Source organism: Bradyrhizobium arachidis (genome assembly GCF_024758505.1).
In the GTDB taxonomy this organism is placed as follows: domain Bacteria; phylum Pseudomonadota; class Alphaproteobacteria; order Rhizobiales; family Xanthobacteraceae; genus Bradyrhizobium; species Bradyrhizobium manausense_C.
On the sequence record NZ_CP077970.1, the window covers coordinates 7,441,211 to 7,556,553 of the forward strand.

Annotated in this window: 78 protein-coding genes; 35 read left to right on the plus strand and 43 right to left on the minus strand. The window is 62.0% G+C overall.

The features are described from left to right. Positions 1-58: 58 nt before the first annotated feature. From KUF59_RS34655 to pgm, 4 genes are all read right to left on the minus strand, one after another. Entirely contained in the window at positions 59-1,039 is a 981-nt protein-coding gene (locus tag KUF59_RS34655) for a PDR/VanB family oxidoreductase (RefSeq protein ID WP_258767699.1), read from the minus strand. A gap of 9 nt (positions 1,040-1,048) precedes the next feature. Then, on the minus strand, positions 1,049-1,804 hold the full coding sequence (locus tag KUF59_RS34660; protein ID WP_258767700.1) for a GntR family transcriptional regulator: 756 nt from the start codon (positions 1,802-1,804) through the stop codon (positions 1,049-1,051). Between the two features lie 2 nt (positions 1,805-1,806). Next, entirely contained in the window at positions 1,807-2,853 is a 1,047-nt protein-coding gene (locus tag KUF59_RS34665; protein ID WP_258767701.1) for an aromatic ring-hydroxylating dioxygenase subunit alpha, read from the minus strand. 254 nt (positions 2,854-3,107) lie between these two features. Continuing rightward, the gene (pgm, locus tag KUF59_RS34670; RefSeq protein WP_258767702.1) at positions 3,108-4,754 is read right to left on the minus strand and encodes a phosphoglucomutase (alpha-D-glucose-1,6-bisphosphate-dependent); all 1,647 of its coding nucleotides are present in this window, start codon (positions 4,752-4,754) and stop codon (positions 3,108-3,110) included. Positions 4,755-5,029: 275 nt separating this feature from the next. On the opposite strand from pgm, the gene KUF59_RS34675 reads away from it, so the two are divergent. Both KUF59_RS34675 and KUF59_RS34680 read left to right on the plus strand, forming a co-directional pair. Continuing rightward, entirely contained in the window at positions 5,030-5,401 is a 372-nt protein-coding gene (locus KUF59_RS34675; RefSeq protein WP_212461844.1) for a c-type cytochrome, read from the plus strand. A 107-nt stretch (positions 5,402-5,508) separates the two neighbouring features. Continuing rightward, positions 5,509-6,618: an alpha/beta hydrolase family protein gene (locus KUF59_RS34680; protein ID WP_212461845.1), complete on the plus strand. Its 1,110-nt coding sequence runs from the start codon at positions 5,509-5,511 to the stop codon at positions 6,616-6,618. A 6-nt stretch (positions 6,619-6,624) separates the two neighbouring features. Here the strand turns inward: KUF59_RS34680 and KUF59_RS34685 are convergent, their stop codons facing one another. Together KUF59_RS34685 and KUF59_RS34690 are read right to left on the minus strand one after the other, a co-directional pair. After that, positions 6,625-7,926 carry a DUF6895 family protein gene (locus KUF59_RS34685; RefSeq protein ID WP_258767703.1) on the minus strand — a complete coding sequence of 434 codons (1,302 nt, stop codon included), beginning with the start codon at positions 7,924-7,926 and terminating at the stop codon, positions 6,625-6,627. 77 nt (positions 7,927-8,003) lie between these two features. Then, positions 8,004-8,246, minus strand: a complete 243-nt coding sequence (locus tag KUF59_RS34690) for a hypothetical protein (protein ID WP_212405329.1) — start codon at positions 8,244-8,246, stop codon at positions 8,004-8,006. 257 nt (positions 8,247-8,503) lie between these two features. Between KUF59_RS34690 and KUF59_RS34695 the strand changes: the two genes are divergently transcribed. Continuing rightward, positions 8,504-9,361, plus strand: coding sequence for a hypothetical protein (locus tag KUF59_RS34695; RefSeq protein WP_258767704.1), 858 nt, complete (start codon positions 8,504-8,506; stop codon positions 9,359-9,361). A gap of 74 nt (positions 9,362-9,435) precedes the next feature. Here KUF59_RS34695 and KUF59_RS34700 read toward each other — a convergent pair whose 3' ends face one another. The 3 genes from KUF59_RS34700 to KUF59_RS34710 all read right to left on the minus strand — a co-directional run bounded on the left by KUF59_RS34700 (position 9,436) and on the right by KUF59_RS34710 (position 25,249). After that, complete coding sequence (locus tag KUF59_RS34700) at positions 9,436-23,655, minus strand: VCBS domain-containing protein (protein ID WP_258767705.1); 14,220 nt, start codon at positions 23,653-23,655, stop codon at positions 9,436-9,438. A gap of 181 nt (positions 23,656-23,836) precedes the next feature. Next, positions 23,837-24,274 carry a hypothetical protein gene (locus tag KUF59_RS34705; protein ID WP_258767706.1) on the minus strand — a complete coding sequence of 146 codons (438 nt, stop codon included), beginning with the start codon at positions 24,272-24,274 and terminating at the stop codon, positions 23,837-23,839. Positions 24,275-24,361: 87 nt separating this feature from the next. Beyond that, on the minus strand, positions 24,362-25,249 hold the full coding sequence (locus tag KUF59_RS34710; RefSeq protein WP_258767707.1) for an aldose 1-epimerase family protein: 888 nt from the start codon (positions 25,247-25,249) through the stop codon (positions 24,362-24,364). Positions 25,250-25,609: 360 nt separating this feature from the next. Here KUF59_RS34710 and KUF59_RS34715 point away from each other — a divergent pair, with 360 nt between their 5' ends. The 7 genes from KUF59_RS34715 to KUF59_RS34745 all read left to right on the plus strand — a co-directional run bounded on the left by KUF59_RS34715 (position 25,610) and on the right by KUF59_RS34745 (position 38,072). Then, positions 25,610-26,743 carry a glycosyltransferase family 4 protein gene (locus KUF59_RS34715; RefSeq protein WP_258767708.1) on the plus strand — a complete coding sequence of 378 codons (1,134 nt, stop codon included), beginning with the start codon at positions 25,610-25,612 and terminating at the stop codon, positions 26,741-26,743. A gap of 233 nt (positions 26,744-26,976) precedes the next feature. Next, positions 26,977-28,143, plus strand: a complete 1,167-nt coding sequence (locus tag KUF59_RS34720) for a glycosyltransferase (protein ID WP_258767709.1) — start codon at positions 26,977-26,979, stop codon at positions 28,141-28,143. 43 nt (positions 28,144-28,186) lie between these two features. After that, on the plus strand, positions 28,187-29,533 hold the full coding sequence (locus KUF59_RS34725; protein ID WP_258767710.1) for a cellulase family glycosylhydrolase: 1,347 nt from the start codon (positions 28,187-28,189) through the stop codon (positions 29,531-29,533). An 83-nt stretch (positions 29,534-29,616) separates the two neighbouring features. Then, positions 29,617-30,894, plus strand: a complete 1,278-nt coding sequence (locus KUF59_RS34730) for a glycosyltransferase family 4 protein (RefSeq protein ID WP_258767711.1) — start codon at positions 29,617-29,619, stop codon at positions 30,892-30,894. Continuing rightward, complete coding sequence (locus KUF59_RS34735) at positions 30,891-32,336, plus strand: hypothetical protein (protein ID WP_212461853.1); 1,446 nt, start codon at positions 30,891-30,893, stop codon at positions 32,334-32,336. Before KUF59_RS34730 ends, KUF59_RS34735 begins: the two co-directional genes overlap by 4 nt. Positions 32,337-32,810: 474 nt before the next feature. Next, positions 32,811-36,722, plus strand: a complete 3,912-nt coding sequence (locus KUF59_RS34740) for an RHS repeat protein (protein ID WP_258767712.1) — start codon at positions 32,811-32,813, stop codon at positions 36,720-36,722. A gap of 228 nt (positions 36,723-36,950) precedes the next feature. Beyond that, entirely contained in the window at positions 36,951-38,072 is a 1,122-nt protein-coding gene (locus KUF59_RS34745) for an acyltransferase family protein (RefSeq protein WP_258767713.1), read from the plus strand. A 1-nt stretch (position 38,073) separates the two neighbouring features. Here the strand turns inward: KUF59_RS34745 and KUF59_RS34750 are convergent, their stop codons facing one another. Continuing rightward, positions 38,074-39,552 (minus strand): lipopolysaccharide biosynthesis protein, encoded by a 1,479-nt coding sequence (locus KUF59_RS34750; protein ID WP_258767714.1) that lies wholly within the window; start codon positions 39,550-39,552, stop codon positions 38,074-38,076. Positions 39,553-39,674: 122 nt separating this feature from the next. Here KUF59_RS34750 and KUF59_RS34755 point away from each other — a divergent pair, with 122 nt between their 5' ends. Next, complete coding sequence (locus tag KUF59_RS34755; RefSeq protein WP_258767715.1) at positions 39,675-40,508, plus strand: polysaccharide pyruvyl transferase family protein; 834 nt, start codon at positions 39,675-39,677, stop codon at positions 40,506-40,508. A 1-nt stretch (position 40,509) separates the two neighbouring features. Next, complete coding sequence (locus tag KUF59_RS34760) at positions 40,510-41,613, plus strand: glycosyltransferase family 4 protein (protein ID WP_212461858.1); 1,104 nt, start codon at positions 40,510-40,512, stop codon at positions 41,611-41,613. A 15-nt stretch (positions 41,614-41,628) separates the two neighbouring features. On the opposite strand, the gene KUF59_RS34765 is transcribed toward KUF59_RS34760, so the two are convergent. The 4 genes from KUF59_RS34765 to KUF59_RS34780 are packed head-to-tail and all read right to left on the minus strand — an operon-like array spanning position 41,629 to position 46,431. Then, complete coding sequence (locus KUF59_RS34765) at positions 41,629-42,729, minus strand: acyltransferase family protein (RefSeq protein ID WP_258767716.1); 1,101 nt, start codon at positions 42,727-42,729, stop codon at positions 41,629-41,631. Beyond that, positions 42,726-43,832: an acyltransferase family protein gene (locus KUF59_RS34770; RefSeq protein ID WP_258767717.1), complete on the minus strand. Its 1,107-nt coding sequence runs from the start codon at positions 43,830-43,832 to the stop codon at positions 42,726-42,728. Before KUF59_RS34770 ends, KUF59_RS34765 begins: the two co-directional genes overlap by 4 nt. A 30-nt stretch (positions 43,833-43,862) precedes the next feature. Further along, positions 43,863-45,212: a hypothetical protein gene (locus KUF59_RS34775; RefSeq protein WP_212461861.1), complete on the minus strand. Its 1,350-nt coding sequence runs from the start codon at positions 45,210-45,212 to the stop codon at positions 43,863-43,865. Between the two features lie 7 nt (positions 45,213-45,219). After that, a complete protein-coding gene (locus tag KUF59_RS34780; protein ID WP_258767718.1) occupies positions 45,220-46,431 on the minus strand; it encodes an acyltransferase family protein in 1,212 nt (403 codons plus the stop codon). A 683-nt stretch (positions 46,432-47,114) separates the two neighbouring features. Here KUF59_RS34780 and KUF59_RS34785 point away from each other — a divergent pair. From KUF59_RS34785 to KUF59_RS34795, 3 genes are all read left to right on the plus strand, one after another. Beyond that, the gene (locus KUF59_RS34785; RefSeq protein WP_258767719.1) at positions 47,115-47,615 is read left to right on the plus strand and encodes a hypothetical protein; all 501 of its coding nucleotides are present in this window, start codon (positions 47,115-47,117) and stop codon (positions 47,613-47,615) included. 29 nt (positions 47,616-47,644) lie between these two features. Then, entirely contained in the window at positions 47,645-49,894 is a 2,250-nt protein-coding gene (locus tag KUF59_RS34790) for an AAA family ATPase (RefSeq protein ID WP_258767720.1), read from the plus strand. 511 nt (positions 49,895-50,405) lie between these two features. Next, positions 50,406-50,717, plus strand: a complete 312-nt coding sequence (locus KUF59_RS34795; RefSeq protein WP_258767721.1) for a hypothetical protein — start codon at positions 50,406-50,408, stop codon at positions 50,715-50,717. Between the two features lie 36 nt (positions 50,718-50,753). On the opposite strand, the gene KUF59_RS34800 is transcribed toward KUF59_RS34795, so the two are convergent. Beyond that, the gene (locus KUF59_RS34800; RefSeq protein ID WP_212461864.1) at positions 50,754-52,184 is read right to left on the minus strand and encodes an undecaprenyl-phosphate glucose phosphotransferase; all 1,431 of its coding nucleotides are present in this window, start codon (positions 52,182-52,184) and stop codon (positions 50,754-50,756) included. A gap of 490 nt (positions 52,185-52,674) precedes the next feature. Between KUF59_RS34800 and KUF59_RS34805 the strand changes: the two genes are divergently transcribed. Then, entirely contained in the window at positions 52,675-53,409 is a 735-nt protein-coding gene (locus KUF59_RS34805) for a metallophosphoesterase family protein (RefSeq protein ID WP_258767722.1), read from the plus strand. A 93-nt stretch (positions 53,410-53,502) separates the two neighbouring features. Here the strand turns inward: KUF59_RS34805 and KUF59_RS34810 are convergent, their stop codons facing one another. Beyond that, positions 53,503-53,790 (minus strand): hypothetical protein, encoded by a 288-nt coding sequence (locus KUF59_RS34810; protein WP_212461866.1) that lies wholly within the window; start codon positions 53,788-53,790, stop codon positions 53,503-53,505. A gap of 534 nt (positions 53,791-54,324) precedes the next feature. Here KUF59_RS34810 and KUF59_RS34815 point away from each other — a divergent pair. Beyond that, positions 54,325-55,935, plus strand: coding sequence for an FAD-dependent oxidoreductase (locus tag KUF59_RS34815; RefSeq protein ID WP_258767723.1), 1,611 nt, complete (start codon positions 54,325-54,327; stop codon positions 55,933-55,935). Positions 55,936-56,523: 588 nt separating this feature from the next. Here KUF59_RS34815 and KUF59_RS34820 read toward each other — a convergent pair. Beyond that, complete coding sequence (locus KUF59_RS34820) at positions 56,524-56,793, minus strand: hypothetical protein (RefSeq protein WP_258767724.1); 270 nt, start codon at positions 56,791-56,793, stop codon at positions 56,524-56,526. A 1,083-nt stretch (positions 56,794-57,876) separates the two neighbouring features. Here KUF59_RS34820 and KUF59_RS34825 point away from each other — a divergent pair. The 4 genes from KUF59_RS34825 (at position 57,877) to KUF59_RS34840 (ending at position 70,005) form a co-directional block, all read left to right on the plus strand. Further along, entirely contained in the window at positions 57,877-58,044 is a 168-nt protein-coding gene (locus KUF59_RS34825) for a hypothetical protein (protein WP_212461868.1), read from the plus strand. Between the two features lie 2 nt (positions 58,045-58,046). Then, positions 58,047-66,809 carry a beta strand repeat-containing protein gene (locus KUF59_RS34830; RefSeq protein WP_258767725.1) on the plus strand — a complete coding sequence of 2,921 codons (8,763 nt, stop codon included), beginning with the start codon at positions 58,047-58,049 and terminating at the stop codon, positions 66,807-66,809. Between the two features lie 109 nt (positions 66,810-66,918). Further along, positions 66,919-68,625 (plus strand): type I secretion system permease/ATPase, encoded by a 1,707-nt coding sequence (locus tag KUF59_RS34835; protein WP_258767726.1) that lies wholly within the window; start codon positions 66,919-66,921, stop codon positions 68,623-68,625. A gap of 9 nt (positions 68,626-68,634) precedes the next feature. After that, entirely contained in the window at positions 68,635-70,005 is a 1,371-nt protein-coding gene (locus tag KUF59_RS34840) for an HlyD family type I secretion periplasmic adaptor subunit (RefSeq protein ID WP_258767727.1), read from the plus strand. A 1,241-nt stretch (positions 70,006-71,246) separates the two neighbouring features. On the opposite strand, the gene KUF59_RS34845 is transcribed toward KUF59_RS34840, so the two are convergent. The 6 genes from KUF59_RS34845 to KUF59_RS34870 form a co-directional block, all read right to left on the minus strand. Continuing rightward, positions 71,247-71,483, minus strand: coding sequence for a hypothetical protein (locus KUF59_RS34845; protein ID WP_212458604.1), 237 nt, complete (start codon positions 71,481-71,483; stop codon positions 71,247-71,249). A gap of 1,192 nt (positions 71,484-72,675) precedes the next feature. Next, the gene (locus KUF59_RS34850; protein WP_258767728.1) at positions 72,676-74,427 is read right to left on the minus strand and encodes an adenylate/guanylate cyclase domain-containing protein; all 1,752 of its coding nucleotides are present in this window, start codon (positions 74,425-74,427) and stop codon (positions 72,676-72,678) included. A 501-nt stretch (positions 74,428-74,928) separates the two neighbouring features. Beyond that, positions 74,929-75,984 carry a hypothetical protein gene (locus KUF59_RS34855; protein WP_258767729.1) on the minus strand — a complete coding sequence of 352 codons (1,056 nt, stop codon included), beginning with the start codon at positions 75,982-75,984 and terminating at the stop codon, positions 74,929-74,931. Continuing rightward, positions 75,945-76,259, minus strand: a complete 315-nt coding sequence (locus KUF59_RS34860) for a hypothetical protein (RefSeq protein WP_258767730.1) — start codon at positions 76,257-76,259, stop codon at positions 75,945-75,947. The genes KUF59_RS34855 and KUF59_RS34860 overlap by 40 nt, the downstream gene beginning before the upstream one ends. 226 nt (positions 76,260-76,485) lie before the next feature. Further along, complete coding sequence (locus KUF59_RS34865) at positions 76,486-76,704, minus strand: hypothetical protein (protein WP_212458608.1); 219 nt, start codon at positions 76,702-76,704, stop codon at positions 76,486-76,488. A gap of 414 nt (positions 76,705-77,118) precedes the next feature. Further along, positions 77,119-77,316 (minus strand): hypothetical protein, encoded by a 198-nt coding sequence (locus KUF59_RS34870; RefSeq protein ID WP_249140347.1) that lies wholly within the window; start codon positions 77,314-77,316, stop codon positions 77,119-77,121. Positions 77,317-77,541: 225 nt separating this feature from the next. Here KUF59_RS34870 and KUF59_RS34875 point away from each other — a divergent pair, with 225 nt between their 5' ends. Continuing rightward, a complete protein-coding gene (locus tag KUF59_RS34875; protein ID WP_258767731.1) occupies positions 77,542-77,688 on the plus strand; it encodes a hypothetical protein in 147 nt (48 codons plus the stop codon). A gap of 337 nt (positions 77,689-78,025) precedes the next feature. Then, entirely contained in the window at positions 78,026-78,211 is a 186-nt protein-coding gene (locus KUF59_RS34880; RefSeq protein WP_249140348.1) for a PRC-barrel domain containing protein, read from the plus strand. A 407-nt stretch (positions 78,212-78,618) separates the two neighbouring features. Here the strand turns inward: KUF59_RS34880 and KUF59_RS34885 are convergent, their stop codons facing one another. The 4 genes from KUF59_RS34885 to KUF59_RS34900 form a co-directional block, all read right to left on the minus strand. After that, positions 78,619-79,665, minus strand: coding sequence for an ABC transporter ATP-binding protein (locus tag KUF59_RS34885; protein ID WP_212458610.1), 1,047 nt, complete (start codon positions 79,663-79,665; stop codon positions 78,619-78,621). Between the two features lie 8 nt (positions 79,666-79,673). After that, entirely contained in the window at positions 79,674-81,854 is a 2,181-nt protein-coding gene (locus tag KUF59_RS34890; RefSeq protein WP_258767732.1) for an ABC transporter permease, read from the minus strand. Positions 81,855-81,876: 22 nt separating this feature from the next. Next, entirely contained in the window at positions 81,877-82,917 is a 1,041-nt protein-coding gene (locus KUF59_RS34895; protein WP_408918050.1) for an ABC transporter substrate-binding protein, read from the minus strand. A 93-nt stretch (positions 82,918-83,010) separates the two neighbouring features. Continuing rightward, a complete protein-coding gene (locus tag KUF59_RS34900; RefSeq protein ID WP_212458613.1) occupies positions 83,011-83,844 on the minus strand; it encodes an inositol monophosphatase family protein in 834 nt (277 codons plus the stop codon). Between the two features lie 330 nt (positions 83,845-84,174). On the opposite strand from KUF59_RS34900, the gene KUF59_RS34905 reads away from it, so the two are divergent. Next, positions 84,175-84,228 (plus strand): hypothetical protein, encoded by a 54-nt coding sequence (locus KUF59_RS34905; RefSeq protein ID WP_408918128.1) that lies wholly within the window; start codon positions 84,175-84,177, stop codon positions 84,226-84,228. 28 nt (positions 84,229-84,256) lie between these two features. Here the strand turns inward: KUF59_RS34905 and KUF59_RS34910 are convergent, their stop codons facing one another. Then, positions 84,257-84,739 (minus strand): 2'-5' RNA ligase family protein, encoded by a 483-nt coding sequence (locus tag KUF59_RS34910; protein ID WP_212458615.1) that lies wholly within the window; start codon positions 84,737-84,739, stop codon positions 84,257-84,259. Between the two features lie 161 nt (positions 84,740-84,900). Here KUF59_RS34910 and KUF59_RS34915 point away from each other — a divergent pair, with 161 nt between their 5' ends. The 4 genes from KUF59_RS34915 to KUF59_RS34930 all read left to right on the plus strand — a co-directional run bounded on the left by KUF59_RS34915 (position 84,901) and on the right by KUF59_RS34930 (position 88,941). Then, positions 84,901-85,992, plus strand: a complete 1,092-nt coding sequence (locus tag KUF59_RS34915) for an ABC transporter ATP-binding protein (RefSeq protein WP_258767733.1) — start codon at positions 84,901-84,903, stop codon at positions 85,990-85,992. A 33-nt stretch (positions 85,993-86,025) separates the two neighbouring features. Beyond that, positions 86,026-87,156: an ABC transporter substrate-binding protein gene (locus KUF59_RS34920; RefSeq protein WP_212458617.1), complete on the plus strand. Its 1,131-nt coding sequence runs from the start codon at positions 86,026-86,028 to the stop codon at positions 87,154-87,156. Positions 87,157-87,295: 139 nt separating this feature from the next. Next, complete coding sequence (locus tag KUF59_RS34925; protein WP_408918129.1) at positions 87,296-88,129, plus strand: ABC transporter permease; 834 nt, start codon at positions 87,296-87,298, stop codon at positions 88,127-88,129. Beyond that, on the plus strand, positions 88,129-88,941 hold the full coding sequence (locus KUF59_RS34930) for an ABC transporter permease (protein WP_212458931.1): 813 nt from the start codon (positions 88,129-88,131) through the stop codon (positions 88,939-88,941). Before KUF59_RS34925 ends, KUF59_RS34930 begins: the two co-directional genes overlap by 1 nt. 131 nt (positions 88,942-89,072) lie before the next feature. On the opposite strand, the gene clcA is transcribed toward KUF59_RS34930, so the two are convergent. Next, positions 89,073-90,401: a H(+)/Cl(-) exchange transporter ClcA gene (gene clcA, locus KUF59_RS34935; RefSeq protein WP_258767735.1), complete on the minus strand. Its 1,329-nt coding sequence runs from the start codon at positions 90,399-90,401 to the stop codon at positions 89,073-89,075. A 368-nt stretch (positions 90,402-90,769) separates the two neighbouring features. Between clcA and KUF59_RS34940 the strand changes: the two genes are divergently transcribed. Then, on the plus strand, positions 90,770-91,525 hold the full coding sequence (locus tag KUF59_RS34940) for a ThuA domain-containing protein (RefSeq protein ID WP_258767736.1): 756 nt from the start codon (positions 90,770-90,772) through the stop codon (positions 91,523-91,525). Positions 91,526-91,712: 187 nt separating this feature from the next. Here the strand turns inward: KUF59_RS34940 and KUF59_RS34945 are convergent, their stop codons facing one another. Continuing rightward, positions 91,713-91,922 (minus strand): hypothetical protein, encoded by a 210-nt coding sequence (locus KUF59_RS34945; RefSeq protein WP_249140350.1) that lies wholly within the window; start codon positions 91,920-91,922, stop codon positions 91,713-91,715. Between the two features lie 1,329 nt (positions 91,923-93,251). On the opposite strand from KUF59_RS34945, the gene KUF59_RS34950 reads away from it, so the two are divergent. Together KUF59_RS34950 and KUF59_RS34955 are read left to right on the plus strand one after the other, a co-directional pair. Further along, positions 93,252-93,527: a hypothetical protein gene (locus KUF59_RS34950; RefSeq protein ID WP_212458621.1), complete on the plus strand. Its 276-nt coding sequence runs from the start codon at positions 93,252-93,254 to the stop codon at positions 93,525-93,527. A 610-nt stretch (positions 93,528-94,137) separates the two neighbouring features. Then, on the plus strand, positions 94,138-94,581 hold the full coding sequence (locus KUF59_RS34955) for a hypothetical protein (protein ID WP_258767737.1): 444 nt from the start codon (positions 94,138-94,140) through the stop codon (positions 94,579-94,581). A 419-nt stretch (positions 94,582-95,000) separates the two neighbouring features. Here the strand turns inward: KUF59_RS34955 and KUF59_RS34960 are convergent, their stop codons facing one another. The 8 genes from KUF59_RS34960 to KUF59_RS34995 all read right to left on the minus strand — a co-directional run bounded on the left by KUF59_RS34960 (position 95,001) and on the right by KUF59_RS34995 (position 105,321). Continuing rightward, positions 95,001-96,413: a PAS domain-containing protein gene (locus KUF59_RS34960; RefSeq protein WP_258767738.1), complete on the minus strand. Its 1,413-nt coding sequence runs from the start codon at positions 96,411-96,413 to the stop codon at positions 95,001-95,003. Positions 96,414-96,966: 553 nt separating this feature from the next. Continuing rightward, positions 96,967-97,998 (minus strand): IS110 family RNA-guided transposase, encoded by a 1,032-nt coding sequence (locus tag KUF59_RS34965; protein ID WP_258767739.1) that lies wholly within the window; start codon positions 97,996-97,998, stop codon positions 96,967-96,969. A gap of 128 nt (positions 97,999-98,126) precedes the next feature. Continuing rightward, positions 98,127-99,278, minus strand: a complete 1,152-nt coding sequence (locus KUF59_RS34970) for an ABC transporter substrate-binding protein (protein ID WP_258767740.1) — start codon at positions 99,276-99,278, stop codon at positions 98,127-98,129. A 536-nt stretch (positions 99,279-99,814) separates the two neighbouring features. Further along, the gene (locus tag KUF59_RS34975; RefSeq protein ID WP_212462693.1) at positions 99,815-100,009 is read right to left on the minus strand and encodes a hypothetical protein; all 195 of its coding nucleotides are present in this window, start codon (positions 100,007-100,009) and stop codon (positions 99,815-99,817) included. Between the two features lie 335 nt (positions 100,010-100,344). Further along, the gene (locus tag KUF59_RS34980; RefSeq protein WP_258767741.1) at positions 100,345-101,628 is read right to left on the minus strand and encodes a S41 family peptidase; all 1,284 of its coding nucleotides are present in this window, start codon (positions 101,626-101,628) and stop codon (positions 100,345-100,347) included. 186 nt (positions 101,629-101,814) lie between these two features. Further along, positions 101,815-102,984 (minus strand): saccharopine dehydrogenase family protein, encoded by a 1,170-nt coding sequence (locus tag KUF59_RS34985; RefSeq protein ID WP_258767742.1) that lies wholly within the window; start codon positions 102,982-102,984, stop codon positions 101,815-101,817. Between the two features lie 670 nt (positions 102,985-103,654). Then, complete coding sequence (locus KUF59_RS34990) at positions 103,655-104,209, minus strand: thioredoxin family protein (protein ID WP_258767743.1); 555 nt, start codon at positions 104,207-104,209, stop codon at positions 103,655-103,657. Positions 104,210-104,478: 269 nt separating this feature from the next. Continuing rightward, a complete protein-coding gene (locus KUF59_RS34995) occupies positions 104,479-105,321 on the minus strand; it encodes a DUF1194 domain-containing protein (protein ID WP_258767744.1) in 843 nt (280 codons plus the stop codon). A gap of 564 nt (positions 105,322-105,885) precedes the next feature. On the opposite strand from KUF59_RS34995, the gene KUF59_RS35000 reads away from it, so the two are divergent. Further along, positions 105,886-106,083 carry an antibiotic biosynthesis monooxygenase family protein gene (locus KUF59_RS35000; RefSeq protein ID WP_258767745.1) on the plus strand — a complete coding sequence of 66 codons (198 nt, stop codon included), beginning with the start codon at positions 105,886-105,888 and terminating at the stop codon, positions 106,081-106,083. Between the two features lie 219 nt (positions 106,084-106,302). Beyond that, entirely contained in the window at positions 106,303-107,901 is a 1,599-nt protein-coding gene (locus KUF59_RS35005; protein ID WP_309500890.1) for an FAD-binding oxidoreductase, read from the plus strand. Between the two features lie 208 nt (positions 107,902-108,109). Here KUF59_RS35005 and KUF59_RS35010 read toward each other — a convergent pair whose 3' ends face one another. The 5 genes from KUF59_RS35010 to KUF59_RS35030 form a co-directional block, all read right to left on the minus strand. Next, a complete protein-coding gene (locus KUF59_RS35010; RefSeq protein ID WP_258767747.1) occupies positions 108,110-110,713 on the minus strand; it encodes an MASE1 domain-containing protein in 2,604 nt (867 codons plus the stop codon). A 499-nt stretch (positions 110,714-111,212) separates the two neighbouring features. Further along, a complete protein-coding gene (locus KUF59_RS35015; RefSeq protein ID WP_258767749.1) occupies positions 111,213-111,692 on the minus strand; it encodes a DUF2721 domain-containing protein in 480 nt (159 codons plus the stop codon). Positions 111,693-111,768: 76 nt separating this feature from the next. Then, a complete protein-coding gene (ypfJ, locus tag KUF59_RS35020; RefSeq protein WP_258767750.1) occupies positions 111,769-112,662 on the minus strand; it encodes a KPN_02809 family neutral zinc metallopeptidase in 894 nt (297 codons plus the stop codon). Positions 112,663-112,742: 80 nt separating this feature from the next. After that, positions 112,743-112,928 (minus strand): hypothetical protein, encoded by a 186-nt coding sequence (locus KUF59_RS35025; RefSeq protein ID WP_212462701.1) that lies wholly within the window; start codon positions 112,926-112,928, stop codon positions 112,743-112,745. Between the two features lie 363 nt (positions 112,929-113,291). Beyond that, entirely contained in the window at positions 113,292-113,789 is a 498-nt protein-coding gene (locus KUF59_RS35030) for a hypothetical protein (protein ID WP_212462702.1), read from the minus strand. Between the two features lie 934 nt (positions 113,790-114,723). On the opposite strand from KUF59_RS35030, the gene KUF59_RS35035 reads away from it, so the two are divergent. Further along, positions 114,724-114,987 (plus strand): GlsB/YeaQ/YmgE family stress response membrane protein, encoded by a 264-nt coding sequence (locus tag KUF59_RS35035; RefSeq protein ID WP_212462703.1) that lies wholly within the window; start codon positions 114,724-114,726, stop codon positions 114,985-114,987. Positions 114,988-115,018: 31 nt separating this feature from the next. Then, complete coding sequence (locus KUF59_RS35040; protein WP_212462704.1) at positions 115,019-115,252, plus strand: hypothetical protein; 234 nt, start codon at positions 115,019-115,021, stop codon at positions 115,250-115,252. Positions 115,253-115,343: the final 91 nt, after the last annotated feature.

Below are 115,343 nucleotides of genomic sequence, written 5' to 3' on the forward strand. Positions count from 1 at the left end.
TGCATCGCAAGGCTCGCCCCTCAGGATGACGTCGGAACGTGTGGTTGGCCGTCCTACCTCAGACCGCATCCGCCCGATGCAGCGTATCCACCGTGATGGTGCCCCGCGCGCGCGAGACGCAGGCGCAGATCTTGGTGTTCTCGTGCTTCTGGTGGTCGCTGAAGAAGACGTCACGATGATCGATCTCGCCGTCGACGGCGACGACGTCGATGGCACAGAGGCCGCATTCGCCGCGCTTGCAGTCGTACATCACCTCGTGGCCGGCGGCATTGAGCACATCCAGCATCGAGCGCTCGCGCGGGATCTCGAACTCGAGGTCCGTCCCCTTCAGCCGCACCCGGAACGTTTCGGTCGGCAGCGATCCGCTCGAGCCAAAGGTTTCGTAGCGCAGATCGGGCAGCGGATGGCCCGCGCCGATCCAGGCATGGCGTGCGGCATCCAGCATCCGCATTGGGCCGCAGAACAACGCCAGGGTCTCCTTCGGTAGTGAAGCGAACAGGGCGTCGAGATCGAGACGCTCGCCCGCATCGCTGGCATGGACGACTAGGCGATCGCCGAGCAGCGCGGCGAGCTCGTCGAGATAGGCGGCATCGCTGCGCGAACGAACGGCGTAATGGAGCGTAAAACTGGCGCCGCGGCGGGCGAGCGCTTGCGCGGCACCGACGATCGGCGTGATGCCGATGCCGCCGGCGATCAGGCAGTAATGGCCGCGCGCCCAGTCGACCGAGACGAGCGAAGCGGGCTGCGTGATCTCGAGCCGCGCGCCCGGCGCTAACTGCCACATGTAGCGCGAGCCGCCGCGGGAATCCTCGGCGCGGCGCACCGCGATCTTCAAGCCGCGCGCATCCACTTCGCCGACCAGCGAATAGGAGCGCGTCTCCGGCTGGCCGTTGATGGTGACGGCGACGTTGATGTGGCTGCCGACCGGATAGGCAGCGCCGTTGAAATCGTCGGGTTTGATGAGGAATTCGCGGATCGCCGGCGACAGGTCGCGCGTCGCAACGAGCGTCGCCGGAGTCCAGGTTTCGATGAATCGCATGGCACTCCCCTATGTGGCCGCAGCGCTCGTGATCAGGGCCAGCGCCGGCAGCAGGTCGAGATGGGTCCGGTTGCGCAGCGCGAGGCGCAAATTGCGCCCCGCAAGCCGCGCATGCTCGCGCATCACGGCCTCGGCGCGCGCGCCTTCGCGGTTCTCGATCGCATCGATCACGATGCGATGATGGTCCTGGGCGATGATGAGGATCTGCTGCGCCTCCGGCAGCGCCGACTGCGCCATCACAAAGCCGCTCGGCGAGGCGAAGGGCAGCGCGGAGGCGCGGTCGATCTGCCGGATCAGCGGCGCACTGCGCGACAGCTCAGTCAGCAGCGCGTGGAAACGCGCGTTCAGCGCCACATAGGACGAGAACGCATCGACCGAGATCGGCACCTGCCGCAGCAGTTCGTCGATCGCGGCAAGACATTCCTTCAACGGCTCCAGATCGCGCGCGGTGACGCCGCGCTCGGCGGCAAAGCGCGCCGCGAGCCCCTCCAGCGTGCCGCGCAGCTCGATGGAATCCAGAATATCGCGCTCGGAGAAGGCTTTCACCATGAAGCCGCCGGACGGGATCGCCTCCAAGAGGCCCTCCTCCTCCAGCCGCACCAGCGCCATGCGCACCGGCGTGCGCGACACGCCTGTGGTCTCCACCGCCTGAAGCTCGGAGATGCGCTCGCCGGGACGCAAGGCCCCCGACAGGATCTGGTCGCGCAGCGCAAGCTGCGCCTTCACCGTCTGCGATACGGAGCGATCGACCTCGCGCTCGGCCATGGTCACTCCGCGGCCTGAAGCTGCTGCGGATTCTCGCGTCCGACCATCTTGTCGATCAGCCGCCGCGTCCACATCGCGCCGGCGTCGATGTTGAGATTGTAGAACACGCGGTCCGGGTTCTCGTCCATGGCGCGCTGCTGCGCTTCGAGGATCAGCTCGTCCTCGCGGAAGATGCCGGAGACGCCGTCGCGGATCTCGGTGGTGAGCCGCTGCTCACTGAGGCGGTAGTTGCGCACGAAGGCCCAGAAATAGTGGCAGGTCTTCTCGGTCTCGGGCGTGATGGTGTTGAGCACAAAACCGTTGACGCCCTGCGAGCGGTCGCCTTCCGGCGCGCCGGTGCCTGTGGGTGCCACGCCGACGTCGATGGCGATGGTGCAGGGAGCCTCGAAGCGGATGATCTGCCAGCGGTCAACGAGGCCGTCCTTGCCGAGCTGCTTGGCCCAGAACGGCGGCGGCTCGATGCCGCGCATCCAGCGCGTCACCGTCACCGTCTTCTCGCCATGGGTGACGTCGAACGGCGCCTCCGCGACGGCATCGTTGCCGATCGACGAGCCGTGCACAAAAGTCTCGTGGGTGAGGTCCATGAGGTTGTCGAGGACCAGGCGGTAGTCGCAGTTGACGTGGATGGTCTTGCCGTCGCCGGCCCAGGCCGGATCGTCATTCCAGTGCATGTCGGGCACGAGCGCGGGGTCGGCGAGCGCGGGATCGCCCATCCAGAGCCAGATGAAGCGGTGACGCTCGACGGCCGGATAGGCGCGGACGCAGGCCGACGGATTGATGGTCTCCTGCGAGGGCATGAAGGTGCAGCGCCCCTGCGCATTATATTTCAGGCCATGATAGCCGCAGACGACCGTGTCGCCTTCCAGGCGGCCCTTGGAGAGCGGCACGAGGCGGTGCCAGCAGGCATCCTCCAGCGCCGCCACGCTGCCATCGGCCTTGCGGTACATCACCACATGCTTGCCGCAAATGGTTCGGGGCAGCAGCGCCTGCTTGACGTCGGCGTCCCAGGCGGCGGCGTACCAGGCATTCATCGGGAATGGCTTTGTCACGGGCGTTCTCCCACGTTTTTGGATACGTTATGTATACCGTATCACGTGAAAAGCCTTAGTTATACTGTATAATATTACCTATTTCTACGTTGATGTATACATACTTCTGAGAGGGAAGGCTGAAAGGACATGCGCGACCTCAGCCCCGCTTTTGGCTCGCTCGCGGCGCCGGCTACTGTGCATGGGGTTGTTTCGATGCTTTGGCAGCAGCGGAGGCGCAGCGCGCCTCCTGAGCTCTTGGGGGCGCCGCGCAACTAGCTCCCAAACACCCTTGCCAGGCCAGCCTGGGCTTCCTGCTGAATCCGCTTCAGATGGTCGGTGCTGCGGAAGCTTTCGGCGTAGACCTTGTACACATCCTCGGTGCCGGAGGGCCGGGCGGCAAACCAGCCGAAATCGGTCTCGACCTTGATGCCACCAAAGGGCTGATTGTTGCCGGGCGCCTTGCTCATGGTGGCGCGGACGGGATCGCCGGCGAGCTCCTTGAGGCCGAGCTGCTCTGACGTGAGCGACTTCAGCACGTTCTTCTGCGGCACCGTCGCTGCGACGTCGATGCGCGCGTAATGGGGCACGCCGAGCTCGGCCGTCAGGTCGCCGAAGAGCTGGCTGGGATCGCGGCCAGTCTTGGCCATGATCTCGGCGGCGAGCAGCCCGAGGATGATGCCGTCCTTGTCCGTGGTCCACACGCTGCCGTCGCGCTTGAGGAAGGAGGCCCCTGCACTCTCCTCCCCGCCAAAACCAAAACTGCCCGTGACGAGGCCGTCGACGAACCATTTGAAGCCGACCGGCGTCTCCACCAGCTTGCGGCCGAGCTTTTTGGCGACGCGGTCGATGACCGAGCTACTCACCACCGTCTTGCCGATCGCGGCATTTGCGCCCCATTGCGGCCGGTGCGCGAACAGATAGGCGATCGCGGTCGCGAGGTAATGGTTGGGATTCATCAGGCCGTTCGTGCGCGTCACGATGCCGTGGCGGTCGGCGTCGGTGTCGTTGGCGAAGGCGACGTCAAAACGGTCGCGCATCCCGATCAGGCTCGCCATGGCGTAGGGCGAGGAGCAGTCCATGCGGATCTTGCCGTCCCAGTCGACCGTCATGAAGCGGAAGGTCGGATCGATCGCCTCGTTCACGACCGTTGCCTTCAGCCCGTAGCGTTCGATGATCGGGTGCCAGTAATGCACCGCGGCGCCGCCGAGCGGATCGATGCCGATCGTGACGCCGGCCGATTTGACGGCCGCGAGATCGACGACATTGCCGAGATCGGCGACGTAGGGCGTGATGTAGTCAAAGAGGTGGACGCAGGCCGACTTGCGCGCCTTCGCATAGTCGATGCGTGCGACGCCCTTCAGGCCGTCGGCGAGATAGGCATTGGCGCGCTTTTCGACCACGCCGGTAACGTCGGTGTCGGCCGGGCCGCCATGCGGCGGATTGTACTTGTAGCCGCCGTCCTCGGGCGGATTATGCGAGGGCGTGATGACGACGCCATCGGCAAGTCCGCTATCCCGGCCTTTGTTGTAGCTGAGGATCGCATGCGAGATGACCGGTGTCGGCGTATAGCCGCCGGCCTGGTCGATCATGACGTTGACGCCGTTGGCGGCAAAGACCTCGACCGCGCTGATGAGCGCAGGCTCGGCCAGCGCGTGGGTGTCGATCCCGATGAACAAGGGGCCGGTCAGCCCCTTTTCCCTTCTGTAGTCGCAAATTGCCTGCGTGGTCGCGAGGATGTGGCCCTCGTTGAAGGAGTTCTTCAGCGAGGTGCCGCGATGGCCCGAGGTTCCGAACGCCACCCGCTGCAACGGATCGGCCGGATCAGGCTTGCCCGCGAAATAGGCCGCAACCAGCCTCGGAATGTTGGCGAGCGCATCCGGTGAAGCCACCTTGCCTGCCGCGGGATTGACATCAGCCACCGGAAATATCCTCGCATTGTTCAAACGATCGCATTGGATACCATACCATCGGTCAAGCCCTCGCCAAGCCCGGCCAGCCCGACAACGCGCACGTCCCGCCGAACGATCCATTGGGCAAAGCCGCAGCGGATCTCGTACTTTGGTGCCGGGTCTCGATTGAGGCAGGACAAAGACACTCCCGCACACTTCCATGCACGCTGCCTCCAGGCGCGATGATGAGGAAATGGGACGTTGCCGGATGTCACCGGCAATTCCCGAGAAAGCGGAGATTTGAGATGATGGGACGCAAAATACTCCTCGCCCTTCTGGCCTGTTTCCTGTCGAGCGCCGCCGCTGCGGACGGCGATGCGGCCACCGGCAAGGCGGTGTTCGCGCGAACCTGCCAGAACTGCCACGCAGTCGAGATCGGGGTGAACAAGGTCGGCCCGAGTCTCTGGAATGTGGTCGGGCGCGCGCCGGCCTCCGTTCCGGATTTCGCCTATTCGGACGCGATGAAAGCCAACAAGGATGTTTGGACCGCAACCGCCCTGGACGCCTACCTGGCCGACCCCCGCGGCGACGTCCATGGCGTCAGGATGTTCTTCAAGGGACTGCCCGAGCCGAGCGATCGCGCCGACGTCATCGCCTATCTGCAGACACTGAGGTAGCGCCAGGGTGGCAGACCGACGTCGGCAGACCAGCCGCGCGAACACCATTCGCGGGCGTCACGCCGATTTGTTATGGTCGGCGCGACAGGGGCCTCGAATCATCATCCATGACCTTCGCGCGCAGGCTGCCAGTGGTGCTGATCGCCTGGCTTGCTCTCGCGAGCGCACCGCATCGCGCAAACGCAGCCGAATTCTACACCGAGGATTTGCGCATCCCGATGGCGGCGGCCGGGCCGCAGGGACTCGAGGCGTTTATGGTGCGGCCCGCACCTGCAAAGCGCTATCCGCTCGCTCTGATCAGCCACGGCTCGCCGCGGGCCTTTGACGACCGCGCGACCATGTCGGCGCGCAAATATTATGCGATCGCGCTCGAATTCGCCCGCCGCGGCTTTGCCGCCGTGATCGTGATGCGCCGCGGCTATGGCACTTCGCCCGGAGGAAGGGCCGACAGCTACGGCACCTGCGCCCGCGCCGACTACATTGCCGCGACTGCGGTTGCTGTTGCCGATCTGCGTGCGTCGATCGATGCGATGACGCGAAGGGACGACATCAGCCCGGGCGGCATGATCGCGGTCGGTCATTCTGCCGGCGGACTCGCCACCATTGCGTTAACCGCGCAGGCGCCGCCGGGCCTCGTCGCCGGAATCAATTTTGCCGGCGGCCGCGGCTCGTCCAGCGACAACAATGTCTGCAATCCGGACGCGCTGGTGCAGGCGTTTGGCCGTTTCGGCAAGACCTCGCGCCTGCCAACGCTGTGGGTCTATGCCGCCAATGACATGTTCTTTGCCCCTTCCCTCGCCTATCGCTTCCGCGACGCGTTTCGCAGCAATGGCGGCAGCGCAAATTTCATCGACGCGCCGGCCTTTGGCGAAGACGGCCACTATCTCTACTCTACGACGAGCCGGCCGCAATGGACGCCGTATGTCGACGCCTTCCTGCGCGAGCAAAAACTCGCGCCGCGGGAGATCTTGAGTCCGCCGGATCCGCTGCCCGCACCTAGCCAGCTCTCGGAAACGGGCAAGGCCGAGTTCGCGCGCTATCTCGCCAGCATTTTGCCGCACAAGGCTTTTGCCGTCTCGCCGAAGGGTGGCTTCGGCTGGCGCTCCGGCCGGGCCAGCGCAGCGGACGCACAAGCCGATGCTCTCGCAGCATGCGGCAAACGGGCAACCGGTTGCAGCCTCTATGCGATCGATGATCGGCTGGCCCGTCGGCCGTGAGTCTCGTCAAGAGTCGGGCGCGACCAGCGCGCTCATGCGCGTCAAGAGCCCTGCCGCCTGCGCACACAGCGTGGTATCGGCCAGGCGATGCGTAACCGCAGTTTGCAGCAGGCGCGCCATTTGCACCACATCACCCTTGCGGCTCGACTGCATCAGGGCGACGTCGAGCAGGAACGGCGCAAGCATCGCCTGCTCGTCAGGCCGCAAGGCGGCAAACACCTGCTCCCAATGGGCTGATGTCGCAGGGATCAGGGCACGCAGATCGGCGACGAGAGACATTGAATAAGCCGGCCCCACAATTTCGAATGGCGAGGCCATGCCGGGCTTGAGCGCGACCGCGCACAGCATGCCCATGACGTAAGCCGTGTGATAGGAGGTCGCGAGTGCGCATTTGGTCCTGTCGTGGCCGTCGAGCCGCAGGAGCTGGCTCGATGCCGAGCGGCCCGCAGGCAGGAAGCCGACCTTGTCCTCGAGCGAGGCGACGACGCGGAAGCCAAACGCCGCCGCGGGACTCCAGCTTGTGGACAGCAGCGGCCAGGCCATCAGCGCTTCGGCGGCGAGGTCGTAGTCCTCGATGACAAGCGCGCGGGCGAGCACGGCCGCGGACTCGTCGAGGAATTCGTGCGCGGGACGCGGCAGGCTACCCCGCCAATTGCCGAAATCGGTATAGTACATCGCGGCATGGGTGTGGGCGTAGGCATCGTCCCGCGTGCCGTTGAGCAGATCGATGGCGCGGCCGAGCGCCGTCCTGCGCGCGGTCTCCGCAAAGCTCGACCTTGGCGCTTCGTTGCGCCACAGCGCCTTAAGCCACATCAGCTCGAGCTCGCGATACGGCACCACCTCGTGGCTCTCGCTCACGGACGCCACGGCGCTCGCGGCGAGAAGCGCGTCGAACCGGGCATCCTTCCTGCCGAGCGCGCCGAGCAAAATATGCGGGGTGGCGAGCTGGAGGCAGACCGATGGATAGCGCACGATGTCCCAGCGCATCCTTTGCGAACGGGCGTGGGGAGCGAGATCGTCCATCGCCCGCTCGAACGCGTCGCGAAGGGCGGGATCGGCGGCGTGCCGACCAACCGTGTAGAGCAGCATCGCGGTTTCGGCGAGCGGCTTCTCGGCGGCAAAATTGCCGTCCGGATGATCTGATCCGTCAAATCCGTCGGAGCCGAGGAATTGCACGGTGCGCCCGACAATCCGCAAGGCAAGTTGCAGGCGCTGGACAAGGTTTTGGCGAAACTCCGCCCGGTGCGGAGCGGGTGCGTGACTGAGCAGCCGATCTAGCGCGGCCTTGTGATCGTGTGGGTTCTGCATGGGCGCCCCGATTGCGAGGGAACTTAGGCCGATGGTCCATTCGAGCGGCAAGGCCGCGCTAGAACGATCCGGCCGCGTCAGCGGCCGCCGGTGACCTCGCCCCGCATCACGGCCGGGTCGAGCTCCTGGATCACGCTGACCTGCGGCGGAATGCAGTAGCGGATGAAGCGATGGCCGATCACGAAGCCGAACTCGCCGTCGCTGGCGCTGGCGATGCTCGTGCCGTTCTCCGCGACGAACTTGCCGAAAGCGCCGAAGTCGAACACTTTCGAGCCGAGGAACTTGCGGACGATCTCTTCGCGGTCTGCAGCGTTGCTCATGGTTGCCTCCTTGCGGTTGGGTGGATCGATGCGGCTACATCTCCCAGCCGGCATCGGCGCGGACGATGACCTGATGCGCGCACGAGGCGTGTGAGCTACCTTACATTTCAAGATTTTTTGAAAACAACCTGCACGTCAACTGCGTCGATTCGCGCGCAGATTGCAGATCTGCTACCCTGCGCTGCGGTCCGGGCTGAACACCGCGTCCGCTGCCATTGCCGTGATTGCGATACTTTCAAGAATTTGAAGGAACCGACATGAGCACAGATCGCGACAACGCTCTCAATCTCCTTTTGGCCACGCATGGCACGCTGGGTCAGGCCGCCGTGATCGCAAGGCGCAGCGCCGACGAGCTCGGCGCGAAGGTCACCGCCGCGGAACAGGCGCTGATCGATCTCGAGAGCGCGGCAACCGCGCTGAAGACCGCGCCCGACGCGCAGCTCGCGCCGGCGATCGAGCAGGCCATGACGCTCACGACGGGGATCATGAAGAACATCGAGACCCTGCTGCCGGCCGGCACGCCGGTCTCGTCGCTCGGAAGCCCGCTCGACGAATGGAAGGAGTGCCGCAACACCATCGACCGCTGCGACAAGCTCCTGGTCGACATCCGCAAGACCGGGTTCGGCTTCATCACCGCGGTGGTCGGCGCAGCCACCTTCGTCTTCAGCGTCACGACGCACTTCGCCAATCTCGCCAAGAGCTGGCTGCTCTGCATGCTGGTGGTCCTGATCATCATGCTTTACGCGATCGATCTCGCGCATCAAACCTGGCTCAACCAGGCCGTCGAGCGCGCCAAGACGCTGGAGCGGGGTCCGCTGCAATTCCAGCTGACCCAGAACATCGCCAGGGAATTCGCGGCATCCCAGAGCATCGGCCTCGGCGTCGCTCTCTATGTGCTGCTGCTGGCGTCGGCCTGCATCATTTTCCAGGTCTCGATCCCGCTCTCGCAGGAGAGTGCGCTCAGCGCGGCGCGAGTCAACATCTACAGCGCTCTTGCTACCGGCCTCTTCGCCATCGGCGGCGGCACGCTGATCGCGGTCAAACGATGGTGGATGTTTTGGGGATTTGTCGCCCTGTTTGCCCTCACCTGCTTCCTGATCGTCCGGAGCGTGTGAGCGCGTCGCAAGAGCATCTCGGGAGCCAGTTCACGGCCGGCGCCGGGCGAGCCCGGCGCCGATCCACAGCATTGTCACACGAACAGGAAGTTGCCGTTCGTGATCGTTCCGACGTTGTTGGTGAGATGGATCTGGATATCGCTTCCATCCATGTTGCCGTCGCCGTTGACGTCGATCTGCAACATCGTCTGGCCGCCCGAATTGTCCAGCCGCGCCTGCGACTGACCGGTGGAGGTGAATGGGTCCGAGTCGACGAAGTTGACCGAACTACCGGTGAAGCCGCCGGCACCCACCATGCTGTTGTCGAACACGAAGAAGTCCTGAGCAGCATTGAAGCCGTCGATGGTATCGCTCATCGCGACGTAGGAGTCCGACACGCTGGCGTAGCGGAAATTATCCACGCCGGCGCTCGCCGTCATCATGTCCATGCCGCCACCGCCGGTGACGGTGGTCGTCCCGGTCGCGTTCGCGATGACGATGGTGTCGTTCATGATCGAACCGGTGACATTCTCGACGTTGTTGACGGTGACCGAGTTGAAGATGCCGTTCATGACGAGGGCGTCCGTGCCGGCCCCGAGGTCGACCGTCGTATTCGACAGCGTGCTGTTGACGGTCAGCATATCGTTACCGCCCGATCCGTTGATGACCTGGACGCCCCACAGGTTCGAGAACACATTGGTGGTGCCCTCCAGGTTGAGCGTGTTGTGGGTGCCATCGCCGAGGTTGATCGAGGTGCCGTTCTGGTCGTTGAGCAGTGTCAGCACATCGTCAACTGGATTGATGCCGCCGAAGTCCGAGCCATTGATGAACGACACGTTGCTGACACTCAGGCTGTTGGTGCCGCTGGCGAGGTTCAACATGTTGGCCCCGCCGCCGAGATCAACGGAGAGCCCATTGACCAGCGTCGACAGGCCAACATTGTTGTCGCCGCCGTCGCCAACGAGATTTGCCACGTTGACGAGATTGAGACCGTAGAAGCCTCCGCTACCGTTCAAGCTAACGGTGTTGGTCCCTGCCCCAAGGTCGATGGTGTGACCGAACAGATTGCTGCCGACCGCGAGATAGTCGTCACCGGCCGTTCCGACGATGGGCGCATTGCCGTTCAAGAACAGCCCCGAGATGTCAACCGGCGCGCCTGATGTCCCCGACGACGTCATGACGATCTTGTCGGTGAATTGCATCAGCTCGACGTTGCTGAGCGTGTCGATGCCATCGCGATTGCTGACGAGATCGGTAACCTGGATCTGCCCTCCTGCAAGCGTCAAGAAGCTGTAGTCCGAGTTCTGGCCGGAGAAGATCGCGACGTCACCGCCAGCACCGCCGTCGATGGTGTCGTTGCCCGAGCTGCCGGTTATTTGATCATAGCCGTCTCCGGCATTAATGATGTCGTTGCCACCAGCACCGTTGAAAAACTCATTCGCACTGCTTCCGGTGATCGTGTCGCCGAAATTTGAGCCGGCGACGCTGTTGACACCAGAGAAGTGGTCGGCACCGACGGAGGCCGCATTGCCCGACGCGATTCCGTTCACCATGTCGATGGTCACGCCGGCGGTCGCATTGCCGTACTGGATCTGCGTGAATCCATTGCCGATGATCGTGTCGTCACCGGCAAGGCCCTGGAACGCATTGAACGTTCCGAACAGACCCATGAAGCCGGTGGCATCGTAGGTGTCGCTTCCGTTGCTGCCGACAGCGCTGTTGACGCCCGTGAAGGTGTCGGTGCCAACCGAGGAGTCGCCGGTCGCGGTACCGGCGACCAGATTGATGTTCACGCTGCCGGTGGCGTTGTTGAAGAAGATTTGCGTGCTGCCGTTGCCGATGATGACGTCGTTGCCGCCTTGCCCCTGGAAGGCATTGAAGCCGGCGAACCCGGTCGCATTGTAGGTATCGACGAAATTGCTGCCGTTGGCGCTGTTGACGCCAGTGAAGGTGTCATGTCCGACCGAGGCGTCGCCTGTGGCCGAGCCCGCCTGCAGGTTGATCGTGACGCCCGCCGTCGCATTGGTGAACTGGATGCGGGTGTTGCCGTTGCCGGTGATGACGTCGTCGCCGCCAAGCCCTTCGAACTGGTTGAAGGTGCCGTTGTTGCCCGCGTTGGTGCTGGTGCCGCTGAAGCCGACCGCGTTGAAATTGTCGGCGAAGACGGTGCCCTGGATGCCTTCGATCGACCGCAGCGTGTCGTTGCCGATCGAAGCGTCGCCGGTGGCGGTACCCGCCGCGAGATTGACGGTGACACCGCCGGTCACGAAGTAGATGTTGTTGTAGCTCGCGGTGTCGAAACCGCCGCGACCGTCGATGGAGTCGTCGCCGGCATTGCCGGTGAAGGTGTCGTTGTTGGCACTGCCGCGCAGCGTATCGCTGAACACCGACGCCTGGATTGCGTTGACGCCGGTAAAGGTGTCGTGGCCTGTCGAGGAATCGCCGTCCGCGGTGCCGGTGCCCGGCGTTGCGCCGGTCTGCAAGTCGACGACGACGGCACCGGTCGCATTGGTATAGGCGACGCGCGTATTACCGTTGCCGGTGATGACGTCGGTGCCCCCCATGCCGTTGAACTCGTTGAATGTGCCGTTGGAGCCGGGGTTGACGCCCGAGCCGCTGAAGCCGGCGGCGGTGAACGTATCGTTCGAGTTGCTGCCCCGTACCGACTCGACCGAGATCAGCGTGTCGGTGTCGGTGCCCGTCGTGGTGTTGACCGTCACGGTTCCAGCCGCGAGATTGACCGAGATGCCGGCGGAGGTGATCGTCGGATCGTTGGCGTAATCCGCCCGATCGAAGCCCCCGCGTCCATTGATGATGTCGTTGCCGCCGCGCCCGTCGAAGATCTCGACGGTACCGAACGGATTGCTGCTTCCGAGCAGCGTGTCGACAAACGCAGAGCCGATCACGTTGCCGACACCCGACCCGACGATGGTATCGGTGCCAACGGATGCGTCGCCCGTCGCGGTCTTGGCCATAAGATCGACCGTCACCCCGGCCGTTGCGCTGGCGTACGAAATGCGCGTTAGCGGCGCGCCGGAGGCGTTTGTGCCGGTGATGATCGTATCGTTGCCGCCGAGACCCTCGAACTCGTCGAAGCCGAGCTGCGTACCGGCAATACCGGCGTCGCCGGTGAAGCCGGTAGCATCGAACGTATCGGCGAAATTGCTGCCGGTGATGGCCTCGACATTCACCAGCATGTCGGTGCCGACACCGGCGCCCGTCACCGAACCGGTCGCAAGGCTGACCGTGATGCCACCCGTCGCATCGCTATAGACGGCCCGGTCCAGACCTTGTCCGCCATCGAGCAGGTCGTTGCCGGCAAAACCTTGCAGCTTATCGTTGCCACCAAGCCCGATCAGGGTGTCGGCGTTGGCCGTGCCGAGGAGCGTGTTGGCGTTGCTATCGCCAGTCTGAGAGATGCCCGGCGTGGCGAAGATGAAGTCGCCGTCGACGAGGTTGCCGAGCGCGACATTGGTGAGCGTCAGGCTGTCGCCACCGCCGAAAGTAATGACCGTATCAGCGCCCACTTGCTGGGCGTGCGACTGGATGTCCGCGATGCTCCCGATCGCGCCGGCAACCCCGGTGAGATCAATGCGATCACCCTGCGCGTGAGAGAAATCGGTGATCTGGTCGGCGCCATCATGCACGGCAAAGACAAAGGTATCCGCGCCGGCGTTGCCGGTCAGGATGTCGTTGCCGATCCCGCCATCGATCAGATCGTTGCCGCTGCCGCCATAGATGACGTCATTGCCGCCCTCGCCATAGAGGACATCGTTGCCGCCAAGCGACGGATTGGACAACTGCCCGCCTTCGATCTGGTCGTTGCCATCACCGCCATGGATGACGTCGGAGCCCGCGAAGCCGCGCAGCAGGTTGGCGTTTGCGTTGCCGGTGATGACGTCGTCGAACGCCGTTCCGTTGATGCTGTCGATATTGATCAGGGTATCGGTCCCGACCGACAAATCGCCCACGGCCGTGCCGGTCACGAGGTTGACGACGACACCGCCCATCGCACCGGCATAGTTGGAGAAGTCACCGAACGGAGTCGAGGCGATGCTCTTGCCACCGCCATCGATGATGTCGTTGCCCATGCCGCCGTCGAAGATCTCGTTGTCGGCCGCGCTTCCGGTCAGCACGTCGTCATGCGTCGAGCCGCCGACACCTTCGATGTTGACCAGAGTATCGGTGCCGCCATATCCGTCCGAGGCGACACCCGTGCCGAGATTGACGACGACTCCGGTCGGAGCGTCGCCGTAGTTGGCCATGTCGCCATTGCCCTGAACGTTCGCACCGCCATTGAGGTAATCATTGCCAGCACCGCCGGACAGGAAATCCTGCCCGTTGCCACCGAGCAGGACGTCATCGCCGTCACTGCCGAACAACTGGTCGGTGCCGTCATTGCCGAGGATGGTGTCCTGGCCCGCGCCGCCGGCCAGCGCAAGATTGTCTCCGTTGTCGCCGTTGAGGACGACACCGTTGTTGCCGCTGGCGAACACGAAGTCCGCCGCGGTGAGGTTCGCCAGTGTGACATTGTTCAGCGTCAGGCTGTTGACGGCATCGAACGTGATGACCGTGTTGATGCCGACCTGCGTTGCGTGCGACAGCACGTCGGCGAAGCTCGCGATACCGGTAACGCCGGCGATCTCGATCATGTCGCCCTGGGCGTGGTTGAAATCGTTGATGACGTCGGCATTGCTGAGGCCTGAATAGACGAAGAGGTCCGAGCCGGCACCGCCGGACAGGAAATCATTGCCGAAGTTGCCGTTGAGATAGTCGTTGCCGGCGTTACCGCTGAGGAAATCGTTGCTGACGTTGGAGCCAACGATCGTGTCGTTGAAGTTCGAACCGGCGACGCTGTTCACGCCACCGGTGATGGTGTCGTGACCGACCGACGTATCACCGCTGGCCGTGCCGGCCGACAGGTCAACGACGACCGCGGCGGTGGCATTATTGAAGAAGATCTGCGTGTTGCCATTGCCGGTAATCAGGTCGTCACCGCCCTGGCCCTGGAAAGAGTTGAACGAGAAATTCGGGCCGATGAATCCCGTCGCGTCGTACACGTCGCCAAAATTGCTGCCGTTGGCGCTGTTCACGCCCGAGAGCGTATCATGACCGACCGACGCATCGCCCGAGGCAGTGCCCGCAGTTATGTTGATGGTCACGCCCGCGGTCGCGTTGGTGAACTGGATGCGGGTGTTGCCGTTGCCGGTGACGACGTCATCGCCGCCAAACCCTTCGAACTGGTTGAAGTTGCCGTTGCTGTCGCTCACGTTCAGCACATTAAGCCCACCGTAGCCAGTCGCATTGAACGTATCGGCAAAAGTCGTGCCCTGGATGCCTTCGATCGAGCGCAGTGTGTCCGTGCCGATCGAAGCGTCACCCGTGACCGTGCCCGCCGCAAGATCGACGTTGATGCCGCCGGTCACGAAATAGATGTTGTTGTAGTTCACGGTATCGAAGTTACCGCGGCCATCGATGAAGTCGTTGCCGGCGTTGCCGATGAAACTGTCGTTGGTCGACGCACCCGACATCGTGTCGTCGTACATCGATCCCTGGACCGCGTTCACGCCGCTGAAATGATCGGTTCCGACGGAGCCGTCGGCGCTCGTGGCAAGACCTGTCTGGAGGTCGATCGTGATGCCCGCGGTGGCATTGTTGTAGGACAGGCGCGTGTTGCCGTTTCCGGTGATGAGATCGTCGCCGCCGCCGCCGGTGAACTCGTTGAACGTACCATTCGAACCCGCATTGACGCTGCTAGCGCTGAATCCGGTCGCATCATAGGTGTCGTTGAAGGCCGTACCGCGCACGCCTTCGACCGATCGCAGCGTGTCGGTGCCGACCGTCGCATTGCCGGTGACGATGCCCGCCGCCAGGTTGACCGAGATCGCAGCCGTCACCGCCGTGTCGTTGATGTAGTCGACGCGGTCGAAGCCGCCCCTTCCGTCGATGAAATCGTCGCCGGCACGACCGTCGAAGACCTCGACGGTGCCGAAGGGGTTGCTGCTGCCGAGCAGCGTATCGTTGAAGGCCGAGCCGTTGACGTTTGCGACGCCGGAGCCGACGAATGTGTCGGTGCCGACCGACGCATCGCCGGTCGCGGTCTTGGCCGCGAAGTCCACGGTCACGGCAGCAGTGGCGCTGACATAGGACACGCGCGTGATCGGCGCGCCTGACGCGTTGACATTGCTGATGATGACGTCGTTGCCGCCCTTGCCCTCGAACTCATTGAAGCCGATCGGCGTGCCCGGCGTCAGCGCATCGCCGGCAAAGCCGGACGAATTGTACGTATCGGCGAAATTGCTGCCGACGACGCCTTCGATGCCGACGAGCGTATCGGTGCCGACGCCGGCGCCGGTCACCCAGCCGCCCGCCATGTTGACGGTGATCGCGCCGGTCGCATCCGTATAGACCGCGCGGTCAAAATTCGCGCCGCCGTCGAGCAGGTCGGCGCCGCCGCCGCCCTGGAGCCGGTCGTTGCCCGCGAGGCCAAGAACCGTGTCGGAATTGGCCGTGCCCGGCGGCAGCGTGTTGTTGTTGGCATCGCCGGTGATGGTCGTGCCTTGCGTGCCGAAGATGAAGTCAGCGGCCGTGAGATTGCCGAGCGTGACGCCCTGGAGCGTCAGAATGTCGGTCGCACTGAAGGTGATGACGGTATTGCCGCCCACCTGCTGCGCATGCGCGACCACGTCGGCGAGGCTGTAGACGCCGTTGGCACCGGCGATCCCGGTGAGATCGATCTTGTCGCCCTGCGCCTGCGAAAAATCGGTGATGAGATCAGCACCGCTCCCGGTGACATAGGCGAAGGTATCGGCGCCGGCACCGCCGGTGAGGGCATCGGTCAGCTTGCCGCCACGGATGACGTCGTTGAAGCCGGATCCAACGACGGCGTTGACGCCGCCGTTGATGGTGTCGTGTCCGACCGAGGAGTCGCCGCTGACAGCTCCGAAAGCAAGATCGACAGTGACGCCTGCGGTCGCATTGTTGAAGAAGATTTGCGTGATGCCATTGCCGGTGATGACGTCGTCGCCGCCCTGGCCCTGGAAGCTGTTGAAGCCGACGAATCCGGTCGCATCGTATGCGTCGGCAAAGTTGCTGCCGGTGGCACTGTTGACGCCTGTGAACGTGTCGTGCCCAACCGAGCCGTCGCCCGTGGCCGAGCCTGCCTTCAAGTTGATCGTCACGCCGCCGGTCGCGTTCCCGTAAAGCAGCCGGGTGCTGCCGTTACCCGTAATGACGTCGTCGCCGCCCTGGCCCTCAAACTGGTTGAAGGTTCCATTGCTGCCGGCGTTGGTGCTGCCGCTGCCGAAGCCCGTCGCGACGTAGGTGTCCGCGAAGATCGTGCCCTGGACGCCCTCGATCGAACGCAGCGTATCGGTCCCGGTGGACGCGTCGCCGGTCACCGTTCCGCTCGCCATGTCCACGCTGATGCCGCCGGTCGTGTAGGTCAGGTTGCTGTATTGGGCAGTGTCGAAGCCGCCGCGGCCGTCGATGAAATCGTTGCCGGCGAGAGCCTGGAACTGCTCGTTGGCACCGCTGCCCGAGAGGGTGTCGGCGAACAGCGAGCCCAGCACCGCGTTGACGCCGGTGAAGGTGTCGGTGCCGACCTGCGCGACGTCGCCGCCGGCCGTGCCATGTGATGTGCCCGCAGCAATGTCGACGGTGACGCCGTCCAGCGCCTGCGTGAACTGCAGCCGCGTGTTGCCGTTACCGGTGATGGTGTCGTCGCCGCCCATGCCTTCGAAATTATTGAAGGTGTTGAACGAGCCGGCGTTGATGCTCGCGCCACTGAATCCGGTCGCGTCGTAACTGTCGACAAAATTGGTGCCGCGCACGGCCTCGACCGAACGCAGCGTGTCCGTGCCGATCGAGGCATCGCCGGTCACGGTACCGGCGGCGAGATTGACCGTGATGCCCGAAATCGTCGCGGAATCCTGGTTGTAGGACGCAAAATCATAGCCGCCGCGACCATCAATCAGGTCGTTGCCGCCGCGCGCGTCGTACTGCTCATAGGTCCCGTTGGCGTTGTCGGTGCCGCGCAGCGTGTCGTCATAGGCCGAGCCGACGATGGCGTTGACGTTGGTAAACGTGTCGTGGCCGACCGAGGCGTCGCCGTCCGCGGTCCCCGCGGCGAGATCCACCGTCACCGCCGCCGTCGCGCTGACATAGGAAATCCGGCCCAGGATCTGTCCAGACGCATTGACCGAGCCGGTGATCGCGTCATTGCCGGCGCCGCCCTCGAACTCGGCGAGGCCAACCGCTGCACCGGGAATCCCGCTCGCACCGGTGAATCCTGTCGCGTTGAACGCATCGGCAAAATTGCTGCCGACGATGCCCTCGACATTGACGAGCATATCCGTTCCGACGCCCGGTCCGAACACCGTGCCCGCGGTCAGATTGACGGTGATGCCCCCGGTCGCATCGCTATAGATGGCGCGATCAAAGCCCTGCCCGCCGTCGAGGAGGTCGCTGCCGCCAAGGCCCTGGAGTCGGTCGTTGCCGTCAAGGCCGCTGATGGTGTCGGCATTGACAGTACCGAGAAGCGTATTCGGATTGTTGTCGCCGACGATGGTCTGACCGATCGTCCCGAACACGAAATCGCTGGCGACGAGGTTGCCCGAAAACACGTTCTGGAGCGTGAGCGTGTCGCCCGGCCCGAAGCTGATGACCGTGTTCGGTCCCATCTGGGTAAGATGGGACTGGAGGTCTGCCAGGCTATAGATGCCGTAGATGCCGGTGAGATCGATCTTGTCGCCCTGGCTGTGGTTGAAATCGCCGACCGTGTCAAAGCCATAGCCGGTCGCGTAGACGAATGTATCACCCCCCAGGCCGCCGCTGAGGAAATCGCTTCCGGCGCGGCCGTCGAGGACGTCGTTGCCGCCGCTGCCGGAGAGACCGTCGTTGCTGGCGGACCCGATAATCGTGTCGTTGAAGTTCGATCCGGCGACGTTGAAAACGCCGCCCGTGATGGTGTCATGGCCGACCGACGCGTCGCCGTCGGCGGTCCCCGCCGTGAGGTTGACGGTCACACTGTTCGTCGCACTACCGTACTGGATCTGCGTGTTGCCGTTGCCGGTAATGACGTCGTTGCCGCCGTTGCCCGAAAACGAATTGAAGGTCCCGTTCAGACCGTTGAATCCGGTCGCGTCGTAGACGTCGGCGAAATTGCTGCCCGAGGCACTATTCACACCGCTGAAGGCGTCGTGGCCGACGGATGCATCCCCGCTGGCCGTGCCGGCGGCGAGGTTGACAGTGACGCCTCCCGTAGCGTTGTTGAACTGGACTTGGGTGTTGCCGTTGCCGGTGATGACGTCGTTGCCGCCCTGCCCCTGGAACGAGTTGAACGTGCCGTTCGGGCTGTTAAAGCCCGCCGCGTTATAGGTGTCGACGAAGTTGCTGCCGGTGGCGCTGTTGACGCCGCTGAACGTGTCGTGCCCGGCCGACGCGTCGCCGGTGGCTGAACCGGTGACCAGATTGATGGTCACGCCGGCTGTCGAATTGCCATAGAGCAGCCGGGTGTTGCCGTTGCCGATGATGGTGTCGTCGCCGCCGAGGCCCTCGAACTGATTGAACGTGCCGTTGTTGCCGAAGTTCGGACCGGTCACGCCGTACATGGTCGCATTGTAGGTATCGGCGAAGCTGGTGCCCTGGACACCTTCAATCGAGCGCAGGGTGTCGTGGCCGCTCGAAGCGTCGCCATCGACGGTGCCGCCGGCCATGTTGACGGTGATGCCGCCGGTCGTGAAGAAGATGTTGTTGTAGGACGAAACGTCGAAGCCGTTGCCGCCATCGATGGAGTCGTCGCCGGCGAGGCCGGTGAAGGTGTCGTTGGTGTTCCCGCCGATCAGGGTGTCGTTGAACATCGACGCCTGGACGGCGTTGACGCCGGTGAAGTGGTCGGTGCCGACGGACGAGTCGCCGGTAGCAATGCCAGTGGTGAAGTTGACAGTAACGCCGGCGGTCGCATTGTTGAATCCGAGCCGTGTGAAGCCATTACCGGTGATGATGTCGTCGCCGCCGTTGCCGGTGAATTCGTTGAACGTGCCGAGCGAGCCGGCATTGACGCTGCCGGCGCCGAATCCGGTGGCATTGTAGGTGTCGGCGAAGTTGGTGCCGCGAACGGCTTCGACTCCGCGGAGCGTATCCGTTCCAATGCTGGAGTCGCCGGTCACGATGCCGGCGGCCATGTTGACGGTGATTCCGCTCGTCGTGGACGGATCCACGTTGTAATCGACGCGATCGAAGCCGCCACGGCCGTCGATGAGATCATTGCCCGCGAAACCCGAGAACACCTCGGCGCTGAAATTCGGGTTGTTGGTGCCCTTGAGCACGTCGTCGAACGCTGAGCCCCAGGCGCCGATGAAGCCGGAGCCGATCAGGGTGTCGTGGCCGACCGACAAATCACCGTCCGCGGTTCCGGCGGAGAGGTCGACCGTTACGGCACCGGTCGCGCTGACATAGGACACGCGGGTGAGCTCGGCGCCCTGGCTGTTGCTGTTGCTGTAGATGACGTCGTCGCCGCCCTTGCCTTCGAACTCGTTGAAGCCGATCGGCGTGCCCGGAACGTTCGAATCGCCGGTGAATCCCCTGGCATCGAGCGTGTCTGCGAAATTGCTGCCGACCACAGCCTCGATGTTGACCAGCGTATCGGTGTCGACGCCCGGCCCGGACACCGTACCCGCGGCAAGATTCGCGGTGATGCCGCCGGTCGCGTCAGTGTAGATCCCGCGGTCAAAACCCTGGCCGCCGTCGAGAAGGTCGTTGCCAGCGCCGCCGGTCAGGTAATCCTTACCCGCACCGCCATAGAGGAAATCGTTGCCGGCACCGCCGCCGATATGGTCGTTGCCGTCGAGGCCGTCGATGGAATCGCTGCCATTGCCGCCGGTGAGCACGTCGTCGCCGAGCGTGCCGAGCTGCGCACCGTCGACGTCGCCGACGACGGCGTTGTCAACTTGATCCTGGAGATGATCGACAAAGGTGCTTTGCAGATCGGCGACCTGCGCGGCATTGTTGAAGTCCGTGCTTGCCAACTGGTCCGCGGCCGCGCCCTGCGCGACCTGACCGGCCTGGGCCAGTTCGGTGAGGTCGGTTGCAGACTGGATGCTGCCGTTTGCTGCCGCGACGACGTCGACGACCGTCGAGATGGCGGCTGCGCTGACGCCGGAGCCTGCGACAACGCTGTGCACGGTATCGGCCGAGCTCAGATCGAAGGCTGGCGTATGGACCGGATCGGCCTGAGCCGCCGTGATGGCGTCCGCGATCGCCGTCATGACCGTGTCGGGCGAACCGCCGACCGCGGATACCTGCGTGACCGTGCTCTGGACCTGGATCGCGGCCGACAGGACCGCCGTCGCCGCGGCGATGTCGTCCGGATCGGTTCCGTTGACGACGGCCGCGACCGGATCGAAGGTCTTCAGGTCGATCGTGGAGTCCAGACCGAACGCGGTCTTGACCGCGATCTCCGCGTCCGCCGCGCTCAGCGGCGTGGGGTCGCTCGCGGTCGAATCCACCAGCGCCGAGATCAGCGTGGTGAGCGGCGTGATGACGGTCGATCCGGCGGGGGCTTTCAGCACGCCGGTCACCGCAAGCCCGGTCGATACGTCCGTGCCGCCGATGCTGACGAGCGTACCGCTGCCGCCGACGAGCGCAAAGCTTCCGTCCGCGTTGGTAGTCGTGTGGGCTTCGCCCGCGTCGAACTGGCCGTTGTAGTTCGCGTCGGCAAATACGGTGGCGCCGGCGATGTAGCCGTCGATCTCCTGGCCGGTGATGACGGGCACGGTCGCGCTCGCCAATACGTCCACGGATATGTCGGTCACCGGGCTGCTTGCCTGATGGACGCCATCATTCGAGATTGCACTGACGTGAAGCGTGAGCAGGCCGGGCAGAACGGCAGGGTCCGGAATCAGCGCGAGGTCGCTGTGCTGCAGATCGGCGGCCGACAGCCCCCATACGCCTTCGTCGATCGCGGCCCCGTAGTTCAGTGTGAAACCGGACGGCAGGCCGGTGATCTTCACGAGCAACGTACTGCTGGTGTCGATCAGGGCGGCGGAGATCGACAGCGGAATGAGAGTATCGCTGGCGCCGGACGTATGGTCGACGACAGACAGGCTCGGCGCATCCTGCGCGCCGTGGATCGTGAAGCTGATGTCCTTGGAGGTACCGTCGACGGACTTGACGGTGAAGGTCTCCACCTTGGTGTCGGTGGCGCTGAGATATTGGGTAGCTGCGTTGTCGACGGAATAGGTATAGTGACCATCCGCGGCCAGCGTCAGCGAACCAAGCGTGCCATTCGCTGGCTGCACCGTGGTCTGGAACGCGCTCTGGTTTTGGTCGGGATCGTTGATCGACAACACGCCCGAAGCGGTCAGGCTGCCGTCTTCCGTGACGTCGTGCTGGGCGGGATCTCCGATCGTTGCGGCATCATTCACGCCGTGGATGGTGAACGTCACGTCCTTGGTCGTGCCGTCCTTGGCCTTGACCGTGAAGGTCTCGTTGCGGGTCTCGCCGGCGCCGAGATATTGGACGAGGCTGTTATCGACAGAATAGGTGTAGGCGCCGCCGGCCGTGATCGTCAGCGTCCCGAGATTGCCAGGCGCCGACACGACACCGGTCTGGAACGAGTTCTGGTTCTGGTCGGCATCGTTGATCGACAGCACGCCGGACGCGGCCATGTTGCCGTCTTCCGTGACGTCATGCTGGGCGGGATCGGCGATATCAGCGGCGTCGTTCACGCCGTGGATGGTGAACGTGACGTCCTTGGTCGTATCGTCCTTGGCCTTGATCGTGAAGGTCTCGTTGCGGGTCTCGCCATCGCCGAGATATTGGACGAGGCCATTGTCGACGGAATAGGAGTAGGCGCCGCCAGCCGTGATCGTCAGCGTCCCGAGATTCCCAGGCGCCGACACGATACCGGTCTGGAACGAGTTTTGGTTCTGGTCGACGTCGTTGATCGACAGCGTTCCCGACGCCGTCAGATTGCCGTCCTCGGTGACGTCGTGCTGGGCCGGATTTCCGATCGCCGCCGCGTCGTTGACACCCGTGATGTTCACCACGATATCATGCGTGGCGGAGCCGTCGGCCGACGCGACTGTCAAGGTATCGGTGACATTCTGACCCGCGATGAGCGAATCCGACTTCGCGGGATCGAGCGTATAGGTCCAGGCGCCGGACGTTGGATCGAAGGTGAAATTGCCATAGGTGCCGGCCAGTGAAGCCGGGGTAGCGAAGTGGTTCTGGCCGGTGTCGACGTCATGGACCACAAGCTGGCCCGATGCGCTGGGATCTCCGCCAACGGCGTTGGCAACGCCACCGGCCTCAGTTACCGCGGTATCCTGGCTGCCCGACACCGTGATCGCGGCCGGGTCATTGCTGCCGGTAATCGTAACCTTGAGCGTCGACGAACCCGTCCCACCGTTGTTGTCGGCATTGGTGTAGGTGAACTGGTCCGTCACCTGCTGGCCTGCGGCGAGTGCTTGAACCGATGCGCTGGAATTGTTGAGCGTATAGGTGTAAGCGCCGGTCGCCTTGGTGACGACCAACGTTCCATAGGCGGTGACGACGGTGATCGTTGTGCCGTTGTCCGTGCCTCCCGCCACAGCCGATACGGTGTGGGTATCGCCGGCATCGGCGTCTGTGTCGTTTGCGAGCAGGTTACCGCTCGCAGCCGTAGTCACGTCTTCCGCGACGGAGGCGAGATCCGCGACGGCGACCGGCGCATGATTCGTCGCCCCTTCGATGACAACCTCGACCTTCTCGATCGAGACGATGGAAAGGTTGACGCTCGTGAACGCGTAGTCCGCGCTGCCGTGGCGCGCGATGAGTGCTTGGATCGCCGCAAGGTCGGATCGGAATGAAGTCGAGTTCGCGAACGCTTGCGTAACGACCAGGCGGAGCGTGTCCTGTCCCTTGCCGCCGTCATAGATGTCGACGGAGCCAACGTTGTCTGAAACGCGGTAGATCAGAATATCGTTGCCATTTTCGCCGCTGACAATGTCGGTACCCGCGCCGCCGTCGATGATGTCATCGCCGTTTCCGCCACAGATCAGGTCGTTGCCGGTTCCACCAAGGAGGGTATCGTTGCCATTGCCGCCGAGGATGATGTCGTTGCCGGCGCCGCCGTCGACGGTGTCGTTGCCATTGCCGGCGTCGACGAAGTCGTTGCCCGCACCGGCGTTTATGCTGTCGTTGCCATTGCCACCCAGAACGAGGTCATTGCCTGCCCCGGCGTTGACGGCGTCGTCGCCATTCATTGCGTTGATTGCGTCAGCCGAGTTGGTGCCGGCGATCTGATCGTTTCCGTTGGTGCCGTTGATGATCATGGCGGTTCATCTCTCTTGATGGGCAGCAGGCATGGCTCGCGAGCGCGCGTGAGCGGCTCGCGTGGTGCGGATGGTGAAATCTTCAGTCGAATGCGGAATGCGATTTGGACGCGACGCGTAACGTCGTGCGGTCGCTCATGGAGAGCCCCTCCCTCAACGTATCGATTTTACGAGATCGCCGTCAGCCCAACGGCGTGAGTTTGAAATGAAGTGGTCTTGTTATTGTTGCGCCTGCCTGCGTTGCGAAGCGCCGTCCAAATGCGTCGAAATCAATATTGCTAGCGGTCGAAAAAACTTTTCTGACAATTGCAAATTGTTTCCACAGTTTGATCGACTGCGTCAAGACACCACAGTGGCTAACCTTAAGGACCATGTGAATTGCACGCTGCACTGCGAAGATCGCGCGGATGGAAGCGTGCGGAATCCCAGCGATGGCGCGTTTCTTCGCCACACAATAATCGGTGCCGTGACGAATTGCGGCTAAATACAAGGCCGGACGAATCGCGCGGATGTGCAAGCGCGGCGCAACACGCACGCCTCGCCGAAGCTGCGCAGGAAGAGATTTGCTACCGTTGGCTGCCCGGGCAGGTACATCTTCAGGCGAGCCGCACGCCTTCACCGGACTGCGTCATCTCGCCGCACCCGGCACGGCGCGTATTAACCTTCCGGACCAAGGACTTGGCCGCGGCCGCCCGAATTGGCTGCGTTAGCCCGGCCCGTCGGTTCCGACCGCGATCCGGTAGGCGAGCTGCGTATCCTCACCCGGCTCGATCTGCATCAAGCCGGGCTTGTCGGCAAACGCGCCGCCGAAAGCCAGGGGACTTGCATAGCCGCGCCACGGCTCAATGCACAGGAACGGCGCACCAGACGGCTTTGACCAGACACCGAGTTCGCGAAAGCCGGTCCAAGACATCTCGACCCATGGTCCCTGCCCGGCCGCGTAGCGCACGGAAGCACTGTCGATGGCATCGAAAATGATGGCGTCGTCCGCAAACAGGCTTTCGGACAGACGAAACACCTTGCCGCGAACCGGCGTCGGCTCCGCCGCCGCGCGCATCAGCCCGGCGTCCAGACGACGGACGGGATGCGCCTCATCGCGTGCGAAGGTCAGGGCGTAGTCCTCCTTGCGCAGACCGGGTTGTAGCGGCCAGTTGAACGCAGGATGGCCGCCAAGCGAAGCCGGCAATATCTCATCGCCCGTGTTGACGATCGCAAAGGCGACGTCGAGGCCGGCAGCATCGAGGCTGTACATCACCATCAGGCGAAACGCGAACGGATATTTTTCGCGCGTCGCATCGCTATCGCTCAGCACCAGCGCGCAACGCGTCGCACTCCGCTCGAGCCAGGCAAAGCGCATGTCGCGAGCAAAGCCGTGCTGCGTCATCCGATAGGTCTGGCCGCGATGGTGCAGCTCGTCGTTCGTCAGGCGGCCGACGATCGGAAACAGCAGCGGCGCATGCCGCGGCCATGCGGCGCCCGCCTGCCAGATAAATTCGACGCCCGAATCGTTTTCGAGCGAGCAAAGCTCGGCACCGGCGGCCTTGACGATTGCAGTGAGGCCAGCACTGCGCAGAACATGAGTGTCTTCACGCATGCGAAGCGCCCCTGCCCTCGATCTTGTGATCGCCGTTCGCAAGGCAAGCACCGCACGCCGATCCGGCATGGTTTGCGTCAATTGTGACGATATGCATGACAAAACCTCGTTGCGTTGGCGATCGCCGTTCCCTGGAACATCTTCGTTAGAGCATTTCGCGATCCGCGCACATGCCTAAGATGAGAGCATCTCGCCGGCCCTGCGCGCAAATCCTGTGCGCGCTCTCACATCTACGCGCGATCATGAGCTCTCGGTTCCACTCCGGCAATGATACGACGTGCGGCGCGCGTCATACTTCCGTGCCGAATGACTGTTCTTTGGGAGTTCATCCGCTAATCCGATCCATACAATTACGATATCATGACACTCAGTTCTCACCGAGCTACCGGCCGAAATGGCGAAACCAAGTTCTTCATCAATGGCCGCTTTCTTTCGCACAAGATCACGGGCGTTGAGCGCTATGCCGCCGAAATCGTCCGCGCTATCGATGGTCTGCTCGCGAAAGACCAGCTTCCTGCCCCGCTGAGCGCCGCGACATGGCATCTGCTGGCGCCGCCCAATGCGAGCGAGACGATCGCGCTCGAGCGCATCAAGGTTCGCAAGATCGGACGTTTGAGCGGCCATGCGTGGGACCAGATTGACCTTGCCCGCGCCGCCGCCAGCGGACGCCTGATCAGCCTCGCCAATTCAGGCCCGGTGCTGCATTCCGATCAAATCGTCGTCATCCATGACGCGCAGGTGTTCCGCCGTCCAGACTTCTTCAGTTGGCGCTACGCCGCCGCGCACCACTCCCTAGGCCGCCTGCTTGCGCGTCGCGCGACGATTGCCACAGTCTCGGACTTTTCGCGCCGGGAGCTTTCCGAGGTGCTCGACCTGTCCGCTTCCGCGATCCCCGTGTTTCCGAACAGCGCCGAGCATTTCGCAGCAACCTTGCCCGATTTCAACGTGCTCGACCGGTTTGGAATCAAACCCGGCCGGTTCTTTCTGTCCGTCGGCTCTGTAAAGAAGAACAAGAACATATCGGTCGCGATCAGAGCGGCTCAGTTGCTCGAACGCCCGGATGTTCCGCTGGTGGTGGTCGGCGACTACAACAACAAGGTCTTCCAGACCGGATTGGACGCCGACAACGCAGGGGTGATTCTGGCCGGCCGACTCAGCGATGGCGAGATCGCCGCCCTCTACGCGCGAGCGCTGGCATTCGTGTTCCCCTCTCTTTATGAAGGCTTCGGCGTGCCCCCGCTCGAAGCGATGCTGTTCGGTTGTCCGGTCATCGCGTCGACGGCCGCCGCGGTCAAGGAAACCTGCGGCGAGGCTGCTGCCTATTTCGACGCCACCGACGCCGATGCATTGTGCCGGCGTATGCTCGAAAGACTCGAGGCCGGTTCGCTGTCGGACGACGAGCGCGCCAAACAGCAAAATCGGATCGCGATGTTCTCCTGGCAAAAGTCTGCGCATGCATTGCTTCAATTTTTAGCGCAGCCAAGGTCGCACTGAAGAAGGCCGCACTGAATAGCGCGATCCGCGCTGGATCGAACGACGGAACTCACACTTTGAGGCAAGCGACAGCAACGCACCCGACACGATCTTTGTTCCATCGCACTGATGATTTTTTTCGGTCGCGATGAATGCGAAGGCGATGGCGCAACAACACCACACCGCCGCCCAAATATCGCTACGTATTGGAATGATCGTGGCACGACGCTCGAGACGAACGACGGGACTGCGCGATGTCAGATTCTTCACGACAGACGATCAAGGTGCTGCATGTCGCGGAAACGATTCGCGGCGGAATCGCGAGCTACTTGAACGATCTGCATGCGCAGCAGGAAGCGAGCTTCGGACACGGCAACGTTCACTATGTGGTGCCATCCGATCATCGCCACGACCTCGTCGGAATCGACGACAGCCAGATCACGCTGTTCGACCGCGCCGGCCGCAGCGTTTCCGGCTTGTTCCAGATGCTGCGCTCCAGCCTGCAAGCCATTGATGCCTTCAGGCCTGACGTCGTCCATCTGCATTCGTCCTTTGCCGGACTCGTCCTTCGCCCTGCGCTCGCTGCGCGATCGGGCGGACCGCGCGTCATCTATTGTCCGCATGGCTGGGCTTTTTCCCGCGAGACCGGCCGGCTCAGCCATCGCGTGACGAAGGCTGCGGAGAACATCCTTGCGCGCACCACCGATCGCATCATCTGCATCTCCGGAGACGAGTTCAATGAAGCAGTACGCGCGGGACTTTCGCCGGACCGCCTGACGCTCGTCCACAACGGGATCTCCAAGAACCGCCCGTTGCCGCAGTCGATCTCGACGAGCTGGCCGTCGAAGAAGCTGAAGGTGCTGTTCGTCGGCCGCCTCGACCGGCAGAAGGGCTTTGACCTTCTGATCGAAGCGGCGCGATCGCTCGAAGACATCATTGACGTCCGCATCGTCGGCGCGTCCGTGGTCAACAAATCTGAGGGGCTCGCGCATCCGTCCAACGTGACGATGCTCGGCTGGCTGGACCGGGAGCAGATCGAATCCCATCTTGAGGCTGCCGACGTCGTCGTCATCCCGTCGCGATGGGAGGCATTCGGTCTCGTCGCCCTGGAAGCCATGCGCGCGGCCAAGCCCATCCTCGCGTTCCGCATCGGCGCCCTGCCGGAAATCGTCGTCGATGGCGTCACCGGCGTGCTGTGCGCGCCGGTTTCCGCGCAGCAGCTCGTGCTCGGCTTCCTGCGCGTGCTCGACCTCGACCTGAAAGTGCTGGGACAGCGGGGCTACGATCGCTTCAAGCAGTTCTATGACATCCAGAAGACGCACCGCCGGCTCCAGCAGGTCTACATCGAAGTGCTGAGCACCGGTCAGCCGCGTCCGCAGGAGCAGGTGCAACTGCAGTCGGATCTTTCGAAGACATTCTGATCGTGCGAGCACTGATGCGCCCAAGGCGCGAGCAAGAGGAATCGTGATCGAGACCATGGCAAGCCGCAGCACCTTGCGCAGCGACATCTTCCTTCTCGTTGCGGGACTTGTCGCAGCCGGCCTGCCGTCAGCGCCGTCGTACGGCCAGCAGGCGCAACCGCTCGAGAAGCGGTTCATGCTGGGCGTCGGCACACATCAGGGGCTTGGCGGGCCAGTCAGCTCGCGCGGCTACGTGCCTGCGGCGAACATCAACCAGATCAAGCAGCTGGGCTTGAACGCATTCCGCGACGACTTCCCCTGGTCCGATTTCGAATCGCCGGGCCGTCGGATGGGTTTCACGGCGAAGCTGGGGAGGCTGGAAGAGCAGGTCAAGTCCGGCGTCGCGCGGCCGCTGCTCATCCTCGCCTTCGGTCATCACCTCGTTCCGAACTCGATGCCGCCGACGACCGATGAGGCACGACAGCGGTTCGCCGACTACGCAGCCGCGGCCGCGCAGAGCGTGGCGCCACAGCACCCCGTTCTCGAGCTCTGGAACGAGTGGAACATGGCGGCAAAGAAGGACCCGGCGTTCTCCGTCGAGAACTACGCGGCGCTCGCCAGAGTGACGCAGCCAGCGTTGAAGCGCGCCGCGCCGAATACGCCCTTCGTCGTCGGCGCCATTGGCGACGATCCCGGTTGGACATGGACCGAGCGCATGTTGCAGACGGGCATCCTGCAATATGCAGACGGCATCTCGGTTCATCTGTACAATTTCTGCATGGCGCCGGCCAAGCGCAGCTCGACGGAGATCATCGACAGGCTGACGGCGTTTCACCGGCTCGTGGCCCAAGCCAGCGGCAATCCGGACTTTCCGGTCTATGTGACCGAGACGGGCTGGACGACGGCAACGAACAAATGCGGCGTCAGCGAGCAGATGCAGGCGGACAACACGGCGCAGCTGATCCTGTGGGCCTCGACCGCCGCGCGCTGGCTCAAGGGGATGTCGCTCTATGAGCTCAAGGACAGCGGCAAGAATCCGGCGGAGCTGGAAGATAATTTCGGACTGTTCCGCTTCGACAATTCTCCGAAGCCCGTGGCCTGCGCGGTTCGCGGCGCCTGGGCATTCGTTCGCTCCAGCCTGAGCGCGGAACGCAAGAGCCTCTCGGGCGGCCTCGTCGCGATCAGGACCTCGTCCCCCGAGGGCGGAAAAGCCGCGATCTGGTCCGAGGATCCGAACGCCCGCTATCAGGTCCGGCTGCGCAACGAGGCGCCGAACGCAACATTCGCAAATCCCTGCGATGCGTCGGCACGGTCCGCATCTGACGTCTGGATGCCGGTATCGAGCACGCCGCTTCTCATCAGCGCGGGCGGAAGCGCCGTCCCGGAACTCGACGTGAGACAGGCGAGGTAGACCCACATGATGCGAATTGACATCGATGCCAGGCACCGGTTGCGTGAAGCGGATGCAGCAATTCCACCAAAGAGTCCAATGAGATGAAGATCCTTCTGACCTCCTCGCTCTATCCGACTACTGCCTCGCCCAAGGTAGTCGGCGGAGCGGAGATCTTCGCGCGCCGGTTCGCCGAAAGCCTGGTCGAGCGCGGCGACGAGGTGGAGGTGATCCGGGCGGCATCCTTCCCCGATCAGCCGCGCGAGAGATGCGACGGCGTCGACGTCTATTCGGCGCCGGTGCAGAACATCTACCTGCCGTTCGCCGAGCAGAAGAACGTGGCGCTGCGAAGCATCTGGCACGCGATCGAAGACTGGCAGATCTGGGCGCCGATGATCGCGGAGCGGATACGCGCCTTCAAGCCGGACGTGCTGCATTCCAACAACCTGTCCGGGCTGACCACGGCGATCTGGCGCGTCGCCGCGCAACTCGGCGTTCCCGTCCTCCATACGATCCACGACTACTATCTCACATGCCCGCGCTGCTCGCGCTTCACGAACGGGCACTCCTGCGCAACGACTTGCACCAGCTGCTCGCTTCTGACTTATCACCGCAGGCGCGCGACACATTGGCTCAGCGCCGTGGTGGGCGTCAGTGAACGCGTGCTGTCGATCCATACCGACCTCGGCCTGTTCGCGGACACGCCGATCCGTACCGTCATCCATAATGCCTCGACCGCGCCGCCGAGCGCGCCCTTTCTCCGTCCGCTCTGCACGAGCGAGGTGACATTCGGGTTCATCGGCCGGCTAACGGAAGAAAAAGGCATCGACAATCTAATGAAGGCGCTGGCGATGCTGCCGCGCGAGCGCTTCAAGACGCTGATCGCCGGCCGCGTCAGCCCGCAGGAGCAGCAGCGCCTCAAGAAGCTCGCGCTCGATGCACGCGTGGAATTCATGGGATTCGTCTCGCCCGACGACTTCTACAGGGCAATCGACGTCGTGATCGCACCGTCGATCTGGCACGACCCCGGCCCGCTCGTCGTCGCGGACGCCAAAGCCGCCGGCCGGCCGCTGCTCGGCACGCGGTTCGGCGGCATGCCGGAGGCGATCGAGGACGGCGTGACCGGCTGGCTGACGGAGGCCGATCCGGACTCGCTCGCCAAGAGCATGCTCAGCGTCGCGGCCGATCCGCACAAGATCCAGGAGATCAGCGAGCGGCTCGTCCGCGACACCAGGAAGTGGGTATTTTCAGACGTCGTGTCCGCCTATCGCGGTCTGTACGAGCAATTGCGCGAGCGACGGATGACGCAGCTGCACGCGGCCGCGGCGGGACCGCCGAAGGGACCAGCCATCACCGGCAAGAGTGGCTTCCTTTCGAGATGATCCGCCTGTTTGCGATCGCAGGATACGTCTATCAGAGCGCCGCTGCGGTCGTCCTCATCTTCGCGACCAGCCATCTGCTGGCCGCGGCCGACTACACCAACCTTTCGCTGGCGCTGGCATCGAGCCAGTTGCTCTGCGTGCTGATGTTCGAATGGCTTCAGCTGGCCGGCCTGCGTTTCCTCGCGGCAGCCAAGCCAAGTGATGCGGCGCGATTGAGATGGTCGCTGTTCGCCGCCGCGAGCCTGAGCGGGGTCGCGCTCGTCGCGATCGGCGCAAGCGCATCCCTTCTGAGCAAGCTCCCGGCCGGCGTCATCGCACTCGGGTTGACGGTCGCTGTGCTCCAGGGCGTGACGGATCTGTATTTCCTGACCGTGCGCCTGTCCGACCGGCTGGGCATGGCATCCTTGCTTCTCGCGCTGCGGGCGACCGCGCTGTTGGCAGGCGCAACGATCGGCGCGGGCGGCACAGGGACGGCGGAGGCCGCATTGCTCGGCGTTGCCTCCGGCCACGTGACTGGGCTTGCCGCAGCGCTGGTCGCCTGTCGCATGCCGCTGCGTCCCGCGCCGTTGCGGATCATGCTGGCCGACTGGGCCGAGTTCTGTCGGTACGGCATGCTGGCGGCGGGTGCTTCAGTCATTCACCTGTCGGTTCCGGTTCTGCTCCGCTTCATCGTGATCGGCCGCCTCGGCACCAGCGGCGCAAGCGCCGGTTTCTCGCTCGCGCTCGACCTGCTGCAACGTCCGTTCTGGGTGCTCAATGCCGCGATCCACACCGTCAGCTATCCCGACGTGGTCAACGACTTCGAGCACGGCAGCCGCGCGAAGGCGGCACGTTCGACCGGGCGGATGTTCGAGTTCATGATCTGCACCACCGTCGTGCTGCTCGGCGGGCTGATCGGCTTCATTCCGGATGCGGCGCGCATCCTGGTGCCACACGAAAGCCTCGACGGCTTCCTGGCAGCAGCGCCGATGGCGGCATTGCTGTATTTCCTGCACACGCATCTCCAGGCAACGGTCGCGGTCGTCCCGCACCTCGAGAAACTTGCGACCCGGCTGGTCATCGTGGCCGCGGGCCAGCTCACCATCGTTGCGCTAACTTCCGCGATCGCGGTTGCCGCCGGCCTGTCGCCGGGCGGTGCGCTGGCCGCCGCCTCGGTGACGACCGCCATCGCAGCCCTGCTCGCGCTTGGCCCGACCATCCGGTTCGGCGCGGTATTGCGCTGGTCGCTGGTGAATGAAGCTGTCGTGGCCGCAGTACTGATCGGATCGCTCGCGGCCTTGCCGACGCAGCCATCGGCATGGCTCGCGAGCAAGGTCCTGCTTGCGGCCATCCTGACCACACTCGTCGCCTGGCGCGGAGACTTCCTGATGATGGGACGCGCGCGCCGATCGCCGATGGGCGCAGGCAAGCCCGGCGACATAATCGAGGCGATCGAGCGATAGTCGCAAGGACATTGGCGGCGCCCGCTGCGACCACAGTTCCACGCCGAAAACGCCCTCGCCATCATTCCAGACATCGTCGAATCGAGCGCGCATGTTGAGCCGCTCGCACATCCGCAGATTCCCCGAAGTGGGTCCACGGTCATCGATTGCGGATGGCGCATATCGATGCAGCACATGTTCGCAATCGCATCTCGTCACGACGACGCGCGCGCACACTTGAATCAAAGATGAGCAACATGCGCGAAGATTCAGCAGCGCAATGTCGTGGAAATCTTGAAAGCGCCTTTCTCGCGCCATGCTGCACCGACATCACTGGTCTTCTTTGCAGACAAGCGAGCTGCTCTGTTCCTGCGACGGAACTTTGAATTGCACGCGTCGTCTGACTCAACTTTTATCTGAAATTCACACTCGAAGTAGAGAGTTCGTCGCTAACCCGTGCGAGCAGTTTCGCTCGCCTCCAAACTAGAGTGTGCAATGTCGACAGATCAGACCGTCCTCTCCGCAAACAGCTTCGTGAATTCGATCGGCGTCAACACGCACGCCGGTTTTGGTTGGACCGACTACAACAATCTCGCGCTGATGGTCGACGACCTGGAGTATCTCGGCGTCACGCATCTGCGCGATTCGATGGCGACCAATCCGGCCGCGCAGCCCGTCGTCGATGGTCTGGCTGCCGCCGGCTACAAGTTCGACTTTCTGGTATCCTCGGCCCTGCCTTCGCAAGGGACGGCCGGACTTCAGAACTATATCGTGTCCCTCGACAAGTTCCTGGCGAGCCACCCCGGCAGCATCACTGCCATCGAGGGGCTCAACGAAGCCAACCACCAGCCCTTCAACTACAACGGCAGCTCGAGCCTGCACGCTGCCGCCCAGTTCCAGGGCGCGCTGTACCAGGCGGTGAACGCCAACGCCTCGCTCGCCAGCATCCCCGTCTACAACCTGTCGCTCGCATACAATGATCCGCAGGGCTACCACCAGCTCGGCGACATGTCGGGCTCGGTCGACTTCACCAACGCGCACGCTTATGTCAGCACCGGTTCCACGCCGGAAAGCTCGCTGGCCGCAACGCTGAGCGCAGTGCAATCCGCAGCTTCGGGCAAGCCGGTCGTGATCACCGAGACCGGCTACACGACCCAGGCCAACACGCAATATCTCGGCGTCAACGAGACCGTCCAGGCGAAGTCGGTCCTGAACACGCTGGTCGATTCCTACAAGGCGGGGGTGAGCGCGACATATCTCTATGAGATGTTCGATCGCGACTCCTCGGCCGGCAACACCAATCCCGAGGCCAAGTTCGGGCTGTTCCATTCCGATGGTACGCCGAAACTCGCCGCGACCGCGATTCACAACCTGACGACCATTCTCGCCGATGACGGCAAGGGAACCAGCCAGCCAACGACGCCCTTGGGTTATAGCCTCAGCAATATGCCGGACTCCGGCAACAGCATGGTGCTCGGCAAGAGCAACGGCACCTATGATCTCCTGGTCTGGGCTGAGCCCGAGCTCTGGAAGGACTCAACCGACACCGAGATCTCCAATCCAACGCAGAACGTCACGGTCGATCTCGGCGGCGTGCACCACTCCGTGAAGGTCTACGACACCTTGAGCGGTACTGCGCCGATCGCGACCTACACCGATGTCAGCACGATCATCGTTCCGGTGAGCGATCACCCGCTCGTCATCGAAATCGACGCGCCCGCGACCACGACGCCGCCACCGAGCACACCGTCCCACATCAGCGGTACCGCCGCCGAGATCGTGCCGCAACTGTCCGATCTCAATGCGTCGGGCACGCTGCAATCGATCACGCTGACGGACAGCCACGTCCTGCCGGTCGCATCGAAGGCGACCATGGACTACATTATTTCGCACTATGGCAGTGCGCTGTCCAAGATCCAGGGCGGCTATTCGTTCTCGGTGACGAACTCCGCACCGGCCTGGACCAGCACCTTGACCTACAACGCGAGCGGGAAACTGCTGTCGACGTCGAATACGGGCCTGGACGGTTCCGGACGCCCGGTCTCGACCACGATCGTCTATGCGGACGGTTCCAAGGATGCGATTGGCTATAGCGCCGGCGTGAAGACCAGCTTCATCCATCTCGCCACCGACGGGACCAGGACCACCGACAGGTACGACACCTCCGGCACCCTCCTCAGCGAGGTCGTGCAGAAGCCGACCGGATATTATTCCACCACCATCTATACGAACGGTGTCAAGACCGCGGCCTATGTGCTGAACGCCGACCACACGCAGGACAACTACACCTACAACATCACGGGCCGAAGCTACACCACCCAGGTCCAGCACCTCGACACCACGGGCAAGGTCACCTCCGTGGTGCGCAGCCATGCCGACGGCTCGCTCGACTCGACGCAGGTCTACAACAGCGACGGCAGCAGCACGATCACCACCTACAGCGCCACCGGCGTCAAGCTGGTCCAGACCGACTACCACACCGACCACAGCAAGGACGTCTGGACCTACAACATCACCGGTCAGAACTACACCACCGAGCACGACATCTACGACGCCACCGGCTTCCTCACCACCCTGGTGCGCCGCCACGCCGACGGCAGCCTGGCGTTCAAGCTGGTGCAGAGCGCCGACGGAACCAAGACCACCGACTGGTACGACGCATCGGGTAATCTCACCAGCGAGGTCATCCAGAAGGCCGACGGCTTCAATTCGACGACGCTCTACAGCAATGGCCTGAAAACCAAGGCCTACGTCAAATATGCCGACGGCAGCCAGGACAATTACAGCTATGGCGTCACCGGCCAGAGCTACGTCACGCTGATCCAGCATGTGGACCCGTCCGGCAAGGTGACGGCCGTGACCCGCAAGCACGCCGATGGAACGCTAGACTATACCCAGGTCATCAATAGCGACGGCAGCAGCGTCGTCACCAACTACGATGCCGCCGGCAACAAGATCAAGGAAACCGACTATCACGCCGATAGCAGCAAGGACGTCTGGCTCTACAACATCACAGGACAGAACTATACGAACGAGCACGACATCTACGACGCCACCGGATTCCTCACCACGCTGGTGCGCCGTCACGCCGACGGCAGCCTGGCGTTCAAGCTGGTGCAGAGTGCCGACGGAACCAAGACCACCGACTGGTACGATGCCACGGGCCATCTCACCAGCGAGGTCCTGCAGAAGCCGAACGGCTACAACTCCACGACGGTGTACAGCAACGGCGTGAAGACCGCCGCCTACATCACCAACGCCGACCAGAGCCACGACAACTACAGCTACAACATCACCGGTCAGAGCTACACCACGCAGCATCAGCACCTGGATGCGTCCGGCAACGTCACGGAGATGGACCGCACCCACGCCGACGGGACGCTGGACTACAGCATGATCGTTCATACCGACGGCAGCAGCGTGGTCAGCACCTACAATGCCAGCGGCGTCAAGATGACGGAGACCGACAAGCACGCCGACGGCTCGAAGGACGTCTTCCTCTACAACATCGTCGGACAAAACTACACCACGGAGCATGACAGCTACGATTCGACCGGCTTTCTCACCAATATCGCGCGAACCCATGCCGATGGCAGCCTGGCCTTCACGCTCGCGCAGACCAGCGATGGCACCAAGACGACGGACTGGTACGACGCCACGGGCCATCTCACCAGCGAAGCAGTGCAGAAGGCGGACGGCTATCATTCCACGACGGTGTACAGCAACGGCGTGAAAACCGCGGCCTACATCACCAACGCCGACGGCACCTCCGACAACTGGAGCTACAACATCACTGGACAGAGCTACACCACCCAGCACCAGCATCTCGACGCGTCCGGGCAAATCGTGGAGATCACCCGGACCCATGCCGACGGCACCCTGGACTACACCCAGGTTGTCCACGACGACGGCAGCAAGCTGACCGACATTTATAACGGCAGCGGCTCCAAGACCCAGGAGATCGCCAACAATGTCGATGGCTCGAAGGACGTGTTCCTGTTCAACTTCAACGGACAGGCCGGCACCACGCAGCACGAGCACTACAACGCCGCCAACGCGCTGCAATTCTTCGACGACACCAAGGCCGACGGTACCCACAATGTCACGGCGGTCGCTGCCGGCGTGACGATCGGGGGCGGCAACGGCAACGACCTGTTCTCGACCGCGCCAAGCTCGACGACGGTCGCCTACGATCACGGCCACGACCAGATCGTCAACTTCCAGGCCGGCGATGCCACAAACCATGACACGATCCAGATCTTGAAGGTGCTGGTGGCCGACTACAGCCACCTCCAGGTCGCACAATCCGGTGCGGACGCGATCGTGACGATCTCGGCGAACGACACGATCACGCTGAAGAACATCAACGCAGCCAGCCTCACGAGCCACGACTTCATGTTCGTGTAGGAGCGGCGGAGCAACCGCAGACGTGCATCACTACTAAGAGTGGGGTCGGGACCGGCGCGTCCCGGCCCCGCTCAATTTTCAGGCGTCTGCCTCCTCGCGTGGCGTCACGCACAGCAGGCGCGAATTGTTCCAAACCTCGATGGGTCGCGACGCGACGCCATGTTGCGAACTTGCGTCACAATTTGGCTCTAGAAGTCCACGACGCCCGCAACGAACTTGAAGCCCGACATGCAAGCAAATGAATCTCGACGTTTTGTCGTTCTCGATTTCTATCGGTTCGTCGCAGCACTCGGCGTCTTCATCTTTCACCTGAAGAACATCGACAAGGGCATCTCGCCAGCATGGAACGGCTCGTACGGCCTGTTCGTCGACATGTTCTTCATCCTGTCCGGCTTTGTGATCTCCTATTCGTATCCGGCGAGTTCGACCGGGATGCGGTCCTATCTGCGCTTTCTGGTCCGCCGAATCGCGCGAATCTATCCGCTCCACCTCCTCACCCTGCTGGCCTTCGTCGCGCTCGCATGGGTCGGAGTCGCCGGCCCGACTTCGCATACGAGCTTCCTGGACTTCATTCACAATGTGTTCCTCGTCCAGGCCTGGGGCGTGACCGACCACTTGAGCTTCAACTCGCCTTCCTGGTCGATCAGCGCGGAACTGTTCTGCTATTTGCTGTTCCCGCTCCTGATGATTCTGGCGACGAACGTCTCTCCGCTGATGCTCGCGATCATCGTTGCCGTGTCCTACGCCGTTCTTGCCCACGGCCATCTGCCGATCTGGCAGGAGCGCTCGGAGATGTATGGCGCGAACTTCGACTATGGCATGCTGCGGGCGTTGCCGAGCTTCCTGAACGGCATCCTGCTGGCGATCCTGTTCAAACTGTCCGGAAAGTATCGCAGCAAACCGCTCGCGATCGTCGGACTTGCCGTCTTCGCAACGTCCGTTCTGATCCTCAACGTCTTCGCCAAGCCGGATCTGGCAATCATTCTCTTTTCGCTTGCCATCCTGCTCACCGCCATCGGCGAGAGTGCGTTCAAGATGTTTCCGGGCACCGTCTGGCTCGGCCGCCTCGGCAACACCTCCTACGCAATTTACATGCTGCACGAGCTGCTGCTGATCCTGGTGTTCAAGCCGGCCTGGAACGGGCTCGAACTTCAGCCGGAGGCTTTCCCGATCTTCGCCGTGGCCTGCTGCGTCGTCCTGACGATCGCCGCCGACATAACATACAGCTACATCGAGAACCCGGCTCGGAAACTGATCGGCCGCCTGGCGCCAAAGGATTCCAAGCCGAAATCCTCCGCCAGTGACGCCCTGGCGCTCGCTGAAGCTGGCCAGGCCGCGAACGCGCGCTAAACTAGGTCTTCGTCCGACTTCCCGAGCGTCGGACGCGGCTCGACACTTCCTGCCATACCTGCACTACGGCCGGCCGCGCCACGACGAGGACGACCGCCAGATAGATCGACGCACCGATCGCGGTCAGCGAAGCCAGCCGCAGCCAAGGCGACATCGTCGGCATGGCGTAGGACAGGCTGACGACCGCGGCTGCCATGACCGCCGAGCCCATGAAGGCCGGCACGAGAGCGGAAGCATATCGGCCGACGGTGGCGGACAGGATGCGGAGCGAGGCTCCTGCAGACAGCGGATACAGCAACAGGGCGCGTACCACATAACCGACCGCGATAGCGATCAGGCCGAAGGGCGCGGCTACGATGAAGATCGCTATGTTCGAGACGGCGTAGATCAGCGTCAGCCAGGTCTGCCAATGCGGCTTTCCGAACGCCAGGATCACCGAATGATTGTAGAGACCGATGGTGGTCAGAAATCCGGTTACTGAGATGATCGACAAGAGCGGGGCCGCCTCCAGCCATTTGGTGCCGAAGAAGGCGGTGATCAGATCCGGCGCCAACGCCGCGATGCCGGCAAAGATCGGCGCGGTGAGCAGCGAGGTGTACATCACAAAGTCGAGGAGCGTCGTGCTCGACGCCTTGCGATCATGCTGGAGACCCGCGATCGTGGCGAAGAACACCCGGTTGAGCGAATTGCCGATCACCGTGCTCACCGCGTTGACCAGCCGTTTGGCGAGGCTGTAGAAGCCGGCGCCGGCAGCACCGGTGTACCAGGTGACGAAAATCAGGTCGGAATTGGCATTGGCGAAGTTCGTGATTCCCGTCAGCGAGACGTAGCGGGCGTAGCTGAGGAGCTCGCCGGCCGTGTGGCGGCTGAAGCGAAGCCCGGGACGCCATGGCGTCAACGTCCACAGGCTGACCAGCGATACGATCGAGGTGATCACCAGCTGTCCAACCAGCGCAAGCACACCATAGCCCTGGCTCGCCAGCGCGATGCCGACCACACCGCCGAGCGAGATGGAGATCATCGAGCGAATGGCGAGCGGCCGGAACTGCTGATTGCGCGTCAACCAGGCCTCATGCGTGCGGGACAGCCCCTGCACGGCGACCACGATGCAAAATCCCTTCAGAACGAGCGCGAGGTCCTGCAGGCCGGAGAGCCGCTCGATCGCATCGCTCGACGCGAAGAGCAGCGCGGCGGCAAGGCACGAGAAACCCGCAATCAGCCAGAACGAGGCGGTATAGTCCTCGTCCTTCGGTTCCGCGCGCGCCTGCACCGCGACCGCGATGCTTTCGATGAGGACGGCACGGCAGAAATCCAGCGCCAGCGCTCCCGTGGCCACGAGGCCGATGATATGGGGCGACAACAGCCGCGCCATGATGACGTAGATGGCAAGCGTAAGCGCCTGCCCGACCGCGGAGTCGATGGTGGACCAGATGACGCCCGAAACGATCGAGCGTTGTCGGAATGATGTCTGATGGTTCAATGGGACGTCTGTCACAATCGCTATACGCTGAGTTCGTTGACGAACCATCAGCTGCGACGGTCCAACAGTCGCCTCTTTTAGAAGGACATTATGCCAAGATAGCGTCTGCGAACTGAGGCCGCATGAATTTTCGAAGCAATCTACGAAGGCTGATCAATGAGGTCGGATGCGACTTTATTCATCAATTGCCCTACCCTCATGTGGAACTCTTCTTCTGGCAACCCGACGACGGAACAGTCAATTTCGGCGACTATCTGTCGCTCGTGATCGTCGAACAATGTCTGCGGCGCTTTGGTCACACGCTCGCCGATGAAGTTCCGCGCGGCGCGCGCCTGTTCGCAATCGGCTCGATCCTGCACTACGCACGAAATGACGACGTCGTCTGGGGGAGCGGCATCAACGGGCGGGCGGGTCAAGGCGACCTCAACCGGCGGGTCGAGCAACTGGACGTCCGTGCGGTGCGCGGCCCGCGCACGCAGGAGATCCTGCGACGGCGCGGTCTTGCCGTTCCGGATGTATTTGGTGACCCTGCCCTGCTGCTTCCGCAGTTGTTTCCGGACCGCTTTCAACGGCGCCCGGTGCGCCCCTGGATTTTCGTGCCTAACCTGCACGATCTCGGCCTGATCGATCGCACCTTTGCGAATGTGGTCAGTCCGTTGGGGTCATGGAATCGGCGAATTGACGCCATTCTTGAGGCAGAGCTGGTGCTGGCAAGCTCCCTGCACGGCATCGTCGTTGCGGAAGCCTTCGGCATACCGGCGCGATATGTGCGACTGAGTGAAGGCGAGTCCGAGTTCAAGTACCGTGACTACTATGAAGGCACGGGCCGCTTCGATGTCGAATTCGCCTCCGGCCTCGACGAGGGGCGCGAAATGGGAGGCGCGCCACGCCTCACTTTCGATCATCAAGCCTTGATGGACGCCTTCCCCATCGATCTCTGGAACGGGACACACTGACATGCCAAGACGCCTCCGCGTCGCGATCTATGCGCCGCATTTCGCGGAATATTCCTATCGTCTTGCCGCAGCACTGGCGCGGCATTGCGATGTCCGTCTCGTGCTCAACCGCAAGGACGCCAACCAGCAGTGGAACCTGTCCTGGATTCCGGCGTCGACGCCGTTCGACGCGCGCATTCGCGATCTCAGCCTGCGTCGGTTCGGCGCGATCGGCCTGCCGAAGTCCTTTCTCGACATCCTGGCGTTCCGCCCGGACGTGGTCCATTGCCATGAATGTCCGGAGTATTTTACGGCCGGACTGATGGAGCTTCTTCGGCTCACGAGCCTGCCGCGCGTCCTCACCGTCCATGACGCGATTCCCCATTCCGAGGGCGGATCCGGCACGAACTCCAGCGAGGAGGCGTTGAGAGGACGAATGCGCGCCGGCGCAACGCATGTCACGGTGCACGGCGAGCGCTGCGTCAGCGACTTCCGTCGCGCATCGCCCGACTACAAGGGAGAGATCACGTCCTCCATGCACGGGGTTCTGATGGTGCCGCCTGACGACGTTGCGCCGCTTCAGCCGACCGCCGGGCGCATCCTCTTCTTCGGACGCATGTGGGCCTACAAGGGGCTCGATGTCTTCCTCGACGCAATCGACAAGCTGGCGCAACGAGGCGTGCCGCATCAAGCCATCGTGGCGGGCCGCGGCCCGGAGATGGCGCGGCTCGGCACACGCATGGCCGGGATGCCAACCATCGAGACGATCGATGCCTATATCTCCCCCGAAGACACCGGCTCGCTATTCCAATCTGCCGAGGTCGTTGCCCTGCCCTACAAGGACGCCTCGCAAAGCGGCGTGCTGGCCTCGGCCTACGGCAATCGGCGGCCCGTGGTGGCGAGCGCGACGGGTGGGATTCCCGACGTCGTCGACGACGGGGTCAACGGTCTGCTGGTGCCACCGGGAGATGCCGCGGCGCTCGCAGATGCGCTGGAGCGCGTTCTCACCTCGAGATCGTTGGCTGCAACGCTGGCCGAAGGCGCGCGACAAACGGCGGCGGGATCGCTGAACTGGGATCACATCGCCGACGGGCTGTTCTCGACCTATCGCCGTCTCGCAGCCTGAGCATGCCTCCGTCTCTCACGACGAGACGGATTGCTCCATCTTTCCGAGCGGCCGGAAGAACAGGCTCCGCAAGGCGCCATCCAGCCGCCGCCGCAGCCTGACCTCGATGAGTTCGTAGCTGATCGCGCTCGCGATCAGCGACATTGCCAGCCCGATCAGGATGAACGCGGCCCAGAGCAGCCAGCGGTCGACGCCCGCGGCGACGAACTTCAGCCCGATCACCTGCAACGGGAAGAGCACAAAGGGGTGCACAAGATAAAGGCTGTAACTGATCTTGCCGACATATTGCAGCGCCGGCGTGCTGAGCGCACGGCCGATGCCCGAGCCCGTGGCCAGCACCATGCCGAACAGCAAGACACCCGGGATGAGACCGACAAAGGGATGAAACAGCACCAGGCTCGCATACATGGCAGCCCCGCACATCAACCCCGCGACAAGACCCGGCACTCCCGGGATATGGATGCGAAAGCCGACGGCGCTGAACAGCATGCCGACACAGAAGAACGCCGTGATCGGCCAGTGGAACACGCAGGCAAACCCCAGCAGGATCAGCGGCCCGGCCATCGCTCTGCCACCCAGCCGGATCGCAACAAAGGTCAGTGCGAACCAGATGTAGAACGCCCATTCATAGGTCAGGGTCCAGGCATTCTGCTGCGCGATCGGCAGACCCAGCGCATCCTGCAGGAAGAAGAGATTGGCGGTGAATATCCCGAGATAGCTTGCGACGTCGATCCCGCGAAAGAACTTGTAGCCGACGATCGGCCCGATCACGAACAGGGCGAAGTGCAGAACGACGAAGACCGGCATGATGCGCATCACGCGGTCGAAGAAGAATTTTGGCAGTGATCCATGCCGCACCAGGCTTGCGGGGATCAGGAAGCCGCTGATCATGAAGAACAGTTCGACACCGTGTCCGCCGACATTGATCGTCGACTGCAACCATGGCCACAGCGGCGGCAGGAAGCCGGGATCGGGGATGTCATATACCCCTCCCTTGGGCATGTCGTAGAAATGATCCATCAGCACGCTGAGGGCCGCGATGCCGCGCAGTCCCTGCACCGACGGCACGAACGAGCCATCGTAAGTCCCGCGCGCCTGTGGTGCCGCGCCCGTCACTCAGCGGCACCCTGGCTGCTGAGCGCCGGCTCGAGAACGACGGCCCGCCTGCGCTCCGAACGGAACCTGTGGCCAAGGGCGATGCACGGCTTCTCGACGAAGGCATACGTCACCCAGCTCACGAGAAGCGACAGCGCAAGGACCATTGCGACGAACAGGGACCATCCGAGCGGCCCTTCACCGACGCCGAGGCCACGGTGAATCCAGACGATGACGAACGGTGACATCAGATAGACGGAATAGCTGATCACGCCGACGAACGCGATCGGGCGCCAGGCCATCCGTTCGCCGAACGCGGCGGATGCGATGAAGACCAGCGCCGCGCAGACATAGGCCGATCCGATCGAATAGCTGTAGAAGAAGTTCTCCTGATAGACGCCGCCAAAGCGCCTGTCGGACAACGTGATCGCGAAGACGGCGTAGGCCGCGGTGCAGGCTGCGACATGCCCCCATCGCAGCTTTCCGCCGATCACCGCATCGCGGACGATCTTGCCGAGGAACATCGCCGACAGGTTCAGCCCCACTTCCAGCACCGAGGAGACCGCCCTGCTCTCGGTGAGGAGCGGCACGATGATGCCGATCACCGCGGCCGTGACGACGATCGCCGGAGCCGTGAAGCGGTTGTTGAGCAAGCCCATCGCGAAGAGAATCGTGCAACCCACATAGAACAGCAGCTCGATGGCAAGGGTCCAGTAGAAGATCCAGAGATTTGGCACATTCACGAAGGTCTGGAGCATCGTCACATTGGCGAGGAGCTGCGACAGCGGGAAGGCCTTGGACTCCAGCACCTGCATCGTGACCAGTCCGATCACGATCGACGTCCAATAGGCCGGATAGAGGCGGAAAAAGCGGCTGATCGCGAAATCACGCACGGGCGTCGCGCTGTCCGGGAAGCTGAACGGAATGACGAAGCCGCTGACGAAGAAGAACAGCACCACGCCGAACCGGCCGAAATTGATGTAGTACCCGATCGCGTCGTGGAACGCCCAATAGTACGCGCCCGTCGGGTGGTTCTGCACGATCACCTCGAGCGCGTGCTGGAACAGCACGGACAGCACGGCGATGCCCCGCAACGTATCGATAAATGCCAGCCGTTTATGCATTCCGCGCCTTCTTTTCCATTTACGAGCCGACTATGCCGGCCTCGGCATATCGCCGCCGAGCTTCCTCAACCCGCCCTCGATCCGAACCGCGTGGAGCGGGCGCGGCCGGCTTGCCACGACGAGGTCTATCGTCTTGTCCTTGGCCGACAAGCGCTTGGAGAACACTTCGCTGAAGCTCAATGCGATGATCAGCAGGCCCGATGCCGGGCCGTAGTTCAGGACCGTGATCGTGAAGAGATTGACGACGAAGATCAGGGTGAGCTTGTAGACGTCGGTCGCCGCGAAAGTGGCGCGAAACACCATCACCATGAATGCGACGAACGGGAGCCCGAACATCAGATACGTGCCGATGTAGAAATTGTCGACCGGCACCCAATAGGCGGCGAGCGGCGAGAACAATTTCTGCGGATAGTTGAAACATCCCGCGCCGCAGCCGGTGACCAGGCCGATCGGCATCAGCTGGCTCATATAGACGAAGGGCAGTTGCCAGCTGTTGTTGATGCGATCGAGAATGCTGAACATGGTCGAGTGCGGCACCGCAGCTGTGCCGGAGGCGAGCACGATCATGAAGAACGGAAGCAGGATCGCGGCGAACGACCACAGCGCGATACCGCGAATGGCGGGAAAACGGGACTTCTCCGGTAGCATGCGCACGAAGAGGAGAAGCAGCAGATAGAGCACCAGGACGATCATGGTCGTCTTGCTGGTGGTCAGGCGAATGGCGTAGATCGCGATGCCGCCGAACAAGATGCACCAGGTCGTGCTCTTGCGAATCGAGGTGATCGCGAACGACGCCAGGATGAAGAAGGCGGCCATGGTGTTGTCGGCCGCAAAGCCCATCAGGCGCTGGTCGTCGCCGCCATAGGCCCACCAGAGCCGCCCCGCCTCGCGCACCGCGCCGAACGACTCGTATTTGAACCCGACCCACGGCATGAGGAAGAACTTGGTCAGCACGACGCCGATCACCGACAGATAGAACGTTGCGGCGATGACCGCGAGCAGCTTCTTGTAAGAGCCAAGGCTCGAGTCGCAGAAGCAGAAGCCGACGAAGATCGGCAGCATCATCTTGAACGACGAGATCGCAGCGTTGCCGGTGCCGAGCATGATGTAGCTCAGCACCAACGACAGCATGACCTGCGCCAGCACCAGGAGCGCCAGGATGCTGCGGTTGCGGAGAATGCAGTGCACGACGAACTGGACGAGGCACAGCATCGCGATGCCGTCGGGCACGTACCACAACGCGTCCAGGTGCAGGATGCTGGTGTAGTACCGCATCACGCCGCCGAAGGCGTCGCGGACCAGATAGGTTCCGAGCGCGATCGCCTCGATGTTGAGGCTGATCGGCGTGATCCGGGGGCGCTGGATGACGAAGGCGCTCATGTCCGCCTCAGTTCGACGGCCGCGCCGAGGGCGCAGGCGCGGTGGAAAACTCCGGCCGGGTCCGAAGCAGATTCCGGAACAGCTTGCCGCCGGGGATTTCCACGTAGAGATAGGTGAAGTGCGAGACCACAAACACGGCCGCGAGTGAGACGACCAGATTGATTGTGGCGGGCAGCCCGGCGCAAATCGAATCGAGCGTGCCGATGGGTCGAGGACCGACCGCACGCACGAAATATTCGGCAAAGAGCACCACGAGCGCGTGAACCATGTAGACGGAATAGGATCTCCGGCCGACCCAGACCAACGGCCTTGCGACCAGCACTCGCGGCACCAGCATTGCGTCGGGAAACGCCAGCAGGCTTCCCAGGAAGACCGCAAAGGTCAATGGCGCAAGAAAACTCGCCACCGGGTAGACCTCGACGGCCGACACAAGCACGATGCTCGCAACCATGGCCGCAAGCTGGATCGCACCTTGCGATGCAGGCGCGATCCCCCGCGGCACGCGCTGGACCAAGCGGACCGTCACGACACCGAGGAAAAAGCTCGTGAAGCAGCGCAGAATGCCGAAGTCGGTCTGAAGTCCGAGGCTCGGCTTGTCGAGCACGAAGATGATGACGAGCAGGCTGCCGGCCGCAATCAGCCCGGCACATATATAAAGACACACGAGCGAGCTTAGCCGCTGGGCGAGCAGGACCACCAGGCCGAACACCAGATAGGTGTAGAACTCGACGCTGATGCTCCAGCTCGGCGCGTTCCAGCTCAGATAGTCGATGAACCCCATCGAGTGCAGAAGAAAGATGTTGAGCACGAACGAGTAGCCGTTGTTCACCTCGAACGCCGTCGGCACCGCCACCACGACCCCGGCGGTGACCAGACCGATTCGCAGCAGGCGAAACAGCAGGCTTGCGAGCAGCATGACGATGTGCAGCGGATAGACGCGCGCAAGCCGCCGCACCATGAATTCACGCACCGAGAAGCGCCCGAACTCGCCATTGACGTAGCTCAGCGTCATCACGATGCCACTGAGCACGAAGAAGAGGTCGACCAGAAGCCAGGCACTTCTGAAAAACGACCAGTTGATCCACGCGTTGTGCGGAAACGCCGCGAGGAATGTCGGCATCAGGAGCAGGTGATGAATCACCACCGACGTTGCCGCTATTCCCCGGATGCTGTCGAGCGGAAGGACATGAGCTTTCTCACGATGAACCAACTCCGTCACTTCAGCATTCCCATCGACTTTGCACTGCAACAGTGTGTCTTAGTTCGATTGCTCTTTCAATCTGCGCATCGCGCAGCACTCTCATCGCTGCATGACGGCCAGAAGCAATTTCATCGCTCGTGGTCTGTTCGAACATATTTGCGCCAAGCTTGCGTATCGTGACGGGAAAGCAGTTCGAGTTCGAAGCCCAATCGCGCTCCCAATTGTCGCGCGCTCGGCGCGCAGACCTCGACTGCTCCATGATGGTTGCGATGCTTTGCGTGCAAAGTTTGCGCAAAATCCGACGTTGTTGCGAAAAGATTCACAGCCCTGCCATTTTCTGAATCATCCGCGAAATGTTGGAACAACTGCGCAGCAGAGTTGTTGTAGAAGGTTTGCGTGACGCTTCTGCTGCAACGATCGTGTGCATCGACTCGTCGATCTCCTGCACACGCCGGCGACATCTGCACAACGGGCGAGCATGAGCACGTTGCGCGATCGCACTACACCCCTTGAGATGGAACTCCATCGATTGTGCACGTGAACCTTTTGCATCGCACAAAAATTGACACAGTTGTTCGTCACCCTCCTTGCGTCGCTTGCATGGAGCCGACGAAGGAGAAGGAATGAGAAGAACATTCGGAATCCGTCAGGCGGCAGTCGACGGACAGCTGCGACTGCGATCGGTCGTCCTGATCGGTTCGGTGCTGGCCGTCCTTGTCGTCCAGCCATGCCATGCGCAATGCGTCGAATTCACCGATCGCGCCCGCCAGGTTGACCTCGATACGTTCGTCAAATCGCCGTCCTCTTTGCTCGAGAGGCTGCGCAACGACAAGGAGAAGCTGAAATTTCAGCTTGCCTCCTACATCGCCACCAATCCTGCGATCCTGCCTTCCGTGCAGACACTGATCACCGAATCGACATCGTCGGACCGGTCCGCGATTGGCGGAGCGCTTCGTCTCGCCGAAGCGCGATGCACCTCGACCAAGCCCGACGCGGCGCGCAAGATCAAGGAGTTCACGCAACGGGTGGGCGATCTCGCGGTGCAGGCTGGTTATTCGGCGGCTGGAGAGGACAGCACCGGCGCGCAACTTGCAACGCGAGACAAGAACACGAAGCAACCCGGTCGCAGCGGCGATCTCATCGAGGGAGAATGGAAGACGAAACTGGCTAACCCGTTCAAGCCGCTTCCTATCCCACGCTAGTCATCATCGCCAAGGCAGTGAATTTCCAAATGTATCAACCCCGGGAACAATTCCATTCCGCGCACCGCTTCGGAATCGAATTTGGTGGAGCGGTCCTCAGCTTCGAGCGCGTGGCCGACGTGCTGCGTCGGCAGTGGCCTCTGATCGTCGCGGCCGTCTGCGGCTCCCTGATGCTCGTGCTGATCTATCTGGTGCTGGCCAAGCCGATGTATACGGCAAACGCCCGCATCATGATGGACACCCGCCAGACGCAGGTTCTGGACAAGGACAGCGGCACCAACAGCGCACTCATCGATACCGGCTACGTCGACAGCCAGGTCGAGGTGATCAACTCGGACGACCTCATCCTGTCGGTCGTTCGCCGTCTCAAACTGACGCAAGATCCAGAATTCAACGGATCCAATGCCGGCGTCGTCGCAGTGGTGATCGGCAAGATCATGTCGCTGTTCGACTCGGGTGAGCCGGCATCGCAGGAACGCATCGAGCACGCTGTGGTCGAACGCGTTCAGAAGAACCTCCGGGTCGAGCGCGTGCTGACCACTTACGTGCTGTCGCTCAGCTATCGTTCGGAGAACCCGGACAAGGCGATGAAGGTCGCCAATGCCATCGCGGATGCCTATATTGTGGGCGCGCTGGAGGCGAAATACCAGTCGACCAAACGCGCGACTGAATGGCTCCAGCAACGCAGCGCCGAGCTCAGCGAGCAGGCCTCCGCCAGCGACCGGGCGGTGCAAACCTTCAAGGCCGAGCACAACATCGTCGGAACCAGCCGCGGCTTGATGTCCGAGCAACAGCTCTCCGACCTCAACACGCAGCTCGTCCAGGCCCGCGCGGCGACGGCCGAGGCGAAGGCGCGCCTCGACCGGATCGACGGAATCTCCGATCAGGACCTCGCTCAGCCAACGGTGACGGACGCGCTCAACAACACGGTCATTACCCGCCTGCGCGCCCAGTATCTGGATCTGCAGGCGCAGTATTCCGATTGGTCGAAGCGTTACGGCAAGACCCATCTGGCGGCCGTGAACCTTGCCAACAAGATGGAGGAACTGCGCAAGAACATCGCCGACGAAGTTCGCCGCATCGCCGACGCCTATCGCAGCGATTATGAGATCGCCAAGAGCCGAGAGGCCTCGCTCGAGAAGAATGTGAAGGACCTGGTTGCTCAGGCGGGCCATACCGGGCAAGCCGAAGTCAAACTGCGCGATCTGGAAAGCGCGGCCGACACCTATCGGAATTTGTACAACAACTTCCTGGAGAAGCTCCAGAGCGCCACCCAGAATCAGAGCTTCCCTCTGAGCGAGGCGCGCCTCATCAGCACCGCCACGAAGCCTGATCGCAAGAGCTCGCCGAAAACGGTGCTGGCGCTGGTGGGCGGCCTGGTGGGCGGGCTCTGCCTCGGCTTTGGCGCCGCGTTTGCGCGCGAGCTGTTGAGCGACGTCCTGCGTACTCCGGGCGAGGTCGAGGAGGAGCTCGGCGTGAAGTGTCTCGGCATCCTTCCGGACATCGGCCCGGCACGGCAGATGCCGAAAGCGCGCGCACTGGCGCCACTCGCGGGTCGAGATGCCGGAAACGCCAATGGGGCGATCGCCCGCTATGTGGTCGACCATCCGTTCTCGCGCTTCGCTGAGACCTTGCGCAACATCAAGGTGTCGATCGACGTCGCGCGACTGAATCGGGAGATCAAGGTGATCGGCATCGTCTCGTCCCTGCCGAAGGAAGGAAAGACGACGGTAGCCGCCAATTTCGGACACTTGACCGCGCTGACCGGTCACCGCACGCTATTGATCGACGGCGACCTGCATACGCGCTCGCTGACCCGGGAGCTCGCGCCCAACGCCAAGACCGGCCTGATCGAGGCACTGACCGATCCGAGCTCGTTCGGATATCACATCCAGCGCAGCAAGGAGACAGGGCTCGACTTCCTGCCGTCCGTCGTAGCCTCGCGTATGGTCAACTCCGCCGACGTGATGGCTTCCAAGGCGCTCGCCGATCTGCTCGCTATGGTGCGGGAAGACTACGATTACATCGTGATCGATCTCGCTCCGGTGATGCCGGTCGCGGACTCCAAGGCGGTGAGCTTCCTGATCGACGCCATGGTCTATGTGATCGAATGGGGCAACACGACGCGAAGCGCACTTCAGGAGTCAGTATCCGGCTCGGAAATTCTCCAGAAGAAGCTGATCGGTGCCGTGCTCAACCGCGCCGACCCCAAGATGCTCAAGCGCATCGAGGCGTATAAGGGCAAGCACCACAACAGCTATTACGTCGAGCACGCGTAAGCGCAGCGAAAAGCCGCGGCCCGGACAGAGGTCCGGGCCTCGCGGTCGATCGAACCATCGGCGCCGCGGGCCGTCGCGCGTCCACATGAGTCCGAACGTGGTCAGGTCCTCCAGGCTTTGAGGCCTCCGGCTCTCGCCCTCCACACACAAGTCGACACACCCTGGGTCGAATCCTGTCCCGACGTCGTCTTGATTGCTTGCCGCACCGCCGATCACAGGACGCTCAAGAGGTGCGCCCAGCCGCAGCCTGTAGAGCCCGCACGTCCTCTCCGAACACCGTAGTCGCCCGGAATCCACAAACAGCGATGCCTGCCGTAGCGAACCATGGTGGTCATGGACCACAGCGGTCGCGACATAAACTTTTGTTGCAATTGCCTATTGGGCAGGAATAGGCCGAATAAGCTGGCCGCCTCACGGACAACAGGCGTTGCCGAGGTTTTGTGCACCCTTTTCTTCTGGGTTCCCCGGAGCTAACTTGACGTTATATTTGTTGGCTTTTTGGTAGGTTCGAATGGTGACTGTGCTCATTGTCTTGAGCGCGTGGGTGCTGCTCAACATTCTGTTCGTCTTGATCATGGTTCCCCCGCGCAAGCCGCAGCGGCCGAGCCCGCCCGCAACCCTTGCGCCGGCTCCAATCGATCGGAACTCGACCTCAGATCTTGACCAGGACGAGCCACTCTCGCTTCGTCACGTGGTGATGTCGGTCGCGATGGGAACCTTTTTCGTGCTGGTCCCCCCGCTGTTGGCACTACGCGACGCGATTGTCGGGTTCTTCAGGAAGATGCAGGGTGGGAATCGCGCTGGGGACCGAGCAGATTCCTAGGAGCGACGATGGTCCGCGCTCCCTGAGACAATCCTCTTAATAGGCTTCCTGGAACAAGACGGCAGCGGCCGTCCGGACCATGATCTTCAGATCGAGCCAGATGCTCCAGTTGCTGACGTACCAGACGTCGTACTCAACCCGCTTCTCCATGAGGTCGATGGTCGGCGTTTCGCCGCGAAAACCATTGACCTGTGCCCAGCCTGTCAGGCCCGGCTTCATGTGATGGCGGTACACATAATTGCTGATGAGTTCATCGTAGTAGTTGTCGTGGGCCAGCGCATGCGGACGCGGCCCGACCAGGGACATGTCGCCCCGGAGCACATTCCAGAGCTGGGGCAGCTCATCAATGCTCGTCATTCGCAGGAATCGCCCAAGCCTCGTAATCCGCGCGTCCCTCTTCGTCGCCTGGGCGATCGTCTGACCGTTCTCGCAGACGGTCATGCTGCGAAACTTCCAGATCTCGAACGGCTTGCCGTTGAAGCCACGGCGCGACTGTCGAAAGATGACCGGGCCGGCCGAATCCAGCTTGATCAGAACGGCGACCGTCACGAGGAGCGGCGCCAGGACGACGAGTGCGAACGCGGCCACGCCGACGTCGAGGCAGCGCTTCTGCAAGCGTTCGAACACGCTGAGCGGAGACCGTTGGATTTCGATCGCCACCGTCCCGCTGACCGGCAGAAACGGACGCGATACGAGATCGGCGATCGAATTGTCCGGCAGTAGCCGGATCGGCTGCGGCACCGCGCGCAGATACTGCCCGAGCTTCTGCAACAACGGCAGCTCGTTCCAGTCCACTGCCAACAGATATTCGTCGACGTCGGCCGCACGCGCCTGGCGAATGACGTCGCGAATCTCTCGCTCCCACCGGGTTGCTTCGCTATCGCCGCCAAGCACGAAGTGTCGCACGACATCGAATCCGTTCCGTCGCAGGTCCTTGAAGCGGTTCGACGTGAAATCGAGCGGCTTCAGGCTGAGCAGCACGACCTTGCGATCGACCAATCGTCCCCTCGCAAAGCTCGTGCCAAGCGCGAACTGCCACGCAAAGCGCAGGCTGGTCAGACCCACGCCGCCGATCGCGGCAAACATGATGACCGTGCCGCGCGACAAGTTGTCCGTCGACTTCAACAGAAACGCCGCCACAGCAAGAATCGTGAGCGACGCGAGCCAGATAATGACGGCCTTGCGCAGCTGCCAGACAAGGCTCAAGAGCCGGTGCGTTGCGTAGACGCCTTGGAAATAGGCAATCGCCACGAACACAGCGCCGACAATCAACCCGGCTCCGATCGAGGCGCCGTCCGCGGCGGAGGCGACCATGGCGCGATAGGATTCGGCGGCGACGACGTAGCAAAGCAGAATTAGCAGGAAGTCAGCTGCGATGACGAAGACCTGAAAAGGTCGCTGAAGGACGGCGCCGCGTCTTGACGAGACCGACTCGACATTATCGGAACTGTAAGTTGCTACAGCCATTCGAACCCTCACATGTCGATTGACGTTGCTTCCAAGAGCAGACGAGATTTTGAAGCGAACGATGCGCGTCGCGATCGCGACGATTTGCGATTTTCTCTGCAGAGGGTGTTAACTGATCGCAGCGACATTGTGGCGCTGCACGCAAATTTCTTGCAGTGCAGAGGCGTCTGCAATTTACGATTTTCTAAGATCGTCGTTTTCTTGAAAGTGTCGTGACGCTACTTGATGCGCAACGTGCCGCGGTTCGGATCAAATCACCGTGCGCTCGCGCATGTCGGTGTCGATTGGGAAAAAAATTCCTGGTTCCCGGAACATGCGAGTCCGACATGCGTTGCAATCCCTTCCCCACACATGGCTCTCGCATTCCCGTTGCCGAAACACTATAGAAGCGTCTCTCGCGCACGAAGTTTCGACGTTAACATCTCGCGCTGATTCTTGGCCGCCGCCCGCCGAGATCTGATCACCTCGACCCGGGCCGCTCGGCTTCTCAATGGTTCCCCTCCTGCGGCCTCGTCCGCCAAGAACAAAGCCGACGCTACCCGACGGGCTTCGCATCTACGCGATGTCTGACATTCATGGCTGCGCGCATCTGCTCGAGCAGATGCTGCAAGTGATCGATGCCGACCTCATCAATAGCCGGCCGCCCTACGCGCTCGAGATCTTCATGGGGGACTATATCGATCGCGGGCCGGATACGCGATCGACGCTCGATCTGCTGGTCGAACGGAGTCGCCGCGGGAACGCGATCTTCCTGAAGGGAAACCACGAGGCCATTCTGGTCGACGTCATGGAGGACCCTTCCCGGTTTGACGACTGGCTCCGCGTCGGCGGTGCCCAGACGCTGATGTCCTACGGGCTCACGCCGAACTCGCAGAAGGACGATCCCGCCGCGCTGCTGCGCAGGCTGCTGCAGGTGATGCCGACGGAGCACGTCGAGTTCCTTGACAATCTGCGGCTGAGCTTCACATGCGGGGATTTTTTCTTCGCGCATGCCGGCGTCCGTCCGGGAGTTCCCTTGGCCGAGCAGCGCGAAGCCGACCTGCTCTGGATCCGAGACGAGTTCCTGCAGTGCGAGAACGACTTCGGCAAATATGTGGTGCACGGCCACACGCCGGTGCGGACCGCCGAGCTGTTGGCCAATCGGGCCAATATCGATACCGGCGCCTATGCGACAGGAAATCTCACACTGATGAGCATCCAGGGCGCCAGCATGCTCGCGATCTGAGGCTGCCCGCGAACACCGACATATATATAAAGAGTGCGTTTATATAAAGAGTGCGTTGAGCATCCTTGGCGCCAAGCGAGGGCGCTTCCGTTCCTAGCTCGATGAGCGAAAATGCCAGTCCCGGCGGGCGCGGCTCTCGGCAATCCATCGACTCCAGGCCCGCTCGTGCTTGGCATAGAGCTCGAGCCAGCGTAATCCGCGCTCTTCGGCGCCGACATCCCGCTGATCCCACAGACGACGCCCGTTGGACAGGCGGCGCGCTGCGGGGCTGTCCAAAGTCTCGAACTCGATGGTCTCTTCGAGAGAGAGCCCGACGATCACGCGCTGGCCGACGGAATCGACCAGATACCGCCGCGGCGAATCCTTCTGGGGATCACTCATGTGTTTGACAGCCTGGAGAGGTGGCCTGATACGCGGTGAGACGCTCCAGGGCCGGCTAGAACGCGCGGCGCGCGTGTCCAAACGTCGTGGTCGGTGCCCTCGATCTGCGCAACGCTTCGCGATCCACCCCCTCAAGTCCCTGTTGCGAACGCGACGCGCGCAACGCGTAACCGACGAACAGGCCGGCGAAGAAGATGGACGCAGAGGTCAGTACAGAAATCATGAGGCTCGTCCCGAATAGTTCACGCTCTCATGATCATGCAAGTTGTGACGACATGATGATTCTCGATGCCGAAAGATTGTTCATCTCCTGATTTTCCTGTGCGATGACGATGACGATCATCATTCGTGACGCGCACGACACATCGCGGGATAGGACGAGCGTCAATAAGCTCCTTCGACCAGAAGCATGCCGCGCGGCCGACCCTATTCGAACGCGGATAACCCACAATATCCGACTACGGCAAGGCGCGTCTATGTTGCCGGAACCGTTCGAGTCGTGTGCGAGGTTGACCGATGTCAGCGATGCGTCCCATGCTTACTATCCTGACCTGCATCCTGCTCGTCATCGTCTCCGCGCAATCCAATGCAGAACCCGAATTGTTCAGCGATCTCCTCGTCTATGGCGGCACGGCGGCTGGTACGATGGCGGCCTATTCGGCTGCAAGGCAGGGCTCGCATGTCACCCTCCTCGAGCCGGGTGGGCATCTCGGGGGAATGGTCACGGGCGGGCTCTCGGCCACCGATCTTGGCGACGACCGTATCATCGGTGGATACGCACGGACGTATTATCGGCGGGTCGCGGAGCACTATGGTTGGCGCGACCTCGCCCAGCCATCATCATGGCTGTCGGAGCCGCACGTGGCCGAGCAGGTGTTCGACGACATGCTTCGCGAAGCTGGAGTCCGGGTTGTCTTCCACGCCAGAGTTCGCGAGCGGAACGGCGTTGCGGTTCAGGACCACAGGATCGTTCATCTCATCACCGAGGACGAACGCGTCTGGCGTTCGCAATTGTTCGTCGACGCCAGCTATAACGGAGATGTCCTGACGCAATCCGGCGTCGGGTACACGTGGGGTCGGGAAAGCAGCAAGACGTATGGTGAGAGTCTTGGTGGCGTGCGCGCGATGACGCCACAACACCAGTTCGCGTGGCCGATCCTCGCCTATCGCGACGACCACCATCTCTATCCGGAGATTTCCGATGGCCCGCTCGGAGTTGCGGGAAGCGGCGATCGAAAGGTGCAGGCCTATAACTTCCGTCTCATCCTGACCGACGATCCCGCCAATCGCCTGCCGCTCCCCAAACCCGACGGATACGACGCCGCGCAGTTCGCGCTGCTCGCAAAGTATCTGAAGGAGTTTGAGGGTCACATGGGCCGCGAGCCGCGCCTTTGGGATTTCTTCATGCCGGTCCGGATTCCAAACCACAAGGCGGATTTCAACAACAACGGCCCGATATCGACCGACTATATCGGCCATAGTTCGGCCTATCCCGACGCGACCTATGACGAGAAGCGGCAGATTCGCGACGACCACCTCCACTACACACAATCTCTGCTCTATTTCCTGGCGCACGACCCGGCGGTGCCCACGAGGCTGCGAAATGAGGTTGGCTCATGGGGGCTTGCGAAGGACGAATTCGAGGACACCGGCCATTGGCCACGGGAGTTGTACATCCGCGAAGGCCGCAGGATGATCGGCACTTACGTCCTGACACAGGCCGATCTACAGGACAGCAGGACCAAATGGGACTCGGTCGGCATGGGGGCCTACAACAGCGATGCGCACAACGTGCAGCGGATCGCAATGCCCGACGGATCGGTGCGCAACGAAGGCGACATGCAGGTGCCGGTGAGCCCCTATGAGATTCCATACCGAGCGATCACCCCTCGCAGCAACGAGGTCAAGAATCTACTTGTTCCGGTGTGTCTGTCGGCCTCCCATGTTGCCTACGCCTCATTGCGCATGGAGCCCCAGTTCATGATCATCGGCCAGGCCGCTGGCGTGGCCGCGGCGCTGGCCGTGCGAGATCGACGCCCCGTGCAGGACATCGATGTTGCGAAACTTCAGCACGAATTGAGAAAAACCGGGGCGGTCCTTTCGCTCGGCGACGAAGGAGCGAGCGGCAGATTGCCACCGGACTAAAGGCGCGAGGAGCCAGCGCTCCGCATTTGGGCATCGATTGCCTCATAATTGACGGGGCGTTTTCATTTCCGCATCGCGCAGTGACTCCCAAGCCTTGAGGCGACCCGGGATGCCTTTGAGTTCTTGCGGCCCTAGTAGGTCCTCAAGTTCAAATAGATTGCCCAAGCGCCTTCGCGTGCGCCGCGCGGCTGACCTACAGCCCAAAGCCTCGGCCAATTTCCCGCATGAGTCTGAGCGCGGCGTCGGTATTGCGGCCATAGAAGAGCGCTCTATCGAGCTGAGAAAAGATGCCCAATCCAAATAGCGCTATAGCAATGCCTCTAAGCATGGTTGTGGACCGGATTTGAACGATGCAGCGAAAGTTCAAAACGGCCCCAGCCGCAGGATGGGGTAACAGCCGGGGCCGGCATTCCCATTCCAATGTGCCGCATCGGCGGTAATCGGCACGCGTCTAGTTAGGCACACAGAAGCTAACGAACTATTTCGCGAGACAGGCGCGCGACCACGCGCCACTCATCGCCCCTAGCACCGTCGGTTCCCACGCCGGAACAGCGAGGGCTCCCGATTGGAACCGAGATCGCACCATGTTCAATCGGTGTAGGAGCGACGCCGCTCGGTTTCGACCGATTCGTTTGACGCCAAACAACGTCGCGCCCGCTCGATCTGTGCGTCGGTGGCGCCTTGACTACGGGCATACATCTCGGCCACCGGTGCCGAATACTTCGCGACGTAGTATCTGACCTCCGTGCAAGATATGCGCCCGGTGGGGCTGTGATTGCGCACTGCAAACGCTTCGGAGCTCAGGGAAATCAGCAACAAGACAGCAGCGCCGACAGCACGCACGATCATTCTGGTCATTTCCCCCATCTGGTAGCTTCGCCGCAGCAGGCCTGAATCGCGTCGAGCACGCAAATTAACAATCGTGGCTGGTGCAAAGTGATGTGCAACTGTTGCTTTCGTGCTGCGTCTTCGTCCCATAGGGGCGGCGAACCAATGGGAGCCTGCGATAGCCGGCCCACTCGGCAGCTAATCTTGACGACGCCGGACGACAGAGGGCCTGTGCGCCACAAATAACGTGGCGCGCCGGGCGTGGACGATGTTTGGTTGATGACGCAATGCATGGCGTGGCAGAGCGCGCCTGCGGCTCTCGTTACAACGCCATTTAAATAGTGGAGCCCACGGGCTGGAAGCGGGCGCTTCAATCCGAGCAGGAGTATCGAGCCGCAAAAGAATACCGCTGGCTACGATGCCCATGGAACAAGCAGCTCCGCGAAATAAAGGCGATAAATCCCGTAAGATACCGGTGTCATCGCGTCAGGGGTGGCGCGAGAGGCCTCTTGTTGTTGATTTTAATGCATTAATCATTAAATGCGGGTGCGCAAATAAATAAATGGACTGGCGAAATAGTTTAATTTAGATTTAAATTTAATCGGGGGGGCAAATGATCGTGATCGGTCCTGATCACGGACGTCGCTCCTGAGCCGAAGAATACTGCAGATCGAAAATTGCAAACGTGTGCGGACCGAGGACCGCACACGAATGGCAGGGGGATACAGCTCTAAATCTTTTCGCGTCACTTGGCAGCATTTGGCCAGATCGTCGCTACCGGACATGTCATTCGTCCGAGCGAACGCTCTTGATTTGCGTGAATTGATTTTGCGGCGGCGCTCTCTGCTCTGCATTGGCAGACGAGGGTTGCGAATGACATGCGCGTGTTTTGTGTGGGAATCCGAAACAATATTCGACCGGGCTCAGGCGAGTTCTTCTCGGTCAGCATGTGATCCTTCGATCGCGCTAAGTGGGCCGTTTGCGAACGATCCGCCAGCCGTCGCGTACGGTTCGACGCTTGATCTCTCGCTCCTGCCAGGCCGCGACCGCGCACGCGACATCCGATTGCGCGTTCGGAGCGACGCCAGCTCCAGACAAGCTTGAGCTCGTCACATGCTTTCCTTGCACATTTTTGAAGCCATGAGCATGACGACAGTCATGCTCGGCGGCACAGCATTTTTCTTCAGTAGTACAGGCAAGGCAGCGGCCGATCATCATCGCGCTGTTGCGCAATTTGTGCAGGTCCGTGAAGGCGGACGGCGTATCACCCGGAGGATTTAGCTATGGCGACGCAGGCAACGGGCGGCGGCAGCACGGTTTCTTTCGGAAATACTCCGCAAGCCAACGCCGACATTTTCTCGTTCATGGAAGACGCCAGCAACATTCTCATCTTGAATGTGCTGGCAAACGATCTTGGGGGCGCCGCCAAGACGCTGTTCTCCCTGGACGACGGAACGAGCGCGCCCGCGTCCACCAAGAACTACGCACCTGCGGATTTGCTGGTCAAGGATGTGGCGTACAGCAGCGACGCTGCCGGAATGGTCGGAACCGGTGACCACAGCGCGCTCGGTGCGCGCATCTGGATCGAATCGGACGGCACCGTTCATTACGATAAGGGCGACATCAACGCCCAGCTTCAGGCGCTGGCGGCCGGGCAAACGCTGACTGATACATTCACCTACGCGATCCAGCTGGGCAACGGCACGCTCAGCTGGGCGACGGTGACACTCCAGTTCAACGGCGCAAACGACTCCGTCTCCATCACATCGAGTCCGCAGAGTGGATCGGTGGTAGAAGACGCGAATGCCACGCTGGATCTGTCGGATTCGCAGAGCGCGGCCGGCACCATCAGCTTCAACGACGCCGACCTCAGCGACACGCATTCGGCCTCGTTCGTGGCGGCCTCCTCCAACACAACTGCGCTCGGCACCTTCTCGCTTGACCCTGTCAACGAGGCACCCAATGCCGCCAACGGCTCGGTGCAATGGCACTATGCGCTGAACAATTCGGCTGCTCAGCATCTAGCCGCAGGCCAGAGCGTCACCGAGAGCTTCGTGGTGACGATCAACGACGGCCACGGCTCGACGGCTACCCAGACGGTCACGGTGACCATCACCGGCACCAACGATGCCGCGACGGTGTCTTCCGAGGCGAAATCCGTCACCGAAGGCAACGCCGCGGCTGCGCTGAACACCTCCGGACAACTGACGATTGTGGATCCCGACACCGGCGAGGCCCATGTCGTGGCACAGGGCAACGCGCACGGGACCTACGGCGACTTCAGCATCGATGCCAATGGCGCCTGGAGCTACACCGGCAACGGCGCCCATGACGAGCTCACCGCCGGCCAGCAGGTGCAGGACCAGTTCACGGTGGTGAGCCAGGACGGCACCGCCACCGGCACCGTCACGGTGACGATCACCGGCACCAACGACACCGCGACCGTCAGCTCGGACTCGAAGTCCGTCACCGAGGGCAACACCGCCTCCGCGCTGAACACCAGCGGCCAGCTCACCATCACCGACCCGGACACGGGCGAGGCCCACGTCGTCGCCCAGGCCAACGCGCACGGGACCTATGGCGACTTCACGATCGATGCCAACGGCGCCTGGAGCTACACCGGCAACGGGGCGCACGACGAGCTCATCGCCGGGCAGCAGGTGCAGGACCAGTTTACGGTGACAAGCCAGGACGGCACCGCGACCGGTACGGTCACGGTGACCATTACCGGCACCAACGACGCCGCAACCGTCTCGTCCGAGGCGAAGTCTGTCACCGAGGGCGATACTGCGACCGCGCTGAACACCTCCGGCCAGCTGACGATTGTGGATCCCGACTCGGGCGAGGCCCACGTCGTGGCCCAGACCAATGTCCACGGGACCTACGGCGACTTCAGCATCGATGCCAATGGCGCCTGGAGCTACACCGGCAACGGCGCCCATGACGAGCTCACCGCGGGCCAGCAGGTGCAGGACCAGTTTACGGTGGTGAGCCAGGACGGCACCGCCACCGGTACCGTGACGGTCACCATCACCGGCACCAACGATGTGGCGACGGTCTCGTCGGACTCGAAGTCCGTCACCGAAGGCAACTCCGCGGCGGCGCTCAACACCAGCGGCCAGCTCACCATCACCGACCCGGACACGGGCGAGGCCCACGTCGTGGCGCAGACCAACGCGCACGGCAGCTACGGCGACTTCACGATCGATGCCGACGGCGCCTGGAGCTACACCGGCAACGGCGCGCACAATGAGCTCACCGCCGGGCAGCAGGTGCAGGACCAGTTCACGGTGGTGAGCCAGGATGGCACCGCGACCGGTACCGTGACGGTCACCATCACCGGCACCAACGATGTGGCGACGGTCTCGTCGGACTCGAAGTCTGTCACCGAGGGCGATACTGCCTCCGCGCTGAACACCTCCGGCCAGCTGACGATTGTGGATCCCGACTCGGGCGAGGCCCACGTCGTGGCCCAGACCAATGTCCACGGGACCTACGGCGACTTCAGCATCGATGCCAATGGCGCCTGGAGCTACACCGGCAACGGCGCCCATGACGAGCTCACCGCGGGCCAGCAGGTGCAGGACCAGTTTACGGTGGTGAGCCAGGACGGCACCGCGACCGGCACGGTCACCATCACCATCACCGGCACCAACGATGTGGCGACGGTCTCGTCGGAGTCGAAGTCCGTCACCGAGGCCGACACCGCCGCCGCCCTCAACACCTCCGGGCAGCTCAGCATCACCGACCCGGATACGGGCGAGGCCCATGTCGTGGCGCAGAGCTACGCGCACGGCAGCTACGGCGACTTCACGATCGATGCCGACGGGGCCTGGAGCTACACCGGCAACGGCGCCCACGATGAGCTCACCGCCGGCCAGCAGGTGCAAGACCAGTTCACCGTGACCAGCCAGGATGGCACCGCGACCGGCACCGTCACGGTGACGATCACCGGTACCAATGATGTGGCAACCGTCAGCTCGGACTCGAAGTCCGTGACGGAGGCCGACACCGCCTCCGCGCTGAACACCTCCGGCCAGCTGACGATTGTGGATCCCGACACGGGCGAGGCCCACGTCGTCGCCCAGACCAACGCGCACGGAACCTACGGCGACTTCAGCATCGATGCCAACGGCGCCTGGAGCTATACCGGCAACGGCGCCCATGACGAGCTCACCGCTGGGCAACAGGTACAGGACCAGTTCACGGTGACAAGCCAGGATGGCACCGCCACCGGCACGGTGACGGTGACCATCACCGGCACCAACGATGTGGCAACCGTCAGCTCGGACTCGAAGTCCGTCACCGAGGCCGATACCGCCGCCGCCCTCAACACCTCCGGGCAGCTCAGCATCACCGACCCGGACACGGGCGAGGCCCACGTCGTCGCCCAGACCAACGCGCACGGGATCTATGGCGACTTCACCATCGATGCCGACGGCGCCTGGAGCTACACCGGCAACGGCGCCCATGACGAGCTCACCGCCGGGCAGCAGGTGCAGGACCAGTTCACGGTGGTGAGCCAGGATGGCACCGCCACCGGTACGGTCACGGTGACCATTACCGGCACCAACGACGCCGCAACCGTCTCGTCCGAGGCGAAGTCTGTCACCGAGGGCGATACTGCGACCGCGCTGAACACCTCCGGCCAGCTGACGATTGTGGATCCCGACACCGGCGAGGCCCATGTCGTGGCGCAGACCAACGCGCACGGAACCTACGGCGACTTCAGCATCGATGCCAATGGCGCCTGGAGCTACACCGGCAACGGCGCCCATGACGAGCTCACGGCCGGCCAGCAGGTGCAAGACCAGTTCACGGTGACCAGCCAGGACGGCACCACGACCGGCACCGTCACGGTGACGATCACCGGCACCAATGATGTGGCAACCGTCAGCTCGGACTCGAAGTCCGTCACCGAGGCCGACACCGCCTCCGCGCTGAACACCAGCGGCCAGCTCAGCATCACAGACCCGGATACGGGCGAGGCCCATGTCGTCGCCCAGAGCAACGTCCACGGGACCTATGGCGACTTCACCATCAATGCCAACGGCGCCTGGAGCTACGCCGGCAACAGCGCCCACGATGAGCTCACCGCCGGCCAGCAGGTGCAGGACCAGTTCACGGTGGTGAGCCAGGACGGCACCGCGAGCGGCACTGTGACGGTGACGATCACCGGTACCAATGATGCCGCGACGGTCTCGTCGGACTCCAAGTCTGTCACCGAGGCCGACACCGCGGCGGCGCTGAACACCAGCGGCCAGCTCAGCATCACAGACCCCGACACGGGCGAGGCCCACGTCGTCGCCCAGGCCAACGCGCACGGCAGCTATGGCGACTTCACGATCGATGCCAACGGCGCCTGGAGCTACGCCGGCAACGGCGCTCACAATGAGCTCACCGCCGGGCAACAGGTGCAGGACCAGTTCACGGTGGTGAGCCAGGATGGCACCGCCACCGGCATCGTGACGGTGACGATCACCGGCACCAATGATGCGGCAACCGTCAGCTCGGACTCGAAGTCCGTGACGGAGGCCGACACCGCGTCCGCGCTCAACACCTCCGGCCAACTCACCATCACCGACCCGGATACGGGCGAGGCCCATGTCGTAACCCAGACCAATGTCCACGGGACCTACGGCGACTTGAGCATCGATGCCGACGGGGCCTGGAGCTATACCGGCAACGGGGCGCATGACGAGCTCACCGCCGGGCAGCAGGTGCAGGACCAGTTCACGGTGGTGAGCCAGGATGGCACCGCGAGCGGCACCGTGACGGTCACCATCACCGGCACCAACGATGTGGCCACGGTGTCTTCCGAGACGAAGTCCGTCACGGAAGGCGATACCGCCTCCGCGCTGAACACCTCCGGGCAACTGACGATTGTGGATCCCGACACCGGCGAGGCCCATGTCGTGGCGCAGAGCAACGTCCACGGGACCTATGGCGACTTCACCATCAATGCCAACGGCGCCTGGAGCTACACCGGCAACGGCGCCCACGATGAGCTCACCGCCGGCCAGCAGGTGCAGGACCAGTTCACCGTGACCAGCCAGGATGGCACCGCCACCGGCACCGTGACGGTCACCATCACCGGCACCAACGATGTGGCCACGGTGTCTTCCGAGACGAAGTCCGTCACGGAAGGCGATACCGCCTCCGCGCTGAACACCTCCGGGCAACTGACGATTGTGGATCCCGACACCGGCGAGGCCCATGTCGCGGCGCAGACCAACGCGCACGGGACCTACGGCGACTTCAGCATCGATGCCAATGGCGCCTGGAGCTATACCGGCAACGCCGCGCACAATGAGCTTACCGCCGGCCAACAGGTGCAAGACCAGTTCACGGTGGCCAGCCAGGACGGCACCGCCACCGGCACCGTCACGGTGACGATCACCGGCACCAATGATGCGGCAACCGTCAGCTCGGACTCGAAGTCTGTCACCGAGGGCAACACCGCCTCCGCGCTCAACACCTCCGGCCAACTCACCATCACCGACCCGGATACGGGCGAAGCCCATGTCGTCGCACAGACCAACGCGCACGGGACCTATGGCGACTTCACGATCGATGCCGACGGCGCCTGGAGCTACACCGGCAACGGCGCCCATGACGAGCTCACCGCCGGGCAGCAGGTGCAGGACCAGTTCACGGTGGCCAGCCAGGACGGCACCGCCACCGGCACCGTGACAGTCACCATCACCGGCACCAACGATGTGGCGACGGTCTCGTCGGACTCGAAGTCCGTCACCGAAGGCAACTCCGCGGCGGCGCTCAACACCAGCGGCCAGCTCACCATCACCGACCCCGACACCGGCGAGGCCCATGTCGTCGCACAGACCAACGCGCACGGCAGCTACGGCGACTTCAGCATCGATGCCGACGGCGCCTGGAGCTACACCGGCAACGGCGCTCACAATGAGCTCACCGCCGGCCAGCAGGTGCAGGACCAGTTCACGGTGACAAGCCAGGATGGCACTGCGACCGGCACGGTGACGGTGACCATTACCGGCACCAACGATGCGCCGGTTGCGGTGAACGATACCAGTGCCAGTGCGGGTGCCGCGGCGGCGACCGAGAAGGGCGGCACCGCCAACGGTTCTGGCGGATCCAACGCGACCGGCAACGTCATCACCAATGACACCGATGTCGACAGCGGCAGCCTGACAGTCAGTACGATCCGCACCGGCGGCACGGAAGGTGCCGGCACCGCGGGCACCTTGGGCGCCGGCCTGGTCGGCGCGCACGGCACGCTGACGATTGCGGCCAACGGCAGCTACACCTACGTTGCCAACGAGAACGACGCAACCGTACAGGCGCTCAACGTCGGCCAGACCACGACCGACACCTTCAACTACACCGTCACCGACGGCAGCCTGACCGACGCGGCGGTGCTGACCGTCACCATCAACGGCGCCAACGATGCGCCGGTGGGGGTGAATGATACCAGTGCCAGCGCGGGTGCTGCGGCGGCGACCGAGAAAGGCGGCACGGCGAACGGCGCTGGCGGCGCCAACGGCAGCGGCAATGTGCTGACCAATGATAGCGATGTCGACAGCGGCAGCCTGACTGTCAGCGCGATCCGCACCGGCGGCACGGAAGGTGCGGGCACCGCGGGCACCTTGGGCACCGGCCTGGTCGGCGCGCACGGCACGCTGACGCTCAATGCCAACGGCAGCTACACCTATGTCGTCAACGAGAACGACGCAACCGTGCAGGCGCTCAACGTCGGCCAGACCACGACCGATAGCTTCAACTACACCGTCACCGACGGCAGCCTCACCGACACGGCGGTGCTGACCGTCACCATCAACGGAGCCAACGACGCGCCGGTGGGAGTAAATGACACAAGTGCCAGCGCGGGTGCCGCGGCGGCGACCGAGAAGGGCGGCACAGCCAACGGTTCTGGCGGATCCAACGCGACCGGCAACGTCATCACCAACGATAGCGATGTCGACAGCGGCAGCCTGACGGTAAGCGCGATCCGCACCGGCGGCACGGAAGGTGCCGGCACCGCGGGCACCTTGGGCACCGGCCTGGTTGGCGCGCACGGCACGCTGACGCTCAATGCCAACGGCAGCTACACCTATGTCGTCAACGAGAACGACGCAACCGTGCAGGCGCTCAACGTCGGCCAGACCACGACTGATACCTTCAACTACACCGTCACCGACGGCAGTCTGACCGACACGGCGGTGCTGACCGTCACCATCAACGGCGCCAACGACGCGCCGGTCAACACCGTTCCGGGGCCGCAGACCGTGGGGAACGGTAACGGCGGTGGTTCAACGGCAACTTTCGCCCTGAGTGTCAATGATGTCGACAACGGCACCGAGACTGTTTCGCTCTCGCTGGGTAACTCTCCGCAATCGTCGACCGGCATATTAACACTCTCCACCACAACAGGTCTTACATTCAATTCCGGTGCCAACGGCACGAAGGCGATGACGTTCTCCGGTTCGACCTCAGACATCAATGCGGCATTGGCTAGCGTGACGTTTAGCGGCGGGTCAAACAACACCACACGGACGTTGACAATGACAACGACCGACGGAGGAAGTCTCACCGACACTGACACAGTCACGATAGTCAAGGGGAACGGGAATACTGCGCCCGCCGGTATCGCCGGCGAGGCCATCAATCTGGCTCTGGTCGATCCTTCAGATGATCCCAACGACGTAATCACCGTAACGATCGGCGGGGTGCCTTTGGGCTGGAGTCTTAGTGACGCTACGAACAACGGCGATGGCACCTGGACTGTTCAGACCAATAACGTGCAGTCGATGACAATCACTTCGCCGATAGATTTTACGGGTGCGATCGTGCTGAACGTCACCCAAACCTGGACAAATGCCGATGGCAGCACCGGGACGGCGATCGTGGCCGACAATGTCGAAGCCTACGCGCAGGGATCACCGATCTTTGCCGTGTCGGGTGACGATCATCTGACTGCGTCGAGCGGGAGCGACCTGCTGGTGTTCTCGCAGCCGATCGGTCATGACGTGGTCTATAACTTCGACGCGATGCACGACCAAATCGATCTGATAGATTACGCCAACTTCACGTCGTTCGTCGACGTTCAGGCGCATACTGTCAGCGACGCCAACGGCAGCGCCGTGATCGAGTTGGGAGAGGGGCAATCGATCACTCTGCAAGGTGTAGATCCGACATCGCTCACCGCGAGCGACTTTGTATTCGATCAAACGCCTGTCACGCACAATTCGGGCCATATGACCATTGGTGATGGCGCGATCCTGCCATTGAGTGGCACGATCGACAACGCCGGCACGATCGAGCTGAACTCCACCGGCAGGGAAACCGATCTTCAGCTAATCGAGCACGGCATCACCCTCGAAGGTCACGGCCAGATCACCCTCTCCGACAGCAGCGAGAACGTGATTGCTGGAACTATGTCCGACGTCACGCTGACAAACGTCGATAACACCATTACCGGAGCCGGACACCTTGGCAACGGGACGATGATCCTTGTCAACCAGGGTACAATCATCGCGACGGGCTCCAACGTGCTCGAGATCGACACCGGAGGCAACACCGTCGTCAATTCCGGAACGCTTGAAGCCGCCGGCAGCGGCGGCCTGGTCATCGACAGCAACGTTGATAATTCCGGGCTGCTGTGGGCGCATGGAGCCAACATCACTCTCAATGGCAGTGTAAGCGGCAGCGGCACGGCACTGGTGGATGGCGTAGCGACGATCGAATTCGGAGCGGCCTCATCTGCGAATGTAGCGCTTCATGCCGCAGCCACCGGCACAGTCGTGCTCCATGACTCCTTCGACTTTAGCGGGATCGTGTCCGGATTTGACGGGGATGACCACCTCGATCTCCTCGATGTGGCGTTCGGGGCCGGCACGAGCGCGAGTTATGTCGCAAATCAGGCCGGTACTGGAGGAACCCTGTCGGTGACTGACGGAGTCCATACCGCCAATATTACCCTGTTGGGCCAATACGACCCCGCGGGCTTCCAGACAGAGGCAGACAAGAACACGGGAACGCTCATCAGCTACCACGACCATCTGGCCTGATGCGCTGTGAGGAAATGGTCGGGGCGAATATCGCGGCCCCGACTTTGAACTACGGATGTCCGGCGTTCCGCAGTAACTTTGGAGAGGGGCGGATCTTCCGCTGATCTGTGTGAGTACTCCGTTCAAAAGACCCGACGAACTCCGGCGTTTGCTGCAAGGCTGCCAGGGCTATTTCGTCACTGCCGCGATCTTCAGCTTGGCGATCAATCTGCTTTACCTGGCAGGGCCGCTCTACATGCTGCAGGTCTATGACCGGGTGATCGCGAGCGCCAGCGAGAGCACGCTGCTGATGCTCACGATTGCTCTCTTGATGGCGTTCCTGGCGCTGGCAGCGCTGGACGCCGTTCGGGCGCGCGTGTTGACCCGCGCCAGCATTCGCCTTGACCAGACCATCGCCCCCCATGTCATGACCGCCATCATCGATCGCGCCGCCGGCGGTGCGCGCAGCCACCTGCTGCGCGATTTCGACACCTTCCGCCAGTTCATCACGGGCACCGGGGTTCATGCGATCCTCGATCTGCCCTGGACGCCGATCTATATCGTGGTGATCTTTGCTCTGCATCCCGCGCTGGGCATGTTTGCGCTGGCCTGTTCGATCATCCTGATCCTGATGGCCGTCCTCAACGAATGGATCGTCAAGCCGCCGCTGTCGGAGTCGAATGAGGCGGCAAGCCGAAACTACAATTTCACGGAGATGAGCCTGCGCAACACCGAAGTGGTGCGCGCGATGGGCATGACAGCAGGGCTCTTGAAACGCTGGAGCCGGGATCGCAACCGGATGCTGGAACGCCAGGTGGTCGCGAGCGATCGCGCGGCCACGATGCAGAGCCTGATCCGCTTTCTGCGACTTGCAATGCAGTCCCTGATCCTCGGCCTCGGCGCCTATCTCGTGATCGAGCGGCTGACGACAGCCGGGGCGATGTTTGCCGCCAGCATCCTGCTGGGCCGCGCCTTGCAGCCGGTCGAGCAGATCGTTGGATCATGGCGCGGGCTCATCTCGGCGCGCGGCGCGTTCCTGCGTCTGCGCGAGCTGCTGTCCGGTCATTGCGCGCAGGAACCCCAGCTCACGCTGCCGAGACCGCAGGGCCGCCTGTCTTTCGAGTCAGTGTCCTGCGTCGCACCCGGTGTTTCGAAGCCGATCCTGCGCGGCGTCACCTTTCAGATCGAACCGGGTGAAGTGCTAGGAATCATCGGCCCGTCCGGCGCCGGCAAATCCACTCTGGCGCGCCACATCGTGGGCGTGCAGGCCCCATCTGCGGGCGCGGTTCGCATCGACGGAGCCGATGTTTCCACCTGGATCAAGACCTCGCTCGGCGGCCATCTCGGCTACCTCCCACAGGACGTCGAGTTATTTGCCGACACCGTTGCGGCAAATATCTGCCGGTTCAATGCCGGGGCAGATCAACAGACTATCCTGGCGGCGCGTATGGCCGGGGTTCACGACATGATCCTGCGACTTCCAGAAGGGTATGACAGTCATGTTGGGGAAGGCGGCGCGGTCCTGTCCGGCGGCTATCGCCAGCGCATTGGTCTTGCGCGCGCGGTGTACGGCAATCCCAGCCTTGTCGTGCTCGACGAGCCGAGCTCGAATCTGGATTCGGACGGCGACGCCGCTCTCGCCGACTGCATCATGCAACTTAGGAAGCGCGGAACGACGGTGGTGATTATCTCCCATCGGCCGGCCACCATCGGCGTGGCCGACAAAATTCTGGTGCTCCGTGAAGGCGTCGTCGAGATGTTCGGACCGCGCGCCGAGATCCTGGCCCGTCTGACGCGGCCTGTACCGGTCCCCACGGTCCGTGAAACGGCGGGTTAGGACATGCCAATGGCGCTGTTGGAGTCTGCAAGCCAGTCGAAACAACGCGCTTCGGCGCTGAACTTGACGATCGACCGGCTCAGGGACGCCACCCCGAACGACTCCATTCGTCGCGTAGCGCTCGCAGGATGGCTGATCATCGCCATCTTTTTCGGCGGTATCGGCACCTGGGCGCTGACCGCACCGCTCAACGGCGCCGTGGTTGCCAATGCGGTCGTCAAGGTCGATGGCAACCGCAAGAGCGTCCAGCACCTCGATGGCGGCATTGTCAGGGAATTGCATGTTCGCGAAGGGGAAAGGGTGCTGGCGGGCGATCTCCTGATCGTTCTGGACGATACGCAGGCCCGAGCCGAGTATGAGGTGCTGACGCAACAATATGCCGTGCTTCGTGCGACGGAAGTGCGGCTCCTGACCGAGCTCGATCATGGCTCCGAGCTGGCCATGCCGGCCGATTTGAGGGCGCGCTCTGATGACCCCTACTTCAGGAGCGTTTGGAGCGGTCAGCTCAATCAGTTTGAAAGTCGGCGTGCTTCACTTGACGGGCAACGAAGCGTTATTCGCGAGAAGATCAACCAGCTTGGGTCACAGATTGTGGGCGCGGAGGCGCAGGTCAAGGCCTTCACCGATCAGATCAACTCCGTCCGCAACGAGGCGAAGGATCTTGCGCCGCTTGTTGAACGGGGCTTGATTGCTCGCCCGCGAATTCTCCAGCTGGAGCGGACGGCGTACGGTTTGGAAGGCCAGATCGCCGATACAAGAGCCGGTATCGCGAAGGCGCGCCAGGCGATCGCCGAGCAGGAGCAGCAGATCGCCCAACTCGATAATGATCGGATGACAGAGGTCACCAAGGACTTGCGTGACACGCAGGCCAGATTGCTTGAGGTCATTCCGAAGGCGCTGAGTGCAAAGTCGGTACTTGGTCGCATGGAAATTCGGGCGCCCTATACCGGTCGGGTGGTGGGATTGACCGTATTCGCCGTCGGCGGCGTCATCCAGCGCGGCGAAAAGATCCTCGACATCGTACCGGCCGAGGACGCCCTCACGATCGAAGCACAAGTTGCGGTTGAGGACATCAGCGACGTGCATCCCGACATACGCGCTGAAGTCCATCTCACCGCCTACAAACAGCGCATTGTCCCGATCATTCACGGCGACGTCATTCAGGTCTCGGCCGACCGCCTCACTGACCCGAAGACGAATGCGCCGTACTACACGGCCTTTGTCCGGATTGATCAGAGTGAATTGGCGGCCATGCCGAACATTCGCCTGTATCCTGGGATGCCGGCGACTGTCATGATCCCGACCGTTCAACGAACCGCGTTCGAGTACATCGTCGGGCCGCTCGCAATGTCATTCAATCAATCGTTCCGGCAGAAATGACGCGACCGGGCGAGCGATGGAAGAGGCATCATCAGCCGCGCCGACCTGCACGCTCCAATGCGTTGGACCGCAATGCCGCCGAGCTCCGTGGCGCCCGCGCAACAATTGGCTGTTAGATGCAATGAGAGTCGGAAACCGAACCGACGGCTGCCGCCGAAGCAGAAACACTAACAACGTACCAGCGCGGTGAAACCCGGCGGTCGTTTAGCTTGCGACTGCCGGGTTCAACTCGCATCTTGATGCGTCGGGCAACTTTACACTTTCGTATATATCTGTCGGCTGGAAAACGCGCATATTATCGCTGTGATTTGCTGACCATTGTTTTCACGTCGGAGAATGTTCATGCGAGCAGTATCCCGCGATGATTTCCTGTGCTTATTCGCCCTCTATGCATTCGCGGCCCGACATCATAAGCAACACGATCGTGCATCTCGGCCGCTGAAGCTATTTGCGTCGAGCCGAACTAGCTCCGATGACCTCCTCGATCAGTGGTCAGAGCGCGCCGAGGCATCTGGTCCGGAGGTTGTCGGCAGTGTGCTCAGTCCACGCGCTCGCGCGCTGACGGACGATGATGCAAACTATGACCATGCCAGCGCGCTTCTCCACGCCTTTCTCAAAGCGTTGGATCACACATAAAACTAGAGCTCGTGGACCGGCCTGCTCTTGCCTGTGATTTCATTGGTGACGCTACCGCGCAGGCCGTGTCGTTTGCTGCGCGGACGCTTTCGCTTGCGCCGTGCTAACCGCCGCAGCAGTAGTCCTCGTCCGCTTTGAGTGTAGCGCTATAGTTTTCCGCTCAGCCTGGCGCACCCTGGCGCGAAGGTCTTCCAATTCGGAGCGCTGACAATTGAGCCATTCTAGGTGCTCATACAGCGGGACAGTGGCGTCGACGGCTGGTGCTCGGTGTTCACGCATGGTGCAGAAGTCCCCACTCCGACACTTGAAAGCTCGGACCATGGTCCGGCGCTGGACCAATCGGAAATGATGCAATCGCGACTCAAGTGCGGCGAGGTCGTTCCCGCATTTACTTATGTGAACCGTTTGTCGCTTTAGCCGAAGCTTAATGACGAAGCCGAATGACGAGGATACTTGACGAGCGATGAACAGCGCGACGTCTGGATCCACGCGCAATGGGATGAGGCGAAGACGGCCCATCGGCCGCTGACGGAGCTATGCTCAAAGATGGTTACGCCTGCGTGGCGGATAAGGAAAATAAGCCGACCGCCCGGCCTCTTTCCGCGTCAGCGGCGCGTCTTCTGAGAGGACAGCTTAAATTCCACGACCTCGTGCTGGTCGCTGGGATTCGATTGCTCTTTTTGTTTCACAACCAGCTCGAGCTCAAGCGCTTCTAAAGCGAGTTCATCCGCCATGCGCCTGAACAGCTGACGCTTTTCTACGTCCGTCGCCCGCTCACTCATAAGAGCGAAGTCTCTGGCGTCAGCGCGGACCTTCTCCAATCGTTGCCTGAGGTCCTTCATGTTGTTTCGGCTCAGGTTCTAAACTCATCCTCGGCGCGAACAATAACCTTACTTGGTTCGAATGGCGCATGAGTCAACTGCCGAAAGAGAATATTGGTTCTCTCCTAACTGCAAACTAACTGCTTATTCACCCCGCGATACGCAACCAAGGTCTGGTGGCGTTTCGCGATGGGCCCTTCCGTCTGAGCCGCCGCCGATCGGTCCAGTTGCCCAGCGGCTGGCGATGGACCGCCCAGGCTGAGCCATCCCTGTCTGCCCTCGCCGGATGATGTTGGAGCAGGGCGCTAGGAAGGTGCATGATTGTTCGAAAGCGTACAGACGCGAGTCTAGCGCCGGACTAGGCTGCGACCGATCCGGGCGCACGCCCATGCGCTCGAGGCCTGACGGCCTATGGCATCTTGGCAGGATGGATGTCGAGACCGTTTTTGTCGGACTGCACTGAGGCGGCTCCTTTCGCGGCGCGCTATGGAGCCGGCTGCAGCGTAGGTGTGAAGCAGGAGGCAAGCTCGGCGATTTCAAATTAAACTATGGTCGTTCCTCGTGCGTACTGTTCTTCTCATTGTGGGAATATGGCTACTGATCAACGTCCTGTTTATTGTGATTGTCCTGCCCTCGCGCAGGCCGGTTCCTCCCTCCGAGACCGACGAAGGGAACTCCGTCCCGGCACCGATCAACAAGACGGCCCGTCGATTGGAAGATGATGCGTCACCATCACTGCGGTACGTTATTATTCAGGTTGCGATCAGAGTTCTTTTCGTCCTCGTCCTTCCGTTTGTTCAAGCGTGGGATGCAATTAGGCGGCGCTTCAAAGGGCACCATGACTAGGATGGCGTGGGCGCGCTGAAAACCTCGGAAAACGCGACATCCCGGTGTGGGCGCCGGGGGACGAGGCGAAGTCGTTACAGCGGCTGTTGCTGCTAGATCGCCAGCGCAAGCGCCGCGGATGCGATCAGCGGCAATCTTTGCGAGGCACCTCGCATCCCGAAGGCGTTTGGCAACGCGCAAGGTCCTAAGCCGCGACGCAGCCGCCTTCGTCGCCCAGAGGCCGATCGTTCCGCAACAGCGCGGGGTCATCGGACATTGGGCCAGGGTTCCTGTTTCGGCGCCGGAGCGGGCCGTTTGCAAGGGCAAACTTGGCCGAGGGCTTTCGCCGAGCTGATATCTTTGTCGATCAAATCTTGAAGGACGCTGCCTATTCGGGAATGCCGGCCTTGATCAAGCCCTCCGCGAACACCTCGCAATGGGCGAAGCCGCGCAGATTGTTGCGCAGCACGCCCACCCTCAGCGGTGGCCCGACCTTGTTGCGGCGGGCGGTGAATTCCTCCGCCTCTTCGATCAGGCCGAGATGCCCGCAGCAGCTGATCAGCGCATTGTAGTGCCCAGCGAATTCGGCATCGGCGGCAACCGATGCCCGGAGATACGGCAGCGCCTCCGCGAAGCGCCGCGCCGCGAGCAACGCCAAGCCGTGGATCGTGGTGTAAAGGCCGGAAAATGAATCCAACGGGCTCATGCGAAGCGCTTTTGCAGTTTCGGCGATCGCATCATCGAAGCGACCTGCCCGCAACAACGCCCAGCCATAAGCCGTGTGCGCGAGCGCGAAGCTGGGATTGAGGTTGAGGGCGGCCTGGTGCTCGGCCAGCGCGCGCTGGTGTTGGCCGGAGGTGCTCAAGTTGAGGCCGACGGTCATGTGGGCCCACGGCTCGCTCTGGTCGAGGCGCAACGCCTCCTGGGCGTGCAAGGCGCTCTGCCTGTAGCCCTCGGAGCGGTCTTCAACGTAATAGTAGAGCGTGGCCCACCAGATCGCCCAGCTGAGAGTGGCGTGCGCTCGCGCATAGCTCGGGTCAATCTTTATGGCGCGGCGCAGCAAGCGTTGTGCCTCTTCGTTGTGCTTGCGGCCAAACTTGTTAATGAGGTCGATGGCGCGGATCACGAGTCCCCAGACATCGACGCTTTCAGGCGGCTGTCGGGCGGCGCGATAGCCTTCCTGGGCATAGAGGTGCGGCTCGATCGCGGCAACGATGTTTTCCGTGATCTCGTCCTGGACCGTGAAGATGTCGTGCAGTTGACGATCGTATTTCTCCGCCCAGATGTGCTTGGCCGTCTCCCCATCGATGAGCTGACCCGTGATCCGGATGCGCTGGCCAGCGGCGCGTACGCTGCCCTCCAGGGCGTAGCGCACGCCCAGATCGCGAGCGATTGTCCTCACATCGACGGCTTTGTCTTTGTAGACGAAGGCCGAGTTGCGAGCGATGACGAAGAGCCAGCGAAGCCGGGACAGCGCCGTGGTGAGATCCTCGGTGACGCCGTCCGCGAAGTACGCGTGTTCCGGATCGACGCTGAGGTTCGTGAAAGGCAGGACCACGATCGACGGCCCGTCCGGCAATGGCAGGGTTGGCGACGCCGACGCGGCAGCGGCCAAGCCGACGTTGACCCGAAATACCTGCAACGGGTCAGCGATGTTTTTCAAGCGCTGCTCACCCATATCAGCGTACTGGGTGTCGATCTTACTCTTGACCTGTTCGTATGCGGAACGCGACAAGCAGATTCCGCCGGGGTCAGCAATTCCTTCGAGCCGCGCTGCGATATTGACACCATCGCCCAGAATGTCATCGCCCTCGACCAGCACCTCGCCGAGATTGATGCCGATGCGGTATAGCACGCGCTGTTCCGCGACCAGCTTGGCGTTGCGTCGGGCCATTAGCTTCTGCACTTTGATCGCGCACTCGACCGCTGCCACCACGGATGGGAACTCAATGAGCACGCCGTCGCCCGTGGTCTTGACAATCCGTCCGTCGTGCTTTCCGACGATCGGCCGCATTGCCGCTAGACGGTCACGCAAGCGGCGCGCTGTCCCCGCCTCGTCTAGGCCCATGAGCCGGCTGTAACCAGCCACATCGGCAGCAAGGATCGCTGCAAGCCTGCGCTCGACCCGCTCCTGTGCCATGGACTGCTCTCCAGGCTACGGCTCGCGGCACTGTACCACAATGAGCGCACGGCGATCACCACGGGGCGATATCTGGATCTGCCGCCGCCTTTATGGAGGTGCATATGTTGTTCATCACATCAGCCGTCGACAGGCCGACGTCGGCTACGGGCCCAACAGCGAACATCGACTAGCAGTGATCGCGACTCTCGAGACCGGCGGAAAATAGGTGGGCCCCATTGACATTTGCAGGATTCAGTCGCCACGCCTGCCGTGATGGCCGGCGCCCGTCCGGCGAAATCGGCGAAGGCTTTGGCGCACGGGCGGCGCGGTCTGCCGAAATCCTGCGACTAGATCTGAGCCGATACGGCGTCGAAGCGGAGCCCCCACGGCACCTGCTGCGGGCAGTTTGCCGGAGCACAAGGAGGCCGATCTGTTTCCTGACCGTCGTGCCGATGCGCGCCTTGCGTAATCCGTCAACTTACGAACTGCTCCAGCGACTTGAGGACCGGGAGTTCGGCCTCACCCCAGCCTTCTGAGCTGCCGTGAAACCATCTCGGCTTCAGCTTCCTTGATTGTGCCGAGAACGTCTTTCACGGACGCTTCTAGACTAGATACGAGACTGGAATCGGCTTCGTTTCGCGGTGGAGACGGTAAGTTGACGGTGCGAGCATCGTCGGCTCGTGCTTCGGAGCGGCGCATCGCAGCATAGGCTAAAACGCGTTCGGCATACCTGTGGCGAAAGAACAATGGGATAATCCCAAGTGCCACGAGGGCCATCATCATCACCAGCAACCGGTCGTCGCGTGAGGTTGTTGACGCACCGTTGTGTTCGATATCGGGTGGCGCGATGACCTGAGCGACATCCGCCGAGACGGCTAGCGGCGCCGTGCCGATCGTTTGCTCGCCTTTGAGCTCCGTAACGGGTGGCGGGGTGACCTGAACCACGTCCGCCGCGGCATCTAGCGGCGCCGGGCCGATCGTTTGCTCGCCTTTAGGCTCCGTAACGGGTGGCGGGGTGACCTGAACCACATCTGCGGAGGCATCTAGCGCCGCCGGGCCGATCGTTTGCTCGCCTTTAGGCTCAATACGGGGCGGCGCGACTTGAACTTCATCCCGTGCGGGATTTACCGGGGGGGTGCCAGCCACTGCATCATCCTTTCCCGGGCGATGCGGGCGCGAATGTTTGGTTTGAGGTCTGGAATCGACGACCTCCTTTGCCTTGGCGATCACCGCCAAGAAGAATTCCTCGTTGGGCACAGCGGCATGCCGTTCGTGGCGCAGCCGGCCCTGTTCGCGGGCTCGCGCGGCGTCCAATGACGTTCGCGCCCCAAACGACCGCACAGCTTTCTGATCCGACAGCATCTTCATCGGTTCGTACGGCTTGAGCTTTGTTCGCTGAGCTTTGTGGAACTTGTGTTCGAGCACCGGCGTCGCATGCCTCCACGTATCCCACCGCGGCCGCGCGCGTTCGTGAAACGAATAAAAAGTACCGTCATGAAGCCAGCCACCACCAAACCAAGCCTTGCTCCCTTGGATCATCTGCACTTTCGTGCCCAGCCGGTTCGGGTAACGCAAACCGTATGCTCCGGCATGAGGGTCGCCCCCACCACCGTAACCGCCACCGAGGCTGCCGCTGCCAGCTCCCGCACCACCAGCAACACCGCCACCAGCTCCGGCGCTACCAGCAACACCGGCGCCTCCGCTGCCGGCTCCCGCACCGCCACCACCACCGCTGCCAGCTCCCCCACCACCCGCGCCACCGGCACCACCACTGCCAGTTCCTCCGGCACCGCCGCTGCCAGCACCTCCAGCGCCACCGCCGCCGCCGCCGCCGCCGCCGCCCCCACCACCGCCGCTCCCGTGCCCAAAGGCCTGGGTGATGACCGGCGGAGTAACCAGATTGATCAGCAACGTTGCCACTACAGTAAACTTGATCACCAATCTGAGCACGTCTGCCTCCAACTGCGCCTTACTCTTTGGCGCGGTACCACCCTCAGAGGCCAATAGGTCACCAGAAGCCGAAGCTCGCCGCGTTCGTTGAGTTAAGCGGCGCTCACTTCTGCCCGACCCCGCTTTTCACCAGGTGTATCTCGGGTCGAGCTTCTGCTCGGCCTCCAGCACTCGTTCGCGAAGCGCTTCCAGTTCGGCGAGCTGAGAAGCGAGCGCTTCGAAACGGTGACGAAGAAGATCGGCAGCAGCATCGGCCCACGGGCCCGCCGGTCCCTTGGCCGATTTGAAGAGATCGGCCCATGGCAGAGCCGCCGGGGAAGTCTGGAGATGATGGAGAGCACTCATGGCCGGGTCCTCCGCGTGGCGACGTACGGCAGGCTTCAAGCCTGCGCACGTTCCCCACCGCTTTTGTCGCGAGAAAAGATGGGGCTGTAAGGCCGCGCCCCGGTTGGCGACCGTCAGTTAATCTTCATCGCGCTCGTGATGATGGTGTTCTCGGTACCCTGCCGACCCCCGCCAGACGCGGCGAATCGCGTGGGGTCGATCGCAGCATCGTCATGGCCGGAGGAGTTACGGCGGCGAATTTACCGCAGGTCTTCGAAAATTCGCGCCGGTATGAGGACATGGCGCCCCCTCATGGCTTCTAGGAGTCCAATTAAACACCCTCGAACTCTGAATAACTTAAATTACGTTAATTTGTTTCAATCAATAAATATAACAAGCCCCGGGGGTTCCCGCTCGAGGCCGGCCTTCGCATTCTTAGTGCTTTGCCGGGGAGTCCTTTGCCGGTTCGTTCGAGGCCGCTCTTTGGCTGAGCTGAGCGAGCCGCTTTTCGAGTTCGCGCTTTTCTGCAATCAGCCTCGCGGCGAGGATCTGATCGACCTTCGTGTGGAGCGCCCACAACTCATCGATCGACATCGTGTCGAGGTGTTCCCGATCCATGTCAGCCAGCTCCATACGGATAGAACGAGCTTGGGCATCCTAGTGTATGGGTGCGGTGCCCCGGACCCAAAGTTCGCTCAGGCAGCGCTGGTACTTTATATCGTTTAATCGATCAAATATTAAACGAGGTCAAAATCCAAAAAAGATAGTTAACTCCTTCCCGTCATGTGCTGGTGCGACAATAAACCGATGAGAAGACCGATGAGAAGACCGAGAACGACGTGCGGGCCCCGAGCAGCGATGACGGCAGCGTTCATCCTGATCGTGGGCTCCCCCACGACGTTCCCCGGCATTAGCCTGCTCATGCGTTCAAGCACCCTCACTTTGCGCACCGTGCAAGAGGAGCGCGAAGCAGACCTCACAGGATCACCTGAAAAAGATGGTTGAGTTATGACAGCGACCGCGCGCCCTCGCGGGCACAAGCGCTTGATGCTCGCTTTCTCTGGCGGCTAGGACGAGGCAATGCCTTTCCTAACGAGCGATCGCTCGCGCGAGAGATGGTGAAGCCCTGCCCTTGACGAGCTTCCCGGACATGAAATCGACTACAATGCAACGCGCGGGACTTGGGGGCGCCCATGCGGAGATCGTTGCGCTGGAGATATTCTTCACGCAAACGAGTCTAGGTCGGTCGATAGCGGAGATGGGATGAGCGCCGGCCTCCGCTTTCGCGAGGAACTTCTCGTCATGTGCGCCATTTCTCAGGCGCATGAGCGATAAGCGGGCTATGAACATCCTCCGCGAATTGCATGCTGCCGAGGAGGAATTGGTCGGGAAGGTTGTCGTGCTGAGCGACGGCAAGGCTGGCGCGATTGACCACGTGTTCCTCGACGATGTGCATGGGCTTCGCATCTCGATCGGAGGGCATGACGGCAAATGGCCGATCTCAACGGTGAAGCACATCGAGAACTAAAGGCATGACGCCAACCCCATCGTACTCTTACCGGCAATGCTCGAGCCGCTACGGCTCGCGCGTCTACGGCTTCTTGTTCGAGCGCAGAGATGGCCTCTATCACCCCTGCGGCAATCAGCCTGCATGCTCGGCGGCTTTGGCGCAGCGGATGGTCGAAGGTGGCTGGCTCGTGAAGCACGGGCAGCCCCACGGATCAGGGTCTGCGAGCGGCAGAATGAGGGATGGAAGGACTGAGGAACTCAACAAAGTTCCCCTAGAACCGAGCGCCCCTACTTCCCCAGCAGCTTAGAAAACGCTCAACGTCTGCTTCGTGAACCGCTTGCGTCTCCACGCGCGGCATTGTCGGTGACGGTCAGTGGATAGCAGTACCGGTCATTACCGAGTTTGAACTGGGCTTCGAGCGCCCGTCATCGAACAAGAGCAATGCCCTCTTGGGCGAATGACAGGTTGACCGGCGCACCTGTCGCTGGAAGCTGATCGGTTTGCCTGCTGATGACAAAAAGCTCGCCGATCGGCGTCGATACGATCATCTCGGCGTGATCGCCGAGATAAGAAGATTTTCTAACTGTTCCCGGAAGGCCATCCCCAAGCAAGATGGCGTGTGGCCGAATGGCAGCCTTTGCTGGCCCCGGGGTAAGGCCGCGCGCCGGAAGCGTCAACCGGATGGGCCCCAACATGACCTGCGCCTGCCCGTCCTGGACCGCATCGATCGTCACCTCCACAAGATTGGCATCGCCGATAAAATCAGCGACGAAGCTGTTCGCCGGAGCCTCATAAAGCTCGCGCGGCGAACCTTGCTGCGCGATCTTCGCATTCGACATCACGATGATGCGGTCGGAGACGGCGAGCGCCTCCTCCTGGTCATGCGTGACATAGGCGACGGTGAGTTCCAGCGACTGCTGGAGCTCACGGATCTCCTGCCGCACCTTGCGCCTGAGCTTGGCATCGAGATTGGAAAGCGGCTCGTCGAAAAGCAGCACCTGCGGCTCCAGCACCAGGGCACGCGCCACGGCGACGCGCTGCTGCTGGCCGCCGGATAGCTCGGCCGGGTAGCGCTTCTCGAAGCCTTTGAGCCCGACCAGAGCGAGCTTCTCCAGCGCCATCGCCTCGGCCTGCGCCTTGCCCAGGCCCTTCACCGTCGGCCCAAAGGCCGCGTTCTCCAGCACACTCATATGCGGGAATAGCGCATAGGACTGGAACACCATGCTGACGTCGCGGTCCGCAGCCGAGAGCCGTGTCACGTTCTCGCCACCGATCAGGATCTGCCCCTCGCTGGCGATCTCGAGCCCGGCGATCATGCGCAAGGTTGTCGTCTTGCCGCAGCCGGAAGGGCCGAGCAGCGTCACGAGCTCGCCCGCATGGATCGTGAAGCTGACATCGTCCACCGCCGTCACCGCGCCGTAGCGCATGCTGACATGGCTGAACTCGACGGAGGCAGGGCCGGATTTGGGCATGGCAGGTCCTATCTGGCGGGCTCGGCGGCCGAGGTCGCAAGCGCGACGGGCCTGCGGCCGAGCTTGCGCTCGCCGACGCCGAACTGGATGAGCGCGATGCCCGCCGCCATGACGACGATCAGCACCGAGGAATAGGCGATGGCGAGGCCGAACTCGCCGGCCTCGACCCGTCCGACGATGTAGGCGGTGGCGAGGTTGTACTCGGCCGACACGAGAAAGATCACGGCGCTGACCGAGGTGATGCTGCGCACGAAGCTGTAGATCAGCGCCGCGACGAGCGCTGGCTTGAGCAAGGGCAGCACCACACGGCGCAGTGTCGTGAAGCTGCGCGCCCGCAGGGTCGTCGAGGCCTCGTCGAGACTCTTGTCGATCTGTGCCAGCCCCGCAATGCCCGAGCGCACGCCAACGGGCATGTTGCGGAAGACGAAGGCGAGCACGAGGATGAGTCCCGTCCCGGTGATCTCGACCGGCGGCACGTTGAAGGCGAGGATATAGGCGACGCCGAGCACGGTGCCGGGAATGGCGAAGCTCAGCATGGTCGTGAATTCGAGCAGCCGCCGGCCGACGAAGCGCTGCCTGGTCAGCAGATAGGCGGTAAGCAGGCCGATCAGCGCCGTCAGTGGTGCCGAGATCGCGGCGACCTTCAACGTCGTGAACAAAGAGGGCCAGGCCGCGCCTTCGAAGAACAGGCCGTGGCTGAAATCGACGGCGAAGCCGGTGCGGTAATGCTCCAGCGTCGGCGTATGGTCGCGGCCCATCGTCTTGACGAAGCCGCCGATCAGGATCACCGCGTAGATCACCGCCGTCAGCAGCACCCAGGGCACGATGACCGCGGCAGAGAGCACGGTGACGAAGGTCGGCAGCTTCGCGGCAATGCCGGCATCGCCTTTGCCGGAGACGGTGGTGTAGCTCTTTCCGCCGAGCCAGCCCTGCTGCAGCCAGAAGGCGCCCAGCGTGAAGACAAGCAGCACGATGGCCAGTACTGCCGCCATGCCCTGATTATGCGCGGCGCCGACCACGGCAAAGAAGATCTTGGTCGAGAGCACTTCGAAATTGCCGCCGAGCACGAGCGGATTGCCGAAATCGGCCATGCTCTCGACGAAGCCGAGCAGAAAGGCGTTGGCGAGCCCGGGCCGCAGCAGCGGCCATGTCACAGCACGGAACGTCGCCCAATGCCTGGCACCAAGCGTCTGCGCGGCCTCTTCGAGGCTCGGTGCGATGCCCTGGACCACACCCATCAGGACGAGGAAGGCGATCGGCGCGAAGGCCAGCACTTGCGCCAGCAGCACACCTGGCAGACCGTAGATCCAGCGCGAGCGCGGGATACCGAACCACTCGGACATCAAGCCGGTCACGACGCCCGAACGGCCGAAGAGCAGGATGAGTGCAAGGCCGATGACGAAGGGCGGCGTGATGATCGGCAGCACCGTCATCGCGCGCATCAGGCGCTTGCCCGGCATCGCCGTGCGCAAGACGAGCAGCGCACAGGCGAGGCCCAGCAGCGTGGTGATGAGCCCGGTCAGCACACCGAGGATCAGCGTATTCCAGGCGACGCCGCACGCGATGCCGCCGCCTACGCAGCCCAGTCCCCAGATCGTCGAGGAGAGCAGGCGGTCGGCGAATTCGCCCAGCGCCCAGCTGCCATTGGCATCGACCAGTGCACTGCGCAGGATCGTCGCGACAGGCAGGAAGATGAAGAGACCGATCAGCAGCACCACGACACCGATGGTGGATGTGGTGAAAAGATCGCCCCGACAAAAGCCGCGATAAGCCAGGCCATGGCAGAGCAGCAAGAGAAGCGACAACAGCGTCAGCAGCGCGCCGAAACCCATGCCTGGCTGCGCGGCGCCTGCCCCACCGAGCAGCACAGCGAGCCAGGGAATGCCCTGGTCGGGCAGCGTGACCGCAAAGCCTTGTGCGAAGAACGTGACGAGACCGAAAAGCCCGACGGCGATCAGTGCCCGTCCGCTGAAAGCGGTCTCGGCACGGACAGCGAGAAGCGTCGCCGCGAGGAGCGCGATGCCGATCGGCCACAGCCACGGCGCCGCGCCTGATATCGCAAGCGCCAGCGCCGTGCCGGCCCGCCCGAACGGATAGCCGGCAAGGTCCCAGCCCTCCGGCAGGTACCAAGGCACGAGCATGTAGCCCAGCCAGCCGATTAGCAGAGCAAGCCGCGTCGAAGGGCGCATCTGATATCTCCGAGCCGGCGGGCTATTTCGGCAGCGCCTTGACCTCCTTGTCCCACTTTGTCAGCAGCCGCGTGCGCTCGGCCGACGAGCCGTATTTGACGAAATCGTAGTCGATCAGCTTCATCTCGTTCATCTTCGGCGCCTGCGGCGGCACCGGCGAGTTCTTGTTGGATGGCACCTGATACGACTTCGCGGCAGCACCCAAGGCCTGCGCGGCGGGTGTCAGCGCCCAATCGTAGAACTTCTTGGCGTTTTCCAGATTGCGTGCGCCCTTGACGATCGACATCGAGCCGATCTCGTAGCCCGTGCCCTCGCAAGGCGCGACGGCCCTGATCGGGTCGCCCTGCACCGCGAAGACGACGGCATCATGGATGAAGACGATGCCGACGGCGGTTTCGCCGAGGCTTGCCGCCTTGGCCGGCGCGGCGCCGGACTTGGTGTACTGGCTGACATTCTTGTGCAGGGCCTTGAGATAATCGAAGCCCTTGTCCTCGCCCATCAGCTGCACGACCGTGGCGAGCAGGTTATAGGCGGTGCCGGACGAGTTCGGGTCGGCGACCTGCACGTCATCCCTAAGCTTGGGATTGAGCAGATCGGCCCAGCATTTCGGCTCCGGGATGCCCTTGGCCTTGATCTGTTCGGTGTTGTAGCCGAAGCCGAGTGCGCCGGCATAGATGCCGATCGAGCGCTGCTTCGCCGCCTTCCACTGGCTCAGCGCCCAATCTTGCAGATCCTTGTTGGCTGGAGATTCGTATTCGAGCGTGAGCCCCTCTTCGGCCGCCTGAAGATGCGGGTCGCCGGTGCCGCCCCACCAGATGTCGCCGCGCGGGTTCGAGGCCTCCGCCCTGAGCTGCGCATAGACCTCGCCGGCGGATTTTCGCGTCATCGCGACCTTGATGCCCGTCTCCTTTTCGAAGGTGGTGGACATCGCGCGGCACCATTCCTCCTGCACGCCGCAATACATGACGAGCGAGCCCTGAGCCGACGCCGGCGCAGAGGCTGCACCCGCGGCCAGCATGCCCGCACTGAACAGAGCTCTGAACGTCAGGGATCTCAAAAACATGGTCCACCTCCCCGGAACGAGAACTTCACGTTCTTCGCAATTGGTTGCGACGGTGGCGCCCCCACCGCGCCAACGCAGTAAATTTTGTGCGGACTACGAAATCCCTGTGATTTCGCTGAGCTGCGATGCCAGCGCCGGCGTGCAGCACAGGATCGGATTGCCCTTGCTGATGCCGTCTCCGGCGAAGAAGTCGTTGACCCAGCCACCGGCCTCGCCAACGATCACAATGCCGGCGGCGACGTCCCAGGCGTTGATATGCAGCTCGGCGTAGGCCTCGGTGCGCCCGTTCGCGACATGACAGAGGCCCAAAGTGCCAGACCCCGAGCGCTTGATCGAGCAGCCGGCGGAATAACCGCGTCCGATCACGTCGAGATAGCGCTGCGAGGGCACACGGGCCGACCAGCCCAGTTCGACATAAGCGCGTCGGATGTCATCGGCGCCCGAGACAGCGATCGGCTGCCCGTTCAGCGTCGCGCCCTGGCCGCGCTGCGCGACATAGAGCTCGCCCAGTGCCGGTGCGGCGACGATCCCGATCGTCGGCTCGCGGTTCAGCAGGAAGCCCACGGAGACGCACCAGTTGCGATCGCCACGCGCGAAGTTCGAAGTACCGTCGATCGGATCGATGATCCAGACCGCGTCGCTGGCCGCGCCGCCGCCCTCCTCGCCGATCACCGTGTCGCCAGGGAAAAGCTCTGCCAGCCGCGCACGCAAAAAGTCCTCGACGGCGCCATCGGCGACGGTGAGCCAATCCTGCGCCCCCTTCATCGTGACGCCGAGGCTTTCCTTGCGGCCGAAATAGTCGAGCGCAACGCGCCCCGCCTCGGCGACGAGGCCTTGGGCCGCGTAGCGGCGCAGCAGGAGTTCGGCTGGCGTCATGACGGCGATCTTGCCATCGGGATCGCGGCGATAGGCGCTCGCTTCAGCCACTTCGAGGCACCCCCTAAACGGCACATTCTTCTTGTCTGCTTGACTATTGAAACAAGCATTCCATTCTCTGCGCCGCCAAGTCAAGGCCGCAGACTGCCTTCTCGACGTCCTCCGCCGCGTCACAGAATCATGTCAGACTGGACTACGACGCATTCGCGACACGGTTGAACGAGCGCGCGCGTTGCCGAAGCGGCGCGGCAGGTGGCCGATTTCGCGAAGCCCGATTGGTGGAGGCTCGAAGCGCGGCTGGCAGCAAATCGACGGCGCCATCGCAGAGAACGATCCGTATTGCCTCGGCGTCGTGCTGCTGACCTCTATTATCTCTACGTCGTGGCCGGCCCGAAGCGCGTCTGGAAATTCAACAACGACCCAGCGCATGAATAGATGCTGTCCGGCGGCTGATGGTCCGGCCTCAGCGTCCGAGAGGCACCGGCGCCTGGATCGTCCAATCTGCGATGGGGATGTGCTGTCCCGAACGGACAACCGAAATCCTGTCGAAGGTAATGCTCCGGCCCGCGAGGCGCTGGCTGAATTCGGCGGCAGCTGGCGCCTTCACCTCCTCCGGCAGATTGCCATAAAGCAGCGAGACATGCGGCGTGAAGCATTCGGTACCCTGTGGATCGAGGCGTCGCTTCAGCCTGTCGAGCTGCGCCGAAACGGCGAAGCGCACGTAGAAGGCCCGGAAGAACGCCTGCGTCGTCTCGACCGTCGTGATCGGTTCGGCGAAGGGTTGCGACGCAGCGGCTGCTGCCCGAACGTCATCGTGGAGACGCTCGAACGTCGCATCCGTATCGCCGCGCAGCGTCAGATGCGGCGCAAAATTCGGCGTGCCGAAGCGCGTCGCAAGCTCGCCGATGAGCGAAGCGAGAAACGCTGCGTCTTCGGGGCACGGCATGAGCCAGAGCGATCGAATTTCGACGGTCTTCGGGGTCACAAATCTGTTGCACGAGCGCGCTAGGGGTCGTTATGTTTATTCCAAGCTGATCGCAGAATGGAAGAACAATTCCATCTTAGGACGGCGTGGAGGAACACACCGTGCGGGCGAGCTCGCAAGCTATGTCGGGCGCTGGCGCGGCAATTGAGGTGCGCGGCCTGCACGTCGCCTATGGCGGCACGAAGGTGCTTCACGGCGTCGATCTCGATTTCGCGCCGGGGACCTTCACGGCGCTGCTCGGCTCCTCCGGCTGCGGCAAGACCACGCTTCTGCGCTCGCTCTCCGGCTTTGTGCCGGTCGAGTCCGGTTCGATCGCCGTCGGTGGCAAAGACGTCGTCGGTCTGCCGCCCGAGAAGCGCGGCATGGCGATGGTCTTCCAGTCATATGCGCTCTGGCCGCATATGACGGTGCTCCAGAATATCGGCTACGGCCTGAAGCTGCGCGGAGCCTCCAAGGGCGACATCGCCGCCAAGGTGTCCTCACTGCTGGCGATGCTCGGGCTCGCCGGCTACGAGGACCGCAAGGTCACGGCCATGTCGGGCGGGCAGCGCCAGCGTGTGGCGCTGGGACGCGCGCTTGCGGTCGATCCCGGCATCCTGCTGCTGGACGAGCCCCTCTCCAATCTCGACGCCAAGATCCGCATGACGATGCGCCACGAGATCCGCGCCATCCAGCAGCGGCTCGGCGTCACCACGATCCATGTCACGCATGACCGCGAGGAGGCGATGACGATGGCCGACAGGCTCGTCATCATGAATGCTGGCCGCATCGCGCAGATCGGCACGCCGGAGGAGGTCTATGACCGGCCGAACAGCGCCTTCGTCGCCAATTTCATGGGCGCCGAGAACGTGCTGCCGCTGCATGTCGAGCCCGGCGAGGGCCCTGCCGTGATCAGGGCTGGCGAGACGCGCGGCGTGCTTCCCAGTGAACTCGGCCTTGCCCTGCCAGCGGGCGAAGCACTCGGCTATTTCCGCGACGACGTCGCCAGTCTCGATGCACCCGACGCCGCAGCGGGCGAGGATCTGGTGGTGCCGGGCCGCATCGCGGCGCGCAGCTATCCGGGTGGGCTCTACCGCTACCGGGTCGAGGCCGCCGGCCGCCAGATTACCGTGGACCACGCCACCCGGTATGAACCCGGCGCGGCCGTCGGCCTGCGCATCCCGCTTTCACGCCTTCACATTTTCCCAGCCGCACAGGCCTCCATCCCAGCCTGACGCAGTCCAACGATCCGACACGGAGCCAGACTCATGCGCCTTCTCACGATCGCCACCTCGCTCGCCGCGCTGATCGCGGCCTCGCCGCTCGCTGCGCAAACGCTCAACGTCGCCTCCGCCGGCGATCAGAATATGGTCGACTATGTCAAGGACTACCTTGCCCCGATGTTCGAGAAGGCTCACCCGGGCGTGAAGGTCGTCGCGGTCGGCACCGGCCCGGGTGATTCCGGCTCGCAGAAGATTTACGAGAAGCTCAACGCCCAGAAAGGCGCGAGCGCGACCGATTTCGACGTGGTGGTGATCCACCAGAAGGCCGCCGGCCAGATGGTAAAGGAAGGCCTGCTCGACAAGTATACAGGCAATGTCGACACCGCCAAGCTCGCCACGGGCGACGCGGCCAAGAACGCGCTCGGCACCGATGTGAGTGGCTACGTCATCCCGATGTTCCAGTCGCAGACCGCGCTCGCCTACAACGCCGACATGGTCAAGACGCCGCCGGCGACCTTCGCCGAACTCGCCGATTGGGCCAAAAAGAATCCAAAGCAGTTCGGCTACAACGGCATCAAGGGCGGCATGTCGGGCGTCGCCTTCGTCGCCGGCTGGGTCTACGCCTTCGGCGGCGACGCCGACAAGCTGATGAAAGGCCCCTACGACGCCGCCACCAAGGCCAATTGGGACAAGGCCTTCGCGGATCTGAAGGCCTTCAACGCCAACGCCACCATCACCCCCGGCAATGCCGGCACGCTCGACATGCTGAACCGCGGCGAGATCGCGATCGGCCCGGTCTGGGTCGACATGTTCTACTCCTGGAAGGCCGACGGCAAACTGCCGCCGAACATGAAGCTGAAACTCGTCTCGCCCGGCATGCCCGGCCAGCCGATGTACTATTCCATCCCGGAAAAATCGGCCCAGAAGAAGCTGGCCGAGGCCTTCATCGCGCTGGCAACTTCGCCGCAGGTCCAGGCCGACGGCATCGTCAAGAAGTTCAACTGGTATCCGGGCATCGACGCCAAGAACCTCGAAGGCAAGCTCGACAAGGCCGATTGGGACAAGCTCTTCACCGACGTTACACCGGCCGAGCTCGCCAGCAACGGCAAGCCCTTTCCGATAGCGCCCTACTTCAACGACATCCTCGAGGGCTACGAGAAGAAGGTCGCGAACTGAGGTTCGTTTCGGGAGGCCGCCATGGTCGGGCTTGACCCGACCATCCCTTCACCATGCAGGCTGGTCCTGAGATTCTCCGGGTCACGCCCGAGAATGACGACCTTTCTCCTCCGCGCCGCTGTCAGCAGGTTTGATGTCCATCTCCCAACGCCAGCTCGCTCTGCTGCTCATCGCGCCTGGCCTTGCGCTGGTGGCGGCGCTGTTTCTCTATCCGCTGAGCTTCTCGCTGATTTCGGCCTTCACCGGGCCGCAGGGCGGCGTCTCGCTGGACTCCTTCCGAAAGGCCTGGGAGCTGTATTCCCGCGACATGCTCTTTACCGTCGTGATCGTGCTCGCCTCCTGCCTGTTCACAGGGCTCGCCGCCATCATCATCGCCGGCACGCTGACGCTCGGCGAGAACCGCTGGATCGTTGGCACGCTGAAAGCGCTCTATCGCTGGCCGCTCTTCATCCCGTTCATCGTCGCGGCACAGTGCATGCGCACCTTCCTCGCCAAGAACGGGCTGATGAACAATTCCTTCGTGGCCATGGGGCTCATGGAGCCGCTTCAGGCGGTAAGCTTCCTCGACTGGCGCGGCATCATCGCCACCTTCGTCTGGAAGCAGACGCCCTTCGTCGCCCTGCTGCTCGCTGGCGCGCTCGCCGCGATCGACCGCGCGACGCTCGAAGCGGGCCGCAATCTCGGTGCCTCACGCTTGCGCGTGCTGGTCGAGCTCGCGCTGCCTCAGGTGATGCCGCAGCTCCTCGTGGCGCTGGTGCTCTCGTTCGTGACGATGCTCTCGGTGCTGTCAGTGCCGATGATGGTGGCGGGATCGCAGCCCACCATGCTGACCGTCGACATGGCCTTCCGCATCAACGCCTATGGCGACTACGCCACGGCGAATGCGCTCGGCGTCATCACCTATCTGCTCTCGGCCGGCGCTGCGATCATCTATCTCAAGCGTGGCATGGCGGGGAAAGAAGTTGCGCCATGATGCGTCTGGCAACCTCGTTGCGTACAGCGTTGGCCGCGTCCCTGCTCGCGGCCTTTGCCTTCGTGCTGATCGGCCCGCTCGCCAACCTCGCGCTCTGGTCCGTGGCCGAGCGCTGGTACACGCCCTACAAACTGCCGGTCACCTACGGCACGCGCTATTGGGAGCAGGTGTTCCGCCCGACAGGCGACGCCATGGCCTCGCTCGGCACGTCGGTTTGGATCGCGGTACTGACGGTCGTCGTTGCGCTCGCACTCTCGATCCCGGCCGGCTACGCGCTGGCGCGGCTGAAGCTGCCGGCGCGCGCCTTGTTCATGGTTCTGTTCTTGCTGCCGCAGGCCTTTCCGTCGGTCGCGATCTACATCAACGTCGCCCGCGTCTTCTACCAACTCGGCATCAACGGCACGGTCTTCGCCGTGGTGCTCGTCCATGCCGCGCATGGGCTGGTCTATTCGGTCTGGATCGCGGCCGCCGCCTTCGGCGCCGTCGACAAGGAGCTGGAGCTTGCGGCGCGCAACATCGGCGCCTCGCCGCTCAAGACCTTTTTCTCGGTGACGCTGCCGCTTGCTGCGCCCGGCATCATCGCCAGCGGCATCTTTGTCTTTCTGGAATCGCTCGACGAGTTCACCGGCACCTTCTTCGTCGGCGTCCCGCAGGTCATGACCCTGCCGCTGCTGCTCTACAATGCGGCGATGGGCGGTAACTATCAGGTCGCCTCGATCACGGCGCTGATCCTGCTCGTCCCCTCAGTGCTGTTCATGCTCTTCATCGAGCGGTTCTTGCGCGCCGACGTTCTGGCCAAGGTTGGCGCCTAGGTCAACGGGTCGCATCATTGGGATGTCGAGGCCAAGCGCCTAGCGGTGTTGAGGTTCATTACAACTGATTCGTCTGTCTATTCGGCCCCATCACCAACGCCGACCTAGCGTAGCGGTGGATGGCACCGAGCTCATTTTTGTCTGATTTGCCGCTCCAAGCGCAGCGTATGCTCGCGCAGGGAATCGTAGATCGGTGCGTTGCGCAACATCATGGGCAGTAGCATCGCCACGAAGCAGGCGCCCAGCATAGGCAGCAGCATTGTCACGTTACCGGTCATCTCCGCGACGAGAACGATGCCCGTCACCGGCGCACGCACCACGCCGGTGAAGAAGGCGGCCATCCCCACCAATGCAAATGCTTCCGGCTGGATAGCAAGCCCTGGGAATACAACGCGGCAAGCCACTCCGAACACCAGCCCGGACTGGGCTCCGAGCACGAGCAAGGGCGCGAACAGCCCACCTGGGGTGCCGGCCGCGTATGAGAGAGGGCCCAGTCCGAACCGGATCAGGAACGTGAATCCGACGATCGCCAGACTTTCGTGGCCGATCAATGCGCGCTGTGTGATCTGATCGCCGCCACCGACCAGCTCGGGCGCGAACCAGGCCAAAAAGCCGACACTTGCGCCGATCAATCCGGCGCGGAGCTCGATCGGCAACGACCCGAATCGGTCGCGGGCTGCGATGGCCGCGAGCAGGGTGCGATTGTAGGCGACGGCGAGCAGGCCCGCGAGGGCACCCAGAACCAAGAAGAGCGGCACGGAGGCGGCGGTGGGATAGCTCAGCGGCCCGACCTGGAAGTCGGGCGCGTCGCCGAGAAACAGCCTTGCGACCAGGATCGCTGTTGTCAGCGCCGCAAGGGCGGCGACGGCAACGCGGTGCTCAAACCTCTGCACAAGCTCCTCCAGCACAAACACGAGCCCGGCAATCGGCGCATTGAATGCCGTTGCCAGACCGGCGCCGGCGCCGGCCGCCAGCAGCACCCGAGAATCCGCCCAACAGAGCCGGCAGACGCGCGCGACAAAAACCGCGATGCCAGCACCCATCTGGACGGTCGGCCCCTCGCGGCCCAGCGCCAGCCCGGAGCCGATCGCCAGGAGTCCGCCGAAGAATTTCACTGGCACCAAACCAAAGGGAGCCGGTGGAATCTGATCGTGCAGGACAGCTTCGACATGCGGAATGCCGCTGCCCGACGCGTGTGGCGAGAATTGCCGCACCATCCACGCAGCGACCAGGGTAGCGACAGCGCAAACCCCGATGACAACCAAGAATCCCCAGATTGCGTTGCCATGGGCCCAGGCGATCATCGCATCGCGCAGCCGATCGGCTTGCTCGAGCAAGAGCCGGAAGATCGCTCCGACCCATCCAGTGGCCGCGCCGACGATGAGGGCCAACGCCGCGAGGCCAACCAGGCTGCAACGTTCGTCCGCGGCTTGTCGGTGGTCGTCGGGGTTGTGATCCACGGCTGGTCGATAATTCTCCAGGTCCCTCGCAAGAAGGCAAGTCTTGTCAAGATTGCCCGCCGCATGTCGCGGAAAAATGCTCCCGACTGACCGAATTGGGAGCTGCCTCTCCAATCGACGTACTAAGACGTATCTCAATAAAGGCGCCAGGAAACGCGCTATTCCCGGCCATATCGCGCGCGCACCCGAGAACGCGTGGCATGGCGTCCCCCAAAAGGGCGCGAGCAATCTAATGCTCGAGACCTTTGCGTCTTTCGAGCAGACTCCAAGCGCACACCCAACACCCCGCGCTTGCGGCGCGGCGCTCGATTGATATGTGCTAAGCTTGCTTCATCATACTATGATTGATCAGGCTACGGGAGAGCATTGTGAGACGACGCGAGTTCATCGCGCTCGTCGGCAGCGCGGCGGCAATCCGACCGCTCGGCGCGCGCGCAGAGCGCCCGCCGGAGCGCATCCTCTATTTCACATACTCGGCCGGCTACCGGCACGACGTTATACCGCTTTCGAAGACAATCTTGACACAGCTTGGAAGGAACTCCGGTATCTTTGAGGTCACTGCAACGGAAGACACCTCTGAATTTTCGACCGAAAACCTCGAAGGCTACGCCGCGGTGATGTTCTATACATCCGGAGAACTTCCCATGAGCGGCGTCGAAAAGAGAGCTCTTCTCAACTTTGTCCGCTCCGGCCGCGGGTTCCTCGGGGTTCATTCGGCCACGGACACGTTCTACACTTGGCCGGACTATCTCGATCTGGTCGGGGGCTATTTTGGTGGTCATCCATGGCATCAGGCGGTGACTATCGAGGTGGTTGATGCTGGCGATCCACTGGTGGCGTTTCTCGGGCAGTCGTTGCAAGTCGAGGATGAGATTTACCAAATCAGCGACTTCGACTACCGTGGATCACACGTCCTCCTGCGCCTCGACCCAAGCTCGGTGGATCTTAGCAAGGCCGGTGTGCATCAACGATTTTATGGTTGGCCTCTCGCCTGGACCCGAGTCTTCGGCCAGGGACGTGTCTTCTATACGGCGCTTGGCCACGAGGCTTCAGTCTGGCACGACGTCCGCTACCAGCAAATCCTTACGAACGCTATCCTCTGGTCTACGCGAAAGTTGCCCTAGGAGTCGAAGGCGCTAGGCGCAACGCTATCGAAATCCGGCGAGCATTGGCTGCGGATTATCCGGCAATACGCCGGGGATCAGCCGCAAGTAGCCGGCGTAGCGGTTGCCGCGCGGAAGAGCGCGAGAACCGCGGCTTCGTTCGCGGTCGGGCTGTAGAGATTAAAAAAGGAGAACACCAGCCGCCGACCTACTTGATGTCGATCATCCGCTGCTTGTTAACCCGCAAGCGACGGACGTAATAGCCTTGTCTCTGAACGGCTGACCTGATCTCGTCGCTTACTTTGAGAATTCGTTTTCTCCTCTTGCGCCATTTATTTGCGGAGTAAGCCGCGGGTATCGCACAGCCTGTGCTTAGAACGAGCAAATCGCGCCTCCCACTGCGATAGACATCAAACATTTGTCTCCCCCTGATTATATCGGAATAAACACGCAATATATTTCTGTCATTCTGATCAACTACCTTATTATCTTAAATTGCCGCGCGGGTTGTAAATGTGCAACGCTCGCCATTTTCTGCTTCGCCGCGTTCTGGATAGGAACGAACCCGATGCGAGCCCCGGGCAGATCGTGCCTTAGCCCAGCGAAGCCGTTGAACGGCAGCCATGTTTGGCCGATTTCTATCCACCCGACCCAGATGACGAAGGGAATTAGGATTTACTAAAGCCGCTTCGAATAACGCGACGGAGCCGACCGCACAAACCAAACGGATGCTGCTCCTTCGCGAGATCAGGAATCAGCGCCTCGTCAGTGGACCGATGCGCCGGCCGCGCTGAAAGATGCCCTAGAGACGCGGTCATCCAGCGCGCCAATACTGTCTCTTCGCCGCTTCGCTCGCAGACTACAGATCTGGCTTTGTCCGGCCCGGAACACGTCTGGGCGATACAATTGTTCGTCGCTCGACTTGTGCTTTGGCGTCCAGGACCTTGTCGCCAGCCCGTGCGGCCCGCGGCGGGCGTATCCGGTCCGAAATGCTGGTGCCCCTCCCCAGCACTCCGATCGGCAGGCCATCTGGACCAACACTGCTGTTTCCTTGAGCCTGTGCTGCGGCCGGTGGGGATCTGTTTCGGGAGGGCGCTGAGCCAATGGCTATCTGATCCTCATTGCTCGTGCCGGTCCCAAGCGCGCCGATCGGCAGTCCATTTTGAGCGTGACCAATCCCGGCATTTCTTGCGGCCTGGGCTGCCGCCCGCGACTTGGCCGGCGTGGCGGGCTGAACGTTCGGATTTGTCGGTTGGCCGGTGGTGCCCGCACTTCCGCCGGTGGCGATGTCTTTCGTCCCCATCCCTGGGGGCGCTGCTGCCGGTGGGGATCTGTTTCGGGAGGGCGCTGAGCCAATGGCTATCTGATCCTCATTGCTCGTGCCGGTCCCAAGCGCGCCGATCGGCAGTCCATTTTGAGCGTGACCAACCCCGGCATTTCTTGCGGCCTGGGCTGCCGCCCGCGACTTGGCCGGCGTCGCGGGCTGAACGTTCGGATTTGTCGGTTGGCCGTTGGTGCCCAGATTTCCGCCGGTGGCGGCATCTTTCGTACCCATCCCTGGGGGCGCTGTCGGACCCGCGTTGCCTGCGCTCGTCCCCATTCCAGAAGGTGCCGACGCGCCAGCGCTGGCGCTACTCGCCCCCGTCCCCGTGCCCGCTCCCGCGGAGCCCGCATTAGCGCCGTCTCTTGGCGCGAGGATCACCAGTGATGTGCTTGCGACAATGGCGGCCATTACTAAAGGGATGGCATGGGGCATCGGACAATCTCCTTTGCCAAACTTCTATTAACCATGACGCCGCAACGCGAGTTCCTGCTGGCGGTGACTATTTCGGCAGCCACAATACGGCTTTGCACCAATTCCCTGCTTACAGGGAATTTTGCAGGGAAATACGCTGCCACTGCGGCCTATAGAGGGAGGAAAAATGCGAAATCGCCGTGTGAATCCAACACGATCGCGATGACGGATGCACAGACCAGAAACAGGGAAATTACGGCGGCGATCAGGGATTGGGCGCGCCATTAGCAGGGAATCGGTCAGCGTCCATTCCTGGCGCACTTCTCCTGTGGTCCGTAAACACGATCTGTTCTCGCTCTCGATTTGCAAATTCAGGACAAGCGAGAAGGCAGATGAGACTCGATCGCGGAGCCGAGCTTTCCGGCGGGCGCATCACTTGACGCGGGAAGCGTGCGACTTGAATCAGCGGCAGTATTGCGAGGCGCCTCGCCTCCCACAGGCGTTTGGCGACGCGCAAGGGTCCAAAGCCGAGCCGCAGCCGCCTTCGTCGCCCGGAGGTCGATCGTTCCGCAACAGCGCGGGGCGTCATCGGCGGAGTCCGCTGTGGCGCGCACAACTCGGACATCACTCCGTGTCCGAAAGGGTCCGCTAACAGACCGTCTGCCGTGACCTGAACCAGATACGGTCTGCTCACGGAAAGGACGTGAGCGAAGTTGTGGAGAGCATCGCCGCATTAACCCTGTCGGCAAATGATCCGTCGTGGGCCGGCTGCCGCCGACAAGTTGCCGTATTGGAGCGGAGAATTTTCAGCGGCACTAACTCAGGTTAGAGGCGCACTATGCTTAGAATGGCGTTGTTGGGCCTCCTTATCTTGTTGGGTGTAGGAGTGCTGTCAGCAATGGAGCTGAGAGCTCCACCGCGTCGCGCAGTCGCGATCGTCCAACCGCTTGCCCCGACACAGGCTGCTTTGGTCGAAGATCGTATTGCCGGGCAAAACGCGGGCATTTCTGCTTCGCATGACGCGTTGGCGAAGGCCGATCGCCTTGAAGTTATCGCTGTGAGCAGCGAGATGCCGACAGAGGCTGCTTTGGTCGAAGATCGTATTGCTCCGCCAGAAGACATTGGTATCGGTTCGTCGGAGCCGAAGCCGATCGCCCGTCATCGGCACAATTCGAAGAAGATCGCGACCGCTGAGCGTCCCAAGCCGAAGCCAAAGTCAACCGTTATCAAGCGAACTGCCATTTTCCCGCGTTCAAAGGCCGCCAGCGATACCGAGCCCTGTCGGCTCAAGGCGTTTGGTGGCTTGCGCAAGGCATTGAATTTGGCCGGCTGCGAAATCTGAGCCCCCTCTGAATGTGGCAGATCGAAGTCGAACAATCTGTATTCGTGGTCCGCCGTGGGTCAGAAGCGGGAATCTGGGCTGCTAAGTGCTTGGTCCGCTCTGTCTCTGATAGCGCGCATGCCAGAGTTTCCGCTGCGAAGCGGCCCAGAGTCAAAGGCTGCCTCGGCAGCCTGCATGATCTCGATCGACTCACCTCCGGAAGCAGACGTCGCGAGGCTCTGTGCGAAGGTCCGAGATGGGTCAAAAGCAGCGGTCGGCCTATCAGTCGGGCGGCGTCCGGCTTCCCTCAGATAGCAGACGTGGCGACGGCTCTCGTGGTGTTTAGCTTGGGGCCAGAAACCGACATCAGCCCACGGCTCCGGTGAGGTGAGTATTTGATCAAGATGGTCACCCCCAGCCCAAAGCTGACCTAGCGGCTTTCAAACCGCGAGACGATTTAACGGAACGCTCAGCGTCAATCTAAGGCCATTTCGCCGCCAGTCGTGCTCAATCGTCCCTCCAAGCTCGGAGGTCACACTGCGCTCGGCAAGGATGCTGCCAAATCCACGAGTCTGCGGCGTCACGTCGATCACGGGACCGCCCGTTTCGTCCCATTCAAGGTGGAAGTTGTCTTGGCTCGCTCCCCAAGTGACATGAATTGAACCGTTCGGTCGGGAGAGCGCCCCGTACTTGACCGCATTCGTCGCAGTCTCATGCAACGCAAGAGCAAGGCCGGTCACGGCCTTCGCCCCGACACTCACATCCGGTCCACTTAAAACGATGCGGTCAGGCGAGCCGTCTTCGTAGGGCTGCAAGACTGTGCGCACCAGCGCATCCACTGTCGTCCGCTGGCTTTCGTGTTCCGTACCCATGATACCAGGCCGAACAAGGTCCTTGGCTCGCAACAGAGCATCCATCCGACCACGAAGAGCCTGCGCCATCTCCTGTGGCGTGCGGGCAGACCGGGCGCTCAGACTTATCATCGAGTGAAAGTTGGCGAAAATGTTCTTCACCCGATGGTCAGCTTCGCGGGCGAGCAACCGTTGGCGCTCTTGCGCGTTCTTCTGACTGGTTACGTCCACCACCACGCCGACAAAACGATCCGGCTTTCCATCCTCGCCATACAAGCACTCGCCACGTGCCTCGACCCACCGGGTACTTCCGTCCTTTTGCACCAGCCGATATTCCTGAGCATACCTTTCTCGCGTTGTTACGGTGTGGTCGAGGGCAGCAGCGATCCGCTCAACATCCTCTGGATGAATGCCCGCAAGGTACTCCGCCAACGGCGCGCCTTTCTCTCCCTTTGCAGGATCGACCGAGAACATTTCTGCAAAGCGAGCGTCGGAATAGAAGGTGTCGGACTGCACGTGCCAGTCGAAGGTGCCTACCATCCCAGCTGCACTGAGAGCTTGGGTCAACCGTTCCTGTGCTCTAGCCAGCTCTGCTTGTGCGACAACTCGTTCTGTCGTCTCGCTCACGATGCACAAGACGCCACCGACTTCACCCGTCTCGCTCTGAACCGGAGAGTAAGAGATGTCAAAAAAGACGTTCTCCGGGTAACCGTGGCGCTCGATGTAAAAGGGGCGGTCCTTGGCGAATACGGTCTCGCCCGTATTGAACACCCGCTGTAGGAGCGGCTCTAGATCGTCCCATAGCTCGGTCCAGCTTTCCTGGGCGGGTCGCCCGAGTGCTCGCGGATGCTTGTCACCGATAGTGGGTGCATAAGCATCGTTGTATAGGGCCACGAAGTTTGGGCCCCAGAACAGCACGATTTGTGCTTTGGCGGGCAGCAGCAGATTGACTGCGGACTTGAGGTGCCCAGGCCAACCCGCGATAGGTCCTAGTTCGGTCATGGACCAATCTAGCGCGCGTATAAGGCCAGCCAATTCGCCGCTACCGTGTGGGAAGCCGGTCTCGCATTCTCCACTCGAAGGCTTCTCGCGACTGTTGCCCATAGCACCTAGGCAAACAAATTTTCTGCCGTGACACAAGGCTCTGAGCGGGGTAGCTGGGCGTTTGCAAGCATAACAGGGGCGGCTTTGGGTCAGAAGCGCCCTTTGGATGTTCGTCCCTTGGCTTCTGGTCTACCCCAACGAGCCGACATTTCAGGGACTCGTCTGGAGTTCGCCATTGGGCCATGTGTGGACGGCTCCGGGTTGGCAAGAAGAATCTTCACTTTGCGGCGCGTTGGTCGGAGCGGCCATGTGTTCGGCCTGTTTGTGCGGCTCACATGACCGCTGGCCATAATGCCCTCCGCGGATCAGGTTCCGGTCAAAACCTCGCATTCGATGATGCTGTGGCCCATGTGGGTTGTCCTGATCGCCGGATCGACCGGCGCTGCATTACGTGCTGTTCGCCCTCCCAACCGTTACGTCACACCGGATGTCCCGGTGTAATGTCGTCTCGTCACGCCGCGAGAGCGGCGGGTTCATTGTAACGTTCGTTTCTGGCCATCATCGCCCAGGCCATTCTGGCGAGTTTGTTAGCGAGTGCGATGGCCGCGACCTTGGTGGGGCGCCGGGTCAACAATCGAGTGAGCCAGGGCCGGTGATCGGTGCCTTGGATCTTGGCATAGCGGATCACGGCGAGCGCGCCAGCCGTGAAAAGGCTGCGTAAATAGCGATCCCCTCGTTTGCTGATACTGCCAAGCTTGTCCTTGCCTCCGCTCGAGTTCTGCTTCGGCACGAGCCCAACCCAGGCCGAGAAGTCTCGTCCTGATCGAAAAGCCGTGGGATCCGCAATGCTGGCCACCAAAGCTGTGGCCAACGCCGGCCCGACGCCGGGGATCGCGTCTAGCCGTTTGCTCGTCGCATTTGATCGATGCCAGGCGTTGATGCGTCGGTCGAACTCCAGGATTTGAGCCTTTAGCGCGCGCAATTGAATGCCGAGAGCAGCAAGACATGCACGGGCTACCTCGGGGAGCCGATGGTCGGCTGTATCGGCGACGACTTCCAGCAGTTGCTCGACACCCCTGCGCCCGACAGGGGCGACAATCCCGAACTCGGCGAGATAGGCGCGGATTGAGTTGATCACGGCTGTCTGCTGGCGGATGAAGAGGTGGCGCGCCCGGTGAAGCATCAGACAGCTCTGTTGCTCGACCGTCTTGGTCGGCACGAACCGCATGTTGGGTCTCGTGACCGCCTCGCAAATTGCCTCCGCGTCGGTGCTGTCGTTCTTCTGCCGCTTGACGTAGGGCTTCACATAGGCCGGAGGCATCAATCGCACCGTATGCCCCAACGCCTGCAGTTCGCGGGACCAATGGTGCGATGACGCGCAAGCCTCGATGCCCACCAGGCAGGGCGGCAGCTTCTGGAAAAATGCCAGGATGTGCCGGCGCCTCAACTGACGGCGTAGGACCACCTGGCCGGCTGCATCAACGCCGTGCACTTGGAAGACTGACTTCGCGATATCCAGACCGATCGTCGAAATTGATTGCATTGGCTGCTCCTCCGAATCGTGGGAGCTTCAAAAGGCACCCACTCCTTGGCACTCTCGTGCCGGTGGAGGAGCCGTCCACAGCATCAATTCCGGACTCATGCGCCGCACCAAGCAATGCGTCACTAACGTCATTCAATCACTTCGTCGGCGCGAGCAAGCAGCGCCGGTGGCACCGTAAGACCGAGTACGTTCGCAGTCTTGAGATTGATCACCAGTTCGAACTTGGTTGGCTGCTCCACGGGAAGATCGGCGGGCTTTGCCCCTTTTAGAATGCGGTCGATGTAATTCGCAGCCCGCCGCCAGATGTCCGGAAAGCTCGCCGCATAGGACATCAAGCCGCCGGCCTCGACGTGAGGCCGGTTCGTATACATCGTCGGCAGCCTATGTTGCACGCCGAGTTGGGCAACTCGCTTGCGATGTACGCCGAACATCGGATCACCAAAGACGAATAGAGCTTCCGCGGCGGCTTTGGTCATCTCGTCGAATGCGCTATCGAAATTCTCCGGAGCTTGCACGTCAAATACCTTGAGCTCGATTCCGAGCGATCGTGCTGCGGGTTCAAGAATATCCATCATCGGCCCATGATTGAGACCGGTGGAATTGGAAAGAACCGCGAGGCGGCGCAGATCCGGCACAACCTCGCGCAAGAAACCCAGGTCCTTGCCGAAGATTTCCGGTCCGTCACCGTAGGTCACGCCGGTGACGTTGCCTCCGGGTCGGGCGAGGCTGGCGACGAGCCCATGCCGTACCGGGTTGTCTAACGAGATGCCGACGATCGGGATGGATTGGGTCGCGTCCTTCGCCGCAAGTGCAGCCGGTGTTGGCGATGCCGCGATCACGTCGACCTTGCTTTCGACCAGCTCCGCTGCGAGAGCGGGCAGGCGTTCGTAGCGACCTTCGGAGAAGCGAAATTCAAAACTGATGTTCTTGCCATCAACCCATCCGATTTCCCGCAGCCGCTGACGCAGGACCTCGAGCAGCGCGGGGTCCATAGAACCCGAGCCGAGATAGCCGATCCGATAGAGGCGTCCGACCTGCTGCGCGCGGCTCACCGCGGGCAGCAGAAGCGCGCTGCTACCACTGAGCAGAATGCAGAACTCGCGCCGTCTCATGCGTACCCCCCAGTGACCGAACGTCCGAGTCGTACCGCCGTCGTGGGCATGCGTAAATGTCGCAGCACGAACCGTCTGATTTGTGTGGGTGAAGCGGCAGGCGACTTCACCCTTCACTCCAGTCGCTTCCAAAATCGCCCGCTCGATGACGTATCGCTGCCACATCATGCACACGATCGGGTGGTGAGATTGTTTTCGGGTCGGATGGGGCAGCGGATGTACCTGATCCCGACGATCGGAAAGCCCCCGGAGAGCCACAGCTCCCGGGGGCCTGTTTTTGCCGCTGCAAGTTTCGGAAGGCGACCACGCACCTTGGAATAGGGCAGGCTTGCTGGCTGGTAACTGCCCGCCATAGTGGTTAGTTTGCAAATCAGGGGTTGCGACCAGTAATGGATAGCATTCCCTTCTTGGCCTCCTTTGAGGAGGTCGTTTACCCTCCCGTTGGCATGGGAGAGGAAGGTGGAGATGGAAGGGGCATGCGCCCTCGAGGCCTTAGCCCGTAGCACGCCATCCACCAATTGCTAAAAGCCCTAGCTGAAAAGCTAGGGCTTTTGCATTCTTGACCTTGATCACCTGCCTTGATCTGTCGCTCACATCCACGATGGGCAATTCGGTTTGACCGTGTGCCGATCACAGTGTCCGCGAGTGGGGAAGTGGCTCCGCTGCCCCGGCGACAGATCGGCCCGGGCGAGCTCTGCGAGCCTTTAGCTGCGCGTGGCGGCGCGGAAACCGACGAAGCTTAACGCGCCCGCCACGGTGACCGCAATCCAGCTCGCCCAGATCGGCACATCGATGCCATTCAAGGTGACGGACCACCCCATTATAATCCGGATCAACTGCAGAAGCGCGATCAGGGCAAAGATGGCGGCGGCAAGCCTGCAAAAGGTTCTTATGGTCATTGCCCATCTCCGAGGCGCACGAGGACGTGCTCGTCCCCCGCAGCCAAAATGGGGAGGGGCCGGCGCGGCGGCCACTCCCTTAAGCAGGGAAGTTGCTTAACAGAGCCATTCTCGATGTGTCGCACAATCGCCGCTTCGCGACGCCGCGAGTCCGGGTCACGTCCGCTTTTGGGCGCGCAACCGGATATTCGGACTGACCTGCATGGCTCAGAAGGCCAGGAGCGGACTTCTCTAACCTGGCTGCGTGGGAGCGAATGCTCAAGCAAGAAGCGCAGCATTTCACTTGCGGCGTCCGGTCCTCGCGGATCAGAGCTAGCAGGGCTGCCTCCCGAGGCTCAGGCCAAAGATAGGACTGCGATTGCACGATTGAGTTGAGGATCACCTGGACCCATGGAGGCCGGGTCAGCTTGGACCTCGATCGTCGGTGCGACGCCAACGCCTTCCAACCGCTCGCCGTCGACCTGCACGTCCCCGACGGCGAGCAACAGCAAGCCGCCGTCAATGAGAAATGCCGTCGCAGCGAGGACAGCTCCCTCGGTCCGGCTGCCGATGACCTCGCCAAGCCGATATTTCTTGAAGCCATAGGCAAGGATCTCCTTGCCGCTGCGGGTGCCACCGTTGACAAGCATGGCGACAGGCTTGCGCCACTTCACGTTCTCGAGTTGGCTGGCGCCATTGCGATCAGTGACCTGCATCGTCGGCGCTCGCGTGTTGAACAAATCAAGATACCCGGGGATCGCGCCGCCCCAGCCATCGCGCAAGTCCCAGATCAGCGCGTCGGCGCCGTTCAGGGGGCTCTCCGATACAAGATGCTCGAGCGTCCGCTGATACACGGAGCCAGCGTAGCACCAGACATGAACATAACCGATGCTTCGGCCGTTGGCCGGTATTATACGGGCACTGGCCTTCAAGCCGTCCAGGAACATTTTGTTGGGCTCAATTTCGACCGGGGTAACCGATATTTGCATAAACGCGCCGGCACGACGCAGCCCCAGCACAACTTCCTTGCCGACCTCGCCACGGAATGACTGTACTGGCTGAAACGGTGCGCCATCGGCGAAGACGATCACATCGCCAGCGAGCAGGCCGGCTTGTTGGGCCGGCGTGCCTTCTATAACGCCGGTGATCATGTTGCGACCCTGCATGTCGAGACGCGAGAGGACGCCAATGCCGGGATAGGAGATGCGGCCACCCGGAAAAACACGCTCGAGTCCGCGCCGCCTTAACGCACCAGCAAAGATATCGGAAAGCTGGTAGTACTCTGGTTCGTACGGTGTGTAGTAGCGGGTGTGCGAAGCATGCAGCTCAGAGAGCATGCTATTAATGACGCCGGCCAGCGCCTCTTCGGAGCTCGCCCGCGTGGCGTCCGGCAAGTAACGTTCCCGGACCGCCGACCAATCGAGCCCGTGTAGGTGCGGATCGTAGAACCGGTCTCGTACGGTCCGCCATACCTCCTCGAACGTGGCGATGCGTGCGGGCACGGCTTGGGATGTGGCCGAATTCGCTGCTTCTTGCTGCTCGGCCCGCAACACCGTTGGAGTCAGAGCTGATGCCGTGGCCATTGACGTGAGCCGCAAAAAGTGGCGGCGCGACGGTGCTGAGTTGATTACCTTCTTCATCGTGCAACCTTGCGATGGAGCTCGTCGCTGTCCCGACAATCGGACATTCTCGGAGCCAGAGGGGATGTCTCAAACGGGCCGAAAGCGGCCATTGAACCGGATTTGCGGCCGCGCACGCCAATCCGCTGTTTCGTTGGGTTACGATCGACGCAATCCAGTTCGCCGCTGCAGTTCTGCAGCGTTACCTCAACGCGCGCTGAAGGTAAGGCCGGCGCGCTCCTTCAGACGCTCGCGCAACGCCGGACCCATCAGCGCGCCCGGCGTCCAGATGCCGCCCTCGCCCTGCACGTCGCGCACGAGGCAGAGAGCGCTTTCGGCGATCATCTTGCTGGTCGAGCCATAGCCCGGATCGCGGTCGCCCGTGACTACGGCCTCGACCCGTCGGCCATCCGGCTGCTCGCCCAGGAAGAGGATGTCGTAGAAGCCCTTCTCACGCTGTTCCCGAGTCGGGCCTGCGCCGTGTTTGAGGCCGCCGATCCCGAACAAGGAAACCATCGTGGCGAACGTCTCCGTCGTCACGCGACCGATTTCCCCCAAACCCGGCGCGACCATCATCTCGTCGTAAACGAAGTCCGGGCCGTAGGGATGCCCCAACAGGAAATTCGTGCGGTGCACGTTCTTGGTGTTGACCGGCGCCATGGGGAACGGCACGAGCAACACGTTCATGCTCGGGTCGTATTCGGGGATGAGGCCCGACGGCTGAGACGGCCCGGTGAACCCCGGCGTCAACGCGAAGGGATCGGTCAGCAGCCGGATTAGGGCCGGGTCGCGCGCGGCGGCCGCCAACGTCGCCTGGGCGCTCGCCGCGGTGCCGCCCGACATGCCGCCTTTCACCTTGCGTAGGCGGGCTTTAACCCGCCGCGCGGGGCGTCCGAATTTCTCGCGCGCCTTCTCCTGCAACGTGAGCACGCCGAGATCGAACGGGATGGAATCGAAGCCGCAGGAGAAGACGATGCGCGCGCCGGTCCGTTTCGCCTCTTCGTGATGGGCGTCGATCATGCGCCGCATCCACGCCGGTTCGCCGCACAGATCGACATAGCCAGTGCCCGTGGCCACGCAGGCGGCCACAAGCTCGGGGCCGTAGAGCTGATAAGGCCCGACCGTCGTGATAATCACGGCCGCACGTTCGCACATCGAACGTAGGCTGGCCGGCTCGCCGGCATCCGCCTTCACCAAAGGCAAATCGTCTGGTGCGCCGATGTCGGCACGCACCTTCTGGAGCTTGTCGGTCGAGCGTCCCGCGATCGCCCAGGACGGAGCATCGTCGCCGCGATAGGACGTCGCCAGATATTCGGCGATGAGACGGCCGGTGTAACCCGTCGCGCCATAGACGATGAGGTCGAAGTCCCGCTTCACGACGCTGGTCCTCCTCGAGACCCGGGCGAGCGCTACCCCTTACTCGGACCGGTCTTCCGCCGGCTGGATTGCACCATCTTGCCTAGCGCACTCATTCGATCACCTCGTCGGCGCGGGCCGGGCAGGCGCCTAAGAGGTGGGGATGCCAGGCCATTTTATGCTGTCCCTGAGCCCGGCGAGACACGAGGACGCGCAGCAAGTGCCATTCGAGGGGGCAGCCGCTTTCATTGAACCGTCCCATCGCGTTTGACGGAGGATACCACAGTTCCTGTCTTGGGGCGCGCAACGTCCGGTTGGAGTCAATACGCCATTTTGACCGCGGACGAGCCACTTCCGGTCTCCCTCGATAAGCGGACAGTTTCCGGGCCGGTCGGCATGTCCCAAACGGGCCAACACCGGAAGAACTCAGGGTGAGGAAATCTCGTCCGAGCGCTCGAGAGCAGACATCGAGGCGGACGAGGAGTCGATCGGTGTCGCAAAAGCGACGCAGCACTGACGGGTCGGATTGCGGGAGCCGAAGCCTCGTGTTGCCCCGGAAGCAGAAGGAGCGAACGCGACTCCGGCAGCAGCCGCAAGGTCCTCGTGATTCCGCTAGTCAAATCGCACACGTGCAGCAAATGCTGCCGCACGCGGCGGTCTCAGATACGAAACCTGTTGACAGGGATCGGCTTCATTCGTCCTTCCATTTGATCGAGCAGCCAATAGACGCCTTTTGGTCAGCCGGCGCCAGACCGGTGGTCGCAATCGCGCGCATGGCCTCGACAAGCTCTCGGGGCGCCCCCGCGCGAGGCGGAGTTGTACGCCCTTCGTCGAGCCGGCCGCGATACTTGAGCTTGCGGTCGGCGTTATAACCGAAGAAGTCCGGCGTACAGACCGCCCCGTACGCCCGAGCGACTGTCTGGGTCTCGTCGTGGAGATATGGAAACGGGAAATCATAAGCCTTCGCGAAACGTTTCATATTCTCAAATGAGTCTTCGGGATAGCTCGCCGCATCGTTCGAGCAAATCGCCGCAAAGCCTATGCTCTCCGACATCAGCACGCGGGCGTCCGAAACCATGCGGTCGATCACCGCTTTAACATAGGGACAATGGTTGCAGATGAAGACGACGACCGTGCCTTTTTCGCCCGCAACGTCGTCCAGTGCGTAAGTCTTGCCATCGGTGGCCGGAAGCTGGAACACCGGCGCCAGCGTATCAAGAACGACTTGGGTAGCTGCTGTCGCCATATCGCACCTCCTTGCGCCCAGATATATGCTGACGACGGCCTGCTGGGGCACCGCTTCTAAAGCCTGCTCTCAGTCGCGTCGTTTTGGCCATACGTTAGCCAATTTCCGGTCGACCCTTAACAGCCGCCATTGGGACGAGCGCGGGATTTCGTCGGTTGGCCACGAACGGACGTTAGCAGCTCCAATGTCCCGGCGCGCGGGGCTGAAACTGTGATAAACTGCTGTCCAAAGTTTGTTCGTCCGGCGGCTCTGAATGACTGTCTCGACACTCACCGCCGGGTGCGCTCCTGCGATTTTCTTTCGCCGATCAGACAGGGCACCCGGGGCTCTTTCTCGGCGGCTGGGACGATCCCGCTCTCTGACGTGAGGCCCGCAACTTCTCGAACAAGCTTGGTCCGGATCGCTTCCTGAAATTTTTCGCGATCTTTGATCGTGATAATGAAGGCGCCCGGCCCTCCGATCACGCAGTCCTCGTAATAGAGATCGAGATTCTCGATATCGGTCGTCGAGAGGGATGGCTCCTTCACCATGATCGGGAGGCCGTTGATGATGATGCCTTTCTCGAGGGCAGCGTCTCGCGCGCCGGTTACGGGGGCTCCGTCGTTGTTCGGCCCATCGCCGGAAATGTCGATGACGCGCCGCAACCCGCGATACGGATTCTCTTCGAATAGCTGCAGTGCGAAATTAATCGCACCGGAAATTGAGGTACTCGAACCTCGGCGAACCGGCGTTTTCATGATCTCGGCGGCCACGGCATCCGCCGATTCCGGGCCGTCGATCACGCGCCAGGGAATGATGATCTTGTCGTCGCCCGACATCGACCACTCGAAATAGGTCACGGCCACCTTGCTGCCCGGAACGGCACTCAGCGCCTGCAGGAAGTCTTTCGACACGATGGCCTGTGCATAGCCCTCGCGCTGAACGGCAAGTTCGTCCATATCCATCGAATAGGAGACGTCGACGGCGATAACGAGCTCGACATTGACGGATGATACATTGTGTTTGGTGTCGGCGAATCGAGATTTCGGGTTCGGCGCGGCAATGCCAGCAACGTCGCCTCCAACTAGCGTCCCCGCAACAAGCACCGCCCCGATCGAGACACACCAGCGCATGGCGGCCCTCCCGTCCTTTCACGAGCATGGTGACACCCAAAACGCGCACCGAAAAGCGGAAATATGCAATTGTCGTCCACCTTCGCAGCAATCGAGGCGGAGCTCCCTTCATGCCGCTCGCATAGCGAGCCGCAGTTAGAAAGACGCGCTGCACAAGGAGGTTCCTGGATCACGATGGAACGGGATGTCTGCTCGGGGTCATGAACGACAAAACTCAAGGTGAGCACAATGGGTCTGCTACCGGTGGGGAATAGGTTCGGCCGACCTTTTCCGAGGACCGCCTCGCGGCGCTCAAGAACGAGTACGCGCAAGCTGCGATGCCACCCTCGAATCTCCGCTACGGCTATGTTCGCGCCGCCTAAACGCCCTCGGCTGCGGCGGCGGAGCAGCCAAGCTTCGTTGCCGCAGCGTCGGCCGCCGGGACAGGGATGTCGATCGGGTCAGAAGCAGGCCAGCGCGATTTGAACGGTCACCATGTTCGGGAGTTCAATCCTTCGCGCAACGAGCATCACGGGAAACGGAGCTTAAGGTGGAAGCTGCGGCCATTGGAGAAGGAGTGACGCCATGACCCACATTCAAACAGGCAATCAGGTCGTTACGCAGATCACTGTAATTGAAGCCGGACCGGAAAAGCAGAACGAGGCGCTATCGCTGATGGCCGATCGAGCGCGATTCATGGCGGGCCAGCCAGGCTTTGTCTCAATTAGCTTGCATCGAAGCCCGGACTCGGCGCATCGCCCATCAATCGCCGGATTTTCGTAAGGCGTGGGCTAAGTTTGACGATTTGACCGATCAAATCGATCCCCATCTCTACGAAGTAGTCCAGGTTCTGGACGCCCACTGAAGGTGCTCGCATTCGCATCGAGCACGGAAGCCTGACGATCGCTTCCCGGGATTGAACGAGCTCGCTCTCGCGGCGCGTGCCGTTCAGCTGTATTGTTCGATCATCGAATACTCTCGAAGAGAAGCGGGAGGGCCCCTATGGCTGGCGCAAGGCTAAAGCATTACGGGTGGGGACGCGAAGGCGAAGGCATGAGCGCAGGGGAGCGAAGGTTTGTCCTCGATCGCTATCATGCGAAGTTTGGAACTGACGAATTCGACACGATTGCCGTCCCACGCCTTGAAGACCTTTCCTTGCGGAAGCCGCGCGTGCTGCCGCCGGCTTCGCTGGTCTCCCTTTGCACGACCGAACACTACGATCGGGCCGCGCACACCTATGGCAAGTCCTATCCGGATTACGTCAGAGCAATGCTTGGCGACTATGAGTGTGCGCCCGACGTCGTGGCTTATCCTCGTAACGAGGCGGAGATTTCCGCCGTTATGGACTGGGCGGGATCTGTCGGCGCTTCTCTGACGCCTTTTGGCGGCGGATCCAGTGTCTGCGGCGGCGTCGAGCCGCGCATTGACGGCATCAAGCATAAGGCCGCCGTCACCCTCGATCTGCGCAATCTCTCCAAAGTCATCGAAGCGGATCCGGTATCGCGCGCCGCATCGATCGAAGCCGGCACGTATGGTCCGTCTCTGGAAGACCAGCTCAAGCCGCATGGCCTCACATTGCGGCATTTCCCGCAGAGCTTTGAATATTCGACCCTCGGCGGCTGGATTGCGACGAGATCGGGCGGCCATTTTGCCAGCCTTTACACCCACATCGACGATTTCGTTGAAAGCGTTCGCGTCGTGACGCCAGCCGGCGTGCTGGAGACGCGCCGGCTTCCCGGTTCGGGCGCCGGACCCAGTCCCGACCGCATGTTCATCGGCTCGGAAGGAATCTTTGGCGTGATTTCGCGCGCCTGGATGCGATTGCAGCCGCGTCCAAAATTCCGTGCCGGCGCATCGGTTCGTTTTCCCTCGTTCTTCGACGCCGCGCGCGCCGTGCGTGCAGTCGCGCAAGCGGGCCTCTATCCGTCAAATTGCAGGATCCTGGACCCGCAGGAGGCTTACAATACCGGTGCGGCTGATGGAAGCGTTGCCGTCATGGTGCTCGCGTTCGAGTCGGGCGATCATCCGTTGGACGCCTGGATGGCACGCGCGCTGGAATGCTGCACCGACCATGGAGGAACGACGGGGCCGGGGAAGGCGAGCGACGCGCATCTAGAGGGCGCGGCAGGCATCTGGCGCAACGCATTTATTCGGATGCCCTATGCGCGCGAATTTCTGACGCCCGCGGGCCTCATCAACGATACGTTCGAGACTGCCATCACCTGGGATCGGTTCGAAAGCTTTCACGACAAAGTCAAAGCGGCAACCGAGCGCGCCATTCTGGAAGCGACTGGCGTCAAGGGTGAAGTCACCTGCCGCTTTACCCATGTCTACCCGGACGGGCCTGCACCCTATTTCACCTTCCATGCCCTTGGTCGCCACGGCGCGCTTCTCGAGCAGTGGCAGGCCATCAAGAATGCAGCGAGCGACGCACTGATCTCGGCAGGCGGCACCATCACGCATCATCATGCCGTCGGCCGCGATCACAGGCCATGGTACGACCGACAACAGCCAGAGCTTTTCGTCGCCGCCTTGCGGGCAGCCAAGCGCGAACTGGATCCGCAGGGCATGCTCAACCCGGGTGTCCTGATTGATCCGTAGGCGCATGCTGGTGAAGGTGCTCTTGCACCGATTCGCTTCGGTCGGCACTGCCACGATGATTTCCGGTCACCCGCGGTGAACGGACGTCGCCAACGCTGGTCGACATGTCTCAAAGGGGGCAGAATCGGACTCGCGCATCCGCCACGAAAGAAGCCTGTTCGATCACTGCGTCGGCACCGCCGAGCAATGCCCGCGATGGCGCGACCAGTCAACTTCTGCGCAAAGCGTCAGTCGTGCTTGACGCCAGAGGTACGCCGGATGATCTCATTGATCTCGGGGGCGCAAGATCCTGGATAAGATCTCTTAGTGCCTCGGTATCAAACGGCTTGCGTAGTATTCTTAGATTTGGGGGAGCTGCTTTTGCCGCATCGCTGTAACCCGTTGTGAGGGCGATCGGCAAGTGCGGATAACGCGACCGAATTTCTCTCGCGAGCCCGACGCCATCGATGGTCCCTGGCATGACGATATCACTGAAGACGAGATCGATCCTTGTACCCGTTTCGAGCAGCTTCAATGCCGCTTCGGCCGAATCTCGATAGATGGTCTCATAACCCAGATGCTCGAATAGCGAGGATGTCACATCTGCCACATCAGCGCTGTCGTCGACGACGAGAACCGTCTGACGCTGCGGTTGCCGTGATTTTGCTCTGGCAGAGGAGTGCTCTTTACTCGTGATTTTCTCGTCTGCACACGACGGCAGATACACTGTGATCGTTGTTCCCTCTCCGACCGTGCTATCTGCCGTAACCGTTCCGCCGGCTTGGTGCGCAAAACCATAAACTTGGGACAAACCGAGCCCGGTTCCTTTGCCGACCTCCTTGGTCGTGAAGAATGGATCGAACATCTTGGACAGAAGATTTGGCGGAATACCAGTGCCGGTATCGCTAAATGCCATCGCAAAGAACGTGTCCCCGCGGCGATTATCGCCAATCTCGTGATCTACGGTGACGGCGTTCACAGACAGCGAGAAGGTGCCGCCGTTCGGCATGGCGTCGCGGGCATTAACGGCAATGTTCACAATCGCAAGTTCCAGTTCGGCGAGGTCCACCTTGACCCGCAAAATACCCTCGCCAATGTTTTCGTTGTACACAATGTTCCCGCGCAGCGAGCTCTCGATCATGGTCCGCATGTTCTTTATCGCCTCGTTCAGATCAACGATCGTCGGGCTAAGGTGCTGATGACGAGAGAATGTCAACAATTGGCGCGTGAGGCTTTCTCCGCGCTTGGCCGCGGTCTGTATGGCTTCGATTGCTTTTGGCAACTTTGGATCAAGCAGGCGAGCAAAGATCTGAGCGCTGCCTCCAATGATCATCAACAGATTGTTGAAGTCGTGCGCAATTCCGCCGGTCAGTTTGCCGATCGCCTCCATCTTCTGCGACATCGCGAGCTGTTCGCGCGCCTGGACCAGTTTCTCCTCCGCGTCGCGTCGCTCGGTTGCGTCCCGGAGGATATTGATAAACCCGATCAGAACTCCTGCGCCGTCGCGGCTCGCAGACACCGAGCCGGTAATGAAGAACGGCGTGCCATTTTTCCTGATCCGCCAACCCTCAACGTCGTGCTTGCCTTCCTGAATTGCCGACTCCAATGCGCGGGTTGGTGAGCCTGCCCGGCGTTCATCCGGCCGGTAAAATATCCCGAAATGCTTGCCGATGATTTCTTCCGGGGTGTAGCCGATGATTTTTTGTGCGGTACTGTTCCAGCTGGTAACGTGCCCCTCTTTATCAAGCGCAAAGATTGCGTAGTCGACGACGCCTTCGATAAGAACTTGAAAGTGGCGTCTAACGCTGTCGAGTGCCAAATTTTTCCGTTCAATCTGACGGCTCAGTTCGTCCTGAAGGGAAAGCAAATGGGCTTCAATGTCTTGGCGCGTCGCAATTGCTGCGGCCAATGCAAGAGGCGGCACAGATACGCTGAGCGAAAGCACGAGTAACGCTAATAGCGATCCATCCAGATCCGCTTTCGGAAATGGATCGTTACCCACCGAGAAACCCCACACGGCCATGCTGAGGAAAATGAGTGCGGCCGTAGCGACGCCGTATCGATTGCCGCGCAAACCAGCCCACATCAGGGGCAGTAGAACCAGAAAGCCCAGAAGGCTCCGATGTGGCAGCGGCAGATTGAGGTCGTTGCTGATGAGGTCACCGCCGATGAGCGGGCTGTAAGCAATGATCCCGATGATACTCACGAGAGCAGAGACCGCGATCGATTCCGATAGTTCCCACTTGGAAGCTCGACGTAAGCGCGCCATTGCCCAGAGCACGACGACCGGCGCAATCACCAAGGTCCCAGCCGCGTCTGCAAGCCACCAGGTCAACCAGGTCACGACCGAATCGGAAAAACTCAGTTTATCGGCGAGAATGAATCCTGCCAGGACGATGGTTGAGCTCATCACCGTGGTCGGCACAAAGGAAATGATTGCAAACTTTGCGATTCCAGAGGGGGTGCCAAACGTCTGGTGACCATTCGACCAGCGACTAATCAGCCACGTCCCGGCAAACGCCGCGAGCAGAGTGCCGATCCCGACGGAACCAAGCTCCAAAAGCGATCGGTCGGCCATCAGGTAAGGAGAGACGGCCCCCACTAAGATCGCGGGCCAAATCCGGTAGCCGCGCAGCAGGACCAGCGCGAGCGCAAGCCCGGTTGGTGGCCATAGCGGTGTCGCGGTTGGATTGATTGCGGGAAGGAATCGCGCGGATTCGGCAAGGCCACCGTAAATCGCCGCGACTATTAAGATTTCGACCGAGTAGGTCGCAGCGCTCCGAGCGTCGCCAAAAGCGAAACTCTTGGCCTGATCAAACCTTGCCCTTTCCATCACAAGCCTTTGCGGTGGGCATCTCAAGAATGCGGTAGGGGGTCGACTTGGCCCCGGTTCAATGTCACCCGAAAGACGGCGATAGCATTTTCACTGCGTCGATGCCCCTGCCAAACACTCAACGCAGTTTTGACCAAAGCATGGCCGCACGATCGTGAGTAGAGGGGGCGCTGCGCAACGTCGGGATCGGGGCCATCGGGCAGCACCATTGACCTAATGGCGGAGATATACCAGGAGACGAAAGGGGCATGGCGGCATCCGGAACACGCAAACAGGTCCGATCCCGTGTCGGTGAGATCTCATCAGCAATCGCTTTCTCTGTTGACGCAAAGGAACAGCTCTCGCTGTCTCTCCAACGAGCGCGTTGGGCCGCGAGCCGTAATAGTCCCGGCAAGCAAAACACGTCGGCTCTGCTTCCGAAAAGAGACTTCTGCGAGAACTGCTAGATTCGTCGCGATGGGTCAACGGCAGGCGATCGACCTCGATAACCGACGTCCACTCATCTCTCGGAATTCGAAGGCGTTCCGTGCCGCGACGCGCCAGGAAAGGTGATGTGGGTTGTCTTCATCGCAAGGTGTACCTCGCGGAGGAAGGACGCCAACCCTACGATCAAAAACAGAACGGCAGCTATGAAGAGAATACCGATGGGCCATTTCAGAGGCTTATCAAGCATCAGCTCAAAAAATATGACCGCAATGTCCAAGCATACCAATAGTGCGGAGATCGTTGATGCGGTCATAGCGACGCTTGTGATGTGCCTTCGTTTTTCCAGACTTTGTTGTTCGAGCTCCAACGTCTTGTGAACTGACAGCGTCAAAATATTCTCGTTCTCGATAAGTGCGCTGCAGCGATCGAAAATCCGGGCAAGGCGACCGGCCATCACGCTCAGCATTCCCGCAATTCCGGTGAGCAGGAACACCGGTGCAAGGGCAAGCTGAATGGCCTGTGCTATTTCACTGAAGCCTTCCGCTGTTGCCAAACCTGTGCACCCATTCTACGAACGCAGCTTGAACGCGGTAGCTCAGCTAGCTGGCGCACATGGGGAGAAAGCGAAGCTAAAGCTGTGACGACCGGAACGTATCACAGCTGCCAACCTCCCCCGATTTCAGACCTGCCATAAACCAGCGCGTGCGTTGTGCTGATGTGCCATGCGTGAAAGCGTCCGGAACGATATAGCCTTGGGACTGCCGCTGTAATCGATCATCTCCGATCGCCGAAGCGGTCTGCATCGCCGCTTCAACGTCGCCGGGTTCGATAAACCGCCATTTTTCTTCGGCGCGGTTTGCCCAAACGCCGGCGAGGCAGTCTGCCTGGAGTTCGACCCGAACCTGCAGGCCGTTGGCTTCCGCCTTGTCCATCCCGCGTTGTTGCTCCTGCACCCGGGACAAGAGCCCGAGTTGGTTCTGAACGTGGTGCCCAATCTCATGTGCGATGACATAGGCCTGAGAGAACTGGCAGCCCTTGCTGCCAGCGTCGCAGCCACGGAAGCGTCGTTCGAGGTCCTGAAAGAAGCTCGTATCGAGGTACACCTTGCGATCGATCGGGCAGTAGAAGGGTCCCATTGCGGATTGAGCAGATCCGCAACCGGACTGGGTGGCGCCGGAAAACATCACCAGAGTTGGCGGCTCGTATCGCTTTCCCGCTTGAGAAAAAATGGCAGTCCACTGCACTTCCGTGCTGCCGAGCACGGCGGAAACGAAGTGGCCCATGGAATCGGATGGGGCGCCGGAGCTGCCGGCACTCGTTTGTTGTGAGGCGCCATCGTTTCCCGTCATGGTTTCGGCGCCTTGGATGAGAATGCGCGGATCGATGCCGAGAGCCCAGCCAATCAAGCCAAGCACCACAACGGTACCAATGCCGAGCCCGCCTCTTCCTCCGGGAAGACCGCGCAATCCGCCGCGCCGTCGATCTTCAATTCGATCACTTTGTGGTAAATCATCGATACGCATATCACAGCCTCCACCCAGTTACCGATGGAACGAACTACCTGCCTGTAGCCCGCTGAACCACGACGCGCACTAGAACGATTTCATTCTTTTTTGACGATCTCAAAGCCCCTCGCGGCCAATTCGCTGAGAATGCTCTTCGCCAAATGAGAGCATTCGTCGGGCTTGATCCAGGTGACGCTTCTCCAATCAGGATCGTCATCTCTGGAATATACGTTGAACGCGGACCGAATTCCGGCTTCGATTGCATCCATTGTATCGTCTGGCATGCGAACCTTCCCAATATCTCTACCCGCACTGCTTGTTGCTGGACTGCGGAATTTAGTCGCTTACCGGAGGGCAGGTCTGGAAGCTTCAATGCTGCTAGCTAGTAGCCGGGCGTAGCCGCCATAGGGCGGGCAATAGCTACCGCCATAGCCATATCCATAGCTGTCATCATAGCCGTAGTACGAAACGGACGGGTAGCTATAGTCATTTGTACTAAGGGACAATGTAGCACAGGGTTGTTGTACCCTCGCGATCTTAAAGCCCAGGCCCAGCGCCGGGGCCATTCGCCTGCCATTGATAAAGGCCGACCAGAAAGGGACGCGCCCGGGATCGATACTCGTGATCGTCGCCTGCATCCGGACTCCTTAAACACCGAGTGCGGCGGAAATTTCGGCAAGCGTCGCCTTTTCGCTCTCGCTAACCTGAACGCCACCAAATCCAAGCAAGCCACCGCCCTCACTGGCTGCCTCGGCAGTGGCTTGGCTGATTTGGCAAAGCCAGTTCTTGAACGCTGCAGCATCGGCTGGGGCTTTCGTGGACAACACTACCGAAACTTGGCGTAACGCTTCGACAGACTTTCTCTTCACGTCTGCAGGTTGGCTCTCGGCAAACTTGGCTTTTAGACTATCGCGCGCGGCGCTTCTGGCCTCGCTCGTCGAGAAGTCATTGGCGAGCGCCTTCACCAACGTATTGGCACCGGGGTCAGCGATTGCCTTCGCCAATGCGCTTCCTCCGGCATACGATTCCTTCAGCAAGCCCCAAAGGCCACTTGGATCGGCCGCCGTGATGGCCATGCCAGCCAACATCGGGCTCTCCAGCAACTGCGTCCACTCGTCCGTTGTGAAACTCGATTTGTCTGCCATCTTCGACCTCTCTTCGAGGATTGGTGAGCCGGCGTTTCGCTCACGGGGCGCACAAAGGCCCCATGGGTCGCAAGGGCCGCTTTCCTTTGGACCGCAGCGTAGTGACGTGAGGTTGGCACTATTGATCTGAATCAAACTATCTGGTGGCTCTACCTCGTCCTACGCGACGCCCCGGTTGACCACCACAATTCAACCGGCTCCGACTAGAGGTAACCGACTCGGCTGCCGTTCCAAGGTCTATTGACCCTGATCAAAGTTCCCTTGGATCCAAAGAAGTCTGATCCTTTCAATATTCATCTCAGGGAGGCAAACATGAAGGTGGGATCGGCCGCTCTTGGACTGCTGATCGTCTTGGCAATGCCTGCGTTGGCGAACGCGCAAGGGGTTGTGAGTGGTACACAGCAAGGTGCGCGGGAAGGCAGCAAGGCGGGAAACAAGGCTGCCGGACCTGTCGGAGGCGCGGTGGGAGGAGTTGTCGGCGGAGCTGTCGGTGGCGTCACGGGCGGCGTAAAAGGGACTCTCGGAGTTTCCGACAAGTCGAGGAGTAAGAAGACGCCCTAGATAACCGAGCCCACCGGCGATCGAGCACTTTCTCACGCGGCACGTGGCTGCCGGTAGGTCGCGTGCCGGCTCGTACAGCATTCTGATCATATCGTGTCACTCGGCACGCGGATCGATCCGCGCGGCTGCCGCCTGTGCCATGAAGTCGGTCCGGTCAGAGTCCGCGCGTACTGTCACTCCCCGTGCGCAGGCATCGCCTGACATCGCACTGTCCCTTGGTACAATGATCTCTGCGGTAACCAAGTGACATTGTGATCGTTGATCGGCAACGTCGTGCGACGTTCGAACACGCCGCCGGCTGGGGACCTCTGCACGCGATGATTTGCTCAGTGAGGACTTGATTTCGTCAAGTGCATTCGAGAGGAGAACCGAAATGGGTGTCCTTTGGACGATCATCGTCGGCTTCGTGGTTGGAGTAATTGCCAAGTTCATTATGCCCGGCGACAAATCTGAGCCAAAGGGCTTTATCCTGACGGCTGTTTTGGGAATCGTCGGCGCGTTCGTTGCAACCTACCTTGGCCAATCTGTGGGATGGTATACGGCCGGAGAAAGCGCTGGTTTCATAGCTAGCATAGTCGGCGCAATAATCCTGCTCTTTGTCTATGGGTTGATCATCAGTCGCCAAGGGCGCGCCTAACAAGGTAGCCGCCGTCCTATTTGGGCTATGAATGGACTATCGCGCGTTCACAAACGACAGCCTCACCATGATGTACGAGGGCATCCGGGCAGCACTAGCCTCTGACGATACCCAGAAGGCCGCCGGTGACAAGCCTCGCTTTGGTGTGCGAGAGACGCGTGACTGGAAAGAGCATGCCGCAAACCTGGAATCTGAGATGCTCAACCGGGGAATGTTTTTCGAGATCATCGATTGGTCGGAGGCTCAAGGACGATTGCCGCTGTGATCGCAGGTCGGCGCGGCGCGGGCGGAATTCGGGTAAGGATATTGACCGTAGTTTTTGCGGAATCCACTAAGCGGGCCTGCGCATCTACGAT

Excerpts from the sequence above, each read along its gene's own strand:
- KUF59_RS34655 (WP_258767699.1), bottom strand. The coding sequence starts at position 1,039 with ATGCGATTCATCGAAACCTGGACTCCGGCGACGCTCGTTGCGACGCGC.
- KUF59_RS34660 (WP_258767700.1), bottom strand. The coding sequence starts at position 1,804 with ATGGCCGAGCGCGAGGTCGATCGCTCCGTATCGCAGACGGTGAAGGCG.
- KUF59_RS34675 (WP_212461844.1), top strand. The coding sequence starts at position 5,030 with ATGATGGGACGCAAAATACTCCTCGCCCTTCTGGCCTGTTTCCTGTCG.
- KUF59_RS34680 (WP_212461845.1), top strand. The coding sequence starts at position 5,509 with ATGACCTTCGCGCGCAGGCTGCCAGTGGTGCTGATCGCCTGGCTTGCT.
- KUF59_RS34685 (WP_258767703.1), bottom strand. The coding sequence starts at position 7,926 with ATGCAGAACCCACACGATCACAAGGCCGCGCTAGATCGGCTGCTCAGT.
- KUF59_RS34690 (WP_212405329.1), bottom strand. The coding sequence starts at position 8,246 with ATGAGCAACGCTGCAGACCGCGAAGAGATCGTCCGCAAGTTCCTCGGC.
- KUF59_RS34695 (WP_258767704.1), top strand. The coding sequence starts at position 8,504 with ATGAGCACAGATCGCGACAACGCTCTCAATCTCCTTTTGGCCACGCAT.
- KUF59_RS34700 (WP_258767705.1), bottom strand. The coding sequence starts at position 23,655 with ATGATCATCAACGGCACCAACGGAAACGATCAGATCGCCGGCACCAAC.
- KUF59_RS34710 (WP_258767707.1), bottom strand. The coding sequence starts at position 25,249 with ATGCGTGAAGACACTCATGTTCTGCGCAGTGCTGGCCTCACTGCAATC.
- KUF59_RS34715 (WP_258767708.1), top strand. The coding sequence starts at position 25,610 with ATGACACTCAGTTCTCACCGAGCTACCGGCCGAAATGGCGAAACCAAG.
- KUF59_RS34720 (WP_258767709.1), top strand. The coding sequence starts at position 26,977 with ATGTCAGATTCTTCACGACAGACGATCAAGGTGCTGCATGTCGCGGAA.
- KUF59_RS34730 (WP_258767711.1), top strand. The coding sequence starts at position 29,617 with ATGAAGATCCTTCTGACCTCCTCGCTCTATCCGACTACTGCCTCGCCC.
- KUF59_RS34735 (WP_212461853.1), top strand. The coding sequence starts at position 30,891 with ATGATCCGCCTGTTTGCGATCGCAGGATACGTCTATCAGAGCGCCGCT.
- KUF59_RS34740 (WP_258767712.1), top strand. The coding sequence starts at position 32,811 with ATGTCGACAGATCAGACCGTCCTCTCCGCAAACAGCTTCGTGAATTCG.
- KUF59_RS34745 (WP_258767713.1), top strand. The coding sequence starts at position 36,951 with ATGCAAGCAAATGAATCTCGACGTTTTGTCGTTCTCGATTTCTATCGG.
- KUF59_RS34755 (WP_258767715.1), top strand. The coding sequence starts at position 39,675 with ATGAATTTTCGAAGCAATCTACGAAGGCTGATCAATGAGGTCGGATGC.
- KUF59_RS34760 (WP_212461858.1), top strand. The coding sequence starts at position 40,510 with ATGCCAAGACGCCTCCGCGTCGCGATCTATGCGCCGCATTTCGCGGAA.
- KUF59_RS34770 (WP_258767717.1), bottom strand. The coding sequence starts at position 43,832 with ATGCATAAACGGCTGGCATTTATCGATACGTTGCGGGGCATCGCCGTG.
- KUF59_RS34775 (WP_212461861.1), bottom strand. The coding sequence starts at position 45,212 with ATGAGCGCCTTCGTCATCCAGCGCCCCCGGATCACGCCGATCAGCCTC.
- KUF59_RS34790 (WP_258767720.1), top strand. The coding sequence starts at position 47,645 with ATGTATCAACCCCGGGAACAATTCCATTCCGCGCACCGCTTCGGAATC.
- KUF59_RS34795 (WP_258767721.1), top strand. The coding sequence starts at position 50,406 with ATGGTGACTGTGCTCATTGTCTTGAGCGCGTGGGTGCTGCTCAACATT.
- KUF59_RS34800 (WP_212461864.1), bottom strand. The coding sequence starts at position 52,184 with ATGGCTGTAGCAACTTACAGTTCCGATAATGTCGAGTCGGTCTCGTCA.
- KUF59_RS34805 (WP_258767722.1), top strand. The coding sequence starts at position 52,675 with ATGGTTCCCCTCCTGCGGCCTCGTCCGCCAAGAACAAAGCCGACGCTA.
- KUF59_RS34810 (WP_212461866.1), bottom strand. The coding sequence starts at position 53,790 with ATGAGTGATCCCCAGAAGGATTCGCCGCGGCGGTATCTGGTCGATTCC.
- KUF59_RS34815 (WP_258767723.1), top strand. The coding sequence starts at position 54,325 with ATGCTTACTATCCTGACCTGCATCCTGCTCGTCATCGTCTCCGCGCAA.
- KUF59_RS34820 (WP_258767724.1), bottom strand. The coding sequence starts at position 56,793 with ATGACCAGAATGATCGTGCGTGCTGTCGGCGCTGCTGTCTTGTTGCTG.
- KUF59_RS34825 (WP_212461868.1), top strand. The coding sequence starts at position 57,877 with ATGCTTTCCTTGCACATTTTTGAAGCCATGAGCATGACGACAGTCATG.
- KUF59_RS34830 (WP_258767725.1), top strand. The coding sequence starts at position 58,047 with ATGGCGACGCAGGCAACGGGCGGCGGCAGCACGGTTTCTTTCGGAAAT.
- KUF59_RS34840 (WP_258767727.1), top strand. The coding sequence starts at position 68,635 with ATGGCGCTGTTGGAGTCTGCAAGCCAGTCGAAACAACGCGCTTCGGCG.
- KUF59_RS34845 (WP_212458604.1), bottom strand. The coding sequence starts at position 71,483 with ATGAAGGACCTCAGGCAACGATTGGAGAAGGTCCGCGCTGACGCCAGA.
- KUF59_RS34850 (WP_258767728.1), bottom strand. The coding sequence starts at position 74,427 with ATGGCACAGGAGCGGGTCGAGCGCAGGCTTGCAGCGATCCTTGCTGCC.
- KUF59_RS34865 (WP_212458608.1), bottom strand. The coding sequence starts at position 76,704 with ATGAGTGCTCTCCATCATCTCCAGACTTCCCCGGCGGCTCTGCCATGG.
- KUF59_RS34870 (WP_249140347.1), bottom strand. The coding sequence starts at position 77,316 with ATGGAGCTGGCTGACATGGATCGGGAACACCTCGACACGATGTCGATC.
- KUF59_RS34875 (WP_258767731.1), top strand. The coding sequence starts at position 77,542 with ATGACGGCAGCGTTCATCCTGATCGTGGGCTCCCCCACGACGTTCCCC.
- KUF59_RS34880 (WP_249140348.1), top strand. The coding sequence starts at position 78,026 with ATGAACATCCTCCGCGAATTGCATGCTGCCGAGGAGGAATTGGTCGGG.
- KUF59_RS34885 (WP_212458610.1), bottom strand. The coding sequence starts at position 79,665 with ATGCCCAAATCCGGCCCTGCCTCCGTCGAGTTCAGCCATGTCAGCATG.
- KUF59_RS34890 (WP_258767732.1), bottom strand. The coding sequence starts at position 81,854 with ATGCGCCCTTCGACGCGGCTTGCTCTGCTAATCGGCTGGCTGGGCTAC.
- KUF59_RS34895 (WP_408918050.1), bottom strand. The coding sequence starts at position 82,917 with ATGTTTTTGAGATCCCTGACGTTCAGAGCTCTGTTCAGTGCGGGCATG.
- KUF59_RS34910 (WP_212458615.1), bottom strand. The coding sequence starts at position 84,739 with ATGCCGTGCCCCGAAGACGCAGCGTTTCTCGCTTCGCTCATCGGCGAG.
- KUF59_RS34915 (WP_258767733.1), top strand. The coding sequence starts at position 84,901 with ATGTCGGGCGCTGGCGCGGCAATTGAGGTGCGCGGCCTGCACGTCGCC.
- KUF59_RS34920 (WP_212458617.1), top strand. The coding sequence starts at position 86,026 with ATGCGCCTTCTCACGATCGCCACCTCGCTCGCCGCGCTGATCGCGGCC.
- KUF59_RS34930 (WP_212458931.1), top strand. The coding sequence starts at position 88,129 with ATGCGTCTGGCAACCTCGTTGCGTACAGCGTTGGCCGCGTCCCTGCTC.
- KUF59_RS34945 (WP_249140350.1), bottom strand. The coding sequence starts at position 91,922 with ATGTTTGATGTCTATCGCAGTGGGAGGCGCGATTTGCTCGTTCTAAGC.
- KUF59_RS34950 (WP_212458621.1), top strand. The coding sequence starts at position 93,252 with ATGGGGCATCGGACAATCTCCTTTGCCAAACTTCTATTAACCATGACG.
- KUF59_RS34955 (WP_258767737.1), top strand. The coding sequence starts at position 94,138 with ATGGAGCTGAGAGCTCCACCGCGTCGCGCAGTCGCGATCGTCCAACCG.
- KUF59_RS34960 (WP_258767738.1), bottom strand. The coding sequence starts at position 96,413 with ATGACCGAACTAGGACCTATCGCGGGTTGGCCTGGGCACCTCAAGTCC.
- KUF59_RS34965 (WP_258767739.1), bottom strand. The coding sequence starts at position 97,998 with ATGCAATCAATTTCGACGATCGGTCTGGATATCGCGAAGTCAGTCTTC.
- KUF59_RS34970 (WP_258767740.1), bottom strand. The coding sequence starts at position 99,278 with ATGATGTGGCAGCGATACGTCATCGAGCGGGCGATTTTGGAAGCGACT.
- KUF59_RS34975 (WP_212462693.1), bottom strand. The coding sequence starts at position 100,009 with ATGACCATAAGAACCTTTTGCAGGCTTGCCGCCGCCATCTTTGCCCTG.
- KUF59_RS34980 (WP_258767741.1), bottom strand. The coding sequence starts at position 101,628 with ATGAAGAAGGTAATCAACTCAGCACCGTCGCGCCGCCACTTTTTGCGG.
- KUF59_RS34990 (WP_258767743.1), bottom strand. The coding sequence starts at position 104,209 with ATGGCGACAGCAGCTACCCAAGTCGTTCTTGATACGCTGGCGCCGGTG.
- KUF59_RS34995 (WP_258767744.1), bottom strand. The coding sequence starts at position 105,321 with ATGCGCTGGTGTGTCTCGATCGGGGCGGTGCTTGTTGCGGGGACGCTA.
- KUF59_RS35000 (WP_258767745.1), top strand. The coding sequence starts at position 105,886 with ATGACCCACATTCAAACAGGCAATCAGGTCGTTACGCAGATCACTGTA.
- KUF59_RS35005 (WP_309500890.1), top strand. The coding sequence starts at position 106,303 with ATGGCTGGCGCAAGGCTAAAGCATTACGGGTGGGGACGCGAAGGCGAA.
- KUF59_RS35010 (WP_258767747.1), bottom strand. The coding sequence starts at position 110,713 with ATGGAAAGGGCAAGGTTTGATCAGGCCAAGAGTTTCGCTTTTGGCGAC.
- ypfJ (WP_258767750.1), bottom strand. The coding sequence starts at position 112,662 with ATGCGTATCGATGATTTACCACAAAGTGATCGAATTGAAGATCGACGG.
- KUF59_RS35025 (WP_212462701.1), bottom strand. The coding sequence starts at position 112,928 with ATGCCAGACGATACAATGGATGCAATCGAAGCCGGAATTCGGTCCGCG.
- KUF59_RS35030 (WP_212462702.1), bottom strand. The coding sequence starts at position 113,789 with ATGGCAGACAAATCGAGTTTCACAACGGACGAGTGGACGCAGTTGCTG.
- KUF59_RS35035 (WP_212462703.1), top strand. The coding sequence starts at position 114,724 with ATGGGTGTCCTTTGGACGATCATCGTCGGCTTCGTGGTTGGAGTAATT.
- KUF59_RS35040 (WP_212462704.1), top strand. The coding sequence starts at position 115,019 with ATGGACTATCGCGCGTTCACAAACGACAGCCTCACCATGATGTACGAG.